Origin of the sequence: Escherichia sp. HH26CH, from assembly GCF_009820205.1 — a bacterium.
Taxonomy (GTDB): Bacteria; Pseudomonadota; Gammaproteobacteria; order Enterobacterales; family Enterobacteriaceae; genus Escherichia; species Escherichia coli_F.
In genome coordinates, this window is record NZ_VNXM01000012.1 from 115,344 (window position 1) to 229,174 (window position 113,831).

Annotated in this window: 122 protein-coding genes, 3 tRNA genes and 1 pseudogene (2 of these 126 cut by a window edge); 77 read left to right on the forward strand and 49 right to left on the reverse strand. The window is 50.2% G+C overall.

Annotation, left to right across the window (positions count from 1 at the left end; all coding sequences use genetic code 11):
- The 4 genes in view from fliI to fliF are tightly spaced (each overlapping or abutting the next) and all read right to left on the reverse strand, a layout consistent with a single transcriptional unit that may run on beyond the window.
- On the reverse strand, positions 1-27 hold the 5' end (the start) of the coding sequence (fliI, locus tag FQ015_RS02505) for a flagellar protein export ATPase FliI (RefSeq protein ID WP_000213273.1). 1,344 nt of this gene lie to the left of the window's left edge; the window shows 27 of its 1,371 coding nt (coding positions 1-27); it begins with the start codon at positions 25-27; its stop codon lies beyond the left edge, outside the window.
- A complete protein-coding gene (fliH, locus tag FQ015_RS02510; RefSeq protein ID WP_105278978.1) occupies positions 27-713 on the reverse strand; it encodes a flagellar assembly protein FliH in 687 nt (228 codons plus the stop codon). Before fliH ends, fliI begins: the two co-directional genes overlap by 1 nt.
- Positions 706-1,701: a flagellar motor switch protein FliG gene (gene fliG, locus FQ015_RS02515; RefSeq protein WP_105278979.1), complete on the reverse strand. Its 996-nt coding sequence runs from the start codon at positions 1,699-1,701 to the stop codon at positions 706-708. Before fliG ends, fliH begins: the two co-directional genes overlap by 8 nt.
- The gene (gene fliF / locus FQ015_RS02520) at positions 1,694-3,352 is read right to left on the reverse strand and encodes a flagellar basal-body MS-ring/collar protein FliF (RefSeq protein ID WP_072645582.1); all 1,659 of its coding nucleotides are present in this window, start codon (positions 3,350-3,352) and stop codon (positions 1,694-1,696) included. The genes fliG and fliF overlap by 8 nt, the downstream gene beginning before the upstream one ends.
- 214 nt (positions 3,353-3,566) lie before the next feature.
- Here fliF and fliE point away from each other — a divergent pair, with 214 nt between their 5' ends.
- Entirely contained in the window at positions 3,567-3,881 is a 315-nt protein-coding gene (gene fliE / locus FQ015_RS02525) for a flagellar hook-basal body complex protein FliE (protein WP_001274299.1), read from the forward strand.
- 331 nt (positions 3,882-4,212) lie between these two features.
- Here fliE and FQ015_RS24680 read toward each other — a convergent pair whose 3' ends face one another.
- The 5 genes from FQ015_RS24680 to yedE all read right to left on the reverse strand — a co-directional run bounded on the left by FQ015_RS24680 (position 4,213) and on the right by yedE (position 7,088).
- Positions 4,213-4,269 (reverse strand): cyclic lactone autoinducer peptide, encoded by a 57-nt coding sequence (locus tag FQ015_RS24680; protein ID WP_108990983.1) that lies wholly within the window; start codon positions 4,267-4,269, stop codon positions 4,213-4,215.
- A gap of 18 nt (positions 4,270-4,287) precedes the next feature.
- Positions 4,288-4,767, reverse strand: a complete 480-nt coding sequence (locus tag FQ015_RS02535; protein WP_160523678.1) for a GNAT family N-acetyltransferase — start codon at positions 4,765-4,767, stop codon at positions 4,288-4,290.
- A gap of 110 nt (positions 4,768-4,877) precedes the next feature.
- Positions 4,878-5,546 (reverse strand): SOS response-associated peptidase, encoded by a 669-nt coding sequence (locus FQ015_RS02540; protein WP_160523679.1) that lies wholly within the window; start codon positions 5,544-5,546, stop codon positions 4,878-4,880.
- Positions 5,547-5,652: 106 nt separating this feature from the next.
- Positions 5,653-5,886, reverse strand: coding sequence for a sulfurtransferase-like selenium metabolism protein YedF (gene yedF / locus FQ015_RS02545; protein WP_000790504.1), 234 nt, complete (start codon positions 5,884-5,886; stop codon positions 5,653-5,655).
- Positions 5,883-7,088: a selenium metabolism membrane protein YedE/FdhT gene (gene yedE / locus FQ015_RS02550; RefSeq protein ID WP_000118897.1), complete on the reverse strand. Its 1,206-nt coding sequence runs from the start codon at positions 7,086-7,088 to the stop codon at positions 5,883-5,885. Before yedE ends, yedF begins: the two co-directional genes overlap by 4 nt.
- A gap of 186 nt (positions 7,089-7,274) precedes the next feature.
- Here yedE and yedD point away from each other — a divergent pair, with 186 nt between their 5' ends.
- On the forward strand, positions 7,275-7,688 hold the full coding sequence (yedD, locus tag FQ015_RS02555; RefSeq protein WP_001354738.1) for a lipoprotein YedD: 414 nt from the start codon (positions 7,275-7,277) through the stop codon (positions 7,686-7,688).
- A gap of 33 nt (positions 7,689-7,721) precedes the next feature.
- Here yedD and amyA read toward each other — a convergent pair whose 3' ends face one another.
- The 4 genes from amyA to fliD form a co-directional block, all read right to left on the reverse strand.
- A complete protein-coding gene (amyA, locus tag FQ015_RS02560) occupies positions 7,722-9,209 on the reverse strand; it encodes an alpha-amylase (RefSeq protein WP_001245699.1) in 1,488 nt (495 codons plus the stop codon).
- Between the two features lie 77 nt (positions 9,210-9,286).
- A complete protein-coding gene (fliT, locus tag FQ015_RS02565) occupies positions 9,287-9,652 on the reverse strand; it encodes a flagella biosynthesis regulatory protein FliT (protein ID WP_001015026.1) in 366 nt (121 codons plus the stop codon).
- Positions 9,652-10,062, reverse strand: a complete 411-nt coding sequence (gene fliS, locus FQ015_RS02570) for a flagellar export chaperone FliS (protein ID WP_000270663.1) — start codon at positions 10,060-10,062, stop codon at positions 9,652-9,654. The genes fliT and fliS overlap by 1 nt, the downstream gene beginning before the upstream one ends.
- Positions 10,063-10,086: 24 nt before the next feature.
- Complete coding sequence (gene fliD / locus FQ015_RS02575; protein ID WP_000146781.1) at positions 10,087-11,493, reverse strand: flagellar filament capping protein FliD; 1,407 nt, start codon at positions 11,491-11,493, stop codon at positions 10,087-10,089.
- Positions 11,494-11,758: 265 nt separating this feature from the next.
- Here fliD and FQ015_RS02580 point away from each other — a divergent pair, with 265 nt between their 5' ends.
- The 8 genes from FQ015_RS02580 to sdiA all read left to right on the forward strand — a co-directional run bounded on the left by FQ015_RS02580 (position 11,759) and on the right by sdiA (position 19,464).
- Positions 11,759-13,465, forward strand: coding sequence for a FliC/FljB family flagellin (locus FQ015_RS02580; RefSeq protein ID WP_000079725.1), 1,707 nt, complete (start codon positions 11,759-11,761; stop codon positions 13,463-13,465).
- 319 nt (positions 13,466-13,784) lie between these two features.
- Positions 13,785-14,504, forward strand: a complete 720-nt coding sequence (gene fliA, locus FQ015_RS02585; protein ID WP_001087467.1) for an RNA polymerase sigma factor FliA — start codon at positions 13,785-13,787, stop codon at positions 14,502-14,504.
- A 45-nt stretch (positions 14,505-14,549) separates the two neighbouring features.
- On the forward strand, positions 14,550-15,101 hold the full coding sequence (gene fliZ / locus FQ015_RS02590; RefSeq protein WP_001445638.1) for a flagella biosynthesis regulatory protein FliZ: 552 nt from the start codon (positions 14,550-14,552) through the stop codon (positions 15,099-15,101).
- An 87-nt stretch (positions 15,102-15,188) separates the two neighbouring features.
- Positions 15,189-15,989 (forward strand): cystine ABC transporter substrate-binding protein, encoded by an 801-nt coding sequence (gene tcyJ, locus FQ015_RS02595; RefSeq protein ID WP_001353139.1) that lies wholly within the window; start codon positions 15,189-15,191, stop codon positions 15,987-15,989.
- 104 nt (positions 15,990-16,093) lie between these two features.
- The gene (gene dcyD / locus FQ015_RS02600) at positions 16,094-17,080 is read left to right on the forward strand and encodes a D-cysteine desulfhydrase (protein ID WP_001128215.1); all 987 of its coding nucleotides are present in this window, start codon (positions 16,094-16,096) and stop codon (positions 17,078-17,080) included.
- Positions 17,081-17,094: 14 nt separating this feature from the next.
- On the forward strand, positions 17,095-17,763 hold the full coding sequence (gene tcyL, locus FQ015_RS02605) for a cystine ABC transporter permease (protein WP_001158220.1): 669 nt from the start codon (positions 17,095-17,097) through the stop codon (positions 17,761-17,763).
- Entirely contained in the window at positions 17,760-18,512 is a 753-nt protein-coding gene (gene tcyN / locus FQ015_RS02610; RefSeq protein ID WP_001272993.1) for an L-cystine ABC transporter ATP-binding protein TcyN, read from the forward strand. The genes tcyL and tcyN overlap by 4 nt, the downstream gene beginning before the upstream one ends.
- A 229-nt stretch (positions 18,513-18,741) precedes the next feature.
- Complete coding sequence (gene sdiA, locus FQ015_RS02615) at positions 18,742-19,464, forward strand: transcriptional regulator SdiA (RefSeq protein ID WP_001154281.1); 723 nt, start codon at positions 18,742-18,744, stop codon at positions 19,462-19,464.
- Positions 19,465-19,530: 66 nt separating this feature from the next.
- Here the strand turns inward: sdiA and yecF are convergent, their stop codons facing one another.
- Genes yecF through FQ015_RS24595 form a run of 3 tightly spaced genes read right to left on the reverse strand, consistent with a single transcriptional unit; the run spans position 19,531 to position 20,072 of the window.
- Entirely contained in the window at positions 19,531-19,755 is a 225-nt protein-coding gene (yecF, locus tag FQ015_RS02620; RefSeq protein ID WP_000106474.1) for a DUF2594 family protein YecF, read from the reverse strand.
- Positions 19,742-19,918, reverse strand: coding sequence for a protein YecU (gene yecU, locus FQ015_RS02625; protein WP_039020704.1), 177 nt, complete (start codon positions 19,916-19,918; stop codon positions 19,742-19,744). The genes yecF and yecU overlap by 14 nt, the downstream gene beginning before the upstream one ends.
- A gap of 37 nt (positions 19,919-19,955) precedes the next feature.
- Positions 19,956-20,072, reverse strand: coding sequence for a hypothetical protein (locus FQ015_RS24595; protein ID WP_001302039.1), 117 nt, complete (start codon positions 20,070-20,072; stop codon positions 19,956-19,958).
- Positions 20,073-20,213: 141 nt separating this feature from the next.
- On the opposite strand from FQ015_RS24595, the gene uvrY reads away from it, so the two are divergent.
- From uvrY to yecA, 7 genes are all read left to right on the forward strand, one after another.
- The gene (gene uvrY / locus FQ015_RS02630) at positions 20,214-20,870 is read left to right on the forward strand and encodes a UvrY/SirA/GacA family response regulator transcription factor (protein ID WP_000611328.1); all 657 of its coding nucleotides are present in this window, start codon (positions 20,214-20,216) and stop codon (positions 20,868-20,870) included.
- On the forward strand, positions 20,867-22,699 hold the full coding sequence (gene uvrC, locus FQ015_RS02635) for an excinuclease ABC subunit UvrC (protein WP_001283421.1): 1,833 nt from the start codon (positions 20,867-20,869) through the stop codon (positions 22,697-22,699). The genes uvrY and uvrC overlap by 4 nt, the downstream gene beginning before the upstream one ends.
- A gap of 56 nt (positions 22,700-22,755) precedes the next feature.
- On the forward strand, positions 22,756-23,304 hold the full coding sequence (gene pgsA / locus FQ015_RS02640; RefSeq protein ID WP_001160187.1) for a CDP-diacylglycerol--glycerol-3-phosphate 3-phosphatidyltransferase: 549 nt from the start codon (positions 22,756-22,758) through the stop codon (positions 23,302-23,304).
- A 151-nt stretch (positions 23,305-23,455) separates the two neighbouring features.
- Positions 23,456-23,531 (forward strand) — tRNA-Gly (locus tag FQ015_RS02645).
- Positions 23,532-23,584: 53 nt separating this feature from the next.
- Positions 23,585-23,658 (forward strand) — tRNA-Cys (locus FQ015_RS02650).
- Between the two features lie 12 nt (positions 23,659-23,670).
- Positions 23,671-23,757, forward strand: a tRNA-Leu gene (locus FQ015_RS02655).
- A gap of 195 nt (positions 23,758-23,952) precedes the next feature.
- Positions 23,953-24,618, forward strand: coding sequence for a UPF0149 family protein YecA (yecA, locus tag FQ015_RS02660; protein ID WP_000847882.1), 666 nt, complete (start codon positions 23,953-23,955; stop codon positions 24,616-24,618).
- 49 nt (positions 24,619-24,667) lie between these two features.
- Here the strand turns inward: yecA and tyrP are convergent, their stop codons facing one another.
- Positions 24,668-25,879 carry a tyrosine transporter TyrP gene (gene tyrP / locus FQ015_RS02665; protein ID WP_039020705.1) on the reverse strand — a complete coding sequence of 404 codons (1,212 nt, stop codon included), beginning with the start codon at positions 25,877-25,879 and terminating at the stop codon, positions 24,668-24,670.
- Between the two features lie 191 nt (positions 25,880-26,070).
- Here tyrP and FQ015_RS02670 point away from each other — a divergent pair, with 191 nt between their 5' ends.
- The gene (locus tag FQ015_RS02670) at positions 26,071-26,310 is read left to right on the forward strand and encodes a YecH family metal-binding protein (RefSeq protein ID WP_000377223.1); all 240 of its coding nucleotides are present in this window, start codon (positions 26,071-26,073) and stop codon (positions 26,308-26,310) included.
- A gap of 37 nt (positions 26,311-26,347) precedes the next feature.
- Here FQ015_RS02670 and ftnA read toward each other — a convergent pair whose 3' ends face one another.
- A complete protein-coding gene (gene ftnA, locus FQ015_RS02675; RefSeq protein WP_000917208.1) occupies positions 26,348-26,845 on the reverse strand; it encodes a non-heme ferritin in 498 nt (165 codons plus the stop codon).
- Positions 26,846-27,016: 171 nt separating this feature from the next.
- Positions 27,017-27,340, reverse strand: a complete 324-nt coding sequence (locus FQ015_RS02680) for a YecR-like lipofamily protein (RefSeq protein WP_001237857.1) — start codon at positions 27,338-27,340, stop codon at positions 27,017-27,019.
- Between the two features lie 262 nt (positions 27,341-27,602).
- Between FQ015_RS02680 and azuC the strand changes: the two genes are divergently transcribed.
- Together azuC and yecJ are read left to right on the forward strand one after the other, a co-directional pair.
- Positions 27,603-27,689 (forward strand): stress response protein AzuC, encoded by an 87-nt coding sequence (azuC, locus tag FQ015_RS02685; protein ID WP_010723106.1) that lies wholly within the window; start codon positions 27,603-27,605, stop codon positions 27,687-27,689.
- 114 nt (positions 27,690-27,803) lie between these two features.
- Positions 27,804-28,055, forward strand: a complete 252-nt coding sequence (yecJ, locus tag FQ015_RS02690) for a DUF2766 family protein YecJ (protein ID WP_000082120.1) — start codon at positions 27,804-27,806, stop codon at positions 28,053-28,055.
- A 77-nt stretch (positions 28,056-28,132) separates the two neighbouring features.
- Here the strand turns inward: yecJ and FQ015_RS02695 are convergent, their stop codons facing one another.
- The gene (locus tag FQ015_RS02695; protein WP_000179469.1) at positions 28,133-28,636 is read right to left on the reverse strand and encodes a non-heme ferritin-like protein; all 504 of its coding nucleotides are present in this window, start codon (positions 28,634-28,636) and stop codon (positions 28,133-28,135) included.
- A 796-nt stretch (positions 28,637-29,432) separates the two neighbouring features.
- On the opposite strand from FQ015_RS02695, the gene araF reads away from it, so the two are divergent.
- From araF to otsA, 5 genes are all read left to right on the forward strand, one after another.
- Entirely contained in the window at positions 29,433-30,422 is a 990-nt protein-coding gene (araF, locus tag FQ015_RS02700; protein ID WP_039020707.1) for an arabinose ABC transporter substrate-binding protein AraF, read from the forward strand.
- Between the two features lie 69 nt (positions 30,423-30,491).
- Positions 30,492-32,006: an arabinose ABC transporter ATP-binding protein AraG gene (gene araG, locus FQ015_RS02705; RefSeq protein WP_001187824.1), complete on the forward strand. Its 1,515-nt coding sequence runs from the start codon at positions 30,492-30,494 to the stop codon at positions 32,004-32,006.
- 14 nt (positions 32,007-32,020) lie between these two features.
- Positions 32,021-33,007: an arabinose ABC transporter permease AraH gene (gene araH, locus FQ015_RS02710; RefSeq protein ID WP_001306740.1), complete on the forward strand. Its 987-nt coding sequence runs from the start codon at positions 32,021-32,023 to the stop codon at positions 33,005-33,007.
- A gap of 166 nt (positions 33,008-33,173) precedes the next feature.
- A complete protein-coding gene (gene otsB / locus FQ015_RS02715; protein WP_137513644.1) occupies positions 33,174-33,974 on the forward strand; it encodes a trehalose-phosphatase in 801 nt (266 codons plus the stop codon).
- The gene (otsA, locus tag FQ015_RS02720) at positions 33,949-35,373 is read left to right on the forward strand and encodes an alpha,alpha-trehalose-phosphate synthase (protein WP_001354736.1); all 1,425 of its coding nucleotides are present in this window, start codon (positions 33,949-33,951) and stop codon (positions 35,371-35,373) included. Before otsB ends, otsA begins: the two co-directional genes overlap by 26 nt.
- A gap of 6 nt (positions 35,374-35,379) precedes the next feature.
- Here the strand turns inward: otsA and uspC are convergent, their stop codons facing one another.
- A complete protein-coding gene (uspC, locus tag FQ015_RS02725; protein ID WP_000122421.1) occupies positions 35,380-35,808 on the reverse strand; it encodes a universal stress protein UspC in 429 nt (142 codons plus the stop codon).
- A 781-nt stretch (positions 35,809-36,589) separates the two neighbouring features.
- Between uspC and flhD the strand changes: the two genes are divergently transcribed.
- The 15 genes from flhD to flhE all read left to right on the forward strand — a co-directional run bounded on the left by flhD (position 36,590) and on the right by flhE (position 52,193).
- The gene (flhD, locus tag FQ015_RS02730; RefSeq protein ID WP_001295647.1) at positions 36,590-36,940 is read left to right on the forward strand and encodes a flagellar transcriptional regulator FlhD; all 351 of its coding nucleotides are present in this window, start codon (positions 36,590-36,592) and stop codon (positions 36,938-36,940) included.
- Between the two features lie 2 nt (positions 36,941-36,942).
- Complete coding sequence (gene flhC / locus FQ015_RS02735) at positions 36,943-37,521, forward strand: flagellar transcriptional regulator FlhC (RefSeq protein ID WP_001291603.1); 579 nt, start codon at positions 36,943-36,945, stop codon at positions 37,519-37,521.
- Positions 37,522-37,647: 126 nt separating this feature from the next.
- Positions 37,648-38,535 (forward strand): flagellar motor stator protein MotA, encoded by an 888-nt coding sequence (gene motA / locus FQ015_RS02740; RefSeq protein ID WP_000906336.1) that lies wholly within the window; start codon positions 37,648-37,650, stop codon positions 38,533-38,535.
- The gene (gene motB / locus FQ015_RS02745; protein WP_000795625.1) at positions 38,532-39,458 is read left to right on the forward strand and encodes a flagellar motor protein MotB; all 927 of its coding nucleotides are present in this window, start codon (positions 38,532-38,534) and stop codon (positions 39,456-39,458) included. The genes motA and motB overlap by 4 nt, the downstream gene beginning before the upstream one ends.
- Positions 39,459-39,462: 4 nt before the next feature.
- Positions 39,463-41,427 carry a chemotaxis protein CheA gene (gene cheA / locus FQ015_RS02750; protein ID WP_160523680.1) on the forward strand — a complete coding sequence of 655 codons (1,965 nt, stop codon included), beginning with the start codon at positions 39,463-39,465 and terminating at the stop codon, positions 41,425-41,427.
- 20 nt (positions 41,428-41,447) lie between these two features.
- Positions 41,448-41,951 carry a chemotaxis protein CheW gene (cheW, locus tag FQ015_RS02755; RefSeq protein ID WP_000147302.1) on the forward strand — a complete coding sequence of 168 codons (504 nt, stop codon included), beginning with the start codon at positions 41,448-41,450 and terminating at the stop codon, positions 41,949-41,951.
- Between the two features lie 144 nt (positions 41,952-42,095).
- The gene (tar, locus tag FQ015_RS02760) at positions 42,096-43,757 is read left to right on the forward strand and encodes a methyl-accepting chemotaxis protein II (RefSeq protein WP_039020711.1); all 1,662 of its coding nucleotides are present in this window, start codon (positions 42,096-42,098) and stop codon (positions 43,755-43,757) included.
- A gap of 45 nt (positions 43,758-43,802) precedes the next feature.
- The gene (gene tap, locus FQ015_RS02765) at positions 43,803-45,404 is read left to right on the forward strand and encodes a methyl-accepting chemotaxis protein IV (RefSeq protein WP_039020712.1); all 1,602 of its coding nucleotides are present in this window, start codon (positions 43,803-43,805) and stop codon (positions 45,402-45,404) included.
- A gap of 18 nt (positions 45,405-45,422) precedes the next feature.
- Positions 45,423-46,283, forward strand: coding sequence for a protein-glutamate O-methyltransferase CheR (gene cheR / locus FQ015_RS02770; protein WP_039020713.1), 861 nt, complete (start codon positions 45,423-45,425; stop codon positions 46,281-46,283).
- Positions 46,284-46,285: 2 nt separating this feature from the next.
- The gene (gene cheB, locus FQ015_RS02775) at positions 46,286-47,335 is read left to right on the forward strand and encodes a protein-glutamate methylesterase/protein glutamine deamidase (RefSeq protein ID WP_000036371.1); all 1,050 of its coding nucleotides are present in this window, start codon (positions 46,286-46,288) and stop codon (positions 47,333-47,335) included.
- Positions 47,336-47,349: 14 nt separating this feature from the next.
- Positions 47,350-47,739, forward strand: a complete 390-nt coding sequence (gene cheY, locus FQ015_RS02780; protein WP_000763867.1) for a chemotaxis response regulator CheY — start codon at positions 47,350-47,352, stop codon at positions 47,737-47,739.
- A 10-nt stretch (positions 47,740-47,749) separates the two neighbouring features.
- On the forward strand, positions 47,750-48,394 hold the full coding sequence (gene cheZ, locus FQ015_RS02785; RefSeq protein ID WP_000983609.1) for a protein phosphatase CheZ: 645 nt from the start codon (positions 47,750-47,752) through the stop codon (positions 48,392-48,394).
- 187 nt (positions 48,395-48,581) lie between these two features.
- Positions 48,582-49,730, forward strand: a complete 1,149-nt coding sequence (gene flhB / locus FQ015_RS02790) for a flagellar biosynthesis protein FlhB (protein ID WP_160523681.1) — start codon at positions 48,582-48,584, stop codon at positions 49,728-49,730.
- The gene (gene flhA / locus FQ015_RS02795) at positions 49,723-51,801 is read left to right on the forward strand and encodes a flagellar biosynthesis protein FlhA (RefSeq protein WP_000066967.1); all 2,079 of its coding nucleotides are present in this window, start codon (positions 49,723-49,725) and stop codon (positions 51,799-51,801) included. Before flhB ends, flhA begins: the two co-directional genes overlap by 8 nt.
- Complete coding sequence (gene flhE, locus FQ015_RS02800) at positions 51,801-52,193, forward strand: flagellar protein FlhE (RefSeq protein ID WP_001202066.1); 393 nt, start codon at positions 51,801-51,803, stop codon at positions 52,191-52,193. Before flhA ends, flhE begins: the two co-directional genes overlap by 1 nt.
- A 120-nt stretch (positions 52,194-52,313) precedes the next feature.
- On the opposite strand, the gene FQ015_RS02805 is transcribed toward flhE, so the two are convergent.
- Positions 52,314-52,802 (reverse strand): lysozyme inhibitor LprI family protein, encoded by a 489-nt coding sequence (locus tag FQ015_RS02805; protein WP_001370468.1) that lies wholly within the window; start codon positions 52,800-52,802, stop codon positions 52,314-52,316.
- A 90-nt stretch (positions 52,803-52,892) separates the two neighbouring features.
- Here FQ015_RS02805 and yecV point away from each other — a divergent pair, with 90 nt between their 5' ends.
- Positions 52,893-52,937: a protein YecV gene (gene yecV / locus FQ015_RS24085; RefSeq protein ID WP_211180499.1), complete on the forward strand. Its 45-nt coding sequence runs from the start codon at positions 52,893-52,895 to the stop codon at positions 52,935-52,937.
- Between the two features lie 41 nt (positions 52,938-52,978).
- Here the strand turns inward: yecV and argS are convergent, their stop codons facing one another.
- The gene (gene argS / locus FQ015_RS02810) at positions 52,979-54,712 is read right to left on the reverse strand and encodes an arginine--tRNA ligase (RefSeq protein WP_039020715.1); all 1,734 of its coding nucleotides are present in this window, start codon (positions 54,710-54,712) and stop codon (positions 52,979-52,981) included.
- A 215-nt stretch (positions 54,713-54,927) separates the two neighbouring features.
- Here argS and FQ015_RS02815 point away from each other — a divergent pair, with 215 nt between their 5' ends.
- The 4 genes from FQ015_RS02815 to torZ all read left to right on the forward strand — a co-directional run bounded on the left by FQ015_RS02815 (position 54,928) and on the right by torZ (position 60,194).
- The gene (locus FQ015_RS02815) at positions 54,928-55,494 is read left to right on the forward strand and encodes a VOC family protein (protein WP_105278990.1); all 567 of its coding nucleotides are present in this window, start codon (positions 54,928-54,930) and stop codon (positions 55,492-55,494) included.
- 13 nt (positions 55,495-55,507) lie between these two features.
- Complete coding sequence (gene cutC, locus FQ015_RS02820) at positions 55,508-56,254, forward strand: copper homeostasis protein CutC (protein ID WP_001185745.1); 747 nt, start codon at positions 55,508-55,510, stop codon at positions 56,252-56,254.
- Between the two features lie 385 nt (positions 56,255-56,639).
- On the forward strand, positions 56,640-57,740 hold the full coding sequence (locus FQ015_RS02825; RefSeq protein WP_160523682.1) for a NapC/NirT family cytochrome c: 1,101 nt from the start codon (positions 56,640-56,642) through the stop codon (positions 57,738-57,740).
- A 24-nt stretch (positions 57,741-57,764) separates the two neighbouring features.
- Positions 57,765-60,194: a trimethylamine N-oxide reductase TorZ gene (gene torZ / locus FQ015_RS02830; protein ID WP_160523683.1), complete on the forward strand. Its 2,430-nt coding sequence runs from the start codon at positions 57,765-57,767 to the stop codon at positions 60,192-60,194.
- 35 nt (positions 60,195-60,229) lie between these two features.
- Here torZ and cmoB read toward each other — a convergent pair whose 3' ends face one another.
- Genes cmoB through FQ015_RS02855 form a run of 5 tightly spaced genes read right to left on the reverse strand, consistent with a single transcriptional unit; the run spans position 60,230 to position 63,811 of the window.
- Positions 60,230-61,201 (reverse strand): tRNA 5-methoxyuridine(34)/uridine 5-oxyacetic acid(34) synthase CmoB, encoded by a 972-nt coding sequence (cmoB, locus tag FQ015_RS02835; protein WP_105287912.1) that lies wholly within the window; start codon positions 61,199-61,201, stop codon positions 60,230-60,232.
- Entirely contained in the window at positions 61,198-61,941 is a 744-nt protein-coding gene (gene cmoA / locus FQ015_RS02840) for a carboxy-S-adenosyl-L-methionine synthase CmoA (protein ID WP_000019597.1), read from the reverse strand. Before cmoA ends, cmoB begins: the two co-directional genes overlap by 4 nt.
- A gap of 40 nt (positions 61,942-61,981) precedes the next feature.
- Positions 61,982-62,377 carry an MAPEG family protein gene (locus FQ015_RS02845; protein ID WP_000252980.1) on the reverse strand — a complete coding sequence of 132 codons (396 nt, stop codon included), beginning with the start codon at positions 62,375-62,377 and terminating at the stop codon, positions 61,982-61,984.
- Between the two features lie 52 nt (positions 62,378-62,429).
- Positions 62,430-63,248 (reverse strand): DUF72 domain-containing protein, encoded by an 819-nt coding sequence (locus tag FQ015_RS02850; RefSeq protein WP_000639288.1) that lies wholly within the window; start codon positions 63,246-63,248, stop codon positions 62,430-62,432.
- Positions 63,245-63,811: a hydrolase gene (locus FQ015_RS02855; RefSeq protein ID WP_032184429.1), complete on the reverse strand. Its 567-nt coding sequence runs from the start codon at positions 63,809-63,811 to the stop codon at positions 63,245-63,247. The genes FQ015_RS02850 and FQ015_RS02855 overlap by 4 nt, the downstream gene beginning before the upstream one ends.
- Positions 63,812-64,120: 309 nt before the next feature.
- Here FQ015_RS02855 and aspS point away from each other — a divergent pair, with 309 nt between their 5' ends.
- The 4 genes from aspS to ruvC are packed head-to-tail and all read left to right on the forward strand — an operon-like array spanning position 64,121 to position 67,662.
- The gene (gene aspS, locus FQ015_RS02860) at positions 64,121-65,893 is read left to right on the forward strand and encodes an aspartate--tRNA ligase (protein ID WP_160523684.1); all 1,773 of its coding nucleotides are present in this window, start codon (positions 64,121-64,123) and stop codon (positions 65,891-65,893) included.
- Positions 65,886-66,338 carry a dihydroneopterin triphosphate diphosphatase gene (gene nudB / locus FQ015_RS02865; protein ID WP_077626310.1) on the forward strand — a complete coding sequence of 151 codons (453 nt, stop codon included), beginning with the start codon at positions 65,886-65,888 and terminating at the stop codon, positions 66,336-66,338. Before aspS ends, nudB begins: the two co-directional genes overlap by 8 nt.
- A gap of 28 nt (positions 66,339-66,366) precedes the next feature.
- Positions 66,367-67,107, forward strand: a complete 741-nt coding sequence (locus FQ015_RS02870) for a YebC/PmpR family DNA-binding transcriptional regulator (RefSeq protein ID WP_000907234.1) — start codon at positions 66,367-66,369, stop codon at positions 67,105-67,107.
- Positions 67,108-67,140: 33 nt separating this feature from the next.
- Complete coding sequence (ruvC, locus tag FQ015_RS02875; protein ID WP_160523685.1) at positions 67,141-67,662, forward strand: crossover junction endodeoxyribonuclease RuvC; 522 nt, start codon at positions 67,141-67,143, stop codon at positions 67,660-67,662.
- 1 nt (position 67,663) lies between these two features.
- On the opposite strand, the gene FQ015_RS02880 is transcribed toward ruvC, so the two are convergent.
- Complete coding sequence (locus FQ015_RS02880; RefSeq protein WP_032184426.1) at positions 67,664-68,266, reverse strand: YebB family permuted papain-like enzyme; 603 nt, start codon at positions 68,264-68,266, stop codon at positions 67,664-67,666.
- Between the two features lie 93 nt (positions 68,267-68,359).
- On the opposite strand from FQ015_RS02880, the gene FQ015_RS02885 reads away from it, so the two are divergent.
- From FQ015_RS02885 to ruvB, 4 genes are all read left to right on the forward strand, one after another.
- On the forward strand, positions 68,360-69,184 hold the full coding sequence (locus tag FQ015_RS02885) for a hypothetical protein (protein WP_237427005.1): 825 nt from the start codon (positions 68,360-68,362) through the stop codon (positions 69,182-69,184).
- Positions 69,185-69,221: 37 nt separating this feature from the next.
- Entirely contained in the window at positions 69,222-69,806 is a 585-nt protein-coding gene (locus FQ015_RS02895) for a hypothetical protein (protein ID WP_160523686.1), read from the forward strand.
- Between the two features lie 167 nt (positions 69,807-69,973).
- Positions 69,974-70,585, forward strand: a complete 612-nt coding sequence (gene ruvA / locus FQ015_RS02900) for a Holliday junction branch migration protein RuvA (RefSeq protein ID WP_160523687.1) — start codon at positions 69,974-69,976, stop codon at positions 70,583-70,585.
- A gap of 8 nt (positions 70,586-70,593) precedes the next feature.
- Complete coding sequence (gene ruvB, locus FQ015_RS02905; RefSeq protein ID WP_160523688.1) at positions 70,594-71,604, forward strand: Holliday junction branch migration DNA helicase RuvB; 1,011 nt, start codon at positions 70,594-70,596, stop codon at positions 71,602-71,604.
- 146 nt (positions 71,605-71,750) lie between these two features.
- Here the strand turns inward: ruvB and znuB are convergent, their stop codons facing one another.
- The gene (gene znuB, locus FQ015_RS02910; protein ID WP_000571478.1) at positions 71,751-72,536 is read right to left on the reverse strand and encodes a zinc ABC transporter permease subunit ZnuB; all 786 of its coding nucleotides are present in this window, start codon (positions 72,534-72,536) and stop codon (positions 71,751-71,753) included.
- Complete coding sequence (gene znuC, locus FQ015_RS02915) at positions 72,533-73,288, reverse strand: zinc ABC transporter ATP-binding protein ZnuC (protein ID WP_000202996.1); 756 nt, start codon at positions 73,286-73,288, stop codon at positions 72,533-72,535. The genes znuB and znuC overlap by 4 nt, the downstream gene beginning before the upstream one ends.
- Positions 73,289-73,366: 78 nt before the next feature.
- Here znuC and znuA point away from each other — a divergent pair, with 78 nt between their 5' ends.
- The 3 genes from znuA to lpxM all read left to right on the forward strand — a co-directional run bounded on the left by znuA (position 73,367) and on the right by lpxM (position 76,728).
- Positions 73,367-74,299: a zinc ABC transporter substrate-binding protein ZnuA gene (gene znuA / locus FQ015_RS02920; protein WP_024212292.1), complete on the forward strand. Its 933-nt coding sequence runs from the start codon at positions 73,367-73,369 to the stop codon at positions 74,297-74,299.
- Positions 74,300-74,314: 15 nt separating this feature from the next.
- Positions 74,315-75,637: a murein DD-endopeptidase MepM gene (gene mepM, locus FQ015_RS02925; protein ID WP_160523689.1), complete on the forward strand. Its 1,323-nt coding sequence runs from the start codon at positions 74,315-74,317 to the stop codon at positions 75,635-75,637.
- 119 nt (positions 75,638-75,756) lie between these two features.
- A complete protein-coding gene (gene lpxM, locus FQ015_RS02930) occupies positions 75,757-76,728 on the forward strand; it encodes a lauroyl-Kdo(2)-lipid IV(A) myristoyltransferase (protein ID WP_000448381.1) in 972 nt (323 codons plus the stop codon).
- Between the two features lie 131 nt (positions 76,729-76,859).
- Here the strand turns inward: lpxM and pyk are convergent, their stop codons facing one another.
- Positions 76,860-78,302 carry a pyruvate kinase gene (gene pyk / locus FQ015_RS02935; RefSeq protein WP_000091148.1) on the reverse strand — a complete coding sequence of 481 codons (1,443 nt, stop codon included), beginning with the start codon at positions 78,300-78,302 and terminating at the stop codon, positions 76,860-76,862.
- A 127-nt stretch (positions 78,303-78,429) separates the two neighbouring features.
- Positions 78,430-79,299, reverse strand: a complete 870-nt coding sequence (gene hexR, locus FQ015_RS02940; protein ID WP_001056701.1) for a DNA-binding transcriptional regulator HexR — start codon at positions 79,297-79,299, stop codon at positions 78,430-78,432.
- Positions 79,300-79,636: 337 nt separating this feature from the next.
- Here hexR and zwf point away from each other — a divergent pair, with 337 nt between their 5' ends.
- The 3 genes from zwf to kdgA all read left to right on the forward strand — a co-directional run bounded on the left by zwf (position 79,637) and on the right by kdgA (position 83,836).
- Positions 79,637-81,112, forward strand: a complete 1,476-nt coding sequence (gene zwf / locus FQ015_RS02945; protein ID WP_108451181.1) for a glucose-6-phosphate dehydrogenase — start codon at positions 79,637-79,639, stop codon at positions 81,110-81,112.
- 234 nt (positions 81,113-81,346) lie between these two features.
- Complete coding sequence (gene edd, locus FQ015_RS02950; protein ID WP_160523690.1) at positions 81,347-83,158, forward strand: phosphogluconate dehydratase; 1,812 nt, start codon at positions 81,347-81,349, stop codon at positions 83,156-83,158.
- Positions 83,159-83,194: 36 nt separating this feature from the next.
- Positions 83,195-83,836 (forward strand): bifunctional 4-hydroxy-2-oxoglutarate aldolase/2-dehydro-3-deoxy-phosphogluconate aldolase, encoded by a 642-nt coding sequence (gene kdgA / locus FQ015_RS02955; protein ID WP_000800512.1) that lies wholly within the window; start codon positions 83,195-83,197, stop codon positions 83,834-83,836.
- Between the two features lie 55 nt (positions 83,837-83,891).
- On the opposite strand, the gene purT is transcribed toward kdgA, so the two are convergent.
- Positions 83,892-85,070: a formate-dependent phosphoribosylglycinamide formyltransferase gene (gene purT, locus FQ015_RS02960; protein WP_160523691.1), complete on the reverse strand. Its 1,179-nt coding sequence runs from the start codon at positions 85,068-85,070 to the stop codon at positions 83,892-83,894.
- 133 nt (positions 85,071-85,203) lie between these two features.
- Here purT and yebG point away from each other — a divergent pair, with 133 nt between their 5' ends.
- The 4 genes from yebG (at position 85,204) to ptrB (ending at position 89,170) form a co-directional block, all read left to right on the forward strand.
- The gene (gene yebG, locus FQ015_RS02965; protein WP_000257738.1) at positions 85,204-85,494 is read left to right on the forward strand and encodes a DNA damage-inducible protein YebG; all 291 of its coding nucleotides are present in this window, start codon (positions 85,204-85,206) and stop codon (positions 85,492-85,494) included.
- A gap of 66 nt (positions 85,495-85,560) precedes the next feature.
- Entirely contained in the window at positions 85,561-85,917 is a 357-nt protein-coding gene (yebF, locus tag FQ015_RS02970; protein ID WP_001350516.1) for a protein YebF, read from the forward strand.
- A 326-nt stretch (positions 85,918-86,243) separates the two neighbouring features.
- A complete protein-coding gene (locus FQ015_RS02975; RefSeq protein ID WP_001602721.1) occupies positions 86,244-86,903 on the forward strand; it encodes a tellurite resistance TerB family protein in 660 nt (219 codons plus the stop codon).
- A 206-nt stretch (positions 86,904-87,109) separates the two neighbouring features.
- A complete protein-coding gene (gene ptrB, locus FQ015_RS02980; RefSeq protein ID WP_105279001.1) occupies positions 87,110-89,170 on the forward strand; it encodes an oligopeptidase B in 2,061 nt (686 codons plus the stop codon).
- Here the strand turns inward: ptrB and exoX are convergent.
- The 3 genes from exoX to holE form a co-directional block, all read right to left on the reverse strand.
- Complete coding sequence (exoX, locus tag FQ015_RS02985; protein ID WP_000944256.1) at positions 89,167-89,829, reverse strand: exodeoxyribonuclease X; 663 nt, start codon at positions 89,827-89,829, stop codon at positions 89,167-89,169. The two genes, ptrB and exoX, sit on opposite strands and share 4 nt — an antisense overlap.
- A 23-nt stretch (positions 89,830-89,852) precedes the next feature.
- On the reverse strand, positions 89,853-90,509 hold the full coding sequence (gene yobB, locus FQ015_RS02990; protein WP_000011660.1) for a carbon-nitrogen hydrolase family protein YobB: 657 nt from the start codon (positions 90,507-90,509) through the stop codon (positions 89,853-89,855).
- Between the two features lie 101 nt (positions 90,510-90,610).
- Positions 90,611-90,841: a DNA polymerase III subunit theta gene (gene holE / locus FQ015_RS02995; RefSeq protein WP_000916763.1), complete on the reverse strand. Its 231-nt coding sequence runs from the start codon at positions 90,839-90,841 to the stop codon at positions 90,611-90,613.
- A gap of 138 nt (positions 90,842-90,979) precedes the next feature.
- Here holE and yobA point away from each other — a divergent pair, with 138 nt between their 5' ends.
- From yobA to pphA, 4 genes are all read left to right on the forward strand, one after another.
- Entirely contained in the window at positions 90,980-91,354 is a 375-nt protein-coding gene (gene yobA, locus FQ015_RS03000) for a CopC domain-containing protein YobA (protein ID WP_000204701.1), read from the forward strand.
- Between the two features lie 3 nt (positions 91,355-91,357).
- Positions 91,358-92,230, forward strand: coding sequence for a copper homeostasis membrane protein CopD (copD, locus tag FQ015_RS03005; RefSeq protein WP_039020725.1), 873 nt, complete (start codon positions 91,358-91,360; stop codon positions 92,228-92,230).
- Between the two features lie 12 nt (positions 92,231-92,242).
- Positions 92,243-92,584 (forward strand): YebY family protein, encoded by a 342-nt coding sequence (locus tag FQ015_RS03010; RefSeq protein WP_000976467.1) that lies wholly within the window; start codon positions 92,243-92,245, stop codon positions 92,582-92,584.
- Between the two features lie 394 nt (positions 92,585-92,978).
- Entirely contained in the window at positions 92,979-93,635 is a 657-nt protein-coding gene (gene pphA / locus FQ015_RS03015; RefSeq protein ID WP_160523692.1) for a protein-serine/threonine phosphatase, read from the forward strand.
- Here pphA and FQ015_RS03020 read toward each other — a convergent pair whose 3' ends face one another.
- The 5 genes from FQ015_RS03020 to yebS form a co-directional block, all read right to left on the reverse strand.
- Entirely contained in the window at positions 93,636-93,827 is a 192-nt protein-coding gene (locus FQ015_RS03020; RefSeq protein ID WP_202385057.1) for a YebW family protein, read from the reverse strand. It lies immediately after the preceding gene.
- Between the two features lie 104 nt (positions 93,828-93,931).
- Positions 93,932-94,168, reverse strand: a complete 237-nt coding sequence (locus FQ015_RS03025) for a YebV family protein (protein ID WP_001295499.1) — start codon at positions 94,166-94,168, stop codon at positions 93,932-93,934.
- Between the two features lie 117 nt (positions 94,169-94,285).
- Complete coding sequence (rsmF, locus tag FQ015_RS03030; RefSeq protein WP_160523694.1) at positions 94,286-95,725, reverse strand: 16S rRNA (cytosine(1407)-C(5))-methyltransferase RsmF; 1,440 nt, start codon at positions 95,723-95,725, stop codon at positions 94,286-94,288.
- Positions 95,726-95,804: 79 nt separating this feature from the next.
- A complete protein-coding gene (gene yebT, locus FQ015_RS03035; protein ID WP_001360729.1) occupies positions 95,805-98,438 on the reverse strand; it encodes a lipid-binding membrane homeostasis protein YebT in 2,634 nt (877 codons plus the stop codon).
- On the reverse strand, positions 98,407-99,690 hold the full coding sequence (yebS, locus tag FQ015_RS03040; RefSeq protein ID WP_105267302.1) for a membrane integrity lipid transport subunit YebS: 1,284 nt from the start codon (positions 99,688-99,690) through the stop codon (positions 98,407-98,409). The genes yebT and yebS overlap by 32 nt, the downstream gene beginning before the upstream one ends.
- A 129-nt stretch (positions 99,691-99,819) precedes the next feature.
- On the opposite strand from yebS, the gene msrC reads away from it, so the two are divergent.
- The 4 genes from msrC to htpX all read left to right on the forward strand — a co-directional run bounded on the left by msrC (position 99,820) and on the right by htpX (position 104,253).
- A complete protein-coding gene (gene msrC, locus FQ015_RS03045; RefSeq protein ID WP_001043890.1) occupies positions 99,820-100,317 on the forward strand; it encodes an L-methionine (R)-S-oxide reductase in 498 nt (165 codons plus the stop codon).
- 96 nt (positions 100,318-100,413) lie between these two features.
- Complete coding sequence (gene proQ, locus FQ015_RS03050) at positions 100,414-101,112, forward strand: RNA chaperone ProQ (protein ID WP_000431368.1); 699 nt, start codon at positions 100,414-100,416, stop codon at positions 101,110-101,112.
- 19 nt (positions 101,113-101,131) lie between these two features.
- Complete coding sequence (gene prc, locus FQ015_RS03055) at positions 101,132-103,180, forward strand: carboxy terminal-processing peptidase (protein ID WP_105267303.1); 2,049 nt, start codon at positions 101,132-101,134, stop codon at positions 103,178-103,180.
- Positions 103,181-103,371: 191 nt separating this feature from the next.
- Positions 103,372-104,253 (forward strand): protease HtpX, encoded by an 882-nt coding sequence (gene htpX / locus FQ015_RS03060; protein WP_000984517.1) that lies wholly within the window; start codon positions 103,372-103,374, stop codon positions 104,251-104,253.
- Positions 104,254-104,298: 45 nt separating this feature from the next.
- Here htpX and FQ015_RS03065 read toward each other — a convergent pair.
- Positions 104,299-105,671: pseudogene (locus FQ015_RS03065) on the reverse strand (MFS transporter).
- A 176-nt stretch (positions 105,672-105,847) separates the two neighbouring features.
- On the opposite strand from FQ015_RS03065, the gene kdgR reads away from it, so the two are divergent.
- On the forward strand, positions 105,848-106,639 hold the full coding sequence (kdgR, locus tag FQ015_RS03070; protein ID WP_032184413.1) for a DNA-binding transcriptional regulator KdgR: 792 nt from the start codon (positions 105,848-105,850) through the stop codon (positions 106,637-106,639).
- Between the two features lie 143 nt (positions 106,640-106,782).
- Here kdgR and FQ015_RS03075 read toward each other — a convergent pair whose 3' ends face one another.
- A complete protein-coding gene (locus FQ015_RS03075) occupies positions 106,783-107,022 on the reverse strand; it encodes a YobH family protein (protein WP_001211011.1) in 240 nt (79 codons plus the stop codon).
- Between the two features lie 158 nt (positions 107,023-107,180).
- Here FQ015_RS03075 and mgrB point away from each other — a divergent pair, with 158 nt between their 5' ends.
- The 5 genes from mgrB to rlmA all read left to right on the forward strand — a co-directional run bounded on the left by mgrB (position 107,181) and on the right by rlmA (position 109,696).
- A complete protein-coding gene (gene mgrB / locus FQ015_RS03080; protein ID WP_000714550.1) occupies positions 107,181-107,324 on the forward strand; it encodes a PhoP/PhoQ regulator MgrB in 144 nt (47 codons plus the stop codon).
- 74 nt (positions 107,325-107,398) lie between these two features.
- Positions 107,399-107,686, forward strand: coding sequence for a YebO family protein (locus FQ015_RS03085; protein WP_001006867.1), 288 nt, complete (start codon positions 107,399-107,401; stop codon positions 107,684-107,686).
- A 669-nt stretch (positions 107,687-108,355) separates the two neighbouring features.
- A complete protein-coding gene (locus FQ015_RS03090) occupies positions 108,356-108,499 on the forward strand; it encodes a DUF2627 domain-containing protein (RefSeq protein ID WP_001295496.1) in 144 nt (47 codons plus the stop codon).
- A 12-nt stretch (positions 108,500-108,511) separates the two neighbouring features.
- A complete protein-coding gene (gene cspE / locus FQ015_RS03095; protein ID WP_001062678.1) occupies positions 108,512-108,721 on the forward strand; it encodes a transcription antiterminator/RNA stability regulator CspE in 210 nt (69 codons plus the stop codon).
- 165 nt (positions 108,722-108,886) lie between these two features.
- Positions 108,887-109,696: a 23S rRNA (guanine(745)-N(1))-methyltransferase gene (gene rlmA, locus FQ015_RS03100; RefSeq protein ID WP_115738688.1), complete on the forward strand. Its 810-nt coding sequence runs from the start codon at positions 108,887-108,889 to the stop codon at positions 109,694-109,696.
- On the opposite strand, the gene mntP is transcribed toward rlmA, so the two are convergent.
- From mntP to manX, 5 genes are all read right to left on the reverse strand, one after another.
- The gene (gene mntP, locus FQ015_RS03105; protein WP_001296134.1) at positions 109,693-110,259 is read right to left on the reverse strand and encodes a manganese efflux pump MntP; all 567 of its coding nucleotides are present in this window, start codon (positions 110,257-110,259) and stop codon (positions 109,693-109,695) included. The two genes, rlmA and mntP, sit on opposite strands and share 4 nt — an antisense overlap.
- A gap of 428 nt (positions 110,260-110,687) precedes the next feature.
- Positions 110,688-111,146 (reverse strand): DUF986 family protein, encoded by a 459-nt coding sequence (locus FQ015_RS03110; RefSeq protein WP_000156262.1) that lies wholly within the window; start codon positions 111,144-111,146, stop codon positions 110,688-110,690.
- Between the two features lie 54 nt (positions 111,147-111,200).
- Entirely contained in the window at positions 111,201-112,052 is an 852-nt protein-coding gene (gene manZ, locus FQ015_RS03115) for a PTS mannose transporter subunit IID (RefSeq protein WP_000228655.1), read from the reverse strand.
- Between the two features lie 12 nt (positions 112,053-112,064).
- A complete protein-coding gene (gene manY / locus FQ015_RS03120) occupies positions 112,065-112,865 on the reverse strand; it encodes a PTS mannose transporter subunit IIC (protein ID WP_000406926.1) in 801 nt (266 codons plus the stop codon).
- Between the two features lie 62 nt (positions 112,866-112,927).
- Positions 112,928-113,831 carry the 3' portion of a PTS mannose transporter subunit IIAB gene (gene manX, locus FQ015_RS03125; protein ID WP_000150550.1) on the reverse strand. The gene runs 68 nt beyond the window's last position, so only the last 904 of its 972 coding nucleotides appear in the window; its start codon lies off the right edge, out of view; it ends in the stop codon at positions 112,928-112,930.

Here is a 113,831-nt window from a genome sequence, read left to right on the forward strand (position 1 = left end):
TAGCCAGCGAGTCAGGCGCGTGGTCATTACACCACTCCTGGTGCTGCCAGACGGCAGAGTTCTTGCCAGCGAGTAGCGACGCTGGCATCGAGATCGCCTTCATCGGCGGAGACTTTGCAGCCGCCTGGATGGAGCGTGGGATCGCCCCGCAAGCGCCAGCCATGCAAACTTAAGGTTGCGCCCAGCATATCATCAACACGTTGCAGATCATCCGGGTGCACGCGCAGTTGCGGTTTGCCGCTGAATAACGGTTCTTGCTGCAATAACTGTTGGATCTGTTTGATCAGCGCCGAGTTGTCCACCGTTGGCGTTTGACCGATGACCTGGCGCGCCGCCTCCAGCGCCATCTGCATCAGGCGCGAAGCAATCACACTATCAAGTGCATCAAGGGTAGTTTGAAATTCGCTGACCAGTTGCTGCATCCGGGCATGAATTGGCGCTTGCTGGGATTTTGCCTGTGCCAGCCCTTGTTCCAGCCCCTGGGCCAGACCTTCCTGATAGCCTTGCTCATGGCCTTGTTGGCGACCTTCGGCAATCCCCGCCTGATAACCTTGCTCATGGGCCTGCATTTGCAGTTGTGCCAGTTGCTGCTCAAGGCTGGGTTCAGTCTCTTCAATGATGGTTTCTTCTGGCTCGGCCATTGGCACAAACTCTGCCTGTGATGGCGCGAGATCGTCTGGCGTCCAGGTTTTCCACGGCAAATTATCAGACATAGGTATCCTCGCCGCTACCAATCACCATCTCGCCAGTTTCGGCAAGGCGGCGCACAATCAGCAGAATCGCTTTCTGTTCGTTTTCCACCTGCGACAGACGCACCGGACCACGGTTGGCGAGATCGTCGCGCAGAATATCGGCGGCACGCTGCGACATATTGCGCAGGAACTTCTCGCGCAGTGGTTGCTCGGCCCCTTTCAGCGCGATCAGCAACGATTCGGAATCCACTTCCTGCAACAGACGCTGGATGCTGCGATCGTCGACATCCACCAGATTTTCGAACAGGAACATCTCGTCGATAATTTTTTGCGCCAGTTCGCCGTCGAATTCACGCACGGCAGAAATAACCGCTTCTTCCTGCTGAGTTTTCATCAGGTTGATAATTTCGGCTGCTGTTCTCACGCCGCCCATTTTGCTGCGCTTGAGATTCTGACCGTCGAGCAGACCATTCAGTACTTCGGTCAGTTCCGCCAGCGCGGCTGGCTGCACGCCGCCAAAGGTGGCGATACGCAACATCACGTCGTGGCGCAGACGTTCATCGAACAACGCCAGAATATCGGCGGCTTGCGCACGCTTCAGATGCACCAGAATGGTGGCGATAATCTGCGGATGCTCATCGCGAATCAGATCGGCGGCGCTCTGCGGCTCCATAAAGTTGAGCGTTTCAATACCGCTGGCGGTATCGCGGGTTTCGAGAATATCTTCCAGCAGGCTGGCGGCACGTTCTTCACCGAGGGCTTTGACCAGCACCGAACGCAGATAATCGTTGGCGTTGATATTCAGTGCGGCAAACTGTTCAGCTTCTTGCTCAAACTCCGCCAGCACATCGGTTAGCTGCTTGTTGGAGATCTGCGTGACGTTCGCCATTGCTGCACTCAGGGTTTGCACTTCGCGCTGGGAGAGGTGCTTGAACACCTCTGCCGCCCGGTCTTCGCCAATGGTCATCAGCAGGATGACGCTTTTATCGGTGCCTGTCAGGTTACTCATGATCGTTATTTATCCACTGGCGAATGACCAGCGCCACCACGCGCGGATCGTTATCAGACATTTCACGGATACGCTGGCTCATGACCTCTGCCCCCAGACGTTGGTTCGCGCGTCGTTGTTGGAGTTGTTCATCTTTGCTCAGGCGGACTTCCACCGCATCTTCCACTTCCTCGCGGGCCTGCGCCTGTTGCTGCACGGCTTTCATCGCCTCAGCGCGACGAGTTAGCTGTGGACGTACCGCTTTACGCCATAGTAGCCACGCCACCAGCAGTACCAGCAACCAGCGTCCGGCGCTCAGCAACTGATCGATAAATACCTGTTGTTGCCAGAACGGCAGTTCTCCACCGCTTTCGTCGCTGCTATTGAACGGCGAGTTAACGACATTGAGTGAGTCACCGCGTTTTTCAGAAAAGCCCATCGCCTCGCGGGTCAGATCTTCAATTTGCTTCATCTGTTCGTTGCTGAGAGGCAACGGTTTGCCATCTGGCAAGGTTTTGTAATTCACCACTACCGCGACTGACAGACGTTGCACATCGCCCACGTTCATTTTGGTATGACGAATGGTGCGATCGACCTCGTAGTTACTGGTTTCATTACGTTGTGTGCTACGCGGCCCATTATTGCTGGTAGTGCTTGCCTGCTGCTGGCGATTATTTTGATTTGCCGGAGGCGTGCTGATCGGCGCGTTATTTGCGGGTGCTGGTTGATTCGACAACGCACCCGGTACGCCGCCTGGATAACCGGAACCGCTTTGCTCGCTCTCATTAAGCTGGCGTGAGCGGAGCGCCGCCTGAGATTTATCACCGTTAGGGCGATACTGCTCTTCGGTTTGCTCCTTACTGGCGAAGTCCAGTTGCGCCGTAACCTGGGCGTGAATATTGCCGTTGCCGACAATAGGCGACAGGATCGCTTCAATACGCCGCTGAATTCGGCCTTCGACATCACTGGCATATTTCAACTGAGCATCATTAAGATCGCGCCCGCTGGTGTTGGACTGGGTTAACAGATGTCCGCCCTGATCCACCAACGTGACGTTCCCCGGAGGCAGACCAGCCACCGCGCTGGAAACCAGATGCACAATGGCGCTAATTTGCCCTTCATCGAGTGCGCGGCCGGGTAACAGATTTACCGTCACCGATGCAGAAGGGGATTTTTGCTCACGGACAAATAAAGAGGGTTTCGGCAATGCCAAATGGACACGCGCCCCTTTTACCGGGCCGATAGTTTCGATGGTACGAGAAAGCTCGCCTTCCAGCGCCCGCTGATAATTCACCTGTTCGCTGAACTGGCTAATGCCAAACTTTTCCTGATCGAGCAGTTCGAAACCGACCGCGCCGCCTTTGGGCAAACCTTGTTGCGCCAGGCGCAGGCGCAGTTCGTGAACTTTATCTGCCGGAACTTCAATAGCGCCGCTGGCTTCGCTGAAGCGGTAAGGAATATTCATTTGCGTCAGTTGGCTGACAATTGCGCCACCATCCTGATCGGAAAGATTGCTGAATAATGTGCGGTAGTCGGGGGCTTTCGCCCACAGGATCAGTGCGACCATGACCGCCACTGCTGCGGAACCGGCAACAATCAATGGAATTTTCGGATTCGCACGCAGGCGATTAAGCCACTCAAGAGATTTTGTCTGGGCTGCAGTCGCATTCATCGCGCACCTCGTGGCTGATTATGGACGGCGTTATTGGCAAAGTGGAACAAGACTCACTCCCGGGTCAGCAAACTCGAAAAATTGACGCTCCCATTATTTGTGCTTTCGTTTTTTTCTATCCGCCAATAAACCCGTTTTTTTGTTGCTATTTAGCGCCTTTGTCTTATTGACTTACTGGTAGGCTTTGCTACCAGAAATTATCCGGGAGATGAAAATGTCAGCGATACAGGGGATTGAAGGGGTTATCAGCCAGTTACAGGCTACGGCGATGAGTGCGCGTGCGCAGGAATCACTACCGCAACCGACCATTAGTTTTGCCGGGCAGCTGCATGCCGCGCTCGATCGCATAAGCGATACACAAACCGCCGCCCGCACGCAGGCAGAAAAATTCACCCTCGGCGAACCCGGCGTGGCGTTAAACGATGTGATGACCGATATGCAAAAAGCCTCAGTTTCAATGCAAATGGGGATTCAGGTGCGTAATAAGTTGGTGGCGGCGTATCAGGAAGTGATGAGCATGCAGGTGTAGGTTGTGTAACCTGTTGTTGATTACATCCGATCTCACCGCGTGGGGCATGGATGGGGTAAACACACTCAATTTCTGGTTTAAAATGGAAACCTGATTCTGAAAGTTTTCTGCCATCCACGATCTGTAAACGCGATAACCCCCCTGAACATCAGAGTGTCTCCTTTAACACGCATCACCAGGTCGGTTGTTGTTACAACCACAGACGCAATAGTAACGTTTGGATAATTTAATCTTTGTTGATGTTTTTATTCATATTCCGGGCTAGGGAAATAATCAGGCGTGATTGTGTCACTGGAATAGAGGTTTCTTGTGGCGTATGTGGAAGGGGCGTCTAGAGACAAGGCGTTTCCGGCTGGTGATAAATAAAGGCGCAGCACGTCGAATGCAAGAATGTGCTGCGTCTGGCTCATGGCAATTCATTATTTTCGCATAGCGTCAATGACAAAAATCGACTGTGTGGATCAAGTTGATAATCAGCAAACGGTTCGCAATCAACGAAACCATGCTTCAAATAAAGTTGATGGCAGGGCGTAAATCCAGCCTGTGTACCCGTTTCTAAGCTCAGGCGATGAAGGCATCTGTCATGGGCGACCTGCAAAATGTGGCGTAAAATCAGACTGGCGACACCCCGACGTAAATAATTTGGCGCGGTACGCATTGATTTCAGTTCGCCATGTTTATCATCCAGCAACTTCAGCGCACCAATTCCTGCGAGTTGTTCGCCTTCCCATACTGACCAGAATGTCACTGTCGGGTTACGTAATTTTTGCACATCTAAAGCATGACTGCTTTCGGGGGGAGACTGCTGCAGCATGCCGGAAATATGGTAAGCCACTAATGCTTGCACTGCTGGATGGGTGAGATCATCTGTTTTAATCGTGAACATGACGATTCCGTATTGGTGTTATTTTTGCAATATGCCAACAGGTAATGAAATCTTTGTCTAATAGAGATTTCTTATGACGCAGTATTGTTGAACAATAATCTCCAGGCTTATCAAACAGGGTGAATTAACGCTGCGCCCTGGTTTTTGACATTACCCACCGCGCGCGATACCGGGTGCCAGGTGAACTGGTTTGCTGGCACACAGCCACTGGTAGCGATTTCTGAGGCTTCTTTACCACCAATGTCTTGCCGCATCCATTCCTGCGCAGTTTCTGGCGACAGTACCAGCGGGCGGCGGTCATGAATATCTACCAGACCCTGGTCTGCTGCTGCAGTGACAATTAAAAATCCTTCGGCTTCGTCACCACGCTCAAACGGTGTGCTACCTATCGCGGCTATAAAAACAGGTTGTCCATCAGCGCGATAGATAAAATAAGGCTGTTTTTTGTCGCCTTCTTTTTTCCACTCAAACCAGCCATCGGCAAAACAGATTGCCCGACCATGTTGCCAGAGCGGTTTAAACATACGACTGGTTGCCGCAGTTTCTACGCGGGCGTTAATCAGCGGCGGTTTATCCCACCATCCGGGAGCATATCCCCAGAAAACCGGATCCAGATGAAGGTGTTCATCACGTTCACTGAGCAGAAGAACTTTGGTTCCCGGCGCGACGTTGTATCTGCCAATGGGTTCGGGATCGTAGGGAATATCGCGTTCAATATCTTCCGCGAGAAGCGCAAGGTAATCTTCACGCGTTTGGGATTGGGCAAAGCGTCCACACATAGAAACCTCCTGAGATCACCCTGAAAAGAATAGGAGAGGGGGCGGGTAAAATCTATGTGCCAGAGGCAACGATGTTCCCGCTGTGGGACACAGCGGGAAGGAGGGATTACTTCTGAATTAAATAACGAATGGTCGGCCCGTCTTGCTGAATATCCAGCACCGTATAGCCGTGATTACGCGCATCCAGTGGAATATTATTGATCGACTGCGGACAGTCGCTCACCACTTCCAGGATCTCACCTTTTTTTAATTGCGGCATCGCCTCAAGGGTTGCGACTGCCGGATAAGGGCAGGGTTCACCCACCATATCAAGGCGGTAATCAGGAACGATATTTTTCATGCGATCTCCTTAGCAGTCTGCGGTGCCGCACGGCGGAAGAAGCGTTTTTCCCAGCCGATAATCAACATCAGCGCAGCAAACAGCAGCAAATATGTCACCAGCAGGCCACCCATCGGACCAAAGGTTTTCAGTAGGTTGATTTTGTCCCAGTCGGTGGCCAGCGCCGGAGCGAAATCATCCCAGTAATACGCCAGAATCGTTGAGCCGATCACATTGCCCAGACCGACCCACCAGTAGTGTACCTGGCCTTCTACCGCGCGGTACATCCAGCCGGTTTCGCAGCCGCCTGCCAGCACGATGCCAAAACCAAACAGTAAACCACCGATTACCGCGTTCGGCCCCGCCCACATGATTTTGGGTTCAACGCCTAACTGGACGTAACTGAAGATCCCGATGGCACTCACCGCCATACCGATAATGATTGCTTTCGCCATATGGGTACGCCCGGTGATCCACATATCGCGGAACGCCGAAGTAAAGCAGATTTGTGCACGTTCAATCAGTAAGCCAAAGCCGACGCCAAACAGCATTGCCAGCCCCAGTTTTGGTTGGTTCATCGCCGTCAGCAGCGCCCAGCCCAGCATGCCGAAAAAGACCAGCATCCCGAGACGAAAACGACGCCGCGCCTGATCCGGTTTTTGCGTCAGCGGTGAGGCGGCAGAAACTTTCTGCATTTTCACGGGAATACGAAAGATGGGCAGCAGGGTAAAGCGCGCGCCAAACCATGAACCAATGGCAGTGGCGATGGCAAAGAACCAGGCATGCAGCGAGAACTGAGGAATGCCGGTAAAGAACGCCGCCAGGTTACAGCCCATTGCCAGACGCGCGCCAAAACCGGCGATAATGCCGCCAATGATGGCCTGCATAATGCGGATACGGCTGCGCGGCATGCGCAGTTTGACATTGTTGGCCCACAGCGCTGCGGCAAAACAGCCGCCAAACATACCGAGGATCATCATGCCGTCGATGCGGGTTAATGGCGATCCTTCCAGATGAATAATTTTAAAATAACCCCACTCTTCAGCATGGACGCCGAACAGCTGCAGGAGCTGACCGCCCCAACGGGTAAATTCACCCGTGACAGCCCAAAAGGTGCCAGTGATGCCAAAGTAGTAAGTGGAGAGAATACCCGCCGCGATGACCGCAGGGATGGGTGCCCAGAATTTAATCAACCAGGCGTGTTTGAATTGCTGCCATGACATGAATGTAGCCTCTGAACTCAGAAGGTTTGAAACAAGAGTCGCGAATCATACATCAAGCAAATTTATTTTCGGTGTAATAATTCACAAAAATAATAGTTAGATCAAATTTCTCTCTGAACCTGGAAAGGCTGGCGACATCAGGGCTTTAATGCCACAATCCTCTTTTCTTCTCATGCAGGACGAATGATGAAAAAACTCGCAATTGCAGGCGCGCTCATGTTGCTGGCGGGCTGTGCCGAAGTCGAAAACTATAACAATGTCGTTAAAACCCCCGCGCCGGACTGGCTGGCGGGCTACTGGCAGACCAAAGGGCCGCAAAGTGCGCTGGTCAGTCCGGAAGCGATAGGCAGCCTGATTGTCACTAAAGAGGGCGATACCCTGGATTGCCGTCAGTGGCAGCGGGTGATTGCTGTGCCGGGTAAGTTGACATTGATGTCTGATGATCTCACTAACGTTACCGTAAAACGTGAGCTGTACGAGGTTGAGCGTGAAGGTAACACCATTGAGTACGATGGAATGACGATGGAGCGTGTGGATCGCCCGACGGCAGAGTGTGCCGCTGCGCTGGATAAAGCGCCGTTACCGACGCCATTGCCGTAATGAAATCTCCCCGGCTTGCCGCCGGGGATGAATTTAAATCACCTCTTCGATAACCCACACGCTGACGCTGCCGCCGTTGCAAAAGAAGGTCGCTTCGCCGTTTTCGTCGGTTACTACACTTTCTTGCCGGTTCCCCAGAAAATCACGCCAGGTTTTATTGCCGTAATTCTCTCCTAAATGAATGGTTTTTTCGCCATCATCTCCGTTCGACATGACCACCACGCAGCCGGGATATTCGTCGGTGCCACTGCGGCTAAAGGCAATGCAGTTCGGATGGTCGAAAAATAACGTCTGTACACCGTGGGCGAAACGCTGACGGGCGAGAATTAACTCATCAAGTTGTTCGATTATTGGCATATCTATCGGATAGGTTTGCCCGTCACCACCGACATCTTCGTAATGTGCACCGTAGAGATCCGGATAGAACACCGAAGGAACGCCATTTTCCCGCAACAAAATTAGGGCGTACGCCAGCGGTTTAAACCATGGTTCGACCGGCGCTTCGAGGGCTTGCAACGGTTGGGTGTCATGGTTGGCAACGAGGGTTACGGCGTGAAAAGGATCGGCTTCCACCAGCGTCCCAGTGAAAATCTGCGTCATGTCGTAGTCGCGTCCCATGCGCGATGCTTCATGGAATTTCATCTGCAGCGGCGCATCGAACAGCATGGTTTTGCCTTCCACCTGATCAATATACGTTTGCAGTTTATCGACTTCATGCGACCAGTATTCCGCCACAATAAACAGCGGCTTTGGCGCAACTTCTTGTACGTGTTCGATCCACTCTTTATAAAACCACGCCGGAATATGTTTGACCGCATCAAGACGAAAACCGTCGCATTGTGTTTGTTCCATCACCCAGCGCGCCCAGTATTTAATCTCTTCCGTCACGGCATGATTGCGAAAATCGATATTCTCGCCCATCAGATAATCGAAATTACCGAGTTCATCATCAACCTGATCGTTCCAGCCTTCGCCGGTGTAGTCGTTAACAATTTTAAAAATGCCATCTTCATCAGGGTTTTCGATATGGTCGATACCGCTAAAACATTTGAAATCCCAGATAAACTGCGAGTATTGCCCGGCACGGGCGGGGAAGGTGTAACGCGTCCAGCCTTCGCACTCAATGATTTCTTCGTCAATTTGCGTACGGTCATCAGCATTTACACGCTGCACGCGAATAGCTTCTTTTTCATCTGCGCCCATTTTGTGGTTGACTACCACGTCCAACAGCACCGCAATGTCATTACGTTTCAGGGCGTCAATGGCGGCCAGCAGTTGTGCTTTATCGCCATATTTAGTAGGGATGCTGCCTTTCTGATCAAACTCGCCTAAATCAAATAAATCATAGGAGTCGTAGCCGACCGAGTACCCGCCCGATGCGCCTTTATAGGCTGGCGGTAACCAGACCATATTGATACCAATATCATTAAAACCGTCGGCGCGCTCGGCCAGTTCAGGCCAGAGCTTACCGCCTTCCGGGTAATACCAGTGAAAACATTGTAACAGCGTGGGATTACGCATTCTTCGACTCCATTCAAGGGGAACATTAGAAGCGTAGCCGTAATCGGATTATTCGCGAGCCATCGGCTCGTTAAGATTCAAAAGAGGTTATCCTGCGGAGCCAGCACAAAGCCGCCCTGATCGCCATAGGCACTTAACACCGATTTTTGCACCGATGACTGACCGACCAGTTTCGCCAGTTCATCCATCCGAATCTGCAATAACTGCTTTACCCTGCTTTCGTTGTCGAGAATCAGGCGCAGCATCGGGCGGAGTTGCTCCTGCATCGTGGTGGACGGATCAATCTCTTCAGTCAGATGTGCAATCTCCTGCACCGCATTCACATACGCCATTTCGCTGGCGATGAGTTCGTCCCATTGTTCTTCCGTTGCCAGGCGTAACATGAGCTGGCTTTTTTCGACGAGTTGTTGCCAGGCGAAATACAAATGCGGTGCATGGTTCATCAGACGGGGTCCTGAATCAAAGAAGGGGAGAGTAAAGACTCTTTCCAGGCATCGGCAATATTGCGCATTAATGCTTCCACTTCTTCGACTGCGGAGACATCGTTGCGTAAATTGGCTTGCAGCAAGCGCCTGACCATATAGCTATAAAGAGCAATCAAGTTTTGGGTTAGTTCGTCTTTGCTCTCTTCATCAAGACTCACCCGCAGCCCGTTCTCAATGATGTTGATCGCTTTTGACAAAGAGACGCCTTTGCCTTGCTGATTGTTGTCCTGCATAAACAGGCGCGCTCTAACCAGTGCGCTCAGCACTCCATCAAATAGCATGGTGACCAGCTGCTGCTGGCTGGCGCTCATTACGGCGCTTTCGACGCCAATTTGTGCATAGGCTTGGGTGCCTTTTGCCGCGTACATGACCTGTCTCCCGATGAATATTGATTACTTGGAATTACTGTTGTTTTCGAACTGCTGCGTTAAGTAGCTGCTGGTGCTGTTTAACGAGGTCATTAAAACGTCCAGTTGGGTAAATTGTTCTTTGTAGCGAGCGACCTGCGCATCAATGCGATCGCTGGCGGCGTTGTAGTCTTTAGTTAACTTATTCAGGGTCTTACTAACGCCATCGGTAGCGGCTTTAATAATGCCCGTTGTCGAAAGCCAACTGGTCAGGTTGCTGCCGATGGTGGTCGTGATGCCGGTTTTTTTACCATCGCCAACAATCAATGCACCTACGCCGCTGGCATCTTTTTTCAATGCAGCGGTGAGTTTGTCGGCATCCAGTTCCAGTTTGCCATCGCTGGGATCGGTCGTGATACCAATCTGCGCCAACGTTTTATAGTTGGAAGAACTAACGGTATTACTCAGCATCGATTTCAACTGCGTCTGAATCGTCCGCAACGTGGAGTCGCCAAGCAGTGCGCCATTGCTAGAACTCTGGCTATCAGCCCCCGCATCTACGGCGGTGTATTTGGTCAGGCTGCTGAAGGTATCTATTAGCGAGTTATAGGCATTCACCCAGTCTTTAATCGCCGTTTGCGCTTTGGAGGTGTCCTGAGTGATGGTTAGCGTCTGGTTGCCCGTGGTGACATCGTTCAGGTTCAGGGTGATGTTTTCCAGCGCGTCGCTGATGGTGTTGCTGCTGTTCTCAATGGCGACGTTGTTGACCGTCAGCTGCGCATTCTGGGCGGCGACCGAGACCTCCATGCCGTTGCTGCTGGCACTGGCGTCATAGCCCATAAAACTTTGTAGCGCATCATCACCGCTAACCGAGAGCGTCATCGCATTGTCAAGGCCGGTGTCATTTGATGTGACTGACAGACGATATTCACCGTTACCCACGTTAATGATGCTCGCGCTAACACCCGCTTTTGCGTTGTTGATGGCATCACGGATCCCGCTTAACGATGAGTTAGCCGCGCTGATATCAATGGTAATCGGATCTTTGTCGCCGCCTTGTTGAATGGTGAGTTTGCTGTCGCTGGTGGCGATCGCCGTTTTCGTATCATCTCTGGTGGTGCGCGTGGTCAGGGTTTGCGCCTGCGCCAGATGGGTGACGCTGATGGTGTATTTCCCGGCGATGGCGTTACCCGCGGTGGTGGCACTGAACGCGGTGGTGCTGCTGGTAGTGCTGGTGGCGGAAAAAAGATCGGCTTTAGACAATGCAGTATTGGCGGTCTGGAAAGTCGTCAACGCGCTTTTCAGCGTACCGTAGGCGCTAAGTTTAGCGGTAAACGACGATTGCTGATTTGAAATAGGGGTTAGCGTCGCTTTTTGCGCGGCGGTGAGGCTATCGAGGATTGAACTTAAATCCAGACCTGACCCGACTCCCAGCGATGAAATACTTGCCATGCGATTTCCTTTTATCTTTCGACACGTAAAACGAATACCGGGGTTATCGGCCTGAATTGCGCAAAGTTTACGTTTAATTGTTTTTTTTAATAGCGGGAATAAGGGGCAGAGAAAAGAGTATTTCGGCGACTAACAAAAAATGGCTGTTTGTGAAAAAAATTCTAAAGGTTGTTTTACGACAGACGATAACAGGGTTGACGGCGATTGAGCCGACGGGTGGAAACCCAATACGTAATCAACGACTTGCAATATAGGATAACGAATCATGGCACAAGTCATTAATACCAACAGCCTCTCGCTGATCACTCAAAATAATATCAACAAGAACCAGTCTGCGCTGTCGAGTTCTATCGAGCGTCTGTCTTCTGGCTTGCGTATTAACAGCGCGAAGGATGACGCCGCAGGTCAGGCGATTGCTAACCGTTTTACTTCTAATATTAAAGGCCTGACTCAGGCGGCCCGTAACGCCAACGACGGTATCTCCGTTGCGCAGACCACTGAAGGCGCGCTGTCCGAAATCAACAACAACTTACAGCGTATTCGTGAACTGACGGTTCAGGCCACTACAGGGACTAACTCCGATTCTGACCTGGACTCCATCCAGGACGAAATCAAATCCCGTCTCGACGAAATTGACCGCGTATCCGGCCAGACCCAGTTCAACGGCGTGAACGTACTGGCAAAAGACGGTTCGATGAAAATTCAGGTTGGTGCGAATGACGGCCAGACTATCACTATTGATCTGAAGAAAATTGACTCTGATACGCTGGGGCTGAATGGGTTTAACGTTAACGGCAAAGGTACTATTGCGAACAAAGCTGCTACAGTCAGCGATCTGACCGCTGCTGGTGCAACGGGAACAGGTCCTTATGCTGTGACCACAAACAATACAGCTCTCAGCGCTAGCGATGCACTGTCTCGCCTGAAAACCGGAGATACAGTTACTACTACTGGCTCGAGTGCTGCGACCTATACTTATGATGCGGCTAAAGGGAACTTCACCACTCAAGCAACAGTTGCAGATGGTGATGTTGTTAACTTTGCAAATACTCTGAAACCAGCGGCTGGCACTACTGCATCAGGTGTTTATACTCGTAGTACTGGTGATGTGAAGTTTGATGTAGATGCTAATGGCGATGTGACCATCGGTGGTAAAGCCGCGTACCTGGACGCCACTGGTAACCTATCTACAAACAACGCCGGCATTGCATCTTCAGCGAAATTGTCCGATCTGTTTGCTAGCGGTAGTACTTTAGCGACAACTGGTTCTATCCAGCTGTCTGGCACAACTTATAACTTTGGTGCTGCGGCAACTTCTGGCGTAACCTACACCAAAACGGTAAGTGCTGATACTGTTCTGAGCACAGTACAGAGTGCTGCAACGGCTAACACAGCAGTTACTGGTGCGACGATTAAGTATAATACAGGTATTCAGTCTGCAACTGCGTCTTTCGGTGGTGCGAATACTAATGGTGCTGGTAATTCGAATGACACCTATACTGATGCAGACAAAGAGCTCACCACAACCGCATCTTACACTATCAACTACAACGTCGATAAGGATACCGGTACAGTAACTGTAGCTTCAAATGGCGCAGGTGCAACTGGTAAATTTGCAGCTACTGTTGGGGCACAGGCTTATGTTAACTCTACAGGTAAACTGACCACTGAAACCACCAGTGCAGGCACTGCAACCAAAGATCCTCTGGCTGCCCTGGACGACGCTATCAGCTCCATCGACAAATTCCGTTCATCCCTGGGTGCTATCCAGAACCGTCTGGATTCTGCGGTGACTAACCTGAACAACACCACTACCAACCTGTCTGAAGCGCAGTCCCGTATTCAGGACGCCGACTATGCGACCGAAGTGTCCAACATGTCGAAAGCGCAGATCATCCAGCAGGCAGGTAACTCCGTGCTGGCAAAAGCCAACCAGGTACCGCAGCAGGTTCTATCTCTGCTGCAGGGTTAATCGTCGTAACCTGATTAACTGAGACTGACGGCAACGCCAAATTGCCTGATGCGCTGCGCTTATCAGGCCTACAAGGTGAATTGCAATTTATTGAATTTGCACATTTTTGTAGGCCGGATAAGGCGTTTACGCCGCATCCGGCAACATGAATGGTAATTTGCCAGCAACGTGCTTCCCCGCCACCGGCGGGGTTTTTTCTGTCCGCAATTTACCGGTAACCCCCAAATAACCCCTCATTTCACCCACTAATCGTCCGATTAAAAACCCTGCAGAAACGGATAATCATGCCGATAACTCATATAACGCAGGGCTGTTTATCGTGAATTCACTCTATACCGCTGAAGGTGTAATGGATAAACACTCGCTGTGGCAGCGTTATGTCCCGCTGGTGCGTCACGAAGCATTGCGCCTGCAGGTTCGACTGCCCGCGAGCGTGGAACTTGACGATCTGCTACAGGCGGGCGGCATTGGGTTACTTAATGCCGTCGAACGCTATGACGCCCTACAAGGAACGGCATTTACAACTTACGCAGTGCAGCGTATCCGTGGCGCTATGCTGGATGAACTTCGCAGCCGTGACTGGGTGCCGCGCAGCGTGCGACGCAACGCGCGTGAAGTGGCACAGGCAATAGGGCAACTGGAGCAGGAACTTGGCCGCAACGCCACGGAAACTGAGGTAGCGGAACGTTTAGGGATCGATATTGCCGACTATCGCCAAATGTTGCTCGACACCAATAACAGCCAGCTCTTCTCCTACGATGAGTGGCGCGAAGAGCACGGCGATAGCATTGAACTGGTTACTGATGATCATCAGCGAGAAAACCCGCTACAACAACTGCTGGACAGTAATCTGCGCCAGCGGGTGATGGAAGCTATCGAAACGTTGCCGGAGCGCGAAAAACTGGTATTAACCCTCTATTATCAGGAAGAGCTGAATCTTAAAGAGATTGGCGCGGTGCTGGAGGTCGGGGAATCGCGGGTCAGTCAGTTACACAGCCAGGCCATTAAACGGTTACGCACTAAACTGGGTAAGTTATAACGTCAGTAAATGCCGCACTTTAATTTTGACTACCAGGAGTTCTTAATGATGGTGCAGCACCTGAAAAGACGGCCATTAAGCCGCTATCTTAAAGACTTTAAACACAGCCAGACCCATTGCGCGCATTGCCGTAAATTACTCGACCGCATTACCCTCGTTCGCGACGGCAAAATAGTGAATAAAATCGAGATTTCCCGCCTGGACATGCTGCTTGATGAAAATGGCTGGCAAGTGGAACAAAAATCATGGGCGGCATTGTGCCGATTCTGCGGTGATTTACATTGCAAAACGCAGAGTGATTTTTTCGATATTATCGGCTTTAAGCAATTTCTTTTTGAGCAAACTGAAATGAGCCCAGGTACGGTGCGTGAATATGTCGTTCGTCTGCGCCGTTTGGGTAATCATCTACACGAGCAAAATATTTCCCTCGAACAGCTGCAGGACGGTTTCCTTGATGAAATCCTCGCCCCGTGGCTGCCCACTACCAGCACCAACAATTACCGCATTGCGTTACGGAAGTATCAACACTATCAGCGTCAAACGTGTACCGGACTTGTGCAGAAATCCTCCAGCCTGCCTGCTTCTGATATATATTAAATAAGAATAAGATGTAGCGGAGTTGTTTTTGTGTTTACAAACAATGGCTCTACACTGCAAACAGACATAACAACATTCGGGGTGAATATGAAATTAGCACATCTGGGACGTCAGGCATTGATGGGTGTGATGGCCGTGGCGCTGGTTGCGGGCATGAGCGTTAAAAGTTTTGCAGATGAAGGTCTGCTTAATAAAGTCAAAGAGCGCGGCACGCTGCTGGTAGGGCTGGAAGGAACTTATCCGCCGTTCAGTTTTCAGGGGGATGACGGCAAATTAACCGGTTTTGAAGTGGAATTCGCCCAACAGCTGGCAAAACATCTTGGCGTTGAGGCGTCACTAAAACCGACCAAATGGGACGGTATGCTGGCGTCGCTGGACTCTAAACGCATTGATGTGGTGATTAACCAGGTCACCATTTCTGACGAGCGCAAGAAAAAATACGATTTCTCTACCCCGTACACCATTTCCGGTATTCAGGCGCTGGTGAAAAAAGGTAACGAAGGCAGCATTAAAACGGCTGATGATCTGAAAGGCAAAAAAGTGGGTGTCGGTCTGGGCACCAACTATGAAGAGTGGCTGCGCCAAAATGTTCAGGGCGTCGATGTGCGTACCTATGATGATGACCCGACCAAATATCAGGATCTGCGCGTAGGCCGTATTGATGCGATCCTCGTTGACCGTCTGGCTGCGCTGGATCTGGTGAAGAAAACCAACGATACGCTGGCAGTAACCGGTGAAGCATTCTCCCGTCAGGAGTCTGGCGTAGCGCTGCGTAAAGGAAATGAAGACCTGCTGAAAGCGGTGAATGATGCAATTGCGGAAATGCAAAAAGATGGCACTCTGCAAGCCCTTTCTGAAAAATGGTTTGGTGCTGATGTGACCAAATAATCAGCATAATGACAAAAAAGGGCGCTTTCACTAGCGCCTTTTTTATTTACGCGTTTTCAGCGTGCATAATAAGAAAATCACAACAACACACATCGGAGGCTGTTATGCCACTGCATAATTTAACCCGTTTTCCACGGCTGGAATTTATCGGCGCGCCAACGCCGCTCGAATATCTGCCACGCTTTTCTGATTATCTTGGACGGGAAATTTTCATCAAACGGGATGACGTCACCCCCATGGCAATGGGCGGCAATAAATTACGTAAGCTGGAATTTCTTGCGGCAGATGCTCTGCGCGAAGGTGCCGATACGCTGATTACTGCCGGGGCGATCCAGTCTAACCATGTGCGCCAGACTGCCGCAGTCGCTGCGAAACTCGGTCTGCACTGCGTGGCGCTGCTGGAAAATCCTATTGGCACAACCGCAGAAAACTATTTAACCAACGGCAATCGTTTGTTGCTGGATCTGTTCAATACCCAGATTGAAATGTGCGACGCACTGACCGATCCCAATGCCCAACTGGAAGAGCTGGCGACGCGAGTCGAAGCACAAGGCTTTCGCCCGTATGTCATTCCGGTTGGCGGTTCTAATGCTTTGGGTGCGCTGGGTTATGTGGAGAGTGCGCTGGAAATCGCGCAACAGTGTGAAGGGGCGGTTAATATTTCGTCGGTGGTGGTCGCGTCGGGCAGTGCCGGAACTCACGCCGGACTGGCTGTTGGGCTGGAACACCTGATGCCTGAAAGCGAACTGATTGGCGTGACCGTGTCGCGTTCCGTTGCCGATCAATTGCCGAAAGTGGTTAACCTCCAACAGGCGATTGCGAAAGAACTGGAGCTGACCGCATCAGCGGAAATTTTACTCTGGGATGACTATTTTGCACCTGGCTACGGCGTGCCGAACGACGAAGGCATGGAAGCAGTGAAATTGCTGGCGCGGCTGGAAGGCATTCTGCTTGATCCTGTGTATACCGGAAAAGCGATGGCGGGGCTGATTGACGGTATCAGTCAGAAACGCTTCAAAGATGAAGGGCCGATTCTGTTTATTCATACCGGCGGCGCGCCTGCGCTGTTCGCCTATCATCCCCACGTTTAGCTCCGGAAACGCTCATGCAAGAAAGTATACAACTGGTTATTGATTCCTTGCCGTTCCTGCTGAAAGGGGCTGGGTATACGCTGCAACTCAGTATCGGCGGCATGTTTTTTGGCTTACTGCTAGGGTTTATTCTCGCGCTGATGCGCCTTTCGCCAATCTGGCCCGTGCGCTGGCTGGCGCGTTTTTATATCTCTATTTTTCGTGGTACGCCACTCATCGCACAACTGTTTATGATCTATTACGGCTTGCCGCAGTTTGGCATCGAACTAGATCCCATTCCGTCAGCAATGATTGGTCTGTCGCTAAACACTGCCGCCTATGCTGCCGAAACGCTGCGCGCCGCCATTTCTTCTATTGATAAAGGTCAGTGGGAAGCTGCTGCCAGTATTGGTATGACGCCGTGGCAGACCATGCGTCGCGCGATTTTGCCACAGGCGGCGCGAGTGGCGTTGCCGCCGCTGTCGAACAGCTTTATCAGCCTGGTAAAAGATACGTCGCTGGCCGCGACAATCCAGGTGCCGGAGCTGTTCCGTCAGGCGCAGTTGATTACCTCGCGTACGCTGGAGGTGTTCACCATGTATCTGGCGGCTTCGCTCATCTACTGGATCATGGCGACAGTGTTATCGACGTTGCAGAACCATTTTGAGAATCAACTTAATCGCCAGGAGAGAGAACCAAAATGAGTGCCATTGAAGTTAAGAACCTGGTGAAAAAATTCCACGGTCAGACGGTGCTGCACGGTATCGACCTTGAGGTGAAGCCTGGCGAAGTAGTGGCAATTATCGGTCCGAGTGGTTCCGGCAAAACCACGTTGCTACGCAGCATAAATCTGCTGGAACAACCGGAAGCGGGAACCATTACCGTTGGCGATATCACCATTGATACTGCACGTTCATTAAGTCAGCAAAAATCGCTGATTCGCCAGTTGCGTCAGCACGTCGGGTTTGTCTTCCAGAACTTTAATTTGTTTCCGCATCGTACGGTGCTGGAAAACATTATTGAAGGGCCGGTGATCGTCAAAGGCGAACCGAAAGAAGAGGCCACGGCGCGCGCTCGCGAGCTGTTGGCGAAAGTTGGGCTGGCAGGTAAAGAAACCAGCTATCCACGTCGTTTGTCTGGCGGTCAACAGCAGCGTGTCGCGATTGCGCGAGCGCTGGCTATGCGTCCTGAGGTGATTTTGTTTGACGAGCCAACGTCGGCGCTGGATCCAGAGCTGGTGGGCGAAGTCCTGAACACCATCCGTCAGCTGGCGCAGGAAAAGCGCACGATGGTGATTGTGACGCACGAAATGAGCTTTGCCCGGGATGTTGCGGACCGGGCGATCTTTATGGACCAGGGGCGGATAGTCGAGCAGGGGGCCGCAAAAGCGTTATTTGCCGATCCTCAGCTGCCTCGCACCCGCCAGTTCCTCGAGAAGTTTCTGCTGCAATAATAAGAAAAAATCAGCCCCGACGATTTACCAGTCGGGGCGGGACGCCACTTCAAACGTGATAAAACTGCTTAACAAATCAGCATAACTCATTAATAACATAAGAGAATGCGATGGCTTGCAAAAGTAATTCATTGTCTGAATAATATAAATTATATATAAATCTTATTTATGTGATAGTTTAAATTATCATTATAAATGATACTCACTCTCAGGGGCGTTGCGGTTTACTATGCAGGATACGGATTTTTTCAGCTGGCGTCGCACGATGCTGTTGCGTTTTCAGAGGATGGAGGCCGCAGAAGAGGTCTACCATGAAATAGAGCTTCAGGCTCAGCAGCTGGAGTACGATTACTATTCGTTATGTGTTCGCCACCCGGTACCATTCACGCGACCTAAAGTAGCTTTCTACACCAATTACCCTGAGTCGTGGGTGAGTTATTATCAGGCAAAAAACTTTCTCGCAATTGATCCTGTGCTGAACCCTGAAAACTTTAGTCAGGGCCATTTAATGTGGAATGATGACTTATTCAGCGAAGCACAGCCATTATGGGAAGCCGCGCGCGCACATGGTTTACGCCGCGGTGTCACTCAGTATTTAATGCTGCCAAATCGGGCGCTGGGCTTTTTGTCCTTTTCCCGTTGCAGCACGCGCGAAATACCCATTCTTAGTGATGAACTGCAATTAAAAATGCAGTTACTGGTGCGCGAAAGTCTGATGGCTCTGATGCGTTTAAATGATGAAATAGTGATGACGCCAGAGATGAATTTCAGCAAGCGCGAAAAAGAAATTCTGAAATGGACGGCGGAAGGGAAGACATCAGCAGAGATAGCGATGATTTTGTCAATCTCTGAGAATACGGTCAATTTCCATCAGAAAAACATGCAGAAAAAAATCAATGCACCGAATAAGACCCAGGTGGCCTGTTACGCGGCCGCTACTGGCTTAATTTGATCGCTTTTCTTTCTGCGTGCCAGATGCAAAAACCGGCTGAAAGGCATGCTCTCAGCCGGTTTTATATTACTGACGGTAGGCTTGTTTAATTTGCTTAACCGTTTTGGAAAATACTGCAGCCTGGGTTTCGTCTTCGATCAGCGCAAGCTGTTTTTCCATCTTTAACATCACGCGGCCCGCGTCAGCTTGTCCCATCGCCTGCAGCATCAGCGTCAGCATCGCTTTCAGGCAGGAGACTTCATTTGCCAGTTCTTGATTATTCTCGGCAGTAGAAAAATCAGGCGTACTCATTTATTTTCCTCGTCATGTTGCAATGAAAATTTGCGGTGAAAAATGTTAAGGCGGCGGAGTATACCATAAGCTTTGCTAAAAATAGCAGTGGTTGTTTTTTGAGCGCGCCGTCAACGGTGCTATTAAATGCGTTAATATAATGACCAATAAATATTTTTATCATGAATGTTTTTTGCCCGTATTGTTCGGGTTAATTAATGTTACATATTCAGCGGGCTGATTTTCATTTTTGCTGAATAAAGGTAATTTTTGTCACATTTCGTCGCAGGGCTTACTGTGAAACGATCCGGTAAGCCGTTGGTGACGGGCGTGACCATAACTGTGGACAATCGAATTGACTAAAACGAGAGAAAAATCGAATACCCACCATTTTTAACGTTTCAAAGTTGCAATAAAAACCGCTAATATACGAATGACTAACTATCAGTAGCGTTATCCCTATTTCTGGAGATATTCCTTTGATCAACGTTCTACTTGTTGATGACCACGAACTGGTGCGCGCAGGGATACGACGCATTCTGGAAGATATAAAGGGTATAAAAGTCGTCGGTGAGGCATCGTGCGGTGAAGACGCCGTTAAGTGGTGCCGGGCAAATGCCGTTGACGTGGTGCTAATGGACATGAGTATGCCGGGCATTGGCGGTCTTGAGGCGACGCGTAAAATCGCGCGTTCCACAGCTGATGTAAAAATCATCATGCTTACGGTCCATACAGAAAACCCTTTACCAGCGAAAGTCATGCAGGCCGGTGCTGCTGGCTACCTCAGCAAAGGCGCGGCTCCGCAGGAAGTCGTGAGTGCGATTCGTTCTGTCTATTCTGGGCAGCGTTACATTGCTTCTGACATCGCTCAACAAATGGCGTTAAGCCAGATCGAACCAGAAAAAACAGAAAGCCCATTTGCCAGTTTGTCTGAACGTGAATTGCAGATTATGCTGATGATCACCAAGGGCCAGAAGGTCAATGAGATCTCAGAACAGCTCAATCTCAGTCCGAAAACGGTGAACAGCTACCGCTATCGTATGTTCAGTAAACTAAACATTCATGGCGATGTTGAGCTGACTCACCTGGCAATTCGCCATGGTCTGTGTAATGCGGAGACATTATCAAGTCAGTGAGTGATCAGTTTGACGCAAAAGCGTTTTTAAAAACCGTAACCAGCCAGCCAGGCGTTTATCGCATGTACGATGCTGGTGGTACGGTTATCTATGTCGGCAAAGCGAAAGACCTGAAAAAACGGCTTTCCAGCTATTTCCGTAGCAACCTCGCTTCGCGCAAAACCGAAGCGCTGGTCGCCCAGATCCAGCAAATTGATGTAACGGTTACTCATACAGAAACCGAAGCGCTGTTGCTGGAACACAACTACATCAAACTCTATCAGCCGCGTTACAACGTTTTGCTACGCGATGATAAATCTTATCCTTTTATCTTCCTGAGTGGCGATACCCACCCGCGTCTGGCGATGCATCGTGGTGCGAAGCATGCCAAAGGTGAATATTTCGGCCCGTTCCCGAATGGCTATGCCGTACGTGAAACATTGGCGTTACTGCAAAAGATATTCCCCATTCGCCAGTGCGAAAATAGTGTTTATCGCAATCGCTCGCGTCCGTGTCTGCAATATCAGATAGGGCGCTGTCTGGGACCGTGCGTTGAAGGACTGGTGAGTGAAGAAGAATACGCTCAGCAGGTCGAGTATGTGCGCCTGTTTTTGTCTGGCAAAGATGATCAGGTGCTTACGCAACTCATTAGCCGTATGGAAACTGCCAGCCAGAATCTGGAGTTTGAAGAAGCGGCACGTATTCGCGACCAAATTCAGGCGGTGCGACGCGTCACCGAAAAACAGTTTGTGTCCAATACCGGCGACGACCTTGACGTTATTGGTGTGGCGTTCGATGCGGGCATGGCTTGTGTCCACGTATTGTTCATTCGTCAGGGTAAAGTGCTCGGCAGCCGCAGCTATTTCCCGAAAGTGCCGGGCGGTACGGAACTGAGCGAGGTGGTGGAAACCTTCGTAGGTCAGTTCTATTTACAAGGCAGCCAGATGCGCACCTTACCGGGTGAGATCCTGCTCGATTTTAATCTTAGCGATAAAACGCTGCTCGCCGATTCCCTTTCAGAACTGGCGGGACGCAAGATTAATGTTCAAACCAAACCTCGCGGCGATCGGGCGCGTTATCTGAAACTCGCGCGCACCAATGCGGCGACGGCCTTAACCAGCAAACTTTCGCAGCAATCTACCGTTCACCAGCGACTGACCGCGCTTGCCAGCGTGTTGAAATTGCCGGAAGTGAAGCGGATGGAGTGCTTTGACATCAGCCATACCATGGGTGAACAAACCGTCGCCTCCTGTGTGGTATTTGATGCTAACGGCCCGCTGCGTGCGGAGTATCGGCGCTATAACATTACTGGCATTACGCCGGGCGATGATTATGCGGCGATGAATCAGGTGCTGCGTCGGCGTTATGGTAAAGCCATCGACGACAGTAAGATCCCGGATGTGATCCTTATCGACGGCGGCAAAGGCCAGCTTGCACAGGCGAAAAATGTCTTCGCCGAACTGGATGTCTCATGGGATAAAAATCATCCGCTGCTACTTGGCGTTGCCAAAGGAGCAGATAGGAAGGCTGGGTTGGAAACGCTGTTCTTTGAGCCGGAAGGTGAGGGATTCAGTTTGCCGCCAGATTCTCCCGCGCTGCATGTTATCCAACATATTCGCGACGAATCACACGATCACGCGATTGGCGGGCACCGCAAAAAACGGGCGAAGGTCAAAAATACCAGTTCCCTGGAAACCATTGAAGGCGTCGGGCCAAAACGTCGGCAAATGTTGTTGAAATATATGGGCGGTTTGCAAGGTTTACGTAACGCCAGCGTCGAGGAAATTGCAAAAGTGCCGGGTATTTCGCAAGGTCTGGCAGAAAAGATCTTCTGGTCGTTGAAACATTGATGTCTCTGTAGCAACATAGGGGTAATCTTACTGACAACAGATAGTTACCCGTCATTATGCAATTTAATATTCCTACGTTGCTTACACTGTTCCGTGTCATCCTTATCCCATTCTTTGTATTGGTCTTTTATCTACCTGTCACCTGGTCGCCGTTTGCCGCCGCGCTCATTTTCTGCGTCGCGGCGGTGACTGACTGGTTCGATGGTTTTCTGGCACGCCGCTGGAACCAGAGTACCCGGTTTGGTGCTTTCCTTGACCCTGTAGCAGATAAAGTTCTCGTGGCTATCGCCATGGTGCTGGTAACCGAGCATTATCACAGCTGGTGGGTGACATTACCGGCGGCAACGATGATCGCCCGTGAAATTATTATTTCAGCGCTACGCGAATGGATGGCAGAGTTGGGTAAACGCAGTAGCGTGGCTGTCTCCTGGATTGGGAAAGTGAAAACCACTGCCCAGATGGTAGCGCTGGCCTGGCTGCTGTGGCGTCCGAACATTTGGGTTGAGTACGCCGGTATTGCACTTTTCTTTGTGGCTGCGGTACTGACTCTGTGGTCAATGTTGCAATATTTGAGCGCTGCGCGTGCAGATTTGCTTGATCAGTGATCGTTTCGGCGCAATTTTCAGCAAACGATCAAAAGTGGTGAAAAATATCGTTGACTCATCGCGCCAGGTAAGTAGAATGCAACGCATCGAACGGCGGCACTGATTGCCAGACGATAATAAAATCAAGTGATTAACTGATTGCTTGATGAATGCGGGAATAGCTCAGTTGGTAGAGCACGACCTTGCCAAGGTCGGGGTCGCGAGTTCGAGTCTCGTTTCCCGCTCCAGTTTAAAAGACATCGGCTTCAGCGGATGTCCGGCTGAAAGGCCTGAAGAATTTGGCGCGTTAACAAAGCGGTTATGTAGCGGATTGCAAATCCGTCTAGTCCGGTTCGACTCCGGAACGCGCCTCCACTTTCTTCCCGAGCCCGGATGGTGGAATCGGTAGACACAAGGGATTTAAAATCCCTCGGCGTTCGCGCTGTGCGGGTTCAAGTCCCGCTCCGGGTACCATGGGAAAGATAAGAATAAAATCAAAGCAATAAGCAGTGTCGTGAAACCACCTTCGGGTGGTTTTTTTGTACCTGCAACTTGTCGTTACACCCTCCTTAATTTTTAATCACCGGCAAAGCCACTCAAAAAGTATCTCTGATACGGACCGACATGTAAGATAGGTGTTGGCGAGTTGAGATCCACAAGGAAAAGCGTATGAAAACGGGACCGTTAAACGAAAGTGAGTTGGAATGGCTGGACGATATTCTGACCAAATACAACACTGACCACGCCATTCTTGATGTGGCGGAGCTGGACGGTTTATTGACGGCGGTGTTGAGTTCTCCGCAAGAGATTGAACCGGCACAGTGGCTGGTTGCCGTATGGGGTGGGGCTGACTATGTGCCACGCTGGGCGTCAGAGAAAGAGATGACGCGCTTTATGAACCTGGCTTTTCAGCATATGGCCGATACCGCAGAGCGTCTGAACGAATTCCCGGAGCAGTTTGAGCCGTTATTCGGCTTGCGAGAAGTCGATGGCAGCGAGCTGACGATTGTTGAGGAGTGGTGCTTTGGCTATATGCGGGGCGTGGCACTTTCTGACTGGTCAACGTTGCCCGATTCGTTAAAACCGGCGCTGGAGGCGATTGCGCTGCACGGTACTGAGGAAAACTTCGAGCGGGTAGAGAAGATGTCGCCAGAAGCGTTTGAAGAGAGCGTAGATGCCATTCGACTGGCGGCGCTTGATTTACATGCATACTGGATGGCGCATCCGCAGGAAAAAGCTGTTCAGCAACCGATCAAAGCAGAAGAGAAACCGGGTCGTAACGATCCTTGTCCGTGCGGCAGTGGTAAGAAATTTAAGCAGTGCTGCCTGCATTAAGAGGTCAAATTGGGTGTCAGCGTTAATTCTGGCACCCAATAAGATCTAATCATCCCACTTCTGGTAACAAGCCTGCCGCAATCAAAAATTGCACGCCAATCACAGCAATACCACAGAGAAACACCACCACCAGCGCCGGACGACCACCTTTCACCCGGTAACCCGCCTGAGGATTGTGCTTTCTGCTTTGCCAGGTCAACAGCGAAGGGATAATCAATGCCAGTACCGCCAGCGCCACACCGGCGTAACCCAGCGCCATTACAAATCCTCGTGGATAAAACAGTGCAAACGCTAACGGCGGCAGAAAGGTAATTGCACCAGTTTGCAATCGTCCACCAACGGTATTTGAACGCTGAAACAAATCTGCCAGATAATCAAATAAACCTAACGCAACGCCGAGGAATGACGTGGCGAGGGCTAAATCAGCAAATAAATGCACCGCCAGCTCAACATGCGGAGAGGCCACCATTTCGCGTAACGCCTGTAACAGCCCGTTTAATCCGGCATGATTAGCCAGCAATCCCATAAAGGTTGTTGAATCAATGCTGCCAAGCGTCGCCAGCTGCCAGAAAATATATGCCACCAGGGGGATCGCACTACCGGTTATAAACACCCAGCGTAGCTTACGAATATTGCCATCCATATAACTGACAATGCTCGGCACGCTACCGTGAAAACCAAACGACGTAAAAATCACTGGGATTGCAGACAGTGCCAACCCCTGTTGCAACGGCAGGGTTAATAGATTCACTTTGTGAATATGCGGTAGCAGCAGTACCAGCATTACCACCAGAAAAATAATTTTGGCGCTGAACAGAAAACGGTTAAATAAATCGACCAGCGAAGTTCCGACACAAACCACGCCACCGGCAACAAAAGTGAACAACAGCACGCCAGCGGTTGCCGACATTGAAATACCTGTCCAGTCGCTGATGCTGGAAGCCAACAATTCACCAGCACCGCTGATGTATGCCGCAGTCAGAGCATACATTAAGAACATCATACTGAAGCCCGTCAGCCACTGACCGTAGCGTCCCAGATAGCGTTTTGCCAGCGTGCCCAGACCGGTATCTGCCGGGACATGCTGGTACACCTCCAGTAGTAATAGCGCCGTGTAGCACATCAACGCCCAAAGCCCAATCAACAAGATTAACGTGATGCTAAAACCAACACCTGCCGCAGCCAGCGGCATTGCCAGCATGCCTGCGCCAATTGTGGTTCCCGCCACGATAAAAACACTTCCCAGAGTTCTGTTTTTCACGCTTTCTTCTGTCCTGACGATCTTTATGAGTGATATCTGCGGCGCAGGTTAAGGCATAACGGCTGCTTCGTCAAACCGGCGTTACATATGGTGTAAATTTAAATGTACAATAAAATGCGTTCAGTCCTGCGCTGGCGCAAAGTCTTCATAAGCGGCAATCGCTACGCTAGGCTTTTTTTTGAGGAGGAACGATGGACTCTATTCACGGTCATGAAGTGTTAAATATGATGATTGAATCAGGTGAGCAATATACGCATGCCAGTCTGGAAGCTGCGATTAAAGCGCGTTTTGGTGAACAGGCACGTTTTCACACCTGCTCGGCAGAAGGGATGACAGCGGGAGAGCTGGTAGCGTTTCTGGCAGCAAAAGGCAAATTTATACCTTCGGAAGACGGTTTTTCAACCGATCAGAGTAAGATTTGCCGTCACTGATTTGAAACGGCGGCAGAAAACCTGCCGCCGGAGAGCATTAGTTTTGTGTGTCGAGGGTAGAGAGTTCTTTGTCGATAAAATACAAACCTTCGCCGCTTTTGCCTGCAAGGCTTAATTTATCAATAATCGATTTGAACAGTTTCTCTTCTTCATGCTGCTCAGAAACATACCATTGCAGGAAATTAAATGTTGGGTAGTCCTGATTGGTCATTGCAGCATGAGCCAGTTCGTTAATTTTCTGCGTGATTAATTGTTCGTGTTTATAGGTTTCCTGGAATAATTCATCAAGTGAAGAATATTCAGCAAACGGAGATTCAACGGTATTAATACGCGGTAAGTTGCCGGTATCAGTCAGATAATCAAACAGACGCTGCATATGCGTCATCTCTTCCTGGGCGTGGCGGCGCAGGAACGCGGCAGCACCTTCGAAGGTATGATAGCTGCACCAGGCGCTCATTTGCTGATAAAGCAGTGAAGAGTACAGTTCCAGGTTCATCTGCTCATTAAGTTTTTCAATCATTTCTGGTTTCAGCATGATAGTGCTCCACAAAGGTTATATTTGTTGCTGTGGCGTCACTATAATTTGTTATTTTATTATTTGCAAAAGGTAAAATATAAACATCATTTATTAAAAATACGAATGGGAATAAAACGCATTACCGCTATTTATTTAATCAGCGAAGATCCCCCTCGCTGATTAAAACGTTTAGAGAAAGACAGGGAAGGCGGAATGATGGCACTGATATGACAAAGTGAATTCCGTATTCAAACATAAGGAACCCGCAAAGAGGCTACAGTTGCCTACTGGCTGACCAAAGGGGATAGCGTGGGTATAGCCTTCCTGCTGGCATGCGCGATCGGCGATCCCGCGACTGATATAACGATCGGTACGGGCATGCTGCAAAAAAGCCTGATCATAAACCAACCGAACAATACCTGTTGCCGCGTCAACTTCGCCCACATGAGCCTGGCGAGTAACTGTGCACCCCGCCAGCGTTATTAATGAAAGAGTCAGAATCAGAAGTCTCATGGTCCAGCCAGAAGAGTAAAAGAAAGCAGTATTTTACGCGTTACAGCGCTGCGACAATGGCCGGAAAAGACGCCTGGCAGGCGCTATTTCTCGCCATCTGTATGTGTCAGAAATGGGGGTGCTGCCTTTTGATTATCATTTTTATAACATTAAAGGGGTATTTATGTGATTTGCATCACATAAAGATTGATTTTTGTGATGGTTGTCATATTATAAGTGCAAAGACAATAACACCTGCATAACAAATAGTCGGAGTGCCGCGATGAAACTGCGCAAGATCCTGAAAAGTATGTTCAATAACTATTGCAAGACGTTCAAAGACGTACCGCCAGGCAATATGTTCCGATAACAAAAAACCTGCTCCGGCAGGTTTTTTTGTGTCCTGATGACGGTGTATGTGACTATCGCTGAAGATGTGAAGCCGCTACTATAACGGCTTTCAAAATGCTATCAGGAGTTTACGATGTCCCAGCCGCTGAATGCCGATCAGGAACTGGTTTCTGATGTGGTTGCTTGCCAGTTGGTTATCAAACAAATTCTCGACGTTCTGGATGTAATCGCACCCGTTGAAGTTCGCGAAAAAATGTCCAGCCAGCTGAAGAATATCGACTTTACTCACCATCCCGCCGCCGCAGACCCGGTCACCATGCGGGCAATCCAAAAAGCCATCGCGCTGATTGAACTCAAGTTTACCCCACAGGGCGAATCCCATTAAAAAACCGCTGCTTCAAAAAGATGAGGCAGCGGTTTCTCAAAAACTTCATCGGCGCAATGCATTAGCGCCGATGATGATCAATGCAGCTGATGCGACACGACATTCAGAACATGTTGGTCGGTCTGCACAGGGCACATACCAGCAAGTTTCGCACTGCGCACTTCATCAAGAATGGTTTGCAGCAACAGGCCATCATGCTGCTGCTCTTTTTCCAGATCGCGCAGGAAATTGACGGTTGAATCATCATTCAGTTCTTTAGCTTCATCGGCTAACTGTGCCAGCGTGCTTGAACGTTGCTCGTATTCTTCCATCGTTTTTTGGAAAAGTTCTTCCAGTGAGTTCAGTTTTTCACCGGGAACATCAATGGCTTTAACGATGGGAGTAGCGCCGACACTCTTCATAAAGTTAAACATGCGCATCATTTGGGTCACGTTACTCTGTGCCTGTGCGCGAAGGAAAGTGGCGGTGCCGTTCAGACTCTGTTCAGAACACCAGTTACTCAGGTGAAGGTAGAGATTGGATGCGTAAAACTCGCGGTTCATTTGAGAGTTGAGTTTGAGAAGCATTCCAGCGGTTGCCATACCTAATATCCTTATATCCAGAAGTGGAGAGGTGCAAGATAAATCAAAACACCATAATTACTGTTTGCAGAATAATTCCTTTCTGCCGGTCCGAAATGTGATCGTGGAGTCAATTCTGACGATGATCTGAAATAAGAATAACGTCTGAACGGGTATAAGAAAATGCTTAAATCATCAAGTTTATATATTTTTACATTTCATTGATGAAATCAATGTAACTGCAATGAATTTTAATGATGATGCTTTTTGTATCTTGTTGATATTAATAGGGGGATTTGAATTCATGATGAAGCAATGATTTTTTAAAACGTTTTTTCATTTTTGCGATATGGCTCTCAGTATACGTGTTCTGTTAATTAATGAGCACGGTGATAATTAATGGCGAAATGAATGACGCTCATTTTCCACATCTTTGAGTTGCGGTTATTACACCATTTCAAAAACTCAACGCCAGGTAATGCAGCCTATTGACTGGTTAAAAAGAAGACATCCCGCATGGGTACCAAAGACAACAAGGATTTCCAGGCTAATCTTATGGATTAATCTGCTGCGCGCTCGGTGATTTGTCTGACAAATAAGCTTTTCCTTATGTCTTTTCCCGCTAAATTTATGCACGTTCTCACTGTAATTCTGCGATGTGATATTGCTCTCCTATGGAGAATTAATTTCTCGCTAAAACTATGTCAACACGGTCACTTATCTTTTAGTTAAAAGGTAATGCTTTGTTTTCCGATTAATTTAACGAAAGTCATTCGTTTTTGCCCTACACAAAACGACACTAAAGCTGGAGAGAACCATGCACAAATTTACTAAAGCCCTGGCAGCCATTGGTCTGGCAGCCGTTATGTCACAATCCGCTATGGCGGAGAACCTGAAGCTCGGTTTCCTGGTGAAGCAACCGGAAGAGCCGTGGTTCCAGACCGAATGGAAGTTTGCCGATAAAGCCGGGAAGGATTTAGGGTTTGAAGTTATTAAGATTGCCGTGCCGGATGGCGAAAAAACATTGAACGCTATCGACAGCCTGGCTGCCAGTGGCGCGAAAGGTTTCGTTATTTGTACTCCGGACCCGAAACTCGGCTCTGCCATCGTGGCGAAAGCGCGTGGCTACGATATGAAAGTCATTGCCGTGGATGACCAGTTTGTTAACGCCAAAGGCAAGCCAATGGATACCGTTCCGCTGGTGATGATGGCAGCGACCAAAATTGGCGAACGTCAGGGCCAGGAACTGTATAAAGAGATGCAGAAACGTGGCTGGGGTGTCAAAGAAAGCGCGGTGATGGCGATTACCTCCAACGAACTGGATACGGCTCGTCGCCGTACTACGGGTTCTATGGATGCGCTGAAAGCTGCAGGATTCCCGGAAAAACAAATTTATCAGGTACCTACCAAATCTAACGACATCCCGGGGGCATTTGACGCTGCCAACTCAATGCTGGTTCAACATCCGGAAGTTAAACATTGGCTGATCGTCGGTATGAACGACAGCACCGTGCTGGGCGGCGTACGCGCGACGGAAGGTCAGGGCTTTAAAGCGGCCGATATTATCGGTATCGGTATTAACGGTGTAGATGCGGTGAGCGAACTGTCTAAGGCACAGGCAACCGGCTTCTACGGATCACTGCTGCCAAGCCCGGACGTACATGGTTATAAGTCCAGCGAAATGCTTTACAACTGGGTCGCAAAAGGTGTCGAACCGACCAAATTCACCGAAGTTACCGACGTGGTGCTGATCACGCGTGACAACTTTAAAGAAGAACTGGAGAAAAAAGGGTTAGGCGGTAAGTAATCTGCCGAAAAAATTCCCCTCTGCATGATGCAGAGGGGGTGTGAACGACCAGTGATTCACGGAGACGTTATGCAACAGTCTACCCCGTATCTCTCATTTCGCGGCATCGGTAAAACGTTTCCCGGCGTTAAGGCGCTGACGGATATTAGTTTTGACTGCTATGCCGGTCAGGTTCATGCGTTGATGGGTGAAAATGGCGCAGGAAAATCAACTCTCTTAAAAATCCTCAGCGGCAACTATGCGCCAACCACGGGTTCTGTAGTGATTAATGGGCAGGAAATGTCCTTTTCCGACACGACCGCAGCACTTAACGCGGGTGTGGCGATTATTTACCAGGAACTGCATCTCGTGCCGGAAATGACCGTCGCGGAAAACATCTATCTCGGCCAGCTGCCGCATAAAGGCGGCATTGTGAATCGCTCATTGCTGAATTATGAGGCGGGTTTACAACTTAAACATCTTGGTATGGATATTGACCCGGACACGCCGCTGAAATATCTCTCCATTGGTCAGTGGCAGATGGTTGAAATTGCCAAAGCGCTGGCGCGTAACGCCAAAATTATCGCCTTTGATGAGCCAACCAGCTCCCTCTCTGCCCGTGAAATCGACAATCTTTTCCGCGTTATTCGTGAACTGCGAAAAGAGGGGCGGGTGATCTTATACGTTTCTCACCGTATGGAAGAAATATTTGCCCTCAGCGATGCCATCACCGTCTTTAAAGATGGGCGTTATGTCAAAACCTTTACTGATATGCAGCAGGTTGACCACGACGCCCTGGTGCAGGCGATGGTCGGGCGCGACATCGGCGATATCTACGGTTGGCAACCGCGTAGTTATGGCGAGGAGCGGCTGCGTCTTGATGCTGTGAAAGCACCAGGCGTGCGTACGCCAATAAGTCTGGCGGTTCGCAGTGGAGAAATTGTCGGTCTGTTTGGTCTGGTCGGGGCAGGGCGTAGCGAATTAATGAAAGGCATGTTTGGCGGTACGCAAATCACCGCCGGTCAGGTTTATATCGACCAACGGCCGATTGATATTCGTAAACCGAGCCACGCTATTGCCGCAGGCATGATGCTCTGCCCGGAAGATCGCAAAGCGGAAGGCATTATTCCTGTGCACTCCGTTCGCGACAATATCAACATCAGTGCCAGACGCAAACATGTGCTCGGCGGTTGTGTAATCAACAACGGTTGGGAAGAAAACAATGCCGATCACCACATTCGTTCGCTCAACATCAAAACGCCGGGCGCAGAGCAACTGATCATGAATCTTTCAGGCGGAAATCAGCAAAAAGCCATTCTGGGTCGCTGGTTATCGGAAGAGATGAAGGTCATTTTGCTGGATGAACCTACGCGCGGCATTGATGTTGGTGCTAAGCATGAAATTTACAACGTGATTTATGCGCTGGCAGCGCAGGGCGTGGCGGTGCTGTTTGCCTCCAGCGACTTACCTGAAGTCCTCGGAGTTGCCGACCGGATTGTGGTGATGCGGGAAGGCGAAATCGCCGGTGAATTGTTACACGAGCAGGCAGATGAGCGTCAGGCATTAAGCCTTGCGATGCCTAAAGTCAGCCAGGCAGTTGCCTGAGTAAGGAGAGTATGATGTCTTCTGTTTCTACATCGGGTTCTGGCGCACCTAAGTCGTCTTTCAGCTTTGGGCGTATCTGGGATCAGTACGGCATGCTGGTGGTGTTTGCGGTGCTTTTTATCGCCTGTGCCATTTTTGTCCCAAATTTTGCCACCTTCATTAATATGAAAGGGTTGGGCCTGGCAATTTCTATGTCGGGGATGGTGGCGTGTGGCATGTTGTTCTGCCTTGCTTCCGGTGACTTTGACCTTTCTGTCGCCTCCGTAATTGCCTGTGCGGGTGTCACCACGGCGGTGGTTATCAACCTGACTGAAAGCCTGTGGATTGGCGTGGCAGCGGGTTTGTTGCTGGGCGTTCTCTGTGGTCTGGTCAATGGCTTTGTTATCGCCAAACTGAAAATAAATGCCCTGATCACGACACTGGCAACGATGCAGATTGTTAGAGGTCTGGCGTACATCATTTCAGACGGTAAAGCGGTCGGTATCGAAGATGAAAGCTTCTTTGCCCTTGGTTACGCCAACTGGTTCGGTCTGCCTGCGCCAATCTGGCTTACCGTCGCGTGTCTGATTGTCTTTGGTTTGCTGTTGAATAAAACCACCTTTGGGCGTAACACCCTGGCGATTGGCGGTAACGAAGAGGCTGCGCGTCTGGCGGGTGTACCGGTTGTTCGCACCAAAATTATTATCTTTGTTCTCTCTGGTCTGGTATCAGCGATAGCCGGAATTATTCTGGCTTCACGTATGACCAGTGGGCAGCCAATGACGTCGATTGGTTATGAGCTGATTGTTATCTCCGCCTGCGTTTTAGGTGGCGTTTCTCTGAAAGGTGGCATCGGAAAAATCTCATATGTGGTGGCGGGTATCTTAATTTTAGGCACCGTGGAAAACGCCATGAACCTGCTTAATATTTCTCCTTTCGCCCAGTACGTGGTTCGCGGCTTAATCCTGCTGGCAGCGGTGATCTTCGACCGTTACAAGCAAAAAGCGAAACGTACTGTTTGATGCTTTTTTCTGCAACAATTTAGCGTTTTTTCCCACCACAGCCAGCCGCCACAACGGTTGGCTGTTCTTCATTGCAAATGGCGACCCCCGTCACACTGTCTATACTTACATGTCTGTAAAGCGCGTTCTGCGCAACACAATAAGAAAAGAGAAGGAGGAGAACCGGGTGACAGAACCGTTAACCGAAACCCCTGAACTATCCGCGAAATATGCCTGGTTTTTTGATCTCGATGGAACGCTGGCGGAAATTAAACCGCATCCCGATCAGGTGCTCGTGCCTGACAATATTCTGCAAGGACTTCAGCTACTGGCAACCGCAAGTGATGGTGCATTGGCATTGATATCAGGGCGCTCAATGGTAGAGCTTGACGCTTTGGCAAAACCTTATCGCTTCCCGTTAGCGGGCGTGCATGGGGCGGAGCGCCGTGACATCAATGGTAAAACGCATATCGTTCATCTGCCGGATGCGATTGCGCGTGATATTAGCGTGCAACTGCATACGGCTATCGCCCAGCTTCCCGGCGCGGAGCTGGAGACGAAAGGGATGGCCTTTGCGCTGCATTATCGTCAGGCTCCGCAGCATGAAGACGCATTAATGACATTAGCGCAACGTATTACCCAGATCTGGCCACAAATGGCGTTACAGCAGGGAAAGTGTGTTGTCGAGATCAAGCCGCGAGGCACCAGTAAAGGTGAGGCGATTGCTGCCTTTATGCAGGAAGCTCCCTTTATCGGGCGAACGCCGGTATTTCTGGGCGATGATTTAACCGATGAATCTGGCTTCGCTGTCGTTAACCGGCAGGGCGGAATGTCAGTAAAAATTGGCACAGGCGCAACTCAGGCATCATGGCGACTGGCGGGCGTGCCGGATGTCTGGAGCTGGCTTGAAATGATAACCACCGCATTACAACAAAAAAGAGAAAATAACAGGAGTGATGACTATGAGTCGTTTAGTCGTAGTATCTAACCGGATTGCACCACCAGATGAGCACGCCGCCAGTGCCGGTGGCCTTGCCGTTGGCATACTGGGGGCACTGAAAGCCGCAGGTGGACTGTGGTTTGGCTGGAGTGGCGAAACAGGAAATGAGGATCAGCCACTAAAAAAGGTGAAAAAGGGTAACATTACGTGGGCCTCTTTTAACCTCAGCGAACAGGACCTTGACGAATACTACAACCAATTCTCCAATGCCGTTCTCTGGCCTGCTTTTCATTATCGCCTCGATCTGGTGCAATTTCAGCGTCCTGCCTGGGATGGCTACCTACGCGTAAATGCAATGCTGGCAGATAAATTATTGCCGCTCCTGCAAGACGATGACATTATCTGGATCCACGATTATCACCTGTTGCCCTTTGCGCATGAATTACGCAAAAGAGGGGTGAATAATCGCATTGGTTTCTTTTTGCATATTCCATTCCCGACGCCGGAAATCTTCAACGCGCTGCCGACATATGACACCTTGCTTGAACAGCTTTGTGATTATGATTTGCTGGGTTTCCAGACAGAAAACGATCGTCTGGCGTTCCTGGATTGCCTTTCTAACCTGACCCGTGTCACGACGCGTAGCGCAAAAAGCCATACGGCCTGCGGCAAAGCGTTTCGAACAGAAGTTTACCCGATCGGCATTGAACCGAAAGAAATAGCGAAACAGGCAGCCGGACCACTGCCGCCAAAACTGGCGCAACTCAAAGCGGAACTGAAAAACGTACAGAACATCTTTTCTGTTGAACGACTGGATTATTCCAAAGGTCTGCCGGAGCGTTTTCTCGCCTATGAAGCGTTACTGGAAAAATATCCGCAACATCACGGTAAAATTCGTTATACCCAGATCGCGCCAACGTCGCGTGGTGATGTGCAAGCCTATCAGGATATTCGTCATCAGCTCGAAAATGAAGCCGGACGAATTAATGGTAAATATGGGCAATTAGGCTGGACGCCGCTTTATTATTTGAATCAGCATTTTGACCGTAAATTACTGATGAAAATATTCCGTTACTCTGACGTGGGCTTAGTGACGCCACTGCGTGACGGGATGAACCTGGTGGCAAAAGAGTATGTTGCCGCTCAGGACCCAGCCAACCCGGGCGTACTTGTTCTTTCGCAATTTGCGGGAGCGGCAAACGAGTTAACGTCGGCGTTAATTGTTAATCCCTACGATCGTGACGAAGTTGCAGCTGCGCTGGATCGTGCATTGACTATGTCGCTGGCGGAACGTATTTCCCGTCATGCAGAAATGCTGGACGTTATCGTGAAAAACGATATTAACCACTGGCAGGAGTGCTTCATTAGCGACCTAAAGCAGATAGTTCCGCGAAGCGCGGAAAGCCAGCAGCGCGATAAAGTTGCTACCTTTCCTAAGCTTGCGTAAGTGCGGTTAATCTCCCGTAAGTGGAACTAACAGCACATCGACCTCACTTGAGGCAATCACTCTTTTCGCCGAGCAGGATGCTCGCGAAAAGAAACTGTGATTGTGATTACCGCAAATCACCAAATCGAAATGATGTTTGCGACAAACCTCCAGAATATGTTCGCTTAACTCACCGTAGGCAATAAACGTCTCGTCAACGGGATACCCCGCATCCTGAATTAACTTATCAAGAAAGCTTTGCGTTTCTTCCTGCATCACGCTGCGTAAATCTTCAAGCATCGGCGCGGCTAATTGATTGTACATTTCCGGGTCGGAAGCGAGAGTAATTAAACTGATGTGTCCCTTTACTGGCCTGGCGATAGATACCGCTTTTGCTAGCAGTTGCTGACTTTCCGGTGTAACCGCAACGGCGACAAGAATATTGCTATAGCTCATAACCTGTTCCTTATTCTGTGAACTTCAGGTGACATTAAAGCTTTACTCCTAATGGAGGAAGGACGCAATTCGAACTCAGTCAAACAGGTAAATATTAGCTTGGTTATTAGTAAAAATAATTAATCAATGACGCCCAGCAATCATATAATTTCAATTGTTATTATAAGGAAAAAATGTACTAATTCCCCTTATTAAACAAATGGGTAATATATATAAAACATTTCGTTAACATTAAGTGGGTTGTTGCCTGTCTTTGCCTTAAATCAGTATATTGTGTTGTAAGTGCCTGTTTGTAAATAGATTAACTGATTTGGCATTTGACCAATTATTTATAGCAGATGATTATTTACGGTGAGTTATTTTAACTGTGCGAAACATCTCATTTCGATTATTACGGTTTCACTTTTGCTTACCATCGGTGTGAAAAACTTTTTAACAGATTGAAATACACCCAAAACAAAAGTATGACTTATACATTTATGTTAAGTAATTGAGTGTTTTATGTGATCTGCATCACACATTATTGAAAATCGCAGTACCCCTCCGTTGTATGTGCGTGTAGTGACGAGTACAGTTGCGTCGATTTAGGAAAAATCTTAGATAAGTGTAAAGTACCCCCTCTATTTGTAAGGACCTATTAAACCCAATAAGGTGGGGCTGTTTTATTGCAGCTTATCGCAACTATTCTAATGCTAATTACTTTTTACCGGGGCTTCCCGGCGACATCACGGGGTGCGGTGATACCGCATAAAAATAAAGTTGGTTATTCTGGGTGGGAATAATGCATACCTCCGAGTTGCTGAAACACATTTATGACATCAACTTGTCATATTTACTACTTGCACAGCGTCTGATTGTTCAGGACAAAGCGTCCGCAATGTTTCGTCTCGGCATAAATGAAGAAATGGCGACAACGTTAGCGGCACTGACTCTTCCGCAAATGGTTAAGCTGGCAGAAACCAATCAACTGGTTTGTCACTTCCGTTTTGACAGCCACCAGACGATTACTCAGTTGACGCAAGATTCCCGCGTTGACGATCTCCAGCAAATTCATACCGGCATCATGCTCTCAACACGCTTGCTGAATGATGTTAATCAGCCTGAAGAAGCGCTGCGCAAGAAAAGGGCGTGATCATGAGTGAAAAAAGCATTGTTCAGGAAGCGCGGGATATTCAGCTGGCAATGGAATTGATCACCCTGGGCGCTCGTTTGCAGATGCTGGAAAGCGAAACACAGTTAAGTCGCGGACGCCTGATAAAACTCTATAAAGAACTGCGCGGAAGCCCACCGCCGAAAGGCATGCTGCCATTCTCAACCGACTGGTTTATGACCTGGGAACAAAACGTTCATGCTTCGATGTTCTGTAACGCATGGCAGTTTTTACTGAAAACCGGCTTGTGTAATGGCGTCGATGCGGTAATCAAAGCCTACCGTTTATACCTTGAACAGTGCCCGCAAGCAGAAGAAGGACCGCTACTGGCATTAACCCGTGCCTGGACATTGGTACGGTTTGTTGAAAGTGGATTACTGCAACTTTCCAGCTGCAACTGCTGCGGCGGCAATTTTATTACCCACGCTCACCAGCCTGTTGGCAGCTTTGCCTGCAGCTTATGTCAGCCGCCATCCCGGGCAGTAAAAAGACGTAAACTTTCCCAGAATCCTGCCGATATTATCCCACAACTGCTGGATGAACAGAGAGTACAGGCTGTTTAACTGATACGGTGTGGCGAAACATTCCAGCAGCGGTAACGACGTACCGCTGCTTTTTTTTGCCCCAATCGCGCGTTAACGTCTGACGACTGAACATCCTGTCATGGTCAACAGTGGAAGGATGATGTCGTGCTTATCTTATTAGGTTACCTGGTTGTTCTCGGTACAGTTTTCGGCGGTTATCTGATGACCGGTGGAAGCCTTGGAGCACTCTATCAACCCGCTGAACTGGTGATTATTGCCGGTGCAGGGATTGGGTCGTTTATCGTCGGCAATAATGGCAAAGCGATTAAAGGCACGCTGAAGGCGCTGCCGTTGCTATTTCGTCGCTCCAAATATACCAAAGCAATGTATATGGATCTGCTGGCTCTGCTTTATCGGTTGATGGCGAAATCGCGGCAGATGGGGATGTTTTCGTTGGAACGCGATATTGAAAATCCCCGTGAGAGCGAGATCTTCGCCAGCTACCCACGCATCCTTGCGGATAGCGTCATGCTTGATTTTATCGTCGATTATCTGCGCCTGATTATCAGCGGTCACATGAATACCTTCGAAATTGAAGCCCTGATGGATGAAGAGATTGAGACGCACGAAAGCGAAGCAGAAGTCCCGGCGAACAGTCTGGCATTGGTCGGGGACTCACTTCCGGCGTTTGGTATTGTCGCGGCTGTGATGGGGGTCGTTCACGCGTTAGGTTCAGCCGATCGTCCTGCCGCCGAGCTGGGGGCGCTTATCGCACATGCGATGGTGGGGACTTTCCTCGGTATTTTATTGGCTTACGGATTTATTTCCCCATTAGCGAGTGTTTTACGTCAGAAAAGCGCCGAAACCAGCAAAATGATGCAATGCGTGAAAGTCACACTGCTTTCTAATCTGAACGGTTACGCACCGCCTATCGCCGTTGAGTTTGGTCGCAAAACGCTCTATTCCAGCGAACGTCCGTCGTTTATTGAACTGGAAGAGCATGTGCGTGCGGTGAAAAATCCGCAACAACAGACGACAACCGAGGAAGCATGAAGAATCAAGCGCATCCGATTATTGTCGTCAAACGACGCAAAGCCAAAAGCCACGGGGCAGCACATGGATCGTGGAAGATTGCTTATGCCGACTTTATGACCGCGATGATGGCCTTTTTTCTGGTGATGTGGCTAATCTCCATCTCCAGCCCAAAAGAGCTGATTCAGATTGCGGAGTACTTCCGGACTCCACTGGCGACTGCGGTTACGGGCGGCGATCGCATTTCTAATAGTGAAAGCCCAATTCCCGGTGGGGGTGATGATTACACCCAAAGCCAGGGGGAAGTGAATAAGCAGCCGAACATCGAAGAGCTGAAAAAACGCATGGAGCAAAGTCGATTGCGGAAATTGCGTGGCGATCTCGACCAGTTGATTGAATCCGATCCGAAACTGCGGGCGTTACGTCCACATCTCAAAATCGATCTGGTCCAGGAAGGTCTACGTATTCAGATCATCGATAGCCAGAATCGCCCGATGTTCAGAACCGGCAGTGCCGACGTCGAACCCTATATGCGCGACATTCTGCGCGCCATCGCGCCCGTTTTGAATGGTATTCCCAACCGTATTAGCCTTTCGGGTCATACCGATGATTTCCCTTACGCCAGTGGTGAGAAAGGATATAGCAACTGGGAGCTTTCTGCCGATCGGGCCAATGCATCCCGCCGCGAACTGATGGTTGGCGGATTGGATGGCGGCAAAGTGTTACGTGTCGTCGGCATGGCGGCAACGATGCGCTTAAGCGATCGCGGTCCTGATGATGCTGTCAACCGTCGCATCAGCCTGCTGGTACTGAACAAACAAGCCGAACAGGCCATTTTGCATGAAAACGCCGAAAGCCAGAATGAGCCAGTAAGCGCCCTGGAAAAACCTGAGGTTGCACCACAGGTCAGTGTTCCCACAATGCCATCAGCCGAACCGAGGTGACAGCGTGAGCATGGATATAAGCGATTTTTATCAGACTTTTTTTGATGAAGCGGACGAACTGTTGGCTGATATGGAGCAGCATCTGCTGGTTTTGCAGCCGGAAGCGCCAGATGCCGAACAATTGAATGCCATCTTTCGGGCTGCCCACTCGATCAAAGGAGGGGCAGGAACTTTTGGCTTCAGCGTTTTGCAGGAAACCACGCATCTGATGGAAAACCTGCTCGATGAAGCCAGACGAGGTGAGATGCAACTCAACACCGACATTATCAATCTGTTTTTGGAAACGAAGGACATCATGCAAGAACAGCTCGACGCTTATAAACAGTCGCAAGAGCCGGATGCCGCCAGCTTCGATTATATCTGCCAGGCCTTGCGTCAACTGGCATTAGAAGCGAAAGGCGAAACGCCATCCGCAGTGACCCGATTAAGTGTGGTTGCCAAAAGTGAACCGCAAGATGAGCAGAGTCGCTGTCAGTCACCGCGTCGAATTATCCTCTCGCGCCTGAAGGCCGGGGAAGTCGACCTGCTGGAAGAAGAGCTGGGACATCTGACAACCCTAACTGACGTGGTAAAGGGGGCGGATTCTCTCTCGGCAATATTACCGGGCGACATTGCCGAAGATGACATCACAGCGGTACTCTGTTTTGTGATCGAGGCCGATCAGATTACCTTTGAAACAGTAGAAGTCGCGCCAAAAATATCCCCCCCACCAGTGCTTAAACTGGCAGCCGAACAAGCGCCAACCGGTCGCGTGGAGCGGGAAAAAACGACGCGCAGCAGTGAATCCACCAGCATCCGTGTAGCGGTAGAAAAGGTTGATCAATTAATTAACCTCGTCGGCGAGCTGGTCATCACCCAGTCCATGCTTGCCCAGCGTTCCAGCGAACTGGACCCGGTTAATCATGGTGATTTGATTACCAGCATGGGGCAGTTACAACGTAACGCTCGTGATTTGCAGGAATCAGTGATGTCGATTCGTATGATGCCGATGGAGTATGTCTTTAGTCGCTATCCCCGCCTGGTGCGAGATCTGGCGGGAAAACTCGGCAAGCAGGTAGAACTGACGCTGGTGGGCAGTTCCACTGAACTCGACAAGAGCCTGATAGAACGCATTATCGATCCGCTGACCCACCTGGTACGCAATAGCCTCGATCACGGTATTGAACTGCCAGAAAAACGGCTCGCCGCAGGTAAAAACAGTGTCGGAAATTTAATTCTGTCTGCCGAACATCAGGGCGGCAACATTTGCATTGAAGTGACCGATGATGGTGCGGGGCTAAACCGTGAGCGAATTCTGGCAAAAGCGGCCTCGCAAGGTTTGACTGTCAGCGAAAACATGAGCGACGACGAAGTCGCGATGCTGATATTTGCGCCTGGCTTCTCCACTGCGGAACAGGTCACCGACGTCTCCGGGCGCGGCGTCGGTATGGATGTCGTTAAACGTAATATCCAGGAGATGGGGGGGCATGTCGAAATCCAGTCGAAGCAGGGCACAGGTACTACCATCCGCATTTTACTGCCGCTGACGCTGGCAATCCTCGACGGCATGTCCGTACGCGTTGCGGATGAAGTTTTCATTCTGCCGCTGAATGCGGTCATGGAATCACTGCAACCCCGTGAAGCTGATCTCCATCCACTGGCAGGCGGCGAGCGGGTGCTGGAAGTGCGTGGTGAATATCTGCCCATCGTTGAATTGTGGAAAGTATTCAACGTCGCGGGCGCGAAAACCGAAGCCACCCAGGGAATTGTGGTGATCCTGCAAAGTGGCGGTCGCCGCTACGCCTTGCTGGTGGATCAACTAATCGGTCAACACCAGGTTGTGGTTAAAAACCTTGAAAGTAACTATCGCAAAGTCCCCGGCATTTCTGCTGCGACCATTCTTGGCGACGGCAGCGTGGCACTGATTGTTGATGTCTCCGCCTTGCAGGCGATAAACCGCGAACAACGTATGGCGAACACCGCCGCCTGAATGAGTAAAAAGGTAACAATATGACCGGTATGACGAATGTAACAAAGCTGGCCAGCGAGCCGTCAGGCCAGGAATTCCTGGTATTTACCCTTGGTGACGAAGAATACGGTATTGATATTCTGAAAGTGCAGGAGATCCGTGGTTACGATCAGGTGACACGGATTGCAAACACGCCAGCGTTTATCAAAGGTGTCACTAATCTGCGCGGTGTTATTGTGCCGATTGTCGACTTACGAATTAAGTTCAGCCAGGTGGATGTGGACTATAACGACAACACGGTAGTTATCGTCCTGAATCTCGGACAGCGGGTGGTCGGCATCGTGGTTGACGGCGTCTCAGATGTGCTTTCATTGACGGCGGAGCAAATTCGTCCGGCACCGGAATTTGCCGTGACGCTTTCAACAGAATATCTCACTGGACTGGGCGCACTGGGCGACCGCATGTTGATTCTGGTGAACATCGAAAAACTGCTGAACAGCGAAGAGATGGCGCTGTTAGATAGCGCGGCGTCAGAAGTGGCGTAATTCTCCTGATTTCCTCAATTGCAATGAACCCGATGACCTGCGCATCGGGTTTTTTATTTCAGTTTCGCGGCGGGTGGCATCAGCAATAAAGTTTCCCTCCTTCTTGCCGATAACGAGATCAACTTGTTTTCAGGAAGGTGCCTTATGATTAACCGTATCCGCGTAGTCACGCTGTTGGTAATGGTGCTGGGGGTATTCGCACTGTTACAGCTTATTTCCGGCAGTCTGTTTTTTTCCTCCCTTCACCATAGCCAGAAGAGCTTTGTGGTTTCCAATCAATTACGGGAACAGCAGGGCGAGCTGACGTCAACCTGGGATTTAATGCTGCAAACGCGCATTAACCTGAGTCGATCAGCGGTGCGGATGATGATGGATTCCTCCAATCAACAAAGTAACGCCAAAGTTGAATTGCTCGATAGCGCCAGGAAAACTTTGGCCCAGGCCGCGACACATTATAAAAAATTCAAAAGCATGGCGCCGTTACCTGAAATGGTCGCTACCAGTCGTAATATTGATGAAAAATATAAAAACTATCACACAGCATTAACTGAACTGATTGATTATCTTGATTATGGCAATACTGGAGCTTATTTCGCTCAGCCAACCCAGGGAATGCAAAATGCAATGGGCGAAGCGTTTGCTCAGTACGCCCTCAGCAGTGAAAAAATGTATCGCGATATCGTCACTGACAACGCAGATGATTATCGATTTGCCCAGTGGCAACTGGCGGTTATTGCGCTGGTGGTGGTATTGATTCTGCTGGTGGCGTGGTACGGCATTCGCCGTATGTTGCTTACACCGCTGGCAAAAATTATTGCTCACATTCGCGAAATCGCCAGTGGTAACCTGGCGAATACCCTGACCATTGACGGGCGCAGTGAAATGGGCGACCTGGCGCAGAGCGTTTCACATATGCAACGCTCTTTGACTGACACCGTCACTCATGTGCGCGAAGGCTCTGATGCCATCTATGCTGGCACCCGTGAAATTGCGGCGGGCAATACCGATCTTTCTTCCCGTACTGAACAGCAAGCATCCGCGCTGGAAGAAACTGCTGCCAGCATGGAGCAACTCACCGCGACGGTGAAGCAAAATGCCGATAACGCCCGCCAGGCCTCACAACTGGCGCAAAGTGCCTCCGACACCGCCCAGCATGGCGGCAAAGTAGTGGATGGCGTAGTGAAAACGATGCATGAGATTGCCGATAGTTCGAAGAAAATCGCCGACATTATCAGCGTTATCGATGGTATTGCCTTCCAGACCAATATCCTGGCGCTGAATGCCGCTGTTGAAGCCGCGCGTGCGGGTGAACAGGGCCGTGGTTTTGCCGTGGTGGCGGGCGAAGTGCGCAATCTTGCCAGTCGCAGCGCCCAGGCGGCAAAAGAGATCAAAGCACTTATTGAAGACTCCGTCTCACGCGTTGATACCGGTTCGGTGCTGGTCGAAAGCGCCGGGGAAACAATGAACAATATCGTCAATGCTGTCACTCGCGTGACTGACATTATGGGCGAAATTGCATCGGCATCAGATGAACAGAGCCGCGGCATCGATCAAGTCGCATTGGCGGTTTCGGAAATGGATCGCGTCACGCAACAGAACGCATCGCTGGTGCAGGAATCAGCTGCTGCCGCCGCTGCGCTGGAAGAACAGGCCAGTCGTTTAACACAAGCGGTTTCTGCGTTCCATCTGGCAGCCAGCCCACTCACCAATAAAACGCAAACATCATCCCGTCCTGCCAGTGAGCAACCACCGGCACAGCCACGACTGCGAATTGCTGAACAAGATCCAAACTGGGAAACATTTTAACGAGCATTGACTAACGCGGTCATTGCCGCCTGATGGGGAGCGTTGATGTTTAATCGTATTCGAATTTCGACCACGCTGTTTTTAATTTTGATTCTCTGCGGGATCTTGCAGATTGGCAGTAACGGCATGTCTTTTTGGGCATTTCGCGATGATTTGCAACGATTGAATCAGGTCGAGCAGAGCAATCAGCAACGTGCGGCATTAGCGCAAACTCGGGCGGTGATGTTACAGGCCAGCACCGCGCTGAATAAAGCGGGCACTCTGACGGCGCTTAGCTATCCGGCAGATGACATTAAAACGTTGATGACGACGGCGCGCGCCAGTCTGACGCAATCCTCTACGTTATTTAAAAGTTTTATGGCGATGACTGCGGGCAACGAGCACGTCAGGGCGTTGCAAAAAGAGACGGAGAAAAGTTTTGCCCGCTGGCACAACGATCTCGAACATCAGGCGACCTGGCTTGAAAGTAATCAACTTTCGGATTTCCTCACTGCGCCGGTGCAGGAATCACAGAATGCGTTTGACGTTAACTTTGAGGCCTGGCAGCAGGAGATCAACCATGTGCTGGAAGCCGCCAGTGCGCAAAGCCAGCGTAACTATCAGATTTCGGCGCTGGTGTTTATCAGCATGATTATTGTTGCAGCGCTCTACATCAGCAGTGCGCTGTGGTGGACGCGCAAGATGATTGTTCAACCACTGGCCATCATCGGTAGCCATTTTGACAGCATTGCTGCGGGTAATCTGGCGCGTCCGATTGCGGTATATGGTCGCAATGAGATCACCGCCATTTTTGCCAGCCTGAAGACCATGCAGCAGGCTTTACGTGGGACGGTGAGTGATGTGCGTAAGGGAAGCCAGGAGATGCACATTGGTATCGCGGAGATTGTCGCAGGCAATAACGATCTCTCAAGTCGTACCGAACAGCAGGCGGCATCGTTGTCACAAACGGCCGCCAGTATGGAGCAATTAACCGCCACGGTAGGGCAAAACGCCGATAACGCGCGACAGGCGTCGGAACTGGCAAAAAAAGCCGCCACAACGGCGCAGGCGGGGGGTGTCCAGGTCAGTACCATGACTCACACCATGCAGGAAATCGCCACCAGCTCGCAAAAAATTGGCGACATTATCAGCGTTATCGACGGCATTGCTTTCCAGACCAATATTCTGGCCCTGAATGCGGCAGTGGAAGCGGCTCGCGCCGGAGAGCAGGGGCGTGGTTTTGCGGTAGTGGCAGGTGAAGTGCGCAATCTTGCCAGCCGTAGCGCCCAGGCGGCAAAAGAGATCAAAGGACTGATCGAAGAGTCTGTCAATCGTGTCCAGCAGGGTTCGAAACTGGTGAATAACGCCGCCGGGACCATGACCGATATTGTCAGTTCGGTGACCCGCGTGAACGACATTATGGGAGAAATTGCCTCTGCGTCGGAAGAACAACGGCGTGGGATTGAACAAGTTGCACAGGCTGTCAGCCAGATGGATCAGGTGACTCAGCAGAACGCCTCGCTGGTAGAAGAAGCGGCGGCGGCAACGGAACAACTGGCGAACCAGGCTGACCATCTTTCGTCGCGTGTGGCGGTATTTACCCTTGAAGAACATGAAGTAGCACGACATGAGTCGGCGCAGTTACAGATTGCGCCAGTGGTATCCTGAAGTGATTGAGAAGGCGCTATGACTTCATCTCTGCCCTGTGGGCAAACGTCTTTATTGTTACAGATGACCGAGCGCCTGGCGCTTTCCGACGCGCATTTTCGGCGGATAAGTCAATTGATCTATCAACGAGCCGGGATCGTCCTGGCCGACCATAAACGCGACATGGTTTACAACCGACTGGTTCGTCGTTTGCGTTCGCTGGGACTGACGGATTTCGGCCATTACTTGAACTTGCTGGAATCTAATCAGCACAGCGGTGAGTGGCAGGCGTTTATCAATTCGCTGACCACGAATCTGACGGCTTTTTACCGTGAGGCGCATCATTTTCCTCTGCTCGCGGATCACGCCCGGCGTCGTTCTGGCGAGTATCGCGTATGGAGCGCGGCGGCTTCGACCGGCGAAGAACCGTACAGCATTGCGATGACACTGGCTGACACATTGGGCACCGCGCCTGGACGCTGGAAAGTGTTTGCCAGCGATATCGACACCGAGGTGCTGGAAAAAGCCAGAAGCGGTATTTATCGCCATGAAGAGCTGAAAAATCTGACGCCGCAGCAACTGCAGCGGTACTTCATGCGGGGGACGGGACCGCATGAAGGATTGGTGCGTGTGCGTCAGGAGCTGGCGAACTATGTTGATTTTGCCCCGCTGAATTTACTGGCGAAACAATACACCGTGCCGGGGCCGTTTGATGCGATCTTCTGTCGTAACGTCATGATCTACTTCGATCAAACTACCCAGCAGGAGATTTTGCGCCGCTTTGTTCCGCTCCTTAAACCCGACGGATTGCTGTTTGCGGGTCACTCTGAAAACTTTAGCCACCTTGAGCGCCGCTTCACGCTGCGTGGTCAGACGGTGTATGCGCTAAATAAGGATTAACGATGAGCAAAATCAGGGTGTTATCTGTCGATGATTCGGCACTAATGCGCCAGATCATGACAGAAATCATCAACAGCCATAGCGACATGGAAATGGTGGCGACCGCCCCTGATCCGCTGGTTGCGCGTGATTTGATTAAGAAATTCAATCCCGATGTATTGACGCTGGATGTTGAAATGCCGCGGATGGACGGACTGGATTTTCTCGAAAAATTAATGCGTTTGCGTCCAATGCCCGTTGTGATGGTTTCTTCCCTGACCGGCAAAGGGTCAGAAGTTACGCTGCGCGCGCTGGAGCTGGGGGCGATAGATTTTGTCACCAAACCGCAGCTGGGTATTCGCGAAGGAATGCTGGCGTATAGCGAAATGATTGCTGAAAAGGTGCGTACAGCAGCAAAGGCGAGCCTTGCAGCACATAAACCATTGTCGGCACCGACAACGCTGAAAGCGGGGCCGTTGTTGAGTTCTGAAAAACTGATTGCGATTGGTGCTTCAACGGGTGGAACTGAGGCAATTCGTCACGTCCTGCAACCGTTGCCGCTTTCCAGCCCGGCACTGTTAATTACCCAGCATATGCCGCCCGGTTTCACCCGCTCTTTTGCCGACAGACTTAATAAGCTTTGCCAGATCGGGGTTAAAGAAGCCGAAGACGGAGAACGTGTCTTGCCGGGGCATGCCTATATTGCGCCGGGCGATCGGCATATGGAGCTGGCGCGTAGTGGCGCAAATTATCAAATCAAAATTCACGACGGCCCGGCGGTTAACCGTCATCGGCCTTCGGTAGATGTGTTGTTCCATTCTGTCGCCAAACAGGCGGGGCGTAATGCGGTTGGGGTGATCCTGACCGGTATGGGCAACGACGGCGCGGCGGGAATGTTGGCGATGCGTCAGGCGGGAGCATGGACCCTTGCACAAAACGAAGCAAGTTGCGTGGTGTTCGGCATGCCGCGCGAGGCCATCAATATGGGTGGTGTTTGCGAAGTGGTCGATCTTAGCCAGGTAAGCCAGCAAATGCTGGCGAAAATCAGTGCCGGACAGGCGATACGTATTTAAATCAGGAGTGTGAAATGGCGGATAAAGAACTTAAATTTTTGGTTGTGGATGACTTTTCCACCATGCGACGCATTGTGCGTAACCTGCTGAAAGAGCTGGGATTCAATAATGTTGAGGAAGCGGAAGATGGCGTCGACGCCCTCAATAAGTTGCAGGCAGGCGGTTATGGATTTGTTATCTCCGACTGGAACATGCCCAACATGGATGGCCTGGAATTGCTGAAAACGATTCGTGCGGATGGCGCGATGTCGGCATTGCCGGTGTTAATGGTGACTGCAGAAGCGAAGAAAGAGAACATCATTGCTGCGGCGCAAGCGGGGGCCAGTGGCTATGTGGTGAAGCCATTTACCGCCGCGACGCTGGAGGAAAAACTCAACAAAATCTTTGAGAAACTGGGCATGTGAGGATGCGACTATGATGCAACCATCAATCAAACCTGCTGACGAGCATTCAGCTGGCGATATCATTGCGCGCATCGGCAGCCTGACGCGTATGTTGCGCGACAGTTTGCGCGAGCTGGGGCTGGATCAGGCAATTGCCGAAGCGGCGGAAGCCATCCCCGATGCCCGCGATCGTTTGTACTATGTTGTGCAGATGACTGCCCAGGCTGCAGAGCGGGCGCTGAACAGTGTTGAAGCGTCACAACCACATCAGGATCAAATGGAGAAATCAGCAAAAGCATTAACCCAACGTTGGGATGACTGGTTTGCCGATCCGATTGACCTTGCCGATGCCCGTGAACTGGTGACAGATACGCGGCAATTTCTGGCAGATGTCCCCGCGCATACCAGCTTTACTAACGCGCAACTGCTGGAAATCATGATGGCGCAGGATTTTCAGGACCTCACCGGACAGGTCATTAAGCGGATGATGGATGTCATTCAGGAGATCGAACGTCAATTGCTGATGGTGCTGTTGGAAAACATCCCGGAACAGGAGTCGCGTCCAAAACGTGAAAACCAGAGTTTGCTTAATGGACCTCAGGTTGATACCAGCAAAGCCGGTGTGGTAGCCAGTCAGGATCAGGTGGACGATTTGTTGGATAGTCTTGGATTTTGATTTGTATTGCCTGATGTGGCGTAACCGCGTCATATCAGGCGATGACGCCGCATCCGACAAACGCACACCATGCTTGATGTGTGCAGCAAAAGCCCTAAATCCCCCCTGTTTTGCCCCTTACTCAGACCATTGAACGCTTTTCGCTCTGGTATCATTCACGCTTAATACTCTTTCCAGGATTGGCGACGTGTCTGACGAGAGCGACGACAAAACAGAAGCCCCCACACCCCACCGACTTGAAAAAGCGCGGGAGGAGGGGCAGATCCCGCGTTCCCGTGAACTGACCTCACTGCTGAGTTTGTTGGTGGGCGTCTGTGTTATCTGGTTTGGCGGTGTGTCGCTGGCCCGTCGATTGTCGGGCATGCTCTCCGCTGGGCTGCATTTTGATCACAATATTATCAATGACCCGAATCTGATCCTCGGGCAGATTATTCTGCTGATCAGAGAAGCCATGTTGGGGCTGCTGCCGCTGATTAGCGGCGTGGTGCTGGTGGCGCTCATTTCTCCGGTCATGCTGGGGGGGCTGGTATTTAGCGGCAAATCCTTGCAGCCAAAGTTTTCCAAACTCAACCCACTACCGGGAATTAAACGGATGTTCTCGGCACAGACTGGCGCGGAGTTGCTTAAAGCGATTTTGAAAACCATCCTGGTTGGCAGCGTGACGGGGTTTTATCTCTGGCATCACTGGCCGCAGATGATGCGCTTAATGGCTGAGTCTCCGATTACTGCCATGGGTAATGCGATGGATCTGGTTGGGCTATGCGCACTGCTGGTGGTGCTTGGTGTTATTCCGATGGTGGGATTTGACGTTTTTTTCCAAATTTTTAGCCACCTGAAAAAACTGCGTATGTCGCGGCAGGATATTCGTGATGAGTTTAAACAAAGCGAAGGCGACCCTCATGTTAAGGGGCGGATCCGTCAGATGCAGCGAGCTGCTGCACGGCGTCGGATGATGAACGATGTGCCGAAAGCGGATGTCATTGTCAATAACCCGACCCACTATTCGGTAGCGTTGCAGTATGACGAAAACAAAATGAGCGCACCGAAAGTGGTCGCTAAAGGTGCAGGGCTGGTCGCACTGCGCATTCGTGAAATTGGCGCTGAAAATAACGTCCCGACGCTTGAAGCGCCGCCGCTGGCGCGAGCGCTGTATCGACATGCGGAGATCGGTCAACAAATCCCAGGCCAACTGTACGCCGCGGTGGCGGAGGTGCTGGCCTGGGTCTGGCAACTGAAACGCTGGCGTCTGGCTGGCGGACAGCGCCCTGTTCAACCTACTCATCTTCCGGTGCCGGAAGCCCTGGATTTTATTAACGAGAAACCGACCCATGAGTAATCTGGCCGCGATGCTGCGCCTGCCCGCAAACCTGAAATCGACACAATGGCAGATCCTTGCCGGACCGATTTTGATCCTGTTGATCTTGTCGATGATGGTGCTGCCCCTGCCCGCATTCATACTCGACCTGCTGTTCACCTTCAATATTGCCTTGTCGATAATGGTGTTGCTGGTCGCGATGTTTACCCAGCGCACGCTTGAGTTTGCTGCGTTTCCGACCATTCTGTTGTTTACCACGCTGTTACGTCTGGCACTTAACGTGGCTTCAACCCGTATCATTTTGATGGAAGGGCATACTGGCGCGGCGGCGGCAGGGAAGGTGGTCGAAGCGTTCGGTCACTTCCTCGTTGGTGGCAATTTCGCTATCGGTATCGTGGTGTTCGTCATTCTCGTGATCATCAACTTTATGGTTATTACCAAAGGTGCCGGGCGTATCGCAGAAGTAGGCGCGCGCTTTGTTCTCGATGGTATGCCAGGAAAGCAGATGGCGATTGATGCCGACCTTAACGCCGGACTGATTGGTGAAGATGAGGCGAAAAAACGCCGCAGTGAAGTCACTCAGGAAGCCGATTTTTACGGCTCAATGGACGGGGCAAGTAAGTTTGTTCGCGGCGATGCCATCGCCGGGATCCTCATCATGGTCATTAACGTTGTCGGCGGATTGCTGGTCGGTGTGCTGCAACATGGCATGAGCATGGGACATGCGGCGGAAAGTTATACGCTATTGACCATTGGTGACGGTCTGGTAGCACAAATTCCGGCGCTGGTGATTTCTACCGCCGCGGGGGTTATCGTTACGCGCGTCAGCACCGATCAGGATGTTGGCGAACAGATGGTGAATCAGCTTTTCAGTAACCCGAGCGTTATGTTGTTAAGCGCCGCCGTGCTCGGTTTACTCGGCCTGGTGCCTGGAATGCCGAACCTGGTATTTTTGCTGTTCACTGCCGGATTGCTGGGGCTGGCCTGGTGGATCCGCGGACGCGAACAAAAAGCGCCTGCCGAACCAAAACCGGTAAAAATGGCAGAGAATAATGCCGTTGTCGAAGCAACGTGGAACGATGTTCAACTGGAAGATTCTCTGGGAATGGAAGTGGGTTATCGACTGATCCCGATGGTCGATTTTCAGCAGGATGGTGAACTACTGGGTCGTATTCGCAGTATTCGCAAGAAATTTGCTCAGGAAATGGGCTTTCTGCCGCCGGTAGTACACATTCGCGACAATATGGATCTGCAACCTGCCCGCTACCGTATTTTGATGAAAGGCGTGGAGATAGGCAGTGGTGATGCATATCCGGGGCGCTGGTTGGCAATAAACCCAGGTACCGCAGCTGGAACGTTACCTGGAGAGGCGACCGTCGATCCGGCATTTGGTCTGAATGCTATCTGGATTGAAAGTGCGCTAAAAGAACAGGCGCAGATTCAAGGGTATACCGTGGTTGAGGCCAGCACGGTGGTGGCTACGCATCTTAACCACCTCATAAGCCAGCATGCCGCAGAGCTGTTTGGTCGTCAGGAGGCGCAACAGCTGCTGGATCGTGTCGCTCAGGAGATGCCAAAGCTGACGGAAGATCTCGTTCCTGGCGTCGTCACGCTCACCACACTGCATAAAGTGCTGCAAAATCTGCTCGATGAAAAAGTCCCGATTCGCGATATGCGCACCATTCTCGAAACGCTGGCGGAACATGCGCCCATCCAAAGCGATCCACATGAATTAACCGCCGTCGTGCGCGTGGCGTTAGGACGGGCTATAACCCAGCAGTGGTTTCCTGGCAAAGATGAAGTCCATGTTATTGGCCTCGATACACCGCTGGAACGTTTGTTACTACAGGCCTTGCAGGGTGGGGGCGGACTGGAGCCTGGGCTGGCGGATCGTTTACTGGCACAAACTCAGGAAGCGCTATCCCGTCAGGAGATGCTGGGTGCGCCGCCAGTATTATTGGTGAACCACGCGCTGCGACCATTATTGTCTCGCTTCCTGCGTCGCAGCCTGCCGCAGTTAGTGGTGCTGTCGAATCTGGAACTATCAGATAACCGACATATCCGTATGACGGCGACGATTGGCGGCAAATAATGAGAGCCTTATTAGCAATATTATTGTTTCCGCTGCTGGCGCAAGCCGCCGGGGAGGGGATGTGGCAGGCGAGCAGTGTGGGCGTTACGTTGAATCACCGTGGTGAATCGATGTCGTCAGCGCCTCTTTCTTCGCGACAACCTGCATCAGGATTGATGACGCTGGTTGCGTGGCGTTATCAGCTTATCGGCCCAACTCCCGTAGGGCTGCGGGTTCGCTTGTGTTCACAATCTCGTTGTGTCGAATTAGAGGGGCAGAGCGGAACCACCGTGGCCTTTTCCGGTATACCGGCGGCAGAACCGTTGCGATTTATCTGGGAAGTGCCTGGCGGCGGGCGGTTAATTCCGCCGCTAAAAGTACAACGTAATGAAGTGATTGTGAATTATCGCTGAAGGACAAATAAAAATTACGCGCTCGCGGCATGTTTAATAACTCAGTGAAAAAGGCTCGATGTTTTGTTGCAATTATTTATCAGGAATAGCTTGCAACAAAACATGCCAAAAATATGTGAATTATCCTCTTGTCAAAGGGCTTGGATAAAAATCTTCAGAGTTACGGTATAACTGCAACTGGCGAGTTCGCGTATTGGTCTGTATGATCATACATGAGAGCCATTCTGATTCAGAATAAGGGGCACTTAAATCCTGAACGTCTTCATTTGAAAGGATTAATTCACATTCTTTGTCCCTAAAATCCAGCCAGGCTCGTTGTGATTTTTTAAGCAAGTTAAGTTGTTCGGTATCAGGTTTTTTGACACCTGTGCGTGGTACTTGTTCTATATAACGATAAGCTTCACCATAAGCTTTATTTAATTGCGCATCGACGAGATTGTATTCTTGTCGCAGGCATGATTTGATCACGTTAATGTCAGTATCATCATCTGAATTTTTTTGCCAACAATCTTTGATGGCTGAAATGTCATGGTCATTGACTATAACCGTATCTTCTGCGTAAGCCTGGCAAGAGATAATGCCTAATGTTAATACAAGAAATTTAAACACTGCGGTATTCCTTAAATTCAACCGTTATCGTTTCCCTGGGGCCGGATATTACGCTTCTGGCCTCTTATCCAACAGTGAGAAAACAGTGGCATGTCCATTTTCAGAATACATTTAGATGGCAATAAAAAAGCCTGATCAGGTAACCCTGATCAGGCTTCACTCTCACGAAAAATCGATTACATACGCTCTACTGTCTCAATACCCAGCGTATCCAGGCCCAGCTTCAGCGTCTTCGCCGTCAGTTGTGCCAGTTTCAGACGACTGTTACGCACTTCTTCGTTTTCTGCGCTGAGGATCGGGCAGTGCTCGTAGAAGCCAGAGAACAGACCGGCCAGATCGTACAGGTAAGCACACATTACATGCGGCGTGCCTTCACGGGCAACCACGGTGAGGGTTTCTTCAAACTGCAGCAGGCGAGCTGCCAGTTGTGCCTCACGATCTTCACGGATGATTACCGGGGCTGCAGCCAGTTGCTCTTCGTTAATTTCTGCTTTACGGAACACGGACAATACACGCGTGTAAGCATACTGCATGTATGGCGCGGTATTACCCTCAAACGCCAGCATGTTGTCCCAGTCGAAGATGTAGTCAGTGGTACGGTTTTTGGATAGATCTGCGTATTTAACCGCACCAATACCAACCGCATTAGCCAGTTTTTCCAGCTCATCGGCTGGCATATCCGGGTTCTTCTCTGCCACCAGACGGCGTGCGCGTTCCAGGGCTTCATCCAGCAGATCGGCCAGTTTCACCGTACCGCCAGCACGCGTTTTGAACGGTTTGCCGTCTTTGCCCAGCATCATGCCGAACATATGGTGTTCCAGCGGTACGGATTCCGGCACATAGCCTGCTTTACGGACGATCGCCCACGCCTGCATCAGGTGTTGATGCTGACGGGAGTCGATGTAATACAGCACGCGATCGGCATGCAATGTTTCATAACGATATTTCGCACAGGCGATATCAGTGGTGGTGTAGAGATAGCCACCATCTTTCTTCTGAATGATCACGCCCATCGGTTCGCCTTCCTTGTTTTTGAACTCATCAAGGAATACGACGGTTGCGCCTTCGCTTTCTACAGCCAGACCTTTGGCTTTGAGATCAGCCACGATACCCGGCAGCATCGGGTTGTACAGGCTTTCGCCCATCACGTCATCACGAGTCAGCGTCACGTTCAGACGATCGTAGGTGATCTGGTTCTGCGTCATGGTGATGTCGACTAGTTTGCGCCACATCTCACGGAAGTATTCGTCACCGCTTTGCAGTTTTACCACGTAGTTACGTGCACGCTCAGCGAACGCTTCATCTTCATCGTAATGCTTTTTCGCATCGCGGTAGAAACCTTCAAGATCAGCCAGCTCCATTTCACCGGCATTTTCCTGCTGCTGCTTTTCCAGCCATGCAATCAGCATACCGAACTGAGTGCCCCAGTCGCCGACGTGGTTTGCGCGAATCACTTTGTGACCGAGGAACTCCAGAGTACGAACTGCTGCGTCACCAATAATGGTAGAGCGCAGGTGACCAACGTGCATCTCTTTCGCCACGTTTGGCGCAGAGTAGTCAACCACAATGGTCTGTTTTTCTGGCGTAGCAACACCGAGACGATCGGACGCCAGCGCCTGCTGAACATGTTCAGCCAGGAATGCCGGATCAAGGAAAATGTTGATAAAGCCAGGACCCGCGATCTCAACTTTGCTGGCGATACCGTTAAGATCCAGATGAGTCAGCACCTGCTCTGCTAATTGTCGCGGTGCCATACCCAGTTTTTTAGCAACTGCCATCATGCCGTTAGCCTGATAGTCGCCGAACTGAACTTTTGCTGACTGACGAACCTGCGGTTCGCAATCCGCAGGCGCGCCTGCCGCAATCATGGCCTGACGGACTTTTTCTGAGAGAAGAGCCTGAATATTCACCGGAATACCTTACATTGATGAAGCGAGCAAAAATTGCCCGCACCAGTTAAAGAAATTAGGGCGGGAGTATACTGCAAATGGCTGTTTTCGTCAGCAACGTGCGCGTGGTGTATTGCCGTTTTCACTATTGCATCAGAAGCGGCGTGAAATCAGCGGTTGGTTGGCGCAGGGCAACAGGGTAAATTAACGCTTTTACTGAAAGACGAAGAGTGATTATGGCGAACTGGCAATCTATCGACGAGCTGCAGGATATTGCATCGGATTTACCGCGATTTACCCACGCATTAGATGAACTTTCCCGCCGTCTGGGGTTGGATATCACTCCACTGACTGCCGATCACATTTCTTTGCGTTGCCATCAAAACGTCACCGCTGAACGCTGGCGTCGCGGGTTTGAACAGTGCGGCGAGCTTTTGTCAGAAAATATGATCAATGGCAGGCCGATTTGTCTGTTTAAATTGCATGAACCGGTACAGGTTGCGCACTGGCAGTTTTCCATTGTGGAGCTACCGTGGCCCGGGGAAAAACGTTACCCGCACGAAGGTTGGGAACATATTGAAATCGTTCTGCCGGGCGATCCAGAAACGCTGAATTCCCGTGCGCTGGCATTGTTTTCTGATGAAGGACTCAGCCTGCCGGGGATCTCAGTTAAAACCAGTTCGCCAAAAGGTGAGCATGAGCGATTACCGAATCCGACGCTGGCGGTCACCGATGGCAAAACGACCATTAAATTTCATCCGTGGTCCATTGAAGAGATCGTTGCCAGCGAGCAGTCGGCGTAATTAAGGAGCAAAAATGGCATTACTGGAAATTTGCTGTTACAGCATGGAATGCGCGCTAACGGCGCAGCAAAACGGCGCAGACAGAGTTGAATTATGCGCAGCCCCAAAAGAGGGGGGCTTAACGCCGTCGTTGGGGGTATTGAAATCCGTGCGCCAGCGGGTGACGATCCCTGTGCATCCAATTATTCGCCCACGCGGTGGTGATTTTTGCTACAGCGACGGTGAGTTTGCCGCCATTCTTGAGGATGTGCGCACAGTCCGCGAATTAGGTTTTCCTGGACTGGTGACGGGCGTTCTCGATGTTGACGGGAATGTCGATATGCCACGAATGGAAAAAATAATGGCTGTTGCCGGTCCGCTGGCAGTGACTTTTCATCGCGCCTTCGATATGTGCGCTAACCCTTTAAATACACTCAATAATCTTGCGGAATTGGGCGTTGCTCGGGTACTGACATCAGGGCAAAAATCAGACGCACTGCAAGGTTTATCAAAAATTATGGAACTTATTGCCCATGGTGATGCTCCAATCATTATGGCCGGAGCAGGAGTCCGTGCAGAAAACCTGCACCACTTCCTCGATGCCGGAGTGCTGGAAGTCCATAGCTCCGCGGGAGCGTGGCAAGCCTCACCAATGCGTTATCGTAATCAAGGATTGTCCATGTCATCAGATGCACACGCGGACGAGTATTCGCGTTATGTCGTAGACGGGGCGGCGGTTGCTGAAATGAAAGGAATCATTGAACGCCGTCAGGCCAAATGATTTTTACCGTTGCATCATGTCGCCCAATATGATGCTTGCTCGTACCAGGCCCCTGCAATTTCAACAGGGGCCTTTTTTTATCCCCGAGAAGTATAAAAAACGAACGATTTCTGTGATCGGTTGAGCGCGTGACAGTGCGCATAGCGTTGTGCTAAAAATTTTTATATATTCATATTAATTATGTAATTTAAATTACTAAAACTGTCAAATATATATTCTAAATAACAACTGGGTTATTCCTTAGCAATTAATGATTACATTGTAATAAATCATATTCTTTATCGATTATTTCAGGCAGTGTTGTGCCGAATTATGCAAGCGGTCAATTCGTTGTATATTTAATTATACAATGATTTCGGTGTTCTGGAATTAATTAGAGGAATCTATGCGAGGGAAAAAACGCATTGGGTTATTATTTTTGCTGATAACGGTTGTGGTTGGTGGCGGCGGGTTATTACTGGCGCAAAAAGCCTTACATAAAACGTCGGATACCGCATTTTGCCTTTCCTGCCACTCGATGAGTAAACCTTTTGAGGAATATCAGGGAACTGTCCACTTTTCTAACCAGAAAGGGATACGTGCGGAATGTGCCGATTGCCATATTCCAAAGTCAGGGGTGGATTATTTATTTGCTAAATTAAAAGCTTCTAAAGATATTTATCATGAATTTGTTAGCGGCAAAATAGACAGTGACGATAAGTTCGAAGCGCATCGTCAGGAAATGGCCGAAACAGTATGGAAAGAATTAAAAGCAACTGATTCTGCAACGTGTCGTAGTTGCCATTCTTTTGATGCCATGGATATTGCCTCGCAAAGTGAATCTGCGCAGAAAATGCATAACAAAGCGCAAAAGGACGGCGAAACCTGTATCGATTGTCATAAAGGCATTGCCCATTTTCCACCAGAAATAAAAATGGATGACAACGCGGCGCATGAGCTGGAAAGTCAGGCCGCTACTTCAGTTACCAATGGCGCACATATTTATCCTTTCAAAACTTCTCGCATAGGCGAGCTGGCTACCGTGAATCCAGGTACCGATCTCACCGTCGTTGATGCCAGTGGCAAACAGCCGATCGTTCTGTTGCAGGGTTATCAAATGCAGGGCAGTGAAAACACGCTCTACCTGGCGGCAGGTCAACGGCTGGCGCTAGCCACATTAAGTGAAGAAGGTATCAAGGCGTTAACGGTAAACGGGGAATGGCAGGCTGACGAATACGGCAATCAATGGCGTCAGGCGTCTTTACAGGGTGTGCTTACCGATCCCGCATTAGCGGACCGTAAACCGCTATGGCAATACGCTGAAAAACTTGACGATACCTATTGTGCTGGTTGCCATGCCCCTATCGCCGCTGACCATTACACCGTCAATGCATGGCCGTCCATTGCCAAAGGAATGGGTGCGCGAACCAGCATGAGCGAAAACGAACTGGACATTTTGACGCGGTACTTCCAGTACAACGCCAAAGATATTACCGAGAAACAGTGATCCTCGTTGATCAGGGAGGAAGTTATGACATTAACAAGACGTGAATTTATTAAACACAGCGGTATTGCCGCTGGGGCGCTGGTGGTGACATCGGCTGCACCGTTACCTGCATGGGCAGAAGAGAAGGGCGGCAAAATCCTCACCGCAGGCCGTTGGGGAGCGATGAACGTAGAAGTGAAGGACGGGAAGATTGTTTCTTCAACAGGCGCGCTGGCGAAAACCATACCAAACTCCTTACAGTCTACAGCGGCGGATCAGGTACATACAACGGCGCGTATTCAGCATCCGATGGTGAGAAAAAGCTATCTCGATAATCCACTACAACCGGCGAAAGGTCGTGGCGAAGATACCTATGTACAGGTGAGCTGGGAACAAGCATTAAAACTTATTCATGAGCAACACGATCGCATTCGCAAAGCTAACGGACCATCGGCCATTTTTGCCGGATCTTACGGCTGGCGCTCTTCTGGCGTGTTACATAAAGCGCAAACCTTACTGCAACGTTATATGAATCTTGCGGGCGGTTATTCAGGGCATAGCGGCGATTATTCAACCGGGGCGGCACAGGTAATCATGCCGCACGTGGTGGGTTCCGTGGAGGTGTATGAACAGCAGACCTCCTGGCCACTGATTCTGGAAAACAGTCAGGTGGTGGTGTTGTGGGGGATGAACCCGCTGAATACCTTAAAAATTGCCTGGAGCAGTACCGATGAGCAAGGGCTGGAATACTTCCATCAGCTGAAAAAATCTGGCAAACCAGTGATTGCTATCGACCCCATTCGTTCCGAAACTATTGAGTTCTTTGGCGACAATGCTACCTGGATCGCGCCAAATATGGGCACCGACGTGGCGCTGATGTTGGGGATTGCGCATACCCTGATGACACAAGGCAAACACGACAAAGTGTTCCTTGAAAAATACACCACCGGATATCCGCAATTTGAAGAGTACCTCGCAGGTAAGAGCGATAATACGCCGAAGAACGCGGCCTGGGCGGCGGAAATTACTGGCGTAGCGGAAGCGCAGATAGTCAAACTCGCCGAACTGATGGCGGCAAATCGCACAATGCTGATGGCAGGCTGGGGAATTCAGCGCCAGCAATATGGTGAACAGAAACACTGGATGCTGGTGACGCTGGCGGCGATGTTAGGGCAGATTGGTACACCGGGCGGCGGGTTTGGTTTCTCTTATCATTACTCAAACGGTGGCAACCCGACGCGTGTTGGCGGAGTGCTGCCGGAAATGTCTGCGGCGATTGCCGGACAGGCCAGCGAGGCCGCTGATGATGGCGGAATGACGGCGATTCCTGTTGCCCGTATCGTCGATGCGCTGGAAAATCCTGGCGGCAAATATCAGCATAACGGTAAAGAACAAACGTATCCGAATATCAAAATGATCTGGTGGGCGGGTGGCGGTAACTTTACCCATCACCAGGATACCAATCGTCTGATTAAAGCATGGCAGAAACCGGAGATGATCGTCGTTTCTGAATGCTACTGGACCGCAGCTGCTAAACATGCAGATATCGTATTACCGATCACCACATCGTTTGAGCGCAATGACTTGACGATGACCGGTGATTACAGCAACCAGCATATTGTACCGATGAAGCAGGCTGTCGCTCCGCAATTTGAAGCGCGTAACGATTTTGATGTGTTTGCCGATCTTGCTGAATTACTCAAACCTGGCGGAAAAGAGATCTATACCGAAGGTAGAGATGAAATGGCGTGGCTGAAATTTTTCTATGATGCCGCTCAGAAAGGTGCGCGTGCGCAACGCGTGACTATGCCGATGTTTAATGCTTTCTGGCAGCAAAATAAACTGATCGAAATGCGCCGCAGCGAGAAGAACGAACAGTACGTTCGTTATGCTGATTTCCGCGCCGATCCGGTGAAAAATGCGCTGGGTACGCCAAGCGGCAAAATTGAGATTTACTCCAAAACGCTGGAAAAATTTGGCTATAAGGATTGCCCGGCACACCCAACTTGGCTTGCGCCTGATGAGTGGAAAGGTTCCGCCGACGAGAAGCAGTTGCAGCTTCTGACCGCACATCCGGCACACCGTTTACACAGTCAGCTTAACTATGCGGAACTGCGTAAAAAATATGCGGTTGCCGATCGTGAACCGATCACTATTCACACCGAAGATGCTGCTCGCTTTGGTATTGCGAATGGCGATCTGGTGCGTGTCTGGAACAAACGTGGTCAGATTCTGACAGGCGCGGTGGTGACTGACGGGATCAAAAAAGGCGTGGTATGCGTGCATGAAGGTGCATGGCCAGATCTGGAAAATGGCTTGTGTAAAAACGGCAGTGCGAACGTGTTAACGGCGGATATCCCCAGCTCTCAGCTGGCAAATGCCTGTGCCGGTAACTCTGCGCTGGTGTATATCGAAAAATATACGGGCAATGCACCGAAGTTAACGGCGTTTGATCAGCCAGCTGTTCAGGCATAAGACGTGAAAAGCGCCCGGAAACGGGCGCTAAATTTTTACGGCTTACGCGCAATCAACACCGCGCGTTTAGGTGCCGGATAACCTTCCACCGTTTTACTCGGATCATGTGGATTAAGAAAATCGGCCAGCGATTCGGTGACCATCCATTCGGTGCGTCGCTGCTCTTCGGTCGTGGTAACGCTCACATCCGCAATGCGGATATCAACAAAACCACACTTCTTCAGCCAGTTTTTCAACGCCAGGGCTGACGGGATGAAATAAACATTGCGCATTTGCGCGTAACGATCGCCTGGTACCAACACTGTGTTTTCATCGCCATCAATAACCAGCGTTTCCAGCACCAGTTCACCTTCATTCACCAGTTGATCTTTTAACTGCCAGAGATGCTCCAGCGGTGAACGACGATGATAAAGCACGCCCATCGAAAAGACGGTATCAAAGGCTTTCAGTGCCGGAAGTTGTTCAATGCCTAACGGCAGCAGATGCGCCCGTTGGTCGTTACCCAATAGTTTACGCACCGCTTCAAACTGGCATAGGAACAGTTGCGTAGGGTCGATACCCACCGCCAGATGTGCGCCTGCGCCAATCATGCGCCACATGTGATAACCGCTGCCGCAGCCGACATCAAGAATGGTGCGCCCGGTTAAATCAGAAAGATGGGGCAGAACACGATCCCATTTCCAGTCAGAACGCCATTCGGTATCGATGTTCACGCCATACAGTGAAAACGGCCCTTTGCGCCACGGCATGAGGTTGCGCATCAGTGTTTCAATGCGCTTAATCTGCCCGGCGCTCAGTGGCTCTTCGCTTTCTGCCGTCACGCTATGTAGTAAATCAAGACGATACGGTTTAATTTCAGGCAGAAATTCCACCGCATTGGACCACTGTTTAAACAGACCGTGCTGCTGTTCGCGCTGCCAGCTGGCAATCTGCGCGGGCAGCGTTTCCAGCCAGTGTGAAAGATGATTTTTGGCAATCAGAGAATAAAAGTTACCAAAGTCGATCATGCAGCGTCCTCTGCTTTTAAAGCCACCAGTGAACCAAAGTTAAAGCACTGGAACCATAGCTCGCTATGTTCGAAACCGGCTTGATGCAGGCGAGCTTTATGGGTTTCCACGGAATCGGTCAGCATGACATTTTCCAGCATACTGCGCTTCTGGCTGATCTCCAGTTCGCTGTAACCGTTGGCACGTTTAAAGTCGTGGTGCATGTTGAACAGCAGTTCACCAACTTTGGCATCTTCGAAACTGAATTTTTCTGAAAGCACCAGCGCGCCGCCCGGATTCAGCCCTTGATAAATTTTATCCAGTAACGCCTGACGCTCTGAAGGTTCCAGGAATTGCAGGGTAAAATTCAGCACAACCATCGATGCGTTTTCAATGGTGATATCGCGAATATCACCTTCAATAACGTCTACTGGCGTAGGGGCTTTATAAGCGTCAATATGACGACGGCAGCGTTCAATCATCGCCGGAGAGTTGTCGATGGCGATAATTTTGCAATTATCATGATGAATATTGCGACGCACTGAGAGCGTCGCCGCGCCCAGAGAACAACCCAGATCGTAAACCTGCGTACCAGGTTGAACGAAGCGTTCGGCTAACATACCAATCATGGAAATAATATTGGAGTAGCCGGGAACGGAACGCTGGATCATATCCGGGAAGACTTCGGCTACCCGTTCATCAAAGGTCCAGTCGCCCAGTCTGGCGATAGGGGCAGAAAATAGCGTGTCGCGGTGAGACATAACGTAAAAATCCGGGAAAAAGAAAGTGGCGTATTGTGCGCTAACGCAGGGAGAAAACCAACTCCCAGGGCATATACCAAAGATTCGCCAGCACCATCAGCAACAGCGCACACCAGGTGGCGCTCATGCCAGAACGTCGCCAGCGGAACAGACGGTGATGAAAACCGTAATAATGCATCAGACGACCAGCAAGCAAAACGATGCCGCAAATATGCACCATCCAGGTTTCGGCGCCATTCATTTCCATAAACAGCATCAACACAATCGCGATGGGAATATACTCCACCGCGTTACCATGAATGCGAATAGCGCTTTGCAGTTCGCTAAAACCGCCGTCACCATAGGCAACGCGGTACTGCATACGCAGGCGAACGACATCAAAAGAGAACTTCATTAATAACAACGCACTTAAAACGGCATACAGCGCGCTTACCATACAAACTCCCTTTAAAATGGCCGATGGCACCTGTCTATGATAGGTGGCAAATTCAGAAAAGAGAAGATTGCTGTGGAATAGCCGGAACTGCTCCGATCTCTGGAAGTGTTTTACGTAAGCCTTCCCACAGGGTATGTACCAGTTCCGGTGCCTGGGCAATATCTGGCGTATGTAAAAAAAGATAAGGCGTAGTGGTCTGATGCCACTGCGCTAATTTTTGTAACCAAACCTGAAACAACTCTCGGTTTTGCGTCATATCATCACTACCGATAAAACGGATCAGCGGATTTGTCGCCGTCAGCACAGCATGTACGGGAACTTTAGGTTTTTTCCGTTGAGCGTCGCGAATAGCTTCACTGTGTGGGCGTGCTGCATGAACCGGGCGGCTGTCTAAAATCACCCGATTAACGCCGCGCTGATGTAAACCGCGATTAAGTGTTTGTTCCTCTTCCCCTTTGGCGAAAAACTGTGGATGGCGGACTTCCACACCATAATTAAACTCGCCGGGAAGAGAGTCGAGAAAATGCCAAAGCGCAGGCAGATCCCGTGGGCCAAATGTGGCAGGCAGTTGCAGCCAGTATTGCCCAATGCGCGGCGCTAACGGTGACAAGCGAGTCAAAAATTCAGTTACTAAATCATCGCAATGCCGTAATGCTGCCTGATGCGAAATGGTCGCCGGAAACTTAAAACAGAAGCGAAAATTATCTGTGGTCTGCTCACGCCAGCGCAGGACAACCTCGGATTTCGGCAGGGCGTAAAGCGTGGTGTTGCCCTCCACACAGTTAAAGTGGCGGGCATACTCTTCAAGGCTGGTGATCCCCAACCGCACCCATTTAGGATGCGACCATTGCGGCAGACCGATGTAAATCATAATGCGTTGAGGATCTCTTCCACACTGCGCACACGGGCGATGCGTGGGTAGATATGGTTGATGCTGTTATTGTGCTGCTCGGCGCTGGCGGCGCTGCAGGCGTCTTCGGCAATCACCAGATTAAAACCGAGTTCCCAGGCATTGCGGGCGGTGGATTCAACACCGATATTGGTCGAGATCCCACATAATACTATTGTATCGATACCCCGGCGGCGTAATTGCAACTCCAGATCCGTACCGTAAAACGCACCCCATTGACGTTTGATGATTTCGATATCGCTGTCGGTTGCACCTAATGCAGCAGGATGTTGCCACCAGTTTTCGGGTAACACTTTAGCGGGGGAGGGGGCATCAACCGGCTGTTTTAATGCTTCGGCGTAATCGGTAGACCAACCAACGCGCACCAGAAACACGGGCTGACCGTTCGCGCGAAATTTCGCCGCCAGCTTCCCTGCTCGATTAACCACCTCATCGGCAGTATGAGGACCACCGGCAAAAGGTAAGATGCCTTCTTGTAAATCAATCACCACCAGCGCAGTGGTTTTAGCATTAAGTTCAAGCATGATGACTCCTGACAAAACAAAATCGTGCCTCTCACCTTAATGCGATTAGCCGATGGCGGAACGACAAATTTTGTTAATTTTTATGAGTTCGGGCAACACCTTTATAGCAAACTGGCGTAGAGTCTGATTTCAGGCCCGATATAAAGTGGTAACGAGGCGTTCCAGCGCGGGCCAGGCTCTTACGGTGCGGCAGAATTTCCAGTATAATAGCCGCCTTTTTTCATTCAGTTGTGACATACAGCTAACGCTGCGACTTGGTCACCTGCGCAGCAGGGGGCATCCGCCGGCAGCTAAGTTAAGGGATATCTCATGCGTACAGAATATTGTGGACAGCTCCGTTTGTCCCACGTGGGGCAGCAGGTGACTCTGTGTGGTTGGGTCAACCGTCGTCGTGATCTTGGTAGCCTGATCTTCATCGATATGCGCGACCGCGAAGGTATCGTGCAGGTATTTTTCGATCCGGATCGTGCGGACGCGTTAAAGCTGGCCTCTGAACTGCGTAATGAGTTCTGCATTCAGGTCACGGGCACCGTACGTGCGCGTGACGAAAAAAATATTAACCGCGATATGGCGACCGGCGAAATCGAAGTGCTGGCCTCCTCGCTGACCATCATCAACCGCGCAGACGTTCTGCCGCTTGACTCTAACCACGTCAACACCGAAGAAGCGCGTCTGAAATACCGCTACCTCGACCTGCGTCGCCCGGAAATGGCTCAGCGCCTGAAAACCCGCGCTAAAATCACCAGCCTGGTGCGCCGTTTTATGGATGACCACGGCTTCCTCGACATCGAAACTCCGATGCTGACCAAAGCCACGCCGGAAGGCGCGCGTGACTACCTGGTGCCTTCTCGTGTGCACAAAGGTAAATTCTACGCACTGCCGCAATCCCCGCAGTTGTTCAAACAGCTGCTGATGATGTCCGGTTTTGACCGCTACTATCAGATTGTAAAATGCTTCCGTGACGAAGACCTGCGCGCTGATCGTCAGCCTGAATTTACTCAGATCGATGTGGAAACTTCTTTCATGACCGCGCCGCAAGTGCGTGAAGTGATGGAAGCGCTGGTGCGTCATCTGTGGCTGGAAGTGAAGGGCGTGGATCTGGGCGATTTCCCGGTAATGACCTTTGCAGAAGCAGAACGCCGTTATGGTTCTGATAAACCGGATCTGCGTAACCCGATGGAACTGACTGACGTTGCCGATCTGCTGAAATCCGTTGAGTTCGCGGTATTCGCAGGTCCGGCGAACGATCCGAAAGGCCGCGTTGCTGCTCTGCGTGTTCCGGGTGGCGCATCGCTGACCCGTAAGCAGATCGACGAATACGGTAACTTCGTTAAAATCTACGGCGCGAAAGGTCTGGCGTACATCAAAGTTAACGAACGTGCGAAAGGTCTGGAAGGTATCAACAGCCCGGTAGCGAAGTTCCTCAACGCTGAAATCATCGAAGCCATCCTGGCTCGTACTGCCGCGCAAGATGGCGATATGATTTTCTTCGGTGCTGATAACAAGAAAATTGTTGCCGACGCGATGGGCGCATTGCGTCTGAAAGTGGGTAAAGACCTTGGTCTGACCGACGAAAGCAAATGGGCACCGCTGTGGGTTATCGACTTCCCGATGTTTGAAGATGACGGTGAAGGCGGCCTGACGGCAATGCACCATCCGTTCACCTCACCGAAAGATATGACGGCGGCAGAGTTGAAAGCTGCACCGGAAAATGCGGTGGCGAACGCTTACGATATGGTCATCAATGGTTACGAAGTGGGCGGTGGTTCTGTGCGTATCCATAATGGGGATATGCAGCAGACGGTGTTTGGTATTCTGGGGATCAACGAAGAAGAACAGCGCGAGAAGTTCGGCTTCCTGCTCGACGCCCTGAAATACGGTACTCCGCCGCACGCAGGTCTGGCATTCGGTCTTGACCGTCTGACCATGCTGCTGACCGGTACCGACAACATCCGTGACGTTATCGCCTTCCCGAAAACCACGGCGGCAGCGTGTCTGATGACCGAAGCGCCAAGCTTTGCTAACCCGACTGCTCTGTCCGAGCTGAGCATTCAGGTTGTGAAGAAGGCAGAGAATAATTGATATGACTTATAAGCGTCCCGTTTCTATTCTGGTGGTTATTTATGCGCAAGATACGAAACGGGTGCTGATGTTACAGCGGCGTGATGATCCCGATTTCTGGCAGTCGGTAACCGGCAGCGTGGAAGAGGGGGAAACCGCGCCGCAAGCCGCCATGCGCGAAGTAAAGGAAGAGGTCACCATTGATGTTGTCGCTGAACAACTGACCTTAATTGACTGTCAGCGCACGGTGGAGTTTGAAATTTTTTCACATTTACGTCATCGCTATGCGCCGGGCGTAACGCGTAATACGGAATCTTGGTTCTGTCTTGCACTCCCGCACGAGCGCCAGATCGTTTTCACTGAACATCTGGCCTACAAGTGGCTTGATGCGCATGCTGCGGCGGCGCTCACAAAGTCATGGAGCAACCGGCAGGCGATTGAACAGTTTGTAATTAACGCTGCCTGAACAGGCAGGGCTACCTGGAGATATTTTTATGGCAGGTCATAGTAAATGGGCCAACACCAGACATCGTAAAGCTGCGCAGGATGCTAAGCGCGGTAAAATCTTCACTAAAATCATTCGTGAACTGGTAACCGCCGCGAAGCTGGGCGGTGGAGATCCGGATGCTAACCCGCGTCTGCGAGCAGCCATTGACAAAGCACTGTCTAACAACATGACCCGTGACACCCTGAACCGCGCAATTGCACGTGGTGTGGGCGGTGATGATGATGCAAACATGGAAACCATCATCTACGAAGGTTACGGTCCTGGCGGCACGGCAATCATGATTGAATGTCTGTCTGATAACCGCAACCGTACGGTTGCTGAAGTGCGTCACGCATTCAGCAAATGTGGCGGTAACCTCGGTACTGATGGTTCCGTAGCCTATCTGTTCAGCAAAAAAGGCGTGATCTCCTTCGAGAAAGGCGATGAAGACACCATCATGGAAGCAGCTCTGGAAGCTGGTGCTGAAGATGTTGTGACCTATGATGACGGCGCGATTGATGTCTACACTGCATGGGAAGAAATGGGTAAAGTACGCGACGCTCTGGAAGCTGCAGGTCTGAAAGCAGACAGCGCGGAAGTTTCTATGATCCCGTCCACCAAAGCTGATATGGATGCAGAAACCGCACCGAAACTGATGCGTCTGATCGATATGCTGGAAGATTGCGACGACGTGCAGGAAGTTTACCATAACGGTGAAATCTCTGATGAGGTTGCAGCGACTCTCTGATGAGGCCTGCTAAACAGCAAACGGAGACGCGTGATGGCTATTATTCTCGGCATTGACCCGGGTTCGCGCGTGACCGGCTATGGCGTCATCCGCCAGGTGGGCAGGCAGCTGTCCTACCTGGGTAGCGGATGTATACGCACCAAAGTGGATGATTTACCGTCTCGCCTTAAGCTCATCTATGCGGGCGTGACGGAAATCATCACCCAGTTCCAGCCTGATTATTTCGCCATTGAACAAGTCTTTATGGCTAAAAATGCCGACTCGGCCCTGAAGCTGGGGCAGGCGCGTGGCGTGGCGATTGTGGCGGCGGTGAATCAGGAATTACCGGTATTTGAATACGCGGCACGTCAGGTAAAGCAAACGGTGGTAGGTATTGGTAGTGCCGAAAAAAGCCAGGTGCAGCATATGGTTCGCACCTTGCTGAAACTCCCCGTTAATCCGCAGGCGGATGCCGCTGATGCGCTGGCAATTGCCATCACCCACTGCCACGTTAGTCAGAATGCGATGCAGATGAGCGAATCGCGGCTGAACCTGGCGAGAGGGCGACTGCGTTAAGTTATACCGCCTCAGTCAATTCAGGCTGAGGCGTTTCTACTCCCTCCGCATGAATCAACACCAAACCCGGATGATGCCACAAACTGGCTGGCGTGACGGTTTTACGCTCCCACGGAATCGAACCTAAAAACCAGAATTTCCAGAAAGTGAGTTTTGCATTCGGATTGCTGTTTAGCAGTTCTCCAAACGTCTCAATTTCACCCACCGGGATACATAGCGCCTCTTTATAAATATCAAAAACGAATTTTGAACAGAACTGGCGGGATGATTCGTATTTAAAACCGGTGTGGTAGAACTTATGCAACCGGGCAGGGACCTTTTCGACAAGAGCAAGTTTCTGCTCTGCGGTTAAACCTCCTGCCAGGCGGCGAACACCGTAGCGTTGATCGGTCGACCGTTCAATAAATCGTGACAAAGTTGTGATTGTGGAGAGCGGAACTCGACTCTCCGCAACCAGGTAATCATCACCGTCATGTCCGATGATTATCCCCACATGGTTGCTCCAGCATTTCGAGGCTGCAGAGATTTGCCCAAACAGGCGAGCACCGATGCAGGTAAAAACAATATCACCGGTTTCATATTTAGCTGGGTAATTTATTTTCACTATATCAATCCATTATTTATATATAAAACAGCATCTATCTTTCGTGATGGTAAAGCATTAGCATTGTATTGTAATCATGACAAGGAATGTTTTATGCGGTTATTTATTAATGTGATAATTATAGTTTCGATCAGTCAATGCGTGAATGTATTTGCTCAAGATAATGTCATTCGCTATCCCTGGCGATATGGACGTATTTCTTTAAATGAGAATAATGAGTTTGTGCCTCAAATTATTCATATGCGTGATGATATCTACGGCGTGGGTGAAGCTGGTGCAAGCCTTAACGATGCGAGAATGGCGCAAAGTGGTGTCACCGTGAGGCTTCGCGTTATCCAGCAGGGGCAGGTGGTGAATGCTTTGCTGGATTTCTACAATAGCAATAATCAACCTGCTTATATCTTTGAAGGTGGTTTGATGCCTTGCAATAAAGCCTTTGACATCACAACAAGCAACATTGTCCTTGATGGGATGTGTGGAATTTATGATGGGGTCGATGGCTGGCAAGTTATTCCTGCGGGTGATCATTATAAAGAATCATTTTCACTCACTCAGGCTTTTGAATTTCTGCCGGGAAAACATCATTATAAAATTAATGCCGGAAGTTTTATCATCAGAGTGGGGGATGATATTTTTGCAAGAGAGGACGCCGAAAGCATTCTTTTTGATTTGATTAACTGGCGATATGGCTATGTGCTAAAAAGTTATGAAAGGGTGTCGAAGGGGGATTTGATGGCAGGATATTATGCTCTGTATGAATACTCAGGCGCTGACATAATTGATGAGTATGATATTTACTCAAACCAGGTCTCGATTGATCTTAATGGTGACGAGTTAGCGCATACGGAGTCATATCAGTGGCGTATTGATAGTGGAATGATCCCGCAAAAATTCAGCGTTCAGGGACTCGCTGAATGATTAGTCCTCTACCTGCTTGCCAGATACAGAGGTGCGGATGAATTTATCAAGCGTATTCAATCAGCTTTTAATCTCATTTGCTCTTGCCGGGACGTTGATATTAAGCATCTATCTCATGGAAGCTCACTACCCACGTTTCAGGAAGCCAATTGCGCTCTTTTACTTCTTTTTAGCGATTTATACCAGTTATGCTGCCGTTCTGGAGTATGAGTACCACCGCAATAGCTTGACTACGCTCGCAAAAGTTTCTTCGGTTCGTTATACCAGTAATTTTGAGCGTAGCGCCTCGCACTCCTGCAATTTACTGCGGGGAGGAAGGATTGATTGCACGGGGCTGTATGCCTATGACCTGACCTGGCAGATTGACGGTAAGACCTGGAATTTGCATGTTGAGGACAAGCGTATAAAACCAGGATTCACCATGTGCGTGAAGGTTGTAAAAGATCGCCCCGCCATCGGGAAACCCTGTGAAAACGTGTTTTTCAATATCAGCCCTTTACCGACTCTGATAGCTATATGGGCAATAAGCGCATTTATATTTGCGGTCTTACTCCTTCACAAACTAAAAAAATGCCGCGAATGGAAGCACGCCAGCAAGGAACGTGGAAAAATTGGCCATTAGAAGTCAAAGAAAGAGTGCGATGTAAGGTGATTCACAGAAAATTTCAGATACCGTGAGCCAAAGGATTATCAGTTCTGAAATGATTTAATATCATCCCTCGCTGGATATCTATCCAGCATTTTTTTATCATACAGCATTATCTTTGATTCATTACGCAGGAGCGTCATGTGATAGGCAGACTCAGAGGCATCATTCTGGAAAAACAACCCCCGCTGGTGTTACTTGAAGTGGGCGGCGTAGGCTATGAAGTGCATATGCCGATGACCTGTTTTTATGAACTCCCTGAAGCGGGTCAGGAAGCGATCGTTTTCACCCACTTTGTGGTGCGTGAAGACGCGCAACTGCTGTACGGTTTTAACAATAAACAAGAGCGCACGTTGTTCAAAGAGTTGATCAAAACCAACGGCGTTGGGCCTAAACTGGCATTGGCAATCCTCTCTGGAATGTCAGCGCAGCAGTTCGTTAATGCCGTTGAGCGTGAAGAAGTGGGGGCGCTGGTGAAACTGCCGGGTATTGGCAAAAAAACCGCCGAACGCTTGATTGTTGAAATGAAAGACCGATTTAAAGGTTTGCATGGCGATCTCTTTACGCCAGCTGCCGACCTGGTACTCACGTCACCTGCTAGCCCGAAGACCGACGATGCTGAACAGGAAGCGGTTGCCGCGCTGGTGGCGCTGGGCTATAAACCACAAGAAGCAAGCCGCATGGTGAGCAAAATCGCTCGCCCTGACGCCAGCAGTGAAACATTAATTCGCGAAGCCCTACGCGCCGCGTTATGAGGTAAAGGATGATTGAAGCAGACCGTCTGATTTCTGCCGGTACCACTTTGCCGGAAGATGTGGCAGATCGCGCCATTCGCCCTAAATTACTGGAAGAGTATGTTGGTCAACCGCAGGTTCGTTCACAGATGGAGATTTTCATCAAAGCAGCGAAACTGCGCGGCGATGCCCTCGATCATCTGTTGATTTTTGGTCCTCCGGGGTTGGGTAAAACTACGCTTGCCAACATTGTCGCCAATGAAATGGGCGTTAATTTACGCACGACTTCTGGTCCGGTGCTGGAAAAGGCGGGCGATCTGGCCGCGATGCTCACTAACCTTGAACCGCATGACGTGCTGTTTATTGATGAGATCCACCGTCTTTCACCAGTGGTGGAAGAGGTGTTGTATCCGGCAATGGAAGACTACCAACTGGATATTATGATTGGTGAAGGTCCGGCGGCACGCTCCATTAAAATTGACTTGCCGCCGTTTACTCTGATTGGTGCAACCACGCGCGCAGGTTCGCTGACATCACCGCTGCGTGATCGTTTTGGTATTGTGCAACGTCTGGAGTTTTATCAGGTGCCGGATCTGCAATATATCGTCAGTCGTAGTGCCCGTTTTATGGGGCTTGAGATGAGTGACGATGGCGCGCTGGAAGTTGCTCGCCGGGCGCGTGGTACGCCACGTATTGCCAACCGTCTGCTGCGTCGTGTTCGCGATTTTGCCGAAGTGAAGCACGATGGCACCATCTCGGCGGATATCGCCGCCCAGGCACTGGATATGCTGAATGTTGATGCTGAAGGTTTCGATTATATGGACCGCAAATTGTTGCTGGCGGTAATCGATAAGTTCTTTGGTGGGCCGGTAGGCCTGGATAACCTGGCGGCAGCCATTGGTGAAGAACGTGAAACCATTGAGGATGTACTGGAACCTTATTTGATTCAGCAAGGCTTTTTGCAGCGTACACCGCGCGGGCGTATGGCGACAGTGCGGGCGTGGAACCACTTCGGCATCACGCCACCAGACATGCCTTAAGTTGAATAAGGTATTCAAGCCGCTTCCGACATTGGCGATAAGCCTGATGCGACGCTGTTCGCGTCTTATCAGGCCTACCAGAAGTAGCGAACCGTAGGTCGGATAAGGCGCTCGCGCCGCATCCGACAAATGTGTTCAGCGACAGATTAGCTGGCCTGCTTTTTCATCATACTGATAATAAATAACAGTGCCGCACATAGCACTACCGACGGACCCGCCGGCGTATCGTAAAATGCGGAAAAGGTTAAACCGCCAGTTACTGCCACCATTCCCACCAAAACAGCGACACCGGCCATCTGTTCCGGCGTGCGGGCAAAGCGACGCGCTGTAGCTGCAGGAATAATCAGCAGCGAAGTAATAATCAACGCGCCGACAAATTTCATCGCTACACCAATCGTCAATGCTGTCACCAGCATCAACAACAATTTCACGCGCTGTAATTTCACACCATCAACAAACGCCAGATCCGGGCTAATCGTCATTGACAGCAAATTGCGCCATTGCCAGAACAGAATCGCCACTACGATGACCACGCCAATCGCAATAGAGATGAGATCTTCTGGCGTCACTGCCAGCAAATCACCGAACAGGTAAGCCATCAAATCAACACGAATGTTAGACATCAGACTAACGACCACCAGGCCCAGCGACAGGGCACTGTGCGCCATAATCCCTAATAACGTGTCGATCGCCAGCTGTGGGCGCTTCTCCAGCCATACCAGACCGCCCGCCAGCAGCAGCGTAACGGCAATTACCGCATAGAATGGATTCACGTCCAGCAATAAACCAAACGCGACGCCAAGTAATGAGGCATGAGCCAGTGTATCACCGAAATAAGACATACGACGCCAGACCACAAACGAACCCAGCGGACCCGCGGCACAGGCGAGCATGATCCCGGCTAACCAACCAGGAAATAATAATTCAATCATGAGCGATCATTTCCCCGACGCAAAACAATTCGTCCCTGTAAATCATGACGATGATTATGATGATGGCGATAGATACCCAGTTGTTCAGCACCACGAGGACCAAACATAGAAATAAACTCCGGATGCAGGGAAACAACTTCCGGTGTGCCGGAACAACAAATGTGGTGATTCAGGCAAAGCACTTCATCGGTTTTTGCCATTACCAAATGCAGATCGTGAGACACCATTAAAACGCCACAATCCAGTTCGCGACGCAACTGGTCAATAAGGTCATATAACGCCACCTGACCATTCACATCCACGCCCTGAGTGGGTTCATCCAGCACTAATAATTGCGGTCGATTTAACAATGCTCGCGCTAACAATACACGCTGTGTTTCGCCACCCGAGAGCTTTTGCATCGGTGCGTTAATCAGATGCCCGGCCTGGACACGTTTCAGTGCAGGCAAAATATCTTCTTTATGTGTGCCAGGGCGTAAGCGTAAAAAACGGTTTACGGTCAGTGGCAAAGTGGTGTCGAGATACAGCTTCTGCGGTACATAGCCGATGCGCAGTTTTCCGTTGCGCTTGATAACCCCTTCATCGGGTGTTACCAGCCCGAGCACTACCCGTACCAGTGTCGACTTACCTGCGCCATTTGGCCCAAGTAAAGTTAAAATTTTTCCAGGTTTAAGTTCCAGCGACACATCAGAGAGGACGCGGCGTTGGCCGAAAGAAACCGAGACATTTTCCAGGGAAACCAGACTTGTCATGTTAATTTTAGTCTTGCAGTAGTCATGAAATGTTATAATATCACACTTCTCATATTCATTACGATGATTGGTCGCATTATGTTACATAAAAAAACGCTTCTTTTCGCAGCATTATCTGCCGCTCTCTGGGGCGGTGCAACTCAGGCCGCAGATGCCGCCGTTGTCGCTTCGCTTAAACCCATTGGGTTCATCGCATCTGCCATTGCTGATGGGGTAACAGAAACGGAGGTTTTACTTCCTGACGGCGCTTCAGAACATGATTATTCACTGCGTCCATCAGATGTAAAACGCTTACAGAACGCGGACTTAGTTGTTTGGGTTGGCCCGGAGATGGAAGCGTTCATGCAAAAACCGGTAAGTAAATTACCTGAAGCCAAACAGGTAACGATTGCGCAGCTAGAGAATGTGAAACCGCTGCTGATGAAAAGTATTCACGGCGATGATGATGATCACGACCACGCGGAAAAAAGTGACGAAGATCACCATCACGGCGATTTCAACATGCATCTTTGGCTTTCCCCAGAGATAGCGCGGGCTACAGCGGTTGCAATCCATGGAAAATTAGTGGAACTTATGCCGCAAAGTCGAGCCAAACTTGACGCCAACCTGAAGGATTTTGAGGCACAATTAGCCTCAACCGAAAAGCAGGTTGGTAACGAGCTCGCGCCGCTCAAGGGGAAAGGTTATTTCGTTTTTCACGATGCTTACGGCTATTTCGAAAAACAGTTCGGACTGACACCGCTTGGTCATTTTACCGTTAACCCTGAGATTCAACCTGGCGCGCAGCGTTTACATGAAATAAGAACACAGTTGGTTGAGCAAAAAGCAACCTGCGTTTTTGCTGAGCCACAGTTCAGGCCAGCGGTCGTTGAGAGCGTCGCACGAGGGACATCCGTTCGTATGGGAACGTTGGATCCCCTGGGGACGAATATCAAACTGGGTAAAACAAGCTATTCAGAATTCCTGAATCAATTAGCCAACCAGTATGCGAGCTGCCTGAAAGGAGATTAATGAGGAAGTGATTACGTGCAACAGATAGCCCGCTCTGTCGCCCTGGCGTTTAATAATTTACCGCGACCACACCGCGTTATGTTGGGGTCGCTCACCGTTCTTACTCTGGCCGTCGCTGTCTGGCGGCCCTATGTTTATCACCGCGATGCCACGCCAGTTGTCAAAACCATTGAGCTGGAACAGAACGAAATTCGTTCGCTCTTACCTGAAGCCAGTGAGCCGATTGATCAAGCTGCACAAGAAGATGAAGCCATTCCCCAGGATGAACTGGATGACAAAATCGCCGGTGAAGCGGGCGTGCATGAATATGTTGTTTCCACTGGCGATACGCTAAGCAGCATTCTCAATCAGTATGGTATTGATATGGGTGATATCACCCAACTGGCTGCTGCCGACAAAGAATTGCGTAACCTGAAAATCGGTCAACAACTCTCCTGGACATTAACCGCGGACGGCGAACTGCAGCGCCTCACCTGGGAAGTGTCTCGTCGGGAAACCCGAACCTATGACCGTACTGCCGCTAACGGTTTTAAAATGACCAGCGAAATGCAGCAAGGAGAGTGGGTCAACAATCTGCTGAAAGGTACCGTCGGGGGAAGCTTTGTTGCCAGCGCCAGAAACGCCGGTTTAACCAGCGCCGAAGTGAGCGCAGTGATTAAAGCCATGCAGTGGCAAATGGATTTCCGCAAACTGAAAAAAGGCGATGAATTTGCGGTGTTAATGTCACGAGAAATGCTTGATGGCAAACGTGAGCAAAGCCAACTGCTGGGCGTACGTTTGCGTTCAGAAGGTAAAGATTATTACGCAATCCGCGCTGAAGATGGCAAATTCTACGATCGTAACGGTACTGGTCTGGCGAAAGGATTCTTGCGATTCCCGACGGCGAAACAGTTCCGTATCTCGTCTAACTTTAACCCGCGTCGTACTAATCCGGTGACTGGTCGTGTTGCGCCACACAGAGGTGTTGATTTCGCCATGCCACAGGGTACGCCGGTGCTTTCAGTGGGTGACGGTGAAGTGGTGGTTGCCAAACGCAGTGGCGCAGCAGGTTATTATGTGGCTATTCGTCATGGTCGCAGCTACACCACGCGTTATATGCACTTGCGTAAGATTCTGGTGAAACCAGGACAGAAGGTGAAACGTGGCGACCGTATCGCGCTTTCCGGTAATACCGGACGTTCAACCGGGCCGCATCTGCACTATGAAGTATGGATAAACCAGCAGGCCGTAAACCCGCTGACGGCAAAACTGCCGCGTACCGAAGGGCTGACCGGCTCCGATCGTCGCGAATTCCTGGCGCAGGCCAAAGAGATTGTGCCGCAGCTACGGTTTGATTAATTAACATCCATTCGCAGCCGGTACGCAGTCAGTACCGGCTTTTTTTATTTGGTGCGGGGCAAGTTGCGCCGCTACACTATCACCAGATTGATTTTTGCCTTATCCGAAACTGGAAAAGCATGGAAACGAAAAAAAATAATAGCGAATACATTCCTGAGTTTGATAAATCCTTTCGCCACCCGCGCTACTGGGGGGCATGGCTGGGCGTAGCAGCGATGGCGGGTATCGCTTTAACGCCGCCAAAGTTCCGTGATCCCATTCTGGCACGGCTGGGACGTTTTGCCGGACGACTGGGAAAAAGCTCACGCCGTCGTGCGTTAATAAATCTGTCGCTCTGCTTTCCAGAACGTAGTGAAGCTGAACGCGAAGCGATTGTTGATGAGATGTTTGCCACTGCGCCGCAAGCGATGGCAATGATGGCTGAGTTGGCAATACGCGGGCCGGAGAAAATTCAGCCGCGCGTTGACTGGCAAGGGCTGGAGATCATCGAAGAGATGCGGCGTAATAACGAGAAAGTGATTTTTCTGGTGCCGCACGGCTGGGCCGTCGATATCCCTGCCATGCTGATGGCCTCGCAAGGGCAGAAAATGGCAGCGATGTTCCATAATCAGGGTAACCCGGTTTTTGATTATGTCTGGAACACGGTGCGTCGTCGCTTTGGCGGTCGTCTGCATGCGAGAAATGATGGTATTAAGCCTTTCATCCAGTCGGTACGTCAGGGCTACTGGGGATATTATTTACCCGATCAGGATCATGGCCCCGAGCACAGTGAGTTTGTTGATTTCTTTGCCACCTATAAAGCGACGTTGCCCGCGATTGGTCGATTGATGAAAGTGTGCCGTGCGCGCGTTGTACCGCTGTTTCCAATTTATGATGGCAAGACGCATCGTCTGACGATTCAGGTGCGCCCACCGATGGATGATCTGTTAGAGGCGGATGACCATACGATTGCGCGGCGGATGAATGAAGAAGTCGAGATTTTTGTTGGTCCGCGACCAGAACAATACACCTGGATATTAAAATTGCTGAAAACTCGCAAACCGGGCGAAATCCAACCGTATAAGCGCAAAGATCTTTATCCCATCAAATAAAAAAAGCCTCTCGCGAGGAGAGGCTTCCGCCGTGTGATAAGTTCAAGTTTGCTTCAGAAGATTCGAAATCTGTTGAACTATCATTGAACTGTAGGCCGGATGAGGCGTTTTCGCCGCATCCGGCAACGTACTTACTCTACCGTTAAAATACGCGTGGTATTAGTAGAACCCACGGTACTCATCACGTCGCCCTGGGTGACAATCACCAGGTCACCAGACATCAAGTAACCTTTATCGCGCAGCAGATTAACCGCTTCGCTGGCAGCTGCTACGCCGTCATTAGCGCTATCAAAGTGCACCGGCGTAACGCCACGATAGAGAGCAGTCAGATTCAGCGTACGTTCATGGCGCGACATAGCGAAAATCGGCAGACCGGAGCTGATACGGGAGGTCATCAGAGCGGTACGACCCGATTCGGTCATAGTGATGATCGCCGTAACGCCTTTCAGGTGGTTAGCCGCGTACATTGCTGACATGGCGATAGCTTCTTCCACATTGTCGAACTGAACGTCCAGACGGTGTTTAGAAACGTTGATGCTCGGGATTTTTTCCGCACCCAGGCAAACACGCGCCATGGCTGCAACGGTTTCTGAAGGATACTGACCAGCAGCAGTTTCTGCAGACAGCATCACAGCGTCAGTACCATCCAGAACGGCGTTTGCTACGTCCATGACTTCTGCACGGGTCGGCATTGGATTAGTAATCATTGACTCCATCATCTGGGTCGCAGTGATTACCGCGCGGTTTAACTGACGTGCACGACGGATCAACGCTTTTTGAATGCCGACCAGTTCAGGGTCGCCAATTTCCACACCGAGGTCGCCGCGTGCAACCATTACCACATCAGAGGCGAGGATAATGTCATCCATTGCATCCTGGCTGCAAACGGCTTCCGCACGTTCAACTTTGGCGACAATTTTTGCATCACAACCTGCGTCGCGAGCCAGGCGGCGTGCATAGTTCAGATCTTCGCCGCAGCGCGGGAAGGAAACAGCCAGGTAATCTACGCCAATCAACGCCGCAGTCTTAATGTCTGCTTTGTCTTTTTCGGTCAGCGCTTCAGCCGACAAACCACCGCCGAGTTTGTTGATACCTTTATTGTTGGAGAGCGGACCGCCGACGGTCACTTCGGTGAATACTTTCATGCCTTGAACTTCCAGTACTTTTAACTGGACGCGACCATCGTCCAGCAGCAGGATGTCACCAGGCACGACGTCAGCAGGCAGGCCTTTGTAGTCGATACCGACTTTTTCTTTATCGCCTTCACCTTTACCCAGGTTGGCGTCGAGCAGGAATTTATCCCCAATATTGAGGAAAACTTTGCCTTCTTTAAAGGTGGATACACGGATTTTGGGCCCCTGGAGGTCACCCAGAATAGCCACATGACGCCCCAGTTTTGCGGCAATCTCACGAACTTTATCCGCGCGCATTTTGTGATCTTCAGGAGAGCCGTGAGAAAAGTTCATACGTACAACGTTTGCACCCGCAGCGATAACTTTCTCAAGGTTATTATCGCGATCTGTTGCTGGGCCTAACGTGGTAACGATTTTTGTTCTGCGAAGCCTTCTGGACATGTAATACTCCGTTGACTGAAACAACCAGGTGTTGCTTGAACATGAAATCCGAATGAAATAACGCCGTTATGGCGATAAAGTAATCTCATTCGGATGTCGTATAAGATTAGAACAGTGACAGTCGTTTTTAGCGATCGTCACTTAAATTAAGTAACTGCTTATCAAAACGCGATTCCTTCAGCGCTTCCTTGACCCGCTTCAAGTTATCTCTGAATTTTGCACCGCGTCGCAAAGTAAAACCTGTTGCCAGCACATCTATCACGGTCAGCTGTGCAAGTCGAGAAACCATGGGCATATAAATGTCAGTATCTTCCGGTACATCGAGGGTAATTGCTAGCGTTGCTTCTCGGGCAAGCGGGGTACCCGCAGAGGTGAGGGCAATCACCATGGCGTCGTTTTCCCGTGCCAACTGCGCCAACTCGACCAGATTTTTTGTTCTTCCAGTGTGAGAAATCAGCACCACCACGTCTCCGTCGCTACAATTCATACAACTCATGCGTTGCAGCACGATATCATCGGAGTACACCACCGGAACATTAAAACGAAAGAACTTATTCATCGCATCGTGGGCAACGGCGGCAGAAGAGCCTAATCCAAAAAACGCGATTTTTTTGGCCTGAGTGAGCAAGTCGACGGCGCGGTTAACGGCAGATTTATCCAGTGAATGACGGACATGATCGAGCGTCGCCATTGCCGACTCAAATATTTTTCCCGTGTATGATTCAACGCTGTCATCTTCATTGACGTTGCGATTAACATAGGGGGTGCCATTCGCCAGACTTTGTGCCAGATGCAGTTTAAAATCAGGAAAACCGCGCGTGTCCATACTGCGACAGAAACGATTCACCGTCGGTTCACTAACATTGGCCTCCAGCGCCAGAGCAGCAATACTCGAATGGATCGCGTTATCGGGCGAAGCCAGAATGACCTCGGCAACTTTGCGCTCTGATTTGCTCAAATGTTCCAGCTGAGACTGGATTTTTTCCAGCATATTCATGATGTAAAGAGACTCACGGGTAATGACGATTTCCGCACTGAAAGAAATCGAAATGCAGTTTTGTCAGATATTACGCCTGTGTGCTGTGTTAATGACAAAAGCAGATAAAAAAGTTGTTATTTTTTTTCATAACATGATCAGTGTCAGATTTTTACCCAATGGAAAACGATGATTTTTTTATCAGTTTTGCCGCACTTTGCGCGCTTTTACCGTAATCGCACGGGTGGATAAGCGTTTACAGTTTTCGCAAGCTCGTAAAAGCAGTACAGTGCACCGTAAGAAAATTACAAGTATACCCTGGCTTAAGTACCGGGTTAGTTAACTTAAGGAGAATGACATGGCGGTAACGCAAACAGCCCAGGCCTGTGACCTGGTCATTTTCGGCGCGAAAGGCGACCTTGCGCGTCGTAAATTGCTGCCTTCCCTGTATCAACTGGAAAAAGCCGGTCAGCTCAACCCGGACACCCGGATTATCGGCGTAGGGCGTGCTGACTGGGATAAAGCGGCTTATACCAAAGTTGTCCGCGAGGCGCTCGAAACTTTCATGAAAGAAACCATTGATGAAGGTTTATGGGACACCCTGAGTGCACGTCTGGATTTTTGTAATCTCGATGTCAATGACACAACTGCATTCAGCCGTCTCGGTGCGATGCTGGATCAAAAAAATCGTATCACCATTAACTACTTTGCCATGCCGCCCAGCACTTTTGGTGCAATCTGCAAAGGGCTTGGCGAGGCAAAACTGAATGCTAAACCGGCACGCGTAGTCATGGAGAAACCGCTGGGGACGTCGCTGGCGACCTCGCAGGAAATCAATGATCAGGTTGGCGAATACTTCGAGGAGTGCCAGGTTTACCGTATCGACCACTATCTTGGTAAAGAAACGGTGCTGAACCTGTTGGCGCTGCGTTTTGCTAACTCCCTGTTTGTGAATAACTGGGACAATCGCACCATTGATCATGTTGAGATTACCGTGGCAGAAGAAGTGGGGATCGAAGGGCGCTGGGGCTATTTTGATAAAGCCGGTCAGATGCGCGACATGATCCAGAACCACCTGCTGCAAATTCTTTGCATGATTGCGATGTCTCCGCCGTCTGACCTGAGTGCAGACAGCATCCGCGATGAAAAAGTGAAAGTACTGAAGTCTCTGCGCCGCATTGACCGCTCCAACGTGCGCGAAAAAACCGTACGCGGGCAATATACTGCGGGCTTCGCCCAGGGCAAAAAAGTGCCGGGATATCTGGAAGAAGAGGGCGCGAACAAGAGCAGCAATACAGAAACCTTCGTGGCGATCCGCGTCGACATCGACAACTGGCGCTGGGCCGGAGTGCCATTCTACCTGCGTACTGGTAAACGCCTGCCGACCAAATGCTCTGAAGTTGTGGTCTATTTCAAAACACCTGAACTGAATCTGTTCAAAGAGTCGTGGCAGGATTTGCCTCAGAATAAACTGACTATCCGTCTGCAACCTGATGAAGGCGTGGATATCCAGGTACTGAATAAAGTTCCTGGCCTTGACCACAAACATAACCTGCAAATCACCAAGCTGGATCTGAGCTATTCAGAAACCTTTAATCAAACGCATCTGGCAGATGCCTATGAACGTCTGCTGCTGGAAACCATGCGTGGTATTCAGGCACTGTTCGTACGTCGCGATGAAGTGGAAGAAGCCTGGAAATGGGTAGACTCCATTACTGAGGCGTGGGCGATGGACAATGATGCGCCGAAACCGTATCAGGCCGGAACCTGGGGACCCGTTGCCTCGGTGGCGATGATTACCCGTGATGGTCGTTCCTGGAATGAGTTTGAGTAATATCTGCGCTTATCCTTTATGGTTGTTTTACCGGTAACATGATCTTGCACAGATTGTAGAACAATTTTTACACTTTCAGGCCTCGTGCGGATTCACCCACGAGGCTTTTTTTATTACACTGACTGAAACGTTTTTGCCCTATGAGCTCCGGTTACAGGCGTTTCAGTCATAAATCCTCTGAATGAAACGCGTTGTGAATCATCCTGCTCTGACAACTCAATTTCAGGAGCCTTTATGAATCCACAATTGTTACGCGTAACAAATCGAATCATTGAACGTTCGCGCGAGACTCGCTCTGCTTACCTCGCCCGGATAGAACAAGCGAAAACTTCGACCGTTCATCGTTCGCAGTTGGCATGTGGTAACCTGGCACACGGTTTCGCTGCCTGCCAGCCAGAAGACAAAGCCTCTTTGAAAAGCATGTTGCGTAACAATATCGCCATCATCACTTCCTATAACGACATGCTCTCCGCACACCAGCCTTATGAACACTATCCAGAAATCATTCGTAAAGCCCTGCATGAAGCGAATGCGGTTGGTCAGGTTGCGGGCGGTGTTCCGGCGATGTGTGATGGTGTCACCCAGGGGCAGGATGGAATGGAATTGTCGCTGTTAAGCCGCGAAGTGATTGCGATGTCTGCGGCGGTGGGGCTGTCCCATAACATGTTTGATGGTGCGCTGTTCCTCGGTGTGTGCGACAAGATTGTCCCCGGGCTGACGATGGCAGCCCTGTCGTTTGGGCATTTGCCTGCGGTGTTTGTGCCGTCAGGTCCGATGGCAAGCGGTTTGCCAAATAAAGAAAAAGTGCGGATTCGCCAGCTTTATGCTGAAGGTAAAGTGGACCGCATGGCATTACTGGAGTCAGAAGCCGCGTCTTATCATGCGCCGGGAACATGTACTTTTTACGGTACCGCCAATACGAATCAGATGGTGGTGGAGTTTATGGGGATGCAGTTGCCGGGCTCTTCTTTTGTTCATCCGGACTCCCCGCTGCGCGATGCTTTGACCGCTGCCGCTGCGCGCCAGGTTACACGCATGACCGGCAATGGTAATGAATGGATGCCGATCGGTAAGATGATCGATGAGAAAGTGGTGGTGAACGGTATCGTTGCACTGCTGGCGACCGGTGGTTCCACTAACCACACCATGCACCTGGTGGCGATGGCGCGCGCAGCCGGTATTCAGATTAACTGGGATGACTTCTCTGACCTTTCTGATGTTGTACCGCTGATGGCACGTCTCTACCCGAACGGTCCGGCCGATATTAACCACTTCCAGGCGGCAGGTGGCGTACCGGTTCTGGTGCGTGAACTGCTCAAAGCAGGCCTGCTGCATGAAGATGTCAATACGGTGGCAGGCTTTGGTCTGTCTCGTTATACCCTTGAACCATGGCTGAATAATGGTGAACTGGACTGGCGGGAAGGGGCGGAAAAATCACTCGACAGCAATGTGATCGCTTCCTTCGAACAACCTTTCTCTCATCATGGTGGGACAAAAGTGTTAAGCGGTAACCTGGGCCGCGCGGTTATGAAAACCTCTGCCGTGCCGGTTGAGAACCAGGTGATTGAAGCGCCTGCGGTTGTTTTTGAAAGCCAGCATGACGTTATGCCGGCCTTTGAAGCGGGTTTGCTGAACCGCGATTGTGTCGTTGTTGTCCGTCATCAGGGGCCAAAAGCGAACGGAATGCCAGAATTACATAAACTCATGCCGCCACTTGGTGTATTATTGGACCGGTGTTTCAAAATTGCGTTAGTTACCGATGGACGACTCTCCGGCGCTTCAGGTAAAGTGCCGTCAGCTATCCACGTAACACCAGAAGCCTACGATGGCGGGCTGCTGGCAAAAGTGCGCGACGGGGACATCATTCGTGTGAATGGACAGACAGGCGAACTGACGCTGCTGGTAGACGAAGCGGAACTGGCTGCTCGCGAACCACACATTCCTGACCTGAGCGCGTCACGCGTGGGAACAGGACGTGAATTATTCAGCGCCTTGCGCGAAAAACTGTCCGGTGCCGAACAGGGCGCAACCTGTATCACTTTTTAAGACGACAAATTTGTAATCAGGCGAGAGAAAACTCTGATGAAAAACTGGAAAACAAGTGCAGAATCAATCCTGACCACCGGCCCGGTTGTACCGGTTATCGTGGTAAAAAAACTGGAACACGCGGTGCCGATGGCAAAAGCGTTGGTTGCTGGTGGGGTGCGCGTTCTGGAAGTGACTCTGCGTACCGAGTGTGCAGTTGACGCTATCCGTGCTATCGCCAAAGAAGTGCCTGAAGCGATTGTGGGTGCCGGTACGGTGCTGAATCCACAGCAGCTTGCAGAAGTCACCGAAGCGGGTGCACAGTTCGCAATTAGCCCGGGTCTGACCGAGCCGCTGCTGAAAGCTGCTACCGAAGGGACTATTCCTCTGATTCCGGGGATCAGCACTGTTTCCGAACTGATGCTGGGTATGGACTACGGTTTGAAAGAGTTCAAATTCTTCCCGGCTGAAGCTAACGGCGGCGTGAAAGCCCTGCAGGCGATCGCGGGTCCGTTCTCCCAGGTCCGTTTCTGCCCGACAGGTGGTATTTCTCCGGCTAACTACCGTGACTACCTGGCGCTGAAAAGCGTGCTCTGCATCGGTGGTTCCTGGCTGGTTCCGGCAGATGCGCTGGAAGCGGGCGATTACGACCGCATTACTAAGCTGGCGCGTGAAGCTGTAGAAGGCGCTAAGCTGTAAAAGTCAAAATGCCCGATCGAGGATCGGGCATTTTTGTAGCATTTTTTTGCCGGGTTTAACCCTGTACTTTTACCTGTGCTGCGGCGTGCTTTGCGCGCTCAATCGCTTCATCAACGCTCTCAGCGGTCGCCAGCGCTACACCCAGACGACGGCTGCCATCAATTTCCGGCTTACCAAATAAACGAATCTGCAAACCTGCCCCTACGGCATTCTGCACATTATCAAACGTGACATTCTGACTGGTCAGTTGTGGCAGGATAACGGCAGAAGCTGCAGGGCCATACTGGCGGATCCCGCCAACCGGAAGTCCGAGGAAAGCACGCACATGCAGGGCAAATTCCGAGAGATCCTGAGAAATTAACGTCACCATCCCGGTATCATGTGGGCGAGGGGAGACCTCACTGAAAATCACCTCATCACCACAGACAAACAGCTCGACACCAAACAGCCCATAACCGCCCAGTGCCAGCACCACTTTACGGGCAATCTCTTGCGCACGTTCCAAAGCCAGCTGGCTCATTTGCTGTGGTTGCCAGGATTCACGATAGTCGCCATCTTCCTGGCGATGACCTACCGGTGCACAGAAATGGACGCCATCCACCGCGCTGACGGTTAGCAGGGTAATTTCGAAATCAAACTTAACGACGCCTTCAACAATTACGCGGCCCGCTCCGGCGCGTCCACCTTGCTGAGCGTATTCCCACGCATGTGTAAGCTGCTCGGCGGAACGAATAAACGTCTGCCCTTTGCCGGAAGAGCTCATTACCGGTTTAACTATGCAGGGATAGCCAATAGCGGCAACTGCTTCGCGGAAAAGACTTTCGCTATCGGCAAAACGATAAGTTGAAGTGGGTAGCTGCAGTTCTTCTGCCGCCAGGCGACGGATACCCTCGCGATTCATCGTTAATTTCGTTGCGCGAGCGCAGGGGACAACATTCCGTCCTTCCTTTTCAAGCTGGATCAGCATATCAGTGGCAATAGCTTCGATCTCCGGCACGATATAATGTGGTTTTTCCAGTTCAACCACACGGCGTAATGCATCACCATCAAGCATATTAATGACATGGGAGCGATGCGCGACATGCATGGCTGGTGCGTCGGCATAGCGATCGACGGCAATCACCTCGACACCGAGACGCTGACACTCGATGGCCACTTCTTTACCCAGTTCACCGGAGCCTAATAACATCACGCGAGTTGCTGCCGGACGCAGCGCAGTGCCTAATAACGTCATAACGAATATCCCCTGATTAATTCCGCGCGCAGTATAAACGAAAACGTTTGCGCGTGTCTTTATTGTTGATGTTGATTTCCCAATCGAGAAGAAATATACTGTATAAAATCACAGTTATTATGAGAGGCTGCAAATGGCGGTTGAAGTTAAATACGTAGTCATTCGTGAGGGCGAAGAGAAAATGTCGTTTACCAGCAAAAAGGAAGCCGATGCTTATGACAAAATGCTTGATACGGCGGATCTGCTTGACACCTGGCTGACAAATTCTCCAGTGCAAATGGAAGACGAGCAACGTGAAGCCCTTTCGCTATGGCTGGCAGAACAAAAAGATGTGCTGAGCACCATTCTGAAAACCGGCAAATTACCGTCCCCACAGGTCGTCGGTGCTGAATCCGAAGAGGAAGATGCCTCACACGCGGCCTAAAGCAACTTGCGCTCCTGACAATTTGTACCATGCTTTCTCCTGAATCATTGTGCTATGGAGAAAAACATGAAAAAAAGAGGGGCGTTTTTAGGGCTGTTGTTGGTTTCTGCCTGCGCATCAGTTTTCGCTGCCAATAATGAAACCAGCAAGTCGGTCACTTTCCCAAAGTGTGAAGATCTGGATGCTGCCGGAATTGCCGCGAGCGTAAAACGTGATTATCAACAAAATCGCGTGGCGCGCTGGGCAGATGATCAAAAAATTGTCGGTCAGGCCGATCCTGTGGCATGGGTCAGTTTGCAGGACATTCAGGGTAAAGATGATAAATGGTCAGTACCGCTAACCGTGCGTGGTAAAAGTGCCGATATTCATTACCAGGTCAGCGTGGACTGCAAAGCGGGAATGGCGGAATATCAGCGGCGTTAATGGCCTCTGATAATTCGATTGACCGTCGGCGGATGCGGCGCGAGTGCCTGGTCCGCCCTACAAGGCACCTCAATCGTAGGCCTGGGAAGACGCAACAGCGTCGCATCGGGCAATCAGCATCAAACAATGCCACTCAAAACGTCAAATTACGTTCACCTAAAATACCCTTATCACCTGATATACAGTGAACACCTTACCTGGCGCGAATTTCTTTGAATAACGGCCTGCCGACCCGCTTATTTGCGCATCTTTTGTCTCGATATACATTTTCTGACATCCTCATCCGCTATGCTACAGGCACTAAAAATGGTTATTGAGGAGCAAATATGGCTAACTGGTTAAATCAACTGCAATCCCTGCTTGGGCAAAGCAGTTCTTCTACCTCCTCGTCTGCGGATCAGGGATTGGGCAAACTTTTAGTGCCGGGCGCATTAGGCGGATTGGCTGGGCTGCTGGTCGCAAATAAATCAGCACGTAAACTTCTTACGAAATATGGCACCAACGCGTTGCTGGTTGGCGGTGGAGCGGTAGCGGGTACGGTGCTGTGGAATAAATACAAAGATAAAATTCGCGCGGCGCATCAGGACGAACCGCAGTTTGGCGCGCAAAGTACGCCGCTGGATGAGCGTACGGAACGTTTGATCCTTGCGCTGGTCTTTGCCGCTAAAAGTGATGGTCATATTGATGCCAAAGAACGTGCGGCAATCGACCTGCAATTGCGTGAAGCCGGCGTGGAAGAGCAGGGGCGTGTACTCATTGAGCAGGCAATCGAACAACCGCTGGATCCACAACGCCTGGCTACCGGGGTCCGCAATGAAGAAGAGGCGCTGGAAATCTATTTCCTGAGCTGCGCGGCTATTGATATTGACCATTTTATGGAACGCAGTTACCTGAATGCACTGGGTGACGCGCTGAAAATCCCCCAGGACGTTCGTGAAGGCATTGAACGAGATCTCGAACAGCAAAAACGCACTTTGGCGGAATAATTCCGCTCTGGATAGCCTGAAGTTGACTATTTCGGGCTATCCAGAACCACACAGCCATTTGAGCAGGCTGATTTTCTCTGTCTGCATAACATTCGATATCCGCGCCATTACCTGTCATCATCTAAGCAATGACTACCCTGTTTCGCTTGCATCCCCGGTGAGTTTTGCCACCCTTATAAGATGTTTCAACCAGAAAGAACAATAACATGCTACCAAAAGCCGCTCGCATTCCCCACGCCATGACGCTTCATGGCGATACGCGCATCGATAATTACTACTGGCTGCGGGACGATACGCGTTCGCAGCCGGAAGTGCTGGACTACCTGCAACAAGAAAATAGTTACGGTCATCGGGTGATGGCCTCACAACAAGCCTTGCAGGATCGAATCTTAAAGGAAATCATCGACCGTATTCCGCAAAGAGAAGTTTCTGCGCCCTACATTAAAAATGGTTACCGCTACCGGCATATTTATGAACCTGGCTGTGAATATGCTATCTACCAGCGTCAATCGGCGTTCAGTGAAGAATGGGACGAGTGGGAAACATTGCTCGATGCTAACAAACGCGCAGCGCACAGTGAGTTTTATTCCATGGGCGGAATGGCGATTACGCCCGATAACACCATTATGGCACTGGCAGAAGATTTTCTTTCCCGACGCCAGTACGGCATTCGTTTTCGTAATCTGGAAACAGGTAACTGGTATCCGGAACTGCTGGATAACGTTGAACCCAGCTTTGTCTGGGCAAATGATTCCTGGACTTTCTACTATGTTCGCAAGCATCCGGTGACGCTGCTTCCTTATCAGGTCTGGCGTCACGCCATCGGTACGCCAGCATCGCAGGATAAACTGATCTACGAAGAAAAAGACGATACCTATTACGTCAGCCTGCATAAAACGACCTCGAAGCACTATGTAGTCATTCATCTGGCCAGCGCCACCACCAGTGAAGTTCGCCTGCTGGACGCGGAAATGGCCGATGCCGAGCCGTTTGTTTTTCTGCCGCGACGCAAAGATCACGAATACAGCCTTGATCACTACCAGCATCGGTTTTATCTGCGTTCCAACCGCCACGGCAAAAACTTTGGCTTATACCGTACCCGTATGCGTGATGAGCAACGGTGGGAAGAGTTAATTCCGCCACGCGATAACATTATGCTGGAAGGGTTTACGCTGTTTACCGACTGGCTGGTGGTTGAAGAGCGTCAGCGCGGGTTAACCAGTTTGCGCCAAATCAACCGCAAGACCCGGGAAGTCATTGGCATTGCCTTTGATGATCCGGCCTATGTGACCTGGATTGCCTACAATCCAGAACCTGAAACCGCGCGATTGCGTTATGGTTATTCTTCCATGACCACACCAGATACTTTGTTTGAACTGGATATGGATACCGGTGAGCGTCGTGTATTAAAACAAACGGAAGTTCCCGGTTTTGATGCGGCGAATTACCGCAGTGAACACCTGTGGATAGTCGCCCGTGATGGCGTCGAAGTCCCGGTTTCGCTGGTTTATCATCGCAAACATTTTCGCAAAGGACACAACCCGCTACTGGTGTATGGCTACGGTTCTTACGGCGCAAGTATTGATGCCGATTTCAGTTTTAGCCGCTTGAGTTTGTTGGATCGTGGATTTGTCTACGCCATTGTCCATGTTCGCGGCGGTGGTGAGCTGGGGCAACAATGGTACGAAGACGGAAAATTTCTGAAGAAGAAAAATACGTTTAATGATTATCTTGATGCCTGCGATGCATTGTTAAAACTGGGCTATGGCTCTCCTTCGCTCTGTTATGCGATGGGCGGGAGTGCGGGGGGCATGTTGATGGGCGTTGCAATTAATCAACGCCCGGAATTGTTCCACGGCGTTATCGCCCAGGTACCATTTGTTGATGTTGTAACAACGATGCTTGATGAATCAATTCCTCTTACCACTGGTGAGTTTGAAGAGTGGGGGAATCCGCAGGATCCGCAATATTACGAGTACATGAAAAGCTACAGCCCGTATGACAACGTTACCTCCCAGGCTTATCCGCATTTGCTGGTAACGACCGGTTTGCACGATTCTCAGGTGCAATATTGGGAACCGGCAAAATGGGTCGCTAAATTGCGCGAGCTGAAAACCGATAACCATCTTTTATTGCTCTGTACCGACATGGACTCAGGCCATGGCGGTAAATCTGGTCGCTTTAAATCGTATGAAGGCGTAGCGATGGAATATGCTTTTCTGGTCGCGCTGGCACAGGGAACATTACCCGCTAAGCCAGTAGATTAAGTATTTTCCAGATAATGTTTCAGTGTTAAACGCAGCTCCGGGCTCATGCTGTCCAGGTTATTAAATAACCAGCGCAGATAGCCCGGATCGCGTTCGGCAACGTCGGAAACCGCTTTGCCACGGTATTTGCCAAAGGTGAAGGTCGTCATCAACGATGGACGTCCGGTGATATCGGCCATCTGTTCTGCCGTCCAGCCGGAGGTGTTCATAATATCGATAAGCAACGCAGCGGTGATATAACAGTCATACAACGCGCGGTGATGATGCAGGCCCGGCGGCGTCTGTACATTGAGCTTCCGTGTTTTATATAACGCCATATTGCTGTACTTGATCCCTGGCCACAGACGACGGGCCAGTTTCATAGTGCAAATCCACTCACCGGGCATCTCAGGCAGTACGCGGCGGTCAAAGCTGGCGTTGTGCGCGACATACCATTCACTACCGTAATAGTGCGGGATCACATCTTCAATCCACGGTTTATCGGCGACCATGGCTTCGGTGATGCGATGAATCGCCATCGCCTGTGGACTAATAGGACGATCGGGGCGCACCAGGTGGCTCATGGGGTTGACGATTTTTCCGTCAATGACATCAACAGAGGCAATCTCAACGATCCCTCCCTGCAAACCGCAGGTTTCTGTATCGATAATGCGCAACATGGCATGCTCCAGGCCGAAAAAGCCTAGCGTAATGGAATGATATCGCCTTGCCAACCCTGTGATGAACGCTGACCGACTAACAATAATGAACCACGATCGGCGCGAACGATGAGACGACCATGTTCATCCCATAGTGCACTGTTACCACGGGCATTTGCCATCAGCACGGCAATTGAGTACTGATGTGAAAAAAATTGTAAGCGGCGGGTCGACGCCAGCAGGTCGGGTTCCCCCAGACATTGCCCTGTCGTAAATAGTGAACAGGTCGGATCCATATCCATACCTTGCGGTTGTTCATCGACCACCGTGATGGTTCTGGAACGACGGCCCAGACATGCACCATGACTCTGATGGTAGATCCCTGGCGTTTTTCGCCACGGTGCGAACACCGCAATTCCACGAATAAAGCGATCATTATATTCAACGGGAAGGCCGGCAATGATGGTCATTCGCCAGGTCGTTGCAGCATAACAAAGCGGGTCTAACAGCGAGAGATCGGGTGGGGCAGGAAGGGCACGTCGCGAATAATCACACCCCAGTAAAGAAAGCGATGGAAAAACTAACAGCTGACATTGTTGCCTGGCGGCGGCCCTCACAAACTCCAGATGATGAGCTACCTGTTCGGTCAGTGAGGTTTTACGAGGCTCATATTGCGCTGCTGCAACTTTCCAGAACGACATAATGACTTCCTTTTCAAAATGACTGCAAATTATGGGTGCGGTTTAGAAAATACTCATAATTTAGCAGGCGTTATGTAAGAAAGTGTAACTCTGTATAAGTTTTATTTAAGTTTGGGCTCGTAAGGTAAACGTGACAGATTGACCGAAGCCAAACGGTGGGCGATAAGCCGCTCGCGAAACCAGCTGCGCAAATGTTCAGGCTGTTCACGTTCAACCGCTTCAGCGATCACCGGCATATTGTAGCGTTCTTTAAATGCCACCCCGGCTGCCGCCAAATCGACATTCACTTTATCCATTTCTGTTTGATCCAGTTTAGCCAGATTCTTCAGCATTCTTAATCTCCTCATCATTCGCGGGCAAAAGTTACTAAGAGTGAGCCTGGATGGCAAGCCGGAATTGATGATCCTCGACTCAGACATTAGACAAGGTTATGCTCTGTAAAAAAGTTATTACAAAAAGGAATAGATAATATGACTTCAACTGCACGCTCCCTTCGCTACGCGCTGGCAATCCTGACCACTACGTTGGTGACACCTTCCGTCTGGGCACATGCGCATTTAACGCATCAGTATCCTGCGGCAAACGCGCAAGTGACAGCTGCCCCGCAGGCAATCACTTTAAACTTCTCGGAAGGCGTTGAAACAGGATTCAGTGGTGCAAAAATCACGGGGCCAAAAAACGAAAATATTAAAACATTACCGGCGAAGCGGAATGAGCAGGACCAAAAGCAACTGATTGTTCCACTGGCCGATTCGCTGAAACCCGGAACCTACACCGTTGACTGGCATGTTGTTTCGGTGGACGGGCATAAAACGAAAGGACACTACACCTTTAGCGTGAAATAAATCATGCTGGCGTTTACCTGGATCGCGCTGCGATTTATCCATTTCACCTCGCTGATGCTGGTTTTTGGCTTCGCAATGTACGGTGCCTGGCTGGCCCCCTTAACGATTCGTCGCTTGCTGACGAAGCGTTTTCTGCGTTTACAACAGCACGCTGCCGTCTGGAGTTTGAGCAGTGCCACTGCAATGCTCGCAGTTCAGGGCGGGTTGATGGGAACGGGATGGTCAGATGTATTTTCGCCAAACATTTGGCAGGCTGTTTTGCAAACGCAGTTTGGTGGCGTCTGGTTATGGCAAATTGTTCTCGCCCTCGTAACGTTGATCGTCGCCCTTATGCAACCGCGGAATATGCCACGTTTGCTGTTTATGCTCACTACCGCGCAATTTATTCTGCTGGCGGGAGTCGGGCATGCGACGCTGAATGAAGGGGTAACGGCGAAAATCCATCAGACTAATCACGCGATTCACCTGATCTGTGCGGCGGCGTGGTTTGGAGGATTACTTCCGGTGCTCTGGTGTATGCAACTCATCAAAGGCCGTTGGCGACACCAGGCTATTCAGGCGCTGATGCGTTTTTCCTGGTGCGGGCATTTTGCGGTGATCGGCGTACTGGCAAGCGGCGTGCTTAATGCATTGTTGATTACCAGATTTCCCCCCACGCTTACGACTTACTGGGGCCAACTCTTATTGCTCAAAGCCATCCTGGTGATGATTATGGTGGTCATCGCGCTGGCTAATCGTTATGTTCTTGTACCGCGCATGAGGCAGGATGAAGATCGTGCGGCTCCCTGGTTTGTGTGGATGACTAAACTCGAATGGGCGATAGGTGCGGTAGTGCTGGTGATCATCAGCCTGCTTGCGACTCTCGAACCTTTTTGATGGATTACGAAAATGATGAAAAAAAGTATTCTGGCGTTTCTGTTACTCACCAGTTCTGCAGCGGCGCTGGCGGCACCGCAGGTGATTACCGTCAGTCGTTTTGAAGTGGGTAAAGACAAATGGGCATTTAACCGCGAAGAGGTGATGCTGACATGCCGACCGGGCCATGCGTTGTATGTTATTAATCCGAGTACCCTCGTGCAGTATCCTTTGAACGATATCGCACAAAAGGAAGTCGCCAGCGGGAAGACCAATGCCCAGCCCATTTCGGTGATTCAGATTGATGATCCTAACAATCCAGGTGAAAAAATGAGTCTGGCACCGTTTATAGAGCGAGCTGAAAAACTCTGTTAATTACCTAAAATAGCCTTTTGATTTCCAATAAAAAACCGCCTCATTTCTTTCACCAGAACAGGCGGTTTTTAACATTTAAGCTGATGACCACCACGCTTTTTATTGACCATTTTGCACGCAAACTGGAAAACCTGGCGTCGTCATCTATTCTTAAAGGGCAAGGCAACTAAGCCTGCATTAATGCCAACTTTTAGCGCACGGCTCTCTCCCAAGAGCCATTTCCCTGGACCGAATACAGGAATCGTGTTCGGTCTCTTTTTATCTGTTAAAAGCCAGAAGCATTCCCTTCGCTGACTTTATATTCAACCATAACACACACTCCACGGTCTTAGTCCAGCGTTTTTTAACATTCTTGTTAAGATTATGTGATCTTTAGCGCGGGAGGAAAATATTGATGAAACAGCCTGCGCCCGTTTATCAGAGAATTGCGGGTCATCAATGGCGACATATCTGGCTTTCAGGCGATATACACGGTTGTCTTGAGCAGTTGCGCCGCAAATTATGGCATTGTCGTTTTGATCCGTGGCGAGATTTACTTATCTCAGTGGGAGACGTTATCGATCGTGGGCCGCAAAGTTTACGTTGCCTGCAGTTACTGGAACAACATTGGGTTCGTGCGGTAAGAGGCAATCATGAACAGATGGCGATGGATGCGCTGGCATCCCAGCAGATGTCTTTGTGGTTGATGAATGGCGGCGACTGGTTTATTGCGCTGGCAGATAATCAACAGAAACAAGCGAAAACGGCGCTGGAAAAATGTCAGTATTTGCCCTTTATTCTTGAAGTACACATTCGCACCGGCAAACATGTTATTGCCCATGCCGATTATCCGGATGATGTTTATGAATGGCAAAAGGACGTCGATTTGCATCAGGTCTTGTGGAGCCGCTCACGATTACGTGAAGGCCAAAAAGGGCAGGGAATTACAGGTGCTGATCATTTCTGGTTTGGTCATACACCGTTGCGCCATCGCGTGGATATTGGCAACCTGCATTATATTGATACCGGTGCTGTCTTTGGGGGAGAACTGACTCTTGTGCAATTGCAATAATTAAAAATCAGCGTACTCCTGTGCAGGTCGCCAGAAACCATCTATAAAATCCTCAATCGGAAAACAACCGCCATGGCGGATCCGTTGATCGCTCATAGAATAAAGACACTGTTGTTCCGTGTTGTAGACATCCACAACAATATCTTCACAACCGCCATCCAGGTAGCAAACAAAAAGTACCAGCGCGAACATTTCATCCCCGAAGTGTGGTGCCGTACCGTTAAGTTTAGGAGAGATTTTACAACGGGGGAATAACCAGGACAAATAACCCGCCATGCCGACGGGTTCTTTTTGGATCAGGCAAGACGCATAATCCAGGCATCAGATTGTTGATCGTAACGGGTACGGTAAAGGACAGAGTGTTCGCCATTTAGCAGGGCAGGGATACTGGTTTCAGCATCCCAGGCATCCAGTTGCATACATAAATCGGGGTCTGATTTACAAGGAATGGTTAACGTTCGATCACCCGGCGATTCGCCGTGTAATTCGCCGTCGTCGATTTCAAAAGCGCCTATGCGCACACTGGTTTTCATCTTCGTGCTCTCCATTTAGCTGCCGGTTGTGGTACGACCAGTCCGATCGCACCATTTTTCAGCCTAGTTGAGGCAGCCGAATGTGCCAGTCAAAAAGTGCGCTTTTTTTGTGCGCTATCAGGCGTTACCTGTAAAAAGTTTCCCGTCCCGCACCAGTTCACGCGGGTAGCTGTTTTTCAGTCGCGAACCAATCCGTTTGGCTAAACCAATCGGCTGATGCTGGAAAGTAACCAATACATCATCCGCTACTGGCGCGGCTTGCGGGTAAACATCGCGCCCGCGATACCATTCTTCCGCTTCCTGCGGTGTCAGTTCAAAAGCGTTCACATTGTCGGGGGAGGCAAGGGCAATAACCGCTTCATGCTGCCAGCGATAACCTTTGTTATGTGTTTCGGCAAGTTTAATCCCCAACCGAGAAAATCGGACTTTACCGATCAAGGCTTCAATGCCCACCGGGAACAACCACAGTTCTTTGTCGCGTTGCCAGAGTCGCAGGTTTCCATCCCAGTTTAAGCCAACACTTGCAGCCGCCTGACGAATTTGACCGGCTTCGCGATCTTTCACCGGGCTAAACGGGAAATTGCCCACTTTGTATTTTGGGGCGGGTAAGACGGGGATCGCCTGAGTTTTACGCAGACGAGCAACGAAGAAGCCTTCGCAGTCGTAAATTTGTGGGAAAACATGCAAAAAGCCTTCTTCGGTCAGCGCCTTATTTGCACCAGGGAAGAGATCGCCAAGCGGTAAAAACTCTACTGCGTCGGGGTAAGTCTCTTTCAGCCACAGGCAGACGGCTTCATTTTCTTCCCGGTTTAAGGTACAGGTTGAGTAAACCAGCGTACCGCCAGGACGTAATGCATGAAAGGCACTGTCGATCAGTTCACGCTGGGTGGCAGCGATTTCCTGATTGCTTTCTGGTGACCAGTTTTTCAGCGCATCGGGATCTTTACGCACCACGCCTTCGCCGGAGCAGGGGGCGTCCAGCAAAATGGCATCGAACATTTCTGGCACTGCCGCACCAAATACACGGCCATCAAAATGCGTGAGCGCAACATTACGGATGCCACAGCGGCTGATATTGGCATGTAACACTTTTACCCGACTGGCGGAAAACTCATTGGCAAGGATCGCCCCTTCGTTATTCATCCGCGCGGCAATTTGCGTCGTTTTGGAGCCGGGCGCGGCAGCGACATCCATCACCCGCTGTGGTGCATTACCGTCAGCAAACAAGGCGGCGACGGGCAACATTGAACTGGCTTCCTGAATATAAAACAGGCCACTTAAATGCTCGGCGGTACTACCCAATGGCAAGGCATCTTCATCGTTGCGTTCAATCCAGAAACCTTCTTCACACCACGGAATTGGCGTAAGCGTCCAGCCATAAGGGGCGGTTAATTGCAGGAAATCAGCAACGGAGATTTTCAGCGTATTAACGCGAATACTACGGCGCAACGGGCGCTGACAGGCGGCAAGAAAATCATCAAATGAGAGCGTCGAAGGCATTGCTTCGCGCATTTGTGTCAGAAAGGCGTCCGGGAAATAAACGGTGTGTTGGGCCACGAGCATGTACCACTGGCAAAAAAACAGGCGCGCAGTTTAGCATAAACGCTCCGGCGCAGGCACGCCGGAGCAGTGGGCATTATTTGGGAAGCGCTGTTCCCCATTCACGCCACTCTTTCGGTTCACTTTCCTGCAACAGGAAGTGCTTGCCTTCCTGGGCTTTCGGTGCCAGCGGCGTACCCGGAGGCGTAGCGAAGGCGATGCCGCCACGGATAAACTGGTTAAAGGTGCCGGTTTTCACGACGCCGCCCGTCAGACCAAAGTCCAGACTGTAACCCGATGCCAACCAGAAGACGGAATTGTTACGCACCAGGTGTTGATAGCGTTTACTGATGCGCATCGCAATCATCACGCGATCTGACAATGTCCCCAGCGTCATTCCGGTAACCGTACCGACTTCCAGACCACGGAACAGCACAGGCGTACCGATGCCTAACGAACCGGCTTCCGGCGCTTCAACAATAATGCTTAAGCCATCCAGGTAACGCGAATCAGTTATGGTGGCCTCTTGTAATTCAAAGTCGCGGCGAGGATTGCCCCGGCCTGGTTCGACGTTGATATACGGCTGGAGGATAGTATCAAGATGCTCAACGCCAGCTGCCGAAATTTGCGGTGTGACCACTGAGAAGCGTGTACCACCGCGTGCAAAGGTCTGGACATATTCCGGATAGAGTACCGCCTTTGCCTGTACTTCATTGCGCGCGGTGATCAGATCCAGCGTCTGGATTTGCCCGATATCAATACCGAGATAGCGAATTGGCATCCCGACCGCCAGTTTTCCGGCATCGAAAGCGTGAAGCGTAATTTGCCCTCCAACCGCACGGGCCGCTGTTTCGGAAGCATACAGAATTCGCTTGTCGCCTTTACGCTGACTGGCGCTGGCACCGCTGAGGTTATCGAAGCTAATAGCTCCCTTTAATGCTCTGGAGAGCGGGGATGCCTGTACAGTCAGACCACTACCATTTAGCTGAACTTTCGCCCCACCTTCTGCCCAGAACACGCTGTTGCTGGTCAGAAGGTTGCGATACTCCGGCTTAATATGCAGATCGATATCAAACGCGTTAGCTCGCGGACGCACAGTAATAACTTCACCAACTTCAAATTTACGGTACAGCACTACCGATCCTGCCTGCACATCCGGCAGCGTCTCTGCACTCAAACTCACGGTTGTGGTGGGTAAATCGCTAAGGCTGTTCTCCAGCGCTTTTTCCAGATTGGCATACAGCGGATAGCTGGCTTTCATCTCGCCTTTATCGCCTGGCAGAATACGTATCCCGCCGTTAATCCATTCTGAGGCGCTGGCACCGAGAAACTCAACGCCATCCAGCCCCACCTTCACGTCGACACGGCTGTTGACGACAAATTTGCTATCGCCTTTTACCAGTTCGCGATGCTGAGGCTCGATGGCGACGGTAAAGGTGACGCCTTTGCTGGTGAGTTTACGATCAATAACCTGGCCTACCTGCACGCCGTGAAGAATGAGCGGCTGACCAGCATCAATGCCGTAACTTTCTGGTGCTGTCAGGGTCAGCGTCAGAACATCTGGCTCATGGAGCAGGGCTTTTTCGCCAGGAACAACAATAAACTCTTTACGTGGCTCACCGTCGCCGGGCACCAACTCAAAGGTTTTGCCGGTCAGCAGGGCGCTGAGATTGGCATCGCTAAGGGATAATTTCGGGTTGCGTAATTCGATGCGGGTATTTTCCCGTAACAGCGTGACGACGCTGGGATCAACGGTCATTTCCCCAGTGACTTTACCACCAGGATTTAAATCCAGTTTAGTCAGCTGTCCGACTTCCAGCCCCTGATACATTAACGGCGTCGAGTCGGCGGTTAATCCGGCCCCACTCGGCAGTTCCAGTTTTATTATTACGCCACGCTGGCTGTGGGCGAGATCTTCATAAAGACCAAAGGTATCTTCCGCCTCGGCAGGTTTCGACTCTTCAGGTGAATCGAAGGCAATCGCACCGTTAACCAGTGCCGCCAGACTTTCCAGTTTCACCTTCGCACCACTGATACTGACGTTGGCATCAACGCCAGAAACGTTCCAGAAACGGCTACCTTTTTTCACCAGATCGGTAAAACGCCGCTCGATCAGGACATCTATCACCACACCTTGTTTATTGGGATTGATGGCATAGTCGTAGACTTTACCCACCGGGATCTTGCGGAAATAGACCAGTGAACCACTGTTCAGTGAACCGAGATCGGGGGCTTGCAGGTGGATCATCAGATCGCCATTATCCAGCCGATATTTCGGTTGGGTATCGAGTGCGACAAAGTGATCCTGCTCTTTACCTTTACCCGGCATCATGCCGATATAGTTACCCCCGACGAGGGCGTCCAGCCCGGAGACACCTGCCAACGAGGCTTTTGGCGTCACCAGCCAGAACTGTGTCTCCTCGCGCAGCGCATCTTTCATATCAGACTTGATGCTGACTTTGACTTCAATCTTACGAAGATCGTCGCTCAGGCTGATATCCTGCACTGTTCCGACCTCAACGCCCTGATAACGAACAGGTGTGCGGCCCGGGACGATACCGTCCGCCGACATAAAGTCGATGGTGACGGTATTACCCCGATCCTGATAACTGTCCCAAATCAGCCAACCGGCAATCATAAGCGCGATGAACGGCAGCAGCCAGAAAGGTGAGATACGGCGTTTATTTTTAATCTGCGCTTCAGTCGTCGAAGCGGGCGTTTCCTGACTCATGTGCATCCCAAAGTAAGCGGCTGTCCAGCCATTCCACAGCAAGAATAGTCAAAATTACCGCTGCGCCGAAATAAAACGCAGCCGGTCCCATAGTAAAAGCGAGTATCTGATCGCGATTAATTAGCGACATGGTTAAAGATATGACAAACAGGTCGAGCATCGACCAGCGACCGATCCAGGTCACCATCCGCAGTAACAGAATCCGTGTGCGTAAACCTTGCTGGCATTTAAAATGAATGCTCAACAGTAAAGTGAACATGACGATCACTTTGGTAAATGGCACCAGAATACTGGCGATAAACACGATGCCGGCGACCGCAATGTTGCTACTTGCCAGCGACATAATCCCGGAAAGAATCGTATCTTCCTGCCGCCCACCATTCAGATAAATGATAGAAATAGGTAACAGGTTGGCAGGTAACAACAACACGATTGATGCTAACAACGCCGCCCAGCACTTTTGCAGACTATGACGGCGACGCAGGCGTAGCGGGATATGGCAACGCGGGCAGCGACCACGCTGATCGGGATAGCCGGTAAAATGGCATCCCAGGCAGACACGAAGTTTCTCGTCCCTACGCGTAGCGGGGCGCTGTGGATAAAATCGCGCCCACAGTTCCTCGACATTAAGATGTGACAACGTCACCGTGGTCAATATCACTAATGCAACAAAAGAGAACAGACCAATACCCGCCTGAATGTGCGCATAATCCTGCACCTTTATAGAAGCAACGCCAATACCGACCAGATAGATGTCCAGCATCACCCACTCTTTCAATCGCTCAAGCATCAGCAGTACCGGGCGTAGATTCATTCCCAGTCGGTTACCAAACCATAAATAAGCTATGGAGGTCACCAGAATAAGGGGGGCACCAATAACGCAAAAAAAGACCATCGCCCCCGTTATTGCATCGCCCTGTTTGGTCATTTGCCAGATGCCTTGCATGACATTGGCGTCAATACGAATACCTAACAGCCAGATATGCAACAGCGGTTCGCCCCAGGCAAACGGCATCAGCAACAGCATGGTGAATGCCATTGCTGCCAGGCGCGTTAGCGACCAGTCGCGCCCGTCACGAATTTTTGCCTGACAGCGCGGACAATAGGCACTTTGATGAGAGTTTATCTCGGGTAGGCTAAACAGCATGTCACATTGCGGGCAACGTTGGTAATCACCACGCGGCAGTTCCTCGCAAATTGCCCTCACTGTTATCTTTTTTGTCGGCGTAATTTGTGGTGTGTTAAGAGCCATGACGTGCCAAATGTAATAAGAATTAACATTAATCTTAACCCATGATGGGAATGATCTTGAGCATTAACGCATTTAATGCTTATTTTAATAGGCTGGCAGTTCCAGGTAAGACAACCAAGTGATTATATAATGAACAAAACAGAATTTTACGCGGATTTAAACCGTGACTTTAACGCGCTGATGGCAGGAGAAACCAGTTTTCTGGCAACGCTGGCAAACACCAGTGCGTTGTTATATGAGCGTCTCACTGACGTAAACTGGGCAGGTTTTTATTTACTTGAGGACGAGACGTTGGTTCTCGGACCGTTTCAGGGCAAAATTGCTTGTGTACGCATCCCCGTCGGGCGAGGTGTGTGTGGCACTGCAGTTGCCCGTAATGAAGTGCAGCGAATCGAGGATGTTCACGCTTTTGACGGACATATTGCCTGTGATGCAGCAAGTAATTCTGAAATTGTCCTACCGCTGGTGGTGAAAAATCAGATTATTGGTGTTCTCGATATCGACAGTACCGTCTTCGGTCGCTTTACAGACGAGGACGAGCAGGGCTTACGTCAGCTTGTGGCACAGCTTGAAAAGGTGCTTGCAATGACGGATTACAAAAAATTCTTTGCGAGCGTCGCAGGATAATCAACGGATAACGTAGCATTTACTGATGGCGTCATTATAATGACGCCTGTTCATGCCTGCGCTTGTTGGCTACGTCCGTTGTAATCAGGAAATTTCATGGAAAATCAACCTAAGTTGAATAGCAGTAAAGAAGTAATCGCGTTTCTGGCCGAACGTTTTCCCCACTGTTTCAGTGCGGAAGGTGAAGCGCGTCCGCTGAAAATCGGTATTTTTCAGGATTTGGTCGATCGTGTTGCCGGGGAAATGAACCTGAGCAAAACGCAATTGCGATCCGCTTTACGTCTCTATACCTCGAGCTGGCGTTACCTTTACGGTGTTAAACCCGGCGCAACGCGTGTCGATCTTGACGGCAACCCATGCGGTGAGCTGGACGAGCAACATGTAGAGCATGCTCGCAAGCAGCTTGAAGAAGCGAAAGCACGTGTTCAGGCACAGCGTGCTGAGCAGCAAGCGAAAAAACGCGAAGCTGCCGCAGCTGCTGGTGAGAAAGAAGACGCACCGCGCCGTGAACGCAAGCCACGTCCGACCACGCCACGCCGCAAAGAAGGCGCTGAGCGTAAACCACGTGCGCAAAAGCCGGTAGAGAAAGCGCCAAAAACAGCAAAAGCACCTCGCGAAGAACAGCACACCCCAGTTTCTGACATTTCAGCTCTGACTGTCGGACAAGCCCTGAAGGTGAAAGCGGGTCAAAACGCGATGGATGCCACCGTATTAGAAATCACCAAAGACGGCGTCCGCGTCCAACTGAATTCGGGTATGTCTTTGATTGTGCGCGCAGAACACCTGGTGTTCTGAAACGGAGGCCGGGCCAGGCATGAACATGTTTTTTAGGCTTACCGCGTTAGCTGGCCTGCTTGCAATAGCAGGCCAGACCTTCGCTGTAGAAGATATCACGCGTGCTGATCAAATTCCGGTGTTAAAGGAAGAGACGCAGCATGCGACGGTGAGTGAGCGCGTAACGTCGCGCTTCACCCGTTCTCATTATCGCCAGTTCGACCTCGATCAGGCATTTTCGGCTAAAATCTTTGACCGCTACCTGAATCTGCTCGATTACAGCCACAACGTGCTGCTGGCAAGCGATGTTGAACAGTTCGCAAAAAAGAAAACCGAGTTGGGTGATGAACTGCGTTCAGGCAAACTCGACGTTTTCTACGGTCTCTACAATCTGGCACAAAAGCGCCGTTTTGAACGTTACCAGTACGCTTTGTCGGTACTGGAAAAGCCGATGGATTTCACCGGCAACGACACTTATAACCTTGACCGCAGCAAAGCGCCCTGGCCGAAAAACGAGGCTGAGTTGAACGCGCTGTGGGACAGTAAAGTCAAATTCGACGAGTTAAGTCTTAAGCTGACAGGAAAAACGGATAAAGAAATTCGTGAAACCCTGACTCGCCGCTATAAATTTGCTATTCGTCGTCTGGCGCAAACCAACAGCGAAGATGTTTTCTCGCTGGCAATGACGGCGTTTGCACGTGAAATCGACCCGCATACCAACTATCTTTCCCCGCGTAATACCGAACAGTTCAACACTGAAATGAGTTTGTCGCTGGAAGGTATTGGCGCAGTGCTGCAAATGGATGATGACTACACCGTTATCAATTCGATGGTGGCAGGTGGCCCGGCAGCGAAGAGTAAAGCTATCAGCGTTGGTGACAAAATTGTCGGTGTTGGTCAAACAGGCAAGCCGATGGTTGACGTGATTGGCTGGCGTCTTGATGACGTGGTTGCCTTAATTAAAGGGCCGAAGGGCAGTAAAGTTCGTCTGGAAATTTTACCTGCTGGTAAAGGGACCAAGACCCGTACTGTAACGTTGACCCGTGAACGTATTCGCCTCGAAGACCGCGCGGTTAAAATGTCGGTGAAGACCGTCGGTAAAGAGAAAGTTGGCGTGCTGGATATTCCTGGCTTCTATGTGGGTTTGACAGATGATGTCAAAGTACAACTGCAGAAACTGGAAAAACAGAATGTCAGCAGTGTGATCATCGACCTGCGTAGCAATGGCGGTGGGGCGTTGACCGAGGCAGTATCGCTTTCAGGCCTGTTTATTCCTGCAGGTCCGATTGTTCAGGTTCGTGATAACAACGGTAAAGTTCGTGAAGACAGCGATACCGACGGTCAGGTCTTCTATAAAGGCCCGCTGGTGGTGCTGGTTGACCGCTTTAGTGCTTCGGCTTCAGAAATCTTTGCTGCGGCAATGCAGGATTACGGTCGTGCGCTGGTTGTGGGTGAACCGACATTTGGTAAAGGCACTGTCCAGCAGTACCGTTCATTGAACCGTATTTACGATCAGATGTTACGTCCTGAATGGCCAGCTTTGGGTTCTGTTCAATACACGATCCAGAAATTCTATCGCGTTAACGGCGGCAGTACGCAACGTAAGGGCGTAACGCCAGACATCATCATGCCGACAGGTAATGAAGAAACGGAAACGGGAGAGAAATTTGAAGATAACGCGCTGCCGTGGGATAGCATTGATGCTGCAACCTATGTGAAATCAGGCGATTTAACGGCCTTTGAACCGGAGTTGCTGAAGGCGCATAATGCGCGTATCGCGAAAGATCCTGAGTTCCAGAACATCATGAAGGATATCGCGCGCTTCAACGCCATGAAGGACAAGCGCAATATCGTTTCTCTGAATTACGCGGTGCGTGAGAAAGAGAATAATGAAGATGATGCGACGCGTCTGGCGCGTTTGAACGAACGCTTTAAACGCGAAGGTAAACCGGAGTTGAAGAAGCTGGATGATTTACCGAAAGATTACCAGGAACCGGATCCTTATCTGGATGAGACGGTGAATATCGCACTCGATTTGGCGAAGCTTGAAAAAGCCAGACCCGCGGAACAACCCGCTCCCGTCAAGTAACATCAATCAGGCACAAGAAATTGTGCCTGATTTTTTAACAGCGGCAAGATGCCGTAAATCAGATGCTACAAAATGTAAAGTTGTGTCTTTCTGGTGACTTACGCACTATCCAGACTTGAAAATAGTCGCGTAACCCATACGATGTGGGTATCGCATATTGCGTTTTGTTAAACTGAGGTAAAAAGAAAATTATGATGCGAATCGCGCTCTTCCTGCTAACGAACCTGGCCGTAATGGTCGTTTTCGGGCTGGTACTGAGCCTGACAGGGATACAGTCGAGCAGCGTTCAGGGGCTGATGATCATGGCCTTGCTGTTCGGTTTTGGTGGTTCCTTCGTTTCGCTTCTGATGTCCAAATGGATGGCATTACGATCTGTTGGCGGGGAAGTGATCGAGCAACCGCGTAACGAAAGGGAACGTTGGCTGGTCAATACTGTAGCAACCCAGGCTCGTCAGGCGGGGATCGCTATGCCGCAAGTGGCTATCTACCATGCGCCGGACATCAACGCTTTTGCAACCGGTGCGCGCCGTGATGCCTCTCTGGTTGCTGTCAGCACCGGTTTGCTGCAGAACATGAGCCCGGATGAAGCTGAGGCGGTAATTGCTCACGAAATCAGTCACATCGCCAATGGTGATATGGTCACCATGACGCTGATTCAGGGCGTGGTGAACACCTTCGTTATCTTTATTTCCCGTATTCTGGCGCAGTTGGCTGCTGGCTTCATGGGCGGTAACCGTGACGAAGGTGAAGAGAGCAACGGCAACCCACTGATCTACTTTGCGGTTGCAACGGTTCTGGAACTGGTGTTTGGTATTCTGGCGAGCATTATCACCATGTGGTTCTCGCGTCACCGTGAATTCCACGCCGATGCGGGTTCAGCAAAACTGGTTGGTCGTGAGAAAATGATTGCCGCGCTGCAACGCCTGAAAACCAGCTATGAACCACAAGAAGCAACCAGCATGATGGCTTTCTGTATTAACGGGAAGTCGAAATCGCTCAGTGAGTTGTTCATGACTCACCCGCCGCTGGATAAACGTATTGAAGCTCTGCGTACGGGTGAATACCTGAAGTAATATGAAGTAAATACTAAAAAGCGCGTCCTGATCGACGCGCTTTTTTTATGCCCTGGATCGTGGCTGGGAATACGTAAGCCACTGACACAGGCAGCAATCACTGCCAGAATAGCCGCAGCCATCAGCGAGACGTGTGTACCATTATCACCAAACTGATTTAGCATCAGCGCCACCAGCGCCGCGCCACTACTCTGACCCAATAGACGAGCCGTCCCTAACATGCCACTGGCCCCACCGCTACGTTCGCGCGGAGCGGAGGTAATAATGGTGTGGTTATTGGGTGACTGGAATAAGCCAAATCCAGCGCCACATAAGATCATCGGCCAGATAATATTGATATCCGCAGGTGACGCGGGCAGCAGAACCAGGGAAAAAAGCCCCGCAGCCATGATGAACAACCCTAAAGCACCCAGCAATCCTGCATGTACGCGTTCAATTAAATAGCCTGCCAGCGGAGCCATCACCATCGTTGCTAACGGCCACGGTGTCAGAAGTAAACCTGTTTCGACTTCACTACGCCCGAGCACGGTTTGCAGGTAAAAGGGCAGGGAAACCATTGCCAGCATTTGTGCGCAGAAAGAGCAAACAGATGTGCAAATAGAAAGTGAAAACAGCGGGATACGCAGTAAATCCACCGGTAGCAGCGGTACGGGAAGAGAAAGCTGGCGGCGAATAAAGAAAATACCAACGACAACCATTACCACCAGTTCCGCGCCAATCAACGTCAGCGATTGCCCCTGAGCGAAACCACTCAATGCAGTAATAAGCAGGCCGAAGGTTAACGCGTTCATCACGGCGCTGGGCAGGTCGAAACGGGGTTTACTGGCACGAGAGCCATTGGGTGGCAGAAAACGCATGGCCAGAAGCAGGGCGATAATACCCAACGGTACGTTGATTAAAAATAACCATTTCCAGGATGCGATGGAGAGGATTGCTGCAGCAATTGTCGGCCCGGCAGCAGAAGAGACGGCAACAATAAACGAGTTTACGCCCATCCCTCTACCCAGAAAACGTTGTGGATAGATCAGGCGGATAAGTGCGGTATTAACGCTCATCAACGCTGCACCGCCGAAACCTTGTATGACACGCGCAAGGGTGAGCATTTGTAGCGAATCAGAAAGGGCGCAGAACAGTGAAGACAACAGAAAAACGACCAGACCGCATTTATAAATACGTCGATAGCCAAACATATCGCCCAGAAACGAAAACGAGAGCAGGGAGATGACAATGGCGATTTGATAGGCGTTCACTACCCAGATGGAACTGGCCGGTGTGGCATGAAGGTCTGTGGCGATTGTTGGCAAGGCGACGTTGGCGATTGCGCCGTCAAGCACAGCCATCGAAATACCAATCACAATGGTTAATATCGCACCGTATCGCTGGGGCAACGGCAGGCCGTCGGCCTGAACTTTTGGCATAGGAATTTTATATCTTTGGTGAATAATCAACAGGGGTAAGATTCTAGCACTGATATTCACGGTGGATGTCGCAGAATTGTAACTAACCGGCAAAAGATGGATTGCGACCACCCAGGTGCGAAATTATAATAAAAAACAGTTCTGATTTTTATAAAACACTCGCAATGAGGTGATAAATGGCTAACGCAGATCTGGATAAACAGCCTGATTCTGTATCTTCCGTGCTGAAAGTTTTTGGCATTTTGCAGGCGCTGGGTGAAGAGCGCGAAATAGGGATAACCGAGCTGTCGCAGCGCGTCATGATGTCAAAAAGCACCGTTTATCGCTTTTTACAGACCATGAAAACCCTGGGTTATGTGGCGCAGGAAGGGGAGTCGGAGAAATATTCGCTGACCCTGAAATTGTTTGAACTGGGCGCTCGTGCGTTACAAAACGTCGATTTAATTCGTAGTGCAGATATCCAGATGCGTGAGATCTCCCGTCTGACCAAAGAAACGATCCACCTCGGTGCTCTCGATGAAGACAGTATTGTTTACATTCACAAAATTGACTCTATGTACAATTTGCGCATGTATTCACGGATTGGGCGTCGTAATCCGCTGTACAGCACCGCGATTGGTAAGGTACTGCTGGCATGGCGCGATCGCGATGAAGTGAAGCAAATTCTTGAGGGCGTGGAGTATAAACGCAGTACCGAACGGACCATCACCAGTACAGAAGCGTTATTACCCGTTCTGGACCTGGTGCGCGAGCAGGGGTATGGCGAAGATAACGAAGAGCAGGAAGAAGGACTGCGTTGCATTGCGGTTCCGGTATTTGATCGCTTTGGCGTGGTCATTGCCGGTCTGAGCATCTCCTTCCCGACGTTGCGTTTCTCTGAAGAGCGTTTACAGGAATATGTCGCAATGTTGCATACCGCGGCGCGCAAAATTTCTGCCCAAATGGGTTATCACGACTATCCGTTCTGATGAGAGTAAGAACCTGTCTGAATATCAAACAGACAGGTTCTTTATTTAGCATGAGAAAAATAAAGTTGAAGGTGGCGTTATATTAAACGCACTTGCGATAAGAATATTTTACTTATGAGTGAGAATCTGATTATTTATTACCCTTAACCATTATCGACCACAATATTGCTTTTACGTAACAACGGGCAATCTGTTATCCCCAGAAAACCACTTTTAGTGTGCAGGTATTGTACCGTGCTGGTGCCTCTGGCGGTCAGATAGGTACATTGCAAACCTAATCCCGCGGCATTCTCTTTGCTTCCAATCAAAACGCCATATCCGCTGAGTAATAATCCTATCCATACCAGTGCTATCAGCATAACTGTGCGAATGATGAATCGCATTACAACCTCTTCTCTTTTTATGTTCGCTTAATCGTAGCGGCAATATGCGCTGAAGCAAGCGACTCATTCTGAAAAAGCACGAATATCGACATAGTTAGGCGCTGTTTAACTAACACATGCTAGTTTAATGACATAAGGTAGGTGAAACGGAGATTGGAGTGAAAAAGTTTCGATGGGTCGTTCTGGTTGTCGTGGTGTTGGCTTGCTTGCTGCTTTGGGCGCAGGTATTCAACATGATGTGCGATCAGGATGTACAATTTTTCAGCGGAATTTGTGCCATTAACCAGTTTATCCCGTGGTGATATCATTTTTTCAGCACTAGATTTTCTTCCTCTCCAGCAGTGGTAGAATAGCGCCTCTACTCAGAGGTGGTGAAATGAACGAAGTTGTAAATTCAGGCGTGATGAACATTGCGTCTTTGGTTGTATCGGTGGTGGTTCTTCTTATCGGGCTCATCTTGTGGTTTTTTATCAATCGTGCCAGTTCACGAACTAACGAACAGATTGAACTGCTTGAGGCGTTGCTGGATCAGCAAAAACGTCAAAATGCACTGTTACGTCGTTTGTGCGAAGCAAACGAACCTGAGAAAGAAGATAAAAAGACCGTTGAGAGTCAAAAATCGGTTGAAGACGAAGATATTATTCGTCTGGTCGCCGAACGGTAATCCTTCCTCAATCTTGAGTAACCCCGTCGTTGAAGGGTTACTCAATTCATCCTGATTATACGCACTGTCATGGTGCAACTGCTTCAAATTAAAACTCTGGTCTGACTTCAAATAATTATCATATTATTTATTTGCGTAACGGGATATCAGAAAAAGATATTTAGCTCATTAATTTATTAGGATGTTTACATCGGATTTGTGATTAAGCGTGTTATTATTTATTAGCGAAACGTTTCTCTCTTGATTTTTTTGCGCATTCATCAATTTTTCTTATTTTAAATTTACAATACCTTTGGCGATTGACTTCTCTTTGGGGTGATTGATAGCCGTTAACTGACTGTTTTATGAGAAAAAGTGATATAACTTTTTATTCATTGCATAGCAGAAAATGTGATATTGCACGCACTATGTAATAACTTCTCCCATTGGCCTGGAACAACTGAACTTATTGAACTATGTTAGAAAATACGTCAGTTTAAGTATCTGCCTGAACTGGCAAGGTTAAGCACAATGATATATCGGCGCGTATTCCGTTGCATAAGTGTGCAAAAAAAGTGGAAGACGTATCGAGATTTGTGCGTCTGATCGAGACATGTTTAAAAATGGCTTGCCATAATTAACGTTGTATGTGATAACAGATTTCGGGTTAAACGAGGTACAGTTCTGTTTATGTGTGGCATTTTCAGTAAAGAAGTCCTGAGTAAACACGTTGACGTTGAATACCGCTTCTCTGCCGAGCCTTATATTGGTGCCTCATGCAGTAATGTGTCAGTTTTATCTATGTTATGCCTGCGGGCGAAGAAAACAATCTAAGGAATTTTTCAAATGGCAAAGATTAAAGGTCAGGTTAAGTGGTTCAACGAGTCTAAAGGTTTTGGCTTCATTACTCCGGCTGATGGCAGCAAAGACGTGTTCGTACACTTCTCCGCTATCCAGGGTAATGGCTTCAAAACTCTGGCTGAAGGTCAGAACGTTGAGTTCGAAATTCAGGACGGCCAGAAAGGTCCGGCAGCTGTTAACGTAACAGCTATCTGATCGAATCCACTGATCTGAAGTGTGAATACGCTTCAATCTCGCTATAAAGCCTCGTCGAATGCGAGGCTTTTTACTTTGCTTTATCTTCGCTTCTGGCGTTCGGATATTTGCCCGCCGCGTGATTCGCGTTACACTTGCGGCCTTTAGTATCCTGCCGGAGTTGTCATGTCGTTTTCCTGTCCACTTTGCCATCAGCCTCTCTCGCGTGAAAAAAACAGCTATATCTGTCCCCAGCGACATCAGTTTGATATGGCGAAAGAAGGGTATGTCAATCTGCTGCCCGTTCAGCATAAACGGTCTCGTGATCCGGGCGACAGCGCGGAAATGATGCAAGCACGCCGCGCATTCTTAGATGCCGGACATTATCAGCCGCTGCGTGATGCAATTGTTGCCCAACTGCGGGAACAGCTTGATGAAACGGCCACGGCGGTGCTGGATATCGGCTGTGGTGAAGGGTATTACACACACGCATTTGCCGATGCGTTGCCCGAAATCACCACGTTTGGTCTGGATGTCTCGAAGGTGGCGATCAAAGCTGCGGCAAAACGCTATCCGCAGGTCACTTTTTGTGTCGCTTCCAGTCACCGTTTGCCGTTTGCCGATGCCAGCATGAACGCCATTATTCGCATCTATGCGCCGTGTAAAGCAGAAGAATTAGCGCGCGTAGTGAAGCCCGGCGGTTGGGTCATTACAGCTACGCCGGGACCGCGACATTTGATGGAGCTGAAGGGGCTGATTTACAATGAAGTACATCTTCATGCACCTCATGCAGAACAACTGGAAGGTTTTACATTACAGCAGAGTGCTGAGTTGTGTTATCCGATGCGTCTTCGCGGTGATGAAGCCGTCGCATTATTGCAGATGACGCCGTTTGCCTGGCGTGCGAAGCCAGAAGTCTGGCAAACACTGGCAGCAAAAGAAGTGTTCGACTGCCAGACGGACTTTAATATTCACCTCTGGCAGCGTTCTTATTAACCGTGGAAGTGCGTCCAGAGGATCTGGACGCCGATGCCGATCAGCACCAACCCGCCGAGAATTTCTGCTTTTTTCCCAATAATTGAGCCAATAAAGCGACCAACCATCATCCCTAATGTCGACATAATCAAGGTTGCACAACCAATGGCCAATGCGGTCGCGATAATGTTGACCTGCAGGAAGGCGAGACCAACACCCACAGCCATGGCATCCAGGCTGGTGGCAATCGCGGTGGTTACCAGTAGCCAGAAACCGTGTCGACGGCGCGGTTCTTCATCTTCATCATCTGCACCACGAAAACCCTCAATAATCATTCGCCCGCCGAGGAATATCAGCAGCACAAACGCAATCCAGTGGTTCCATTCAAGGACAAACCGGCTGGCTAACATGCCCATTCCCCAGCCGATCAGCGGCGTCAGGGTTTCGACGGCACCAAAAATAAGGCCGGTTCGCAACGCTTCAGAAAATTTCGGTTTATGGAGGGTGGCACCTTTACCGATTGATGCAGCAAATGCATCCATCGACATACCAAACGCAAGAAGAACAGTAGCAGTGATATTCATGACAACGTCCTGACCGGGGTATCCATAAAACACATCATCGCCCCCAGCAAACATGCATACATGAACAACAAACCGCGATGGTTTTCGCGTTCATGCAGGCATAGCGATTGATGTGCATATGGTCTCGCCTGACTGAAAGTGTTCAGTCCGTACGTGCCACGTTTTGCAACGAGTATGTTGACACGTACATTTCCGGAATCTGGAAATCGGCTACTCCCCAAATGAGGGCGCAACATTAACATATTTTTAGAATATAAAACAACTGTTGGGATATATTATTTCAGCAGTTAATTGATAACGATTTTCATTTAGATTTATATATCAATGAAACGTTAAAATAAATAACAAATAAGGGATGGGATAATATAGCCTAAGCTATGTCTGATTATTTAAAATACAGCAAACATAGCTTTGGCTAAATTCATAACTTATTGAGTGGAAACAAGAAGTTTATAAATTTTCTCCAGGTCGTCGATATTTCGAACGCGGATTAACAGCCGGCGCTGTTCTAATTGCATCACCAACACGCCATCTTCAGACAAGTTCATCGCTTTAATTCGACTATATTCAATCCAGACATTGGCGAAGAAAAAACCTTTTTGTTTAAAGATGATCTTCGGAACGCGGATCCAGAAAATATAAAACCCCATTAGAGCCAGTGCACTTAATAACCATGTCGTTATTTGCGCGCCATGATTCGTGACGTTGTTATAGATAAGAATGACAATCAGTCCTACGAAGATAACGCTGTCGATGCGGCCACGTCGGAGCAAAGGAATTGCCAGCAGGGTGGGGCCGTTACGGCGGGGCATGATGAACTGATCGTAGATCGCGAAGGCCAGGAGTGCGGCGATGAAAAGAATCAGTACCAGGTCCGTGATTGTCATTAATCCTCCAGATAAAAAAACGGGGCCAAAAGGCCCCGGTAGTGTACAACAGTCTTACAGTCCCAGCAGGCCGCAAGCATACCCCGCGATACCGATGACGAAGAAGCCAACGATGATCCACAGCGGATTAACTTTTTTGCGCAGCAGCCACATACAAGCAAAGGTCAGCAGTAGCGGTACCAGGCCCGGCATTAACTGGTCAAGAATAGTCTGGACAGTGGTAACGTGTTCTTTGCCCGTCTGGTCAGTAATGCGAGAGACAACCAGCGGGATGTTGACATGTGTCCACTTGTTAACCAATGCCCCCATGACAAACAGGCCGAGAATAGACGCCCCTTCCGTCAGTTTTTGCAGGAAGCCGCCACCCATATCTTTAACGATATCGATACCTTTGGAGTAACCATACGCTACGCCGTAGTAACGGGTTGCCAGACGCACCAGGTTAAACAGGATGAAGAACAGAAGCGGACCTAACAGGCTGCCGCTCATCGCGATACCGGCACCCAGCGCTGCAAATACCGGACGTACCGTTCCCCAGAAGATCGGGTCGCCTACACCAGCCAGCGGCCCCATCAAACCGACTTTGATACCGTTGATAGCACCGTCATCGATCTCTGCGCCATTAGCACGCTGTTCTTCCAGCGCCAGGGTTACGCCGAGAATCGGCGCAGCCACGAACGGCTGGGTGTTAAAGAACTCCAGGTGACGGCGAATAGCTTGTTTACGAGCTTCGTTGTTCTCAGGGTAGAGGCGACGAATTGCCGGTACCATAGAGAAGCAGAAACCCAGTGCCTGCATACGTTCGAAGTTCCATGAACCCTGGAAGAGGTTAGAACGCAGGAAGACGCCACGAATATCACTTTGAGTGAGTTTTTTCTCGGTGGTAGTTTGAGTTGTATCAACCATTTCGCTCACCTGTTAGTCCAGTTCGTTATCGAGATCGTTGTTACCAGCTGCCTGAGCAGGCGCACCGGCTACGCGGTTGTATTTCGGGCTAAGTTGGATGTAGAGCACTGCCATAACAGTACCAATCACACCCAGAGCAACCAGGTTAAAGTTGGTGAATGCTGCGGTTACGAAGCCGAGGTAGAAGAACGGCATCAGGTAGCCAGCACGCATCATGTTGATAACCATCGCATAACCAACCACCACGATCATGCCACCGGCGATATTCAGACCATTGGTTACCACTTCCGGAATCGCATTCAGCATGTTCTGTACTTCGCTGGTACCAACAGACAGCGCAACGATGACGGCTGGAATAGCCACACGCATTGCTTGCAGGAACAGAGAAGAAACGTGGATCCAGGAAATCGCTGTCAGGTTGCCGTTATCTGCAGCCTTATCCGCAGCGTGCTGGAAAGCAACGGTAATAGTACGAACGATGATGGTCAGTACCTGACCTGCAGCAGCCAGAGGGATTGCCAGTGCGATACCCGCACCAATGCTCTGATGACCTGCAATAACCAGAATGGTAGAAATGATAGAAGCCAGAGCGGCGTCAGGCGCAACTGCAGCACCGATGTTCATCCAGCCCAGCGCGATCATTTCCAGCGTACCACCGATAATAATACCGGTTTTCATATCGCCAAGAACGATACCCACCAGGGTACACGCGATTAGCGGACGGTGAAACTGAAATTCATCGAGGATTGATCCCATACCTGCGATACAGGCTACGATAAATACCAGCACAATTTGAAGAGTGGTAATCTCCATTGTACTTCTCCTGTTTACGTAAGACTTAAGTGTGAAAACTGAGTGATAATCAACACAATACGTTACTTATCGATTTTGCTGATCAGATCCATCATTTTCAGTTTCGGATCGGTGGAAACCTTACGGACTTCCAGCTCAATACCGCGCGCATTCAGTTTCTTGAACGCCTCGATATCTTTTTCATCAACCGAAACCGCGTTATTCACCTGGGTTTTACCCTGACGGAATGCCATACCACCAACGTTAACAGAGGTGATTTTCACGCCGCCTTCAACGAGACGCTCTACATCTGTAGGGTTGGTAAATAACAGCATTACGCGTTCGCCAGCATATTTCGGGTTGTTGTAGACGCGAATCATTTTGGCGACATCAACCACGTGCGCTGTTACGCCCGGAGGTGCAACCTGGGTGAGCAGTGTCTTACGAACGGTATCCGCAGCCACTTCATCACTAACAACAATAATACGGGAGACATTGGTTTCTTTAGTCCAGCGGGTGGCGACCTGACCGTGAATCAGACGGTCGTCGATACGCGCAAGGCCAATAACCATGTAGTCGTTTGGTCCCATTGGTTTTGCCGGAGTTGGAGCCGCTTTTGGTGCTGCGGCAACGGGTGCTGGCGCGGCTTTTTCAACCGGTTTGGCTTTCAGTGCTTTCACGCCTTCACGGCCTGTTTCTACTGCCAGAGCCACCAGTTCATCAAAGCTTGGGTCATCATCACGGGCCATTAACGTTTCCACGAGCATTGGAATGTTAACGCCTGCAATGACTTCATAATGCTCTTTGTCGACGACAATGCGGCTGGCAGCGTTGAACGGGCTGCCTCCCCATGTATCAACGAGAAACAGCACGCCTTTAGTGGTGTCGAGTTTTGCCAACTGAGCGTTGTATTTTTCAATCAGCGTTTCGGCATTTTCACCTGGAACGAAATCGATCCAGCCGACGTTTTCCTGCTCGCCTAACAGC

Excerpts from the sequence above, each read along its gene's own strand:
- fliH (WP_105278978.1), bottom strand. The coding sequence starts at position 713 with ATGTCTGATAATTTGCCGTGGAAAACCTGGACGCCAGACGATCTCGCG.
- fliG (WP_105278979.1), bottom strand. The coding sequence starts at position 1,701 with ATGAGTAACCTGACAGGCACCGATAAAAGCGTCATCCTGCTGATGACC.
- fliF (WP_072645582.1), bottom strand. The coding sequence starts at position 3,352 with ATGAATGCGACTGCAGCCCAGACAAAATCTCTTGAGTGGCTTAATCGC.
- fliE (WP_001274299.1), top strand. The coding sequence starts at position 3,567 with ATGTCAGCGATACAGGGGATTGAAGGGGTTATCAGCCAGTTACAGGCT.
- FQ015_RS02535 (WP_160523678.1), bottom strand. The coding sequence starts at position 4,767 with ATGTTCACGATTAAAACAGATGATCTCACCCATCCAGCAGTGCAAGCA.
- FQ015_RS02540 (WP_160523679.1), bottom strand. The coding sequence starts at position 5,546 with ATGTGTGGACGCTTTGCCCAATCCCAAACGCGTGAAGATTACCTTGCG.
- yedF (WP_000790504.1), bottom strand. The coding sequence starts at position 5,886 with ATGAAAAATATCGTTCCTGATTACCGCCTTGATATGGTGGGTGAACCC.
- yedE (WP_000118897.1), bottom strand. The coding sequence starts at position 7,088 with ATGTCATGGCAGCAATTCAAACACGCCTGGTTGATTAAATTCTGGGCA.
- yedD (WP_001354738.1), top strand. The coding sequence starts at position 7,275 with ATGAAAAAACTCGCAATTGCAGGCGCGCTCATGTTGCTGGCGGGCTGT.
- amyA (WP_001245699.1), bottom strand. The coding sequence starts at position 9,209 with ATGCGTAATCCCACGCTGTTACAATGTTTTCACTGGTATTACCCGGAA.
- fliT (WP_001015026.1), bottom strand. The coding sequence starts at position 9,652 with ATGAACCATGCACCGCATTTGTATTTCGCCTGGCAACAACTCGTCGAA.
- fliS (WP_000270663.1), bottom strand. The coding sequence starts at position 10,062 with ATGTACGCGGCAAAAGGCACCCAAGCCTATGCACAAATTGGCGTCGAA.
- fliD (WP_000146781.1), bottom strand. The coding sequence starts at position 11,493 with ATGGCAAGTATTTCATCGCTGGGAGTCGGGTCAGGTCTGGATTTAAGT.
- FQ015_RS02580 (WP_000079725.1), top strand. The coding sequence starts at position 11,759 with ATGGCACAAGTCATTAATACCAACAGCCTCTCGCTGATCACTCAAAAT.
- fliZ (WP_001445638.1), top strand. The coding sequence starts at position 14,550 with ATGATGGTGCAGCACCTGAAAAGACGGCCATTAAGCCGCTATCTTAAA.
- tcyJ (WP_001353139.1), top strand. The coding sequence starts at position 15,189 with ATGAAATTAGCACATCTGGGACGTCAGGCATTGATGGGTGTGATGGCC.
- dcyD (WP_001128215.1), top strand. The coding sequence starts at position 16,094 with ATGCCACTGCATAATTTAACCCGTTTTCCACGGCTGGAATTTATCGGC.
- tcyL (WP_001158220.1), top strand. The coding sequence starts at position 17,095 with ATGCAAGAAAGTATACAACTGGTTATTGATTCCTTGCCGTTCCTGCTG.
- tcyN (WP_001272993.1), top strand. The coding sequence starts at position 17,760 with ATGAGTGCCATTGAAGTTAAGAACCTGGTGAAAAAATTCCACGGTCAG.
- sdiA (WP_001154281.1), top strand. The coding sequence starts at position 18,742 with ATGCAGGATACGGATTTTTTCAGCTGGCGTCGCACGATGCTGTTGCGT.
- yecF (WP_000106474.1), bottom strand. The coding sequence starts at position 19,755 with ATGAGTACGCCTGATTTTTCTACTGCCGAGAATAATCAAGAACTGGCA.
- yecU (WP_039020704.1), bottom strand. The coding sequence starts at position 19,918 with ATGATAAAAATATTTATTGGTCATTATATTAACGCATTTAATAGCACC.
- FQ015_RS24595 (WP_001302039.1), bottom strand. The coding sequence starts at position 20,072 with ATGGTCACGCCCGTCACCAACGGCTTACCGGATCGTTTCACAGTAAGC.
- pgsA (WP_001160187.1), top strand. The coding sequence starts at position 22,756 with ATGCAATTTAATATTCCTACGTTGCTTACACTGTTCCGTGTCATCCTT.
- yecA (WP_000847882.1), top strand. The coding sequence starts at position 23,953 with ATGAAAACGGGACCGTTAAACGAAAGTGAGTTGGAATGGCTGGACGAT.
- FQ015_RS02670 (WP_000377223.1), top strand. The coding sequence starts at position 26,071 with ATGGACTCTATTCACGGTCATGAAGTGTTAAATATGATGATTGAATCA.
- ftnA (WP_000917208.1), bottom strand. The coding sequence starts at position 26,845 with ATGCTGAAACCAGAAATGATTGAAAAACTTAATGAGCAGATGAACCTG.
- FQ015_RS02680 (WP_001237857.1), bottom strand. The coding sequence starts at position 27,340 with ATGAGACTTCTGATTCTGACTCTTTCATTAATAACGCTGGCGGGGTGC.
- azuC (WP_010723106.1), top strand. The coding sequence starts at position 27,603 with ATGAAACTGCGCAAGATCCTGAAAAGTATGTTCAATAACTATTGCAAG.
- yecJ (WP_000082120.1), top strand. The coding sequence starts at position 27,804 with ATGTCCCAGCCGCTGAATGCCGATCAGGAACTGGTTTCTGATGTGGTT.
- FQ015_RS02695 (WP_000179469.1), bottom strand. The coding sequence starts at position 28,636 with ATGGCAACCGCTGGAATGCTTCTCAAACTCAACTCTCAAATGAACCGC.
- araF (WP_039020707.1), top strand. The coding sequence starts at position 29,433 with ATGCACAAATTTACTAAAGCCCTGGCAGCCATTGGTCTGGCAGCCGTT.
- araG (WP_001187824.1), top strand. The coding sequence starts at position 30,492 with ATGCAACAGTCTACCCCGTATCTCTCATTTCGCGGCATCGGTAAAACG.
- araH (WP_001306740.1), top strand. The coding sequence starts at position 32,021 with ATGTCTTCTGTTTCTACATCGGGTTCTGGCGCACCTAAGTCGTCTTTC.
- otsA (WP_001354736.1), top strand. The coding sequence starts at position 33,949 with ATGAGTCGTTTAGTCGTAGTATCTAACCGGATTGCACCACCAGATGAG.
- uspC (WP_000122421.1), bottom strand. The coding sequence starts at position 35,808 with ATGAGCTATAGCAATATTCTTGTCGCCGTTGCGGTTACACCGGAAAGT.
- flhD (WP_001295647.1), top strand. The coding sequence starts at position 36,590 with ATGCATACCTCCGAGTTGCTGAAACACATTTATGACATCAACTTGTCA.
- flhC (WP_001291603.1), top strand. The coding sequence starts at position 36,943 with ATGAGTGAAAAAAGCATTGTTCAGGAAGCGCGGGATATTCAGCTGGCA.
- motB (WP_000795625.1), top strand. The coding sequence starts at position 38,532 with ATGAAGAATCAAGCGCATCCGATTATTGTCGTCAAACGACGCAAAGCC.
- cheW (WP_000147302.1), top strand. The coding sequence starts at position 41,448 with ATGACCGGTATGACGAATGTAACAAAGCTGGCCAGCGAGCCGTCAGGC.
- tar (WP_039020711.1), top strand. The coding sequence starts at position 42,096 with ATGATTAACCGTATCCGCGTAGTCACGCTGTTGGTAATGGTGCTGGGG.
- tap (WP_039020712.1), top strand. The coding sequence starts at position 43,803 with ATGTTTAATCGTATTCGAATTTCGACCACGCTGTTTTTAATTTTGATT.
- cheR (WP_039020713.1), top strand. The coding sequence starts at position 45,423 with ATGACTTCATCTCTGCCCTGTGGGCAAACGTCTTTATTGTTACAGATG.
- cheB (WP_000036371.1), top strand. The coding sequence starts at position 46,286 with ATGAGCAAAATCAGGGTGTTATCTGTCGATGATTCGGCACTAATGCGC.
- cheY (WP_000763867.1), top strand. The coding sequence starts at position 47,350 with ATGGCGGATAAAGAACTTAAATTTTTGGTTGTGGATGACTTTTCCACC.
- cheZ (WP_000983609.1), top strand. The coding sequence starts at position 47,750 with ATGATGCAACCATCAATCAAACCTGCTGACGAGCATTCAGCTGGCGAT.
- flhA (WP_000066967.1), top strand. The coding sequence starts at position 49,723 with ATGAGTAATCTGGCCGCGATGCTGCGCCTGCCCGCAAACCTGAAATCG.
- flhE (WP_001202066.1), top strand. The coding sequence starts at position 51,801 with ATGAGAGCCTTATTAGCAATATTATTGTTTCCGCTGCTGGCGCAAGCC.
- FQ015_RS02815 (WP_105278990.1), top strand. The coding sequence starts at position 54,928 with ATGGCGAACTGGCAATCTATCGACGAGCTGCAGGATATTGCATCGGAT.
- cutC (WP_001185745.1), top strand. The coding sequence starts at position 55,508 with ATGGCATTACTGGAAATTTGCTGTTACAGCATGGAATGCGCGCTAACG.
- FQ015_RS02825 (WP_160523682.1), top strand. The coding sequence starts at position 56,640 with ATGCGAGGGAAAAAACGCATTGGGTTATTATTTTTGCTGATAACGGTT.
- torZ (WP_160523683.1), top strand. The coding sequence starts at position 57,765 with ATGACATTAACAAGACGTGAATTTATTAAACACAGCGGTATTGCCGCT.
- cmoB (WP_105287912.1), bottom strand. The coding sequence starts at position 61,201 with ATGATCGACTTTGGTAACTTTTATTCTCTGATTGCCAAAAATCATCTT.
- cmoA (WP_000019597.1), bottom strand. The coding sequence starts at position 61,941 with ATGTCTCACCGCGACACGCTATTTTCTGCCCCTATCGCCAGACTGGGC.
- FQ015_RS02845 (WP_000252980.1), bottom strand. The coding sequence starts at position 62,377 with ATGGTAAGCGCGCTGTATGCCGTTTTAAGTGCGTTGTTATTAATGAAG.
- FQ015_RS02850 (WP_000639288.1), bottom strand. The coding sequence starts at position 63,248 with ATGATTTACATCGGTCTGCCGCAATGGTCGCATCCTAAATGGGTGCGG.
- FQ015_RS02855 (WP_032184429.1), bottom strand. The coding sequence starts at position 63,811 with ATGCTTGAACTTAATGCTAAAACCACTGCGCTGGTGGTGATTGATTTA.
- aspS (WP_160523684.1), top strand. The coding sequence starts at position 64,121 with ATGCGTACAGAATATTGTGGACAGCTCCGTTTGTCCCACGTGGGGCAG.
- FQ015_RS02870 (WP_000907234.1), top strand. The coding sequence starts at position 66,367 with ATGGCAGGTCATAGTAAATGGGCCAACACCAGACATCGTAAAGCTGCG.
- ruvC (WP_160523685.1), top strand. The coding sequence starts at position 67,141 with ATGGCTATTATTCTCGGCATTGACCCGGGTTCGCGCGTGACCGGCTAT.
- FQ015_RS02885 (WP_237427005.1), top strand. The coding sequence starts at position 68,360 with ATGCGGTTATTTATTAATGTGATAATTATAGTTTCGATCAGTCAATGC.
- FQ015_RS02895 (WP_160523686.1), top strand. The coding sequence starts at position 69,222 with ATGAATTTATCAAGCGTATTCAATCAGCTTTTAATCTCATTTGCTCTT.
- ruvB (WP_160523688.1), top strand. The coding sequence starts at position 70,594 with ATGATTGAAGCAGACCGTCTGATTTCTGCCGGTACCACTTTGCCGGAA.
- znuB (WP_000571478.1), bottom strand. The coding sequence starts at position 72,536 with ATGATTGAATTATTATTTCCTGGTTGGTTAGCCGGGATCATGCTCGCC.
- znuC (WP_000202996.1), bottom strand. The coding sequence starts at position 73,288 with ATGACAAGTCTGGTTTCCCTGGAAAATGTCTCGGTTTCTTTCGGCCAA.
- znuA (WP_024212292.1), top strand. The coding sequence starts at position 73,367 with ATGTTACATAAAAAAACGCTTCTTTTCGCAGCATTATCTGCCGCTCTC.
- lpxM (WP_000448381.1), top strand. The coding sequence starts at position 75,757 with ATGGAAACGAAAAAAAATAATAGCGAATACATTCCTGAGTTTGATAAA.
- pyk (WP_000091148.1), bottom strand. The coding sequence starts at position 78,302 with ATGTCCAGAAGGCTTCGCAGAACAAAAATCGTTACCACGTTAGGCCCA.
- hexR (WP_001056701.1), bottom strand. The coding sequence starts at position 79,299 with ATGAATATGCTGGAAAAAATCCAGTCTCAGCTGGAACATTTGAGCAAA.
- zwf (WP_108451181.1), top strand. The coding sequence starts at position 79,637 with ATGGCGGTAACGCAAACAGCCCAGGCCTGTGACCTGGTCATTTTCGGC.
- edd (WP_160523690.1), top strand. The coding sequence starts at position 81,347 with ATGAATCCACAATTGTTACGCGTAACAAATCGAATCATTGAACGTTCG.
- kdgA (WP_000800512.1), top strand. The coding sequence starts at position 83,195 with ATGAAAAACTGGAAAACAAGTGCAGAATCAATCCTGACCACCGGCCCG.
- purT (WP_160523691.1), bottom strand. The coding sequence starts at position 85,070 with ATGACGTTATTAGGCACTGCGCTGCGTCCGGCAGCAACTCGCGTGATG.
- yebG (WP_000257738.1), top strand. The coding sequence starts at position 85,204 with ATGGCGGTTGAAGTTAAATACGTAGTCATTCGTGAGGGCGAAGAGAAA.
- yebF (WP_001350516.1), top strand. The coding sequence starts at position 85,561 with ATGAAAAAAAGAGGGGCGTTTTTAGGGCTGTTGTTGGTTTCTGCCTGC.
- FQ015_RS02975 (WP_001602721.1), top strand. The coding sequence starts at position 86,244 with ATGGCTAACTGGTTAAATCAACTGCAATCCCTGCTTGGGCAAAGCAGT.
- ptrB (WP_105279001.1), top strand. The coding sequence starts at position 87,110 with ATGCTACCAAAAGCCGCTCGCATTCCCCACGCCATGACGCTTCATGGC.
- exoX (WP_000944256.1), bottom strand. The coding sequence starts at position 89,829 with ATGTTGCGCATTATCGATACAGAAACCTGCGGTTTGCAGGGAGGGATC.
- yobB (WP_000011660.1), bottom strand. The coding sequence starts at position 90,509 with ATGTCGTTCTGGAAAGTTGCAGCAGCGCAATATGAGCCTCGTAAAACC.
- holE (WP_000916763.1), bottom strand. The coding sequence starts at position 90,841 with ATGCTGAAGAATCTGGCTAAACTGGATCAAACAGAAATGGATAAAGTG.
- yobA (WP_000204701.1), top strand. The coding sequence starts at position 90,980 with ATGACTTCAACTGCACGCTCCCTTCGCTACGCGCTGGCAATCCTGACC.
- copD (WP_039020725.1), top strand. The coding sequence starts at position 91,358 with ATGCTGGCGTTTACCTGGATCGCGCTGCGATTTATCCATTTCACCTCG.
- FQ015_RS03010 (WP_000976467.1), top strand. The coding sequence starts at position 92,243 with ATGATGAAAAAAAGTATTCTGGCGTTTCTGTTACTCACCAGTTCTGCA.
- pphA (WP_160523692.1), top strand. The coding sequence starts at position 92,979 with ATGAAACAGCCTGCGCCCGTTTATCAGAGAATTGCGGGTCATCAATGG.
- FQ015_RS03020 (WP_202385057.1), bottom strand. The coding sequence starts at position 93,827 with ATGTTCGCGCTGGTACTTTTTGTTTGCTACCTGGATGGCGGTTGTGAA.
- FQ015_RS03025 (WP_001295499.1), bottom strand. The coding sequence starts at position 94,168 with ATGAAAACCAGTGTGCGCATAGGCGCTTTTGAAATCGACGACGGCGAA.
- yebT (WP_001360729.1), bottom strand. The coding sequence starts at position 98,438 with ATGAGTCAGGAAACGCCCGCTTCGACGACTGAAGCGCAGATTAAAAAT.
- yebS (WP_105267302.1), bottom strand. The coding sequence starts at position 99,690 with ATGGCTCTTAACACACCACAAATTACGCCGACAAAAAAGATAACAGTG.
- msrC (WP_001043890.1), top strand. The coding sequence starts at position 99,820 with ATGAACAAAACAGAATTTTACGCGGATTTAAACCGTGACTTTAACGCG.
- proQ (WP_000431368.1), top strand. The coding sequence starts at position 100,414 with ATGGAAAATCAACCTAAGTTGAATAGCAGTAAAGAAGTAATCGCGTTT.
- prc (WP_105267303.1), top strand. The coding sequence starts at position 101,132 with ATGAACATGTTTTTTAGGCTTACCGCGTTAGCTGGCCTGCTTGCAATA.
- htpX (WP_000984517.1), top strand. The coding sequence starts at position 103,372 with ATGATGCGAATCGCGCTCTTCCTGCTAACGAACCTGGCCGTAATGGTC.
- kdgR (WP_032184413.1), top strand. The coding sequence starts at position 105,848 with ATGGCTAACGCAGATCTGGATAAACAGCCTGATTCTGTATCTTCCGTG.
- FQ015_RS03075 (WP_001211011.1), bottom strand. The coding sequence starts at position 107,022 with ATGCGATTCATCATTCGCACAGTTATGCTGATAGCACTGGTATGGATA.
- FQ015_RS03085 (WP_001006867.1), top strand. The coding sequence starts at position 107,399 with ATGAACGAAGTTGTAAATTCAGGCGTGATGAACATTGCGTCTTTGGTT.
- FQ015_RS03090 (WP_001295496.1), top strand. The coding sequence starts at position 108,356 with ATGTGTGGCATTTTCAGTAAAGAAGTCCTGAGTAAACACGTTGACGTT.
- cspE (WP_001062678.1), top strand. The coding sequence starts at position 108,512 with ATGGCAAAGATTAAAGGTCAGGTTAAGTGGTTCAACGAGTCTAAAGGT.
- rlmA (WP_115738688.1), top strand. The coding sequence starts at position 108,887 with ATGTCGTTTTCCTGTCCACTTTGCCATCAGCCTCTCTCGCGTGAAAAA.
- mntP (WP_001296134.1), bottom strand. The coding sequence starts at position 110,259 with ATGAATATCACTGCTACTGTTCTTCTTGCGTTTGGTATGTCGATGGAT.
- FQ015_RS03110 (WP_000156262.1), bottom strand. The coding sequence starts at position 111,146 with ATGACAATCACGGACCTGGTACTGATTCTTTTCATCGCCGCACTCCTG.
- manZ (WP_000228655.1), bottom strand. The coding sequence starts at position 112,052 with ATGGTTGATACAACTCAAACTACCACCGAGAAAAAACTCACTCAAAGT.
- manY (WP_000406926.1), bottom strand. The coding sequence starts at position 112,865 with ATGGAGATTACCACTCTTCAAATTGTGCTGGTATTTATCGTAGCCTGT.